The sequence below is a fragment of the Agromyces luteolus genome, assembly GCF_009729855.1.
Classification (GTDB): Bacteria; Actinomycetota; Actinomycetes; order Actinomycetales; family Microbacteriaceae; genus Agromyces; species Agromyces luteolus.
The window spans coordinates 1-114336 of the sequence record NZ_WODA01000017.1; the positions used below are offsets into that span (position 1 = coordinate 1).

Sequence of the window (114336 nt, forward strand, 5' to 3'; positions counted from 1 at the left end):
CAACTCCCCGAAATCCGAGGTGTTGCAGCGATCGTTAGAAGGGGCACCACGTGGCATCCGCCCCTCGCCGTCTCAGGAGGTGCTGCTGCGGGTCAGTGCCCGCCCGACCGACGCTTGTTGTACACGTCGAACGCCACCGCGAGGAGCAGCACGAGGCCCTTCACGGCCTGCTGCCACTCGATGCCGATGCCCATGATCGACATGCCGTTGTTCAGGACACCGATGATCAGGCCGCCGATGATCGCGCCGCCGATCGTGCCGACGCCGCCCTGCACCGCCGCGCCGCCGATGAACGCCGCCGAGATCGCCTCGAGCTCGAAGCCGTCGCCGGCCTTCGGACCCGCGAGGTTCAGGCGGGCCGTGAAGATGAGGCCCGCGAGCGCCGCGAGGAAGCCCATGTTCACGAACAGCCAGAAGTCGACCCGGCGGGTCTTGATGCCCGACAGCTCGGCCGCGTGGCGGTTGCCGCCGATCGCGTAGATGTGGCGGCCGAACACCGTGCGGTTCATCACGATGCTGTACACGAGCACCAGCACGCCGAGGATGATGAGCGTGACCGGGATGCCCTTGTACGACGCGAGCGCGTAGGCGAAGAACCCGATCGCCGCCGAGATGAGCACGAGCTTGGTGATGAACCAGGCGAGCGGCTCGACGTCCTGCGAGTACTTCACGCGGCCGCGGCGGGTGCGGACCTGCTGGACCACGAGGATCACGATCGCGAGCGCGCCGACGCCGAGCGTCAGCGGGTCGAGTTCGAACTCGCCGAACACGTTCGAGAGGAATCCGTTTCCGAGGGCGCGGTACTCGGTCGGGAACGAGCCGATGTTCGCGTTGCCCAGCACCACGAGTGCGAGCCCGCGGAAGATGAGCATGCCCGCCAAGGTCACGATGAACGCCGGAATGCCGACGTAGGCGATCCAGAAGCCCTGCCAGACGCCGACGAGGGCGCCGATGACGAGCGAGAGCAGCACCGCGAGCCACCACGGCAGGCCCCATTGGACGGCGAACACGCCCGAGCACGCGCCGACGAACGCGGCGACCGATCCGACCGACAGGTCGATGTGGCCGGCGATGATGACCATCACCATGCCGATCGCGAGGACGAGGATGTACCCGTTCTGGACGACCAGGTTCGAGATGTTCTGCGGACGCAGCAGGATGCCGTCGGTCAGGAACGAGAACAGCACGACCACGGCGACGAGGGCGATGAAGATGCCGTTGCGGCCGAGGTCGCTGAGGACGTGGGTCAGCCGGTCCGTGAACTTGTTCTGGACGGGGTTGATGTTGCTGCCCGCCGCGTGGGTTTCCTCGATGGTGGGGGGATTCGGATTCGACATGATGTCTCCTGAGGTGATCCGTCAGCCGCGGGCTAGCGGGGCTTTTCCATGGTCATGAGCTTGAGCATCGACTCGGGGGTCGCCTCCGCGACCGGGAGCTCCCCGGTGATGCGACCCTCCGAGAGGGCGTAGACGCGATCGCAGATGCCGAGCAGTTCGGGCAGCTCGGACGAGATCACGATGATGCCCTTCCCGGCGGCGGCGAGGCGGTTGATGATCGTGTAGATCTCGTACTTCGCGCCCACGTCGATGCCCCGCGTCGGCTCGTCGAGGATCAGCACGTCGGGGTCGGCGTAGATCCACTTCGACAGCACGACCTTCTGCTGGTTGCCGCCCGAGAGCTTGCCGGTCTTCACCAGGACGTTCGGCGCCTTGATGTTCATCGACTTGCGGTACTCGTTGGCGACCGCGTACTCCTCGTTGTCGTGCACGAGGCCGTACTTCTCGAGCTTCTTCAGCGACGCCATCGAGATGTTGCGCTTGATGTCCTCGATGAGGTTCAGGCCGTACGTCTTGCGGTCCTCGGTCGCGTACGCGATGCCGTTCTGGATCGCCTCCGCGACCGTGCGGGTCTTGATCTCCTTGCCGCGCAGGAACACCTTGCCCGAGATGCGCGACCCGTAGGAGTGGCCGAAGAGGCTCATCGCGAACTCGGTGCGCCCGGCGCCCATGAGCCCGGCGATGCCGACTATCTCGCCGGCCCGCACGTGGAGGTTGACGTTGTCGACCACGACGCGGCTCGTGTCCTGCGGGTGGTGCGCGGTCCAGTCCTCGACCCGGAGCAGCTCCTCGCCGAGGTGCGGGGTGTGGTCGGGGTACCGGTGCTCGAGGTCGCGACCCACCATGTCCTTGATGATGCGGTCCTCGGTGACATCCTGCTTCGCGATCGTCTCGATCGTCTTGCCGTCGCGGATGACGGTGACGGTGTCGGCGACCTTCTTGATCTCGTTCAGCTTGTGGCTGATGATGATCGACGTGATGCCCTGCCCCTTCAGGTGCAGGATGAGGTCGAGCAGGTGGTCGGAGTCCTCGTCGTTGAGGGCGGCCGTCGGCTCGTCAAGGATCAGGAGCTTCACGCGCTTGGAGAGCGCCTTCGCGATCTCGACGAGCTGCTGCTTGCCGACGCCGATCTCGCGGATCTTCGTCGTCGGGTTCTCCTTCAGGCCCACCCGGGCGAGGAGCTTCGACGCCTCGAAGTTCGTCTTGTTCCAGTCGATCAGACCGCCGGAGGTCTGCTCGTTGTTGAGGAAGATGTTCTCGGCGATCGACAGGTACGGGCTGAGCGCGAGCTCCTGGTGGATGATCACGATGCCCTTGGCCTCGGAGTCGGTGAGGTCCTTGAACGCGACCTCCTCGCCCTCGAAGACGATGGCGCCGTCGTAGGTGCCGTGCGGGTAGACGCCCGACAGCACCTTCATCAGCGTGGACTTGCCCGCGCCGTTCTCGCCGCAGATGGCGTGGACCTCGCCGCGCTCCACGCCCAGGTTGACGTTCGCGAGCGCCTTCACGCCGGGGAACGTCTTCGTGATGCCGCGCATCTCGAGAATGTGGTTGGTCATCCCTTGCTCCTGCTCCATCGCCGGTGTGGGGCCGGCCGGGTGGCGGATGCCGCGGCCGGGACCTGAGGCGAGAGTACTCCCGCCGCAGGCCCCGACACGCGGTGGATCATCCGTTGGGGATCAGCGGCCGTTTCAGCCGTTGATCTCCTCTTCGGTCCAGTAGCCGGAGTCGACCAGGACCTCGGTGATGTTGTCGGCCACGACGATCTCGGACTCGAGGAGGTACGAGGGCACGACCTTCACGCCGTTGTCGTAGTCGGAGGTGTTGTTGACCTCGGGCTCCTCGCCGTTCAGCAGGGCGGTCGCCATGTCCACGGCCACGGCCGCGAGGTTGCGGGTGTCCTTGAAGATGGTCGAGTACTGCTCACCGGCGTTGATGGCCTTGACCGAGTCGAGCTCGGCGTCCTGGCCGGAGATGATCGGCCACTCGTCGCCGACGGAGTAGCCGGCGTCGGTGAGGGCCGAGATGATGCCGCGCGAGAGGCCGTCGTACGGCGAGAGCACCGCGTCGACCTGCGAGCCGTCGGAGTACGTCGAGACGAGGATGTCCTCCATGCGGCTCTGCGCGACCTCGCCGTCCCAGCGGAGGATGGCGGCCTGCTCGAACTCGGTCTGGCCCGACTTCACGACGAGGGTGCCCTCGTCGATGTAGGGCTGGAGCGTGTCGATCGCGCCGTTCCAGAAGAACGTGGCGTTGTTGTCGTCGGGCGAACCGGCGAACAGCTCGATGTTGAACGGACCCTCGGGCGCGTCGGCGGCCTCGGCACCTTCGAGGTCGGTGAGGCCCAGGCCCGCGAGGAGCGAGGTGGCCTGCTGGACGCCGACGATGTAGTTGTCGAACGACGCGTAGTAGTCGACGTTCTCCGAGTCGCGGATGAGGCGGTCGTAGGCGATGACGGGGATGTCGGCGTCGGCCGCGTTCTGGAGGACCTCCGACAGCGTCGTGCCGTCGATCGAGGCGACGATCAGGGCCTCGGCGCCCTTGGTGATCATGTTCTCGATCTGGGAGACCTGCGTGGGGATGTCGTCCTCGGCGTACTGCAGGTCGACCTGGAAGCCCTGCTCCTCGAGCTGCTCCTTGACGGCGTCGCCGTCCTGGATCCAGCGCTCCGAGCTCTTGGTGGGCATCGCGACGCCGATGAGGCCGCCGTCGCCCTCTCCACCGCCGCCGCTGCCGCCCGAGCACGCGGCGAGCGCGAGCATCGAACCGGCCGCCAGCGTGGCGAGGAGCACCTTCTTCGTGGTGTTCACGGTGTGTCCTTTCACTGTGTGGTCATGGACGTCGTCGTCTTGGTGACGTTTCGGACCCGGCCTCGTCCATGACGACCGGCTCCCAGCGGCATCCGTCGTGACCTCGGATGCCGCAAGCTCTTCAGTTGCGTTTCGCCTTCGCCTTCGGGGCTCCGGCCGGGGCGTCCCGACGGGCATCCCCGGTCTGCCCGGCTGCACCTTCTCGACGGGCATCCCCGGTCTGCCCGTACACGTTCTGGTACCGGTCGTACAGCCGGTCGATCGACTCCTGCGGGATCGGGATCAGCGGGCCCGCCTCGCGTGCGAGGTGCACGGTCCGGGCGACGTCCTCGACCATGACCGCGGCCTTGACGGCGTCCTTCGCGTTCGCGCCGATCGTGAACGGGCCGTGGTTCTGCATCAGCACCGCACGCGAGCGGTGGCCGCGGAGGGTCTCGACGATGCCGCGGCCGATCGAGTCGTCGCCGATGATCGCGAACGGGCCGATCGGGATCGGCCCGCCGAACTCGTCGGCCATCGCGGTGATCACGCACGGGATCTCCTCGCCGCGCGCCGCCCAGGCGACCGCGTACGTCGAGTGCGTGTGCACGACGCCGCCGACCTCGGGCATGTTGCGGTACACGTAGGCGTGCGCCGCGGTGTCGCTCGACGGCGACCGGTCGGCGCCCGGCGTGCCGGGGATGACGTTGCCGTCCAGGTCGCAGACGATCATGTTCTCGGGCGCCAGGTCGTCGTAGCTCACGCCCGACGGCTTGATCACGAACAGGTCCGCGCCGGGCACCCGGCCCGAGACGTTGCCGCCGGTCCAGACGACGAGGCCGTACCGGGTCAGTTCGCCGTGCAGGCGGGCGACGTCCGCACGCGTGCGGGCGATGGCGACCTCGATCTGCGGTCCGAACGTCGTCATGCGGCGACCGCCGATGCGGTCGGGGCGACGGATGCCGCGGCGCGGGCGGCGGACGTTCCGAGGGCGGGGCCCGGGGTCCCCGTGGAGACGGCACCGCGCCGGGGGGCGGCCGGGCTGGTGGGCCGGCCGGGGGCGGTCGTGTCGATCACGCGGGACTCCTTCGTCGTGTGCTGCGCACGCCCTCGAGGGGGCGATGGTGGAACGTCCGGCGATGTGACGCTCCATGTGACCGTTCACATCGCGAGACTCATGTTAGCCACACGATTCGCGATCCTGTCAACCGAGTAAGGTCACGGAACGGTAACGGCGGGGACGCACCGCTCCGCGCGGTGCCGCGACCTCAGAACGACGGCGCACCGACCGAATCGCGCACGATGAGCTCGGGCACGATCGTGCCGCGGTACTCGGGCGCGGCATCGTCGAGGTCGCCGAGCAGCAGGGCCACGCAGCGCCGGCCGAGCTCGGCGAAGTCCTGCCGCACCGTGGTGAGCGGCGGCCAGAAGTGCGCCGCCTCGGGGATGTCGTCGAACCCGATGATCGACACGTCGCGCGGGATCTCGAGGCCCGCGTCGCGCACCGCGTGCATGACCCCGAGCGCCATCTGGTCGTTCGACGCGAAGATCGCCGTGAAGTCGCGCACCGTGAGCAGCTCGCGCCCGGCGTAGAAGCCGAAGTCGGCCGTCCAGTCGCCGAGGATCGGCGCCGTCGTCGGTACGTCCTGCGCGCCCATCTCGTCGAGGAAGCCGCGCATGCGCGCCTCGGCCTCGATCCAGTCCTGGGGGCCGGCGAGGTGGTAGATCGACCGGTGCCCGCGCTCGATCAGGTGCCGCGTCGCCATCCGCGCGCCCGCGATCTGGTCGACCGAGAGCGTGTGCTCCGGGTCGCGGCCGGTCGACTGCAGCGTCACGTAGGGCACGTCGATCGACAACTGCGCGAGCGTGTCGAACACGCGCACCTGCGGGGCGATCACCACGAGGCCCTCGATGCCCTGGGCCCGCAGGTACGCCAGACCGTCGGCGATCGACACCGCGTCGGACGACTCGATGTTCGCGGTGCTCACCCAGTACCCCGAGGCGCGCGCTGCCGCCTCGATCGCGGCGATGCTCGATGCCGGCCCGTAGTGCGTGCTCGACGCCGACAGGATGCCGATCGTGCGCGATCGGCTCGTGACGAGGGCGCGTGCGGCGCGGTTCGGCGTGTACTGGAGCTCGGCCATGACGTCGAGCACCCGCTGCTTGGTCTCGGGCCTGATGCTCGGGTGGTGGTTCAGCACGCGCGACACGGTCTGGTGCGACACCCCCGCGACCCGCGCGACGTCGCGGATGCTCGGGGCGCGCCCCTTCGGCGGCTCCTGCGACGGCTCTGGCACGGCGACCTCGATCGATCTCGGCATGTTCACGGTCACACATGCCGGCGACACCATTATGCACATCCCCGCGCGGAATGTGACCGTCACAATGTGACCGTCACATGAACTCGGCTTCCGCGCGGGCGCTGGCGAGCAGCCGTATGCCGGTGACGGCGCCTAGTCTCCCGGCGTCGGCGCGGCCGCCGACTCGCCCGCCGGCGTCGAGGCGCCCTGCGCGCTCCGCCGCCACCCGTCGGGCGGGCGCACGCGCGAGGCGAGCAGCACGCCGACGACGGCGATCGCGGCCGTCACGGCGAACTCGGGGGCGAACGCCCCGGCGGATGCCACGCTCGCCACGAGCGCGGTGACCGCGAGCGCCACGGCTCCGCCGAGCGACTCCCCGATCGTCAGCGCCGCACTGTTGAAGCCCTGCACCGACTGCGGCGACTGCTCGAGCACGGCCACCGAGAACCGTGGGTACATGAAGCCCATCGCGGCGCCGGCGAGCGTCCACACGACGAACACCGCCGCAGGCGGCCACCCGAAGAGCGCGATCGCGAGCACGCCGACGAGCGCGATCGCCAGCGTGAGCGCCCCGATGCGAACGACCTCGGTGTGCGACAACCGCGGATCGAGCCGCCCCTGCAGCCAGGACGCCGCCGCCCACGAGAGACCCGCGCCGGTCAGCACGGCGCCGGCGAGGCCGGCGGGGAGGTCGTAGCGCTCGATGAGCATCTTCGGCAGGTAGATCTCGGCGCCGAAGAAGGCACCCGCGACGACGGCCCGCATGAGCACGGTCGCGGGGATGCCGCGCACCGCGCGGAGCGCGCCCGGCGGCAGGAGCGGTCGCACGGCGACGACGGCGACCGCGATCGACAGCACCGCGATGATCCAGCGCCAGGGCTCGTCGAACTCCGCCGCGAGGCTGATGCCGAGGGCCGCGCCGGCCGCGAGCACCGACCAGGCGACCCGGCCGGCGCTCCACGGCACGCTCGGGTCGCCCTGCACGCGGTCGAGCACGCGCAGCAGGGGCGCGAGCATCATCAGGGCGGCGGGCAGCACGAGCGCGATCACGCCGAGGAACACCCAGCGCCAGTCGAGGTGCTCGGCGACGTACCCCGCGACGGTCGGCCCGACGATGGAGGGGATGACCCAGGCCGCGGCGAAGCCCGCGAACACGCGTGCCCGCACGGACTCGGGGTAGACGCGCGCCACGATCACGTAGAGCGGCACGATGACGGCCGCGCCGCCGATGCCGTGGACCAGCCGCCCGAGCACGAGCACCGGCATGCTCGGCGCCAGCCCGGCGATGACCAGGCCGACCACGAACAGCCCGCCGGCCGCGAGGAGCGGCGGCAGCGGGCCGGAGCGGTCGCTCCAGTTGCCCGCCACGACCATGCCGACGACGCCGGCCGCGAGGGGCACCGAGAACGCGAGGGCGTAGAGGCCCTCGCCGTCGAGGTCGGCGGCGATGATCGGCATAGCGGTGGTCACGGCGAGCACCTCGAACGCGGCGAGGAAGATGAGGGCGAACATGCCGAGCGAGAGCCACCGCCACGACTTCGCGAACACGCCCCCGGCGGGGACGGCGTCGTCGGATGGCACGGGGGTGGAGCGGTCGGTCACCTGATCGAGCCTACGTCCGCCCACCGGCATCCGCTCGCTTCGAACCGGTCGTCGTTCGGCACGACCCCGCCATCGTCAGCGGAGTGCGACGCGGACGCGCTACATCTCCTCGTGCATGTCGGGGTCGGCGCCCCACAGGCGCCCGCGCTCCAGGCCGGAGATCGCCTCGACCTCGCCGGCCTCGAGCTCGAGGTCGAACACGTCGAGGTTCTCGCGGCGGCGCGCGGCATCGGCCGACTTCGGGATCGGCACGGCACCGAGCGCGAGGTGCCAGGCGAGCACGACCTGCGCCGGCGTCGCCCCGCGACGCTCGGCGATCTCGACGATGGCGGGCTCCGCGAGCAGCTCGGTGCGCTTGGCGAGCGGGCTCCAGCTCTCGGTGCGGATCGCGTGCTCGGCGTGGTACGCGCGCAGCTCGGCCTGCGGGAAGTACGGGTGCAGTTCGACCTGGTTGACCACGGGCATCAGCCCGGTCTCGGCGAACAGGCGGTCGAGCATCGGCGGCGTGAAGTTCGAGACGCCGATCGAGCGCACCACGCCGCGCTCCTTGAGCTTGATCATCGAGCGCCAGCTGTCGACGTAGCGGTCGCGCTTCGGGTTCGGCCAGTGGATCAGGTAGAGGTCGACCCAGTCGAGGTCGAGGCGCTTGCGCGACTGCTCGAAGCTCGCGAGGGTCTCGTCGACGCCGTGGTGGCGGCCGGGCAGCTTCGTGGTCACGAACAGGTCGCTGCGGTCGACGTCGGCGCGGCGGATCGCCTCGGCCACCACCTCTTCGTTGCCGTAGTTGTACGCCGTGTCGATGAGCCGGTAGCCGTCGTGGATCGCCGAGACGATCGCGTCGACCCCCGACTGGTCGTTCAACCCGTACGTGCCGAGCCCGATCGCGGGGATCGTGTTGCCGTCTGCGAGCGCGTACGCGTGGGCAGTCATGCGGACCATCCTCTCCCGGGACCGGCCGCACATGCCAGCCGACCTGCGGCATCCGCGCCGATTCCCAGCGGAACGGATGCCTGGGGCCGCAGCCGCACCCGTCGGCGGGGCCGACGGCGGCCAGCCGGCGTGCGGCCAGGCCCGGCCGGCCGGGCCCGAGGACGGTCGAACGCCTACGGCACGGGCTCGGCGTCGGCCGCGACCACGGATGCCGCGGCATCCGCTTCGAGCGACGGCAGGCGGCTCGCCCGCACCCGGCGCACGATCGTGACGACGACGGATGCCGCGGCCAGCACGAGCGGCATGACGAGGTTCTGCCACGCCAGCACCAGCAGCCCGGCGGTGAGCACCGTCGCGACGATCGCGAGCCACCAGCCGAGCGAGAACCGGCGGAGGATGAGCGTCGCGGCGAGCATGCCGGCGGCGTAGATCGCGACCATGTTGCTCGTGTGGATGAGGATGAAGCCCGTCAGGTCGAGTTCGTTCCAGAGCATCAGGACGAAGTAGACGACGATGAGCGCCGCGGTCAGGGCGAGCGCCCGGCGGGGCACCGCGCCGTCCTCCGCACCCTTCGCGAAGAACCGGGGCAGGTCGCCGTCGCGCCCGAGCGCGGCGCCGAGCTTGCCGAACGCGGGCAGGTAGGCGTTGAGCACGCCGACCGTGACGATCGCGGCGACGATCGCCACGAGGACCGACCCGATGCCCGGGGCCGTGGTCTCGACGAGGTCGAGCAGCGGCACCTGGCTCGCGCCCGCGCGGTCGCCGAGCACGCCGACGGTCGCGAACTGCAGCGCGAGGTAGCCGACGCCGACCAGTGCGATCGCGATGCCCGTGGCGATCGGGATGATGCGGCGCGGGTCGCGGAACTCGCCGGCGATGTGCGTGCCGACCTCCCAGCCGGCGAAGGCCCAGACGAAGAGGCTGATGGCGACGCCGACGCCGCCCCAGCCGTTCGGGAGGAACGGGGTGAAGTTCGCCGCGTCGGCCGCCGGGAAGGTGACCGCGACGACGCCCACGACGACCGCGAGGAGCAGGCCCGTGAGCACGAACTGCACCCAGCCGGCGACGCGCACCCCGAACCAGTTGGCGACGAGCGGCGGGAGGAAGACCGCGAAGCCGATGACCGGCACGGCGGCGCGATCGACGCCGAGGACCGCGACGACGTACTCGCCGCCGAGGATCGCGACGACGGGCGCGCCGACGCAGACGCCGAAGAAGAACCAGTACCCCGTCATGCGGGCCGCGGTCGGGCCGAGCGCCCGGCGGACGTAGCTGGCGACGCCGCCCGGGTCGGGGAAGCGGGAGGCCAGCGCGGCGAACGTGCCGGCGAGCGGGATCGACAGCACGAGCACCGCCGCGACGGCGAGGACCGACGCGGGACCGGCGGCCTGCGCGGCGAGCCCCGGCAGGACCAGGATGCCGGTGCCGAGCACGCTCGCGACGTAGAGGGCCGTGCCCTGGACGAGGCCCAGCCGGCCGTGATGCGCTGCTGCGGCGCCGACCGGGGGCGCGACATCCAGGGTTCTCGTACTCACCAGATCATCGTGGCGGATGCCACCGACACGCGCGCTGGCAGGAACGACAGTGTTCGTCGAATTCCTGCCACCCTGCCCGGGCGGTCCCTAGACGCGCCCGAGCGCCCCGTCGATGTCGGCGAGCAGGTCGTCGACGTCCTCGATGCCGACCGACAGGCGCACGATCGACTCGGGCACCTCGGCCTCGGTGCCCTTGACCGACGCGTGCGTCATCTCCGACGGGTAGTTCACGAGCGACTCCACGCCGCCGAGCGACTCCGCGAGCGTGAACAGCTCGGTCGACTCCGCGAACCGGCGCGCGGCATCGCCGCCGCCCGCGAGGTCGATCGACACCATGCCGCCGAAGCCCGACATCTGGCGCGCGGCCAGCGAGTGCCCGGGGTGCGATTCGAGGCCGGGGTAGAGCACCCGGCCGACCGCAGGATGCTCGTCGAGCCGCCGGGCGATCGCGAGCGCGTTCTGGCTGTGCCGCTGCATTCGGATGCCCAGGGTCTTGATGCCGCGCGTCGTGAGGAACGCGTCGAACGGCGCCGACACCGCGCCGGCCGCGAACTGCGTGAAGCCGACGCGCTCGGCGAGCTCCTCCTGCCCGGGCGCGAACACGAGCGCGCCGCCGACGACGTCGGAGTGGCCGCCGAGGTACTTCGTGGTCGAGTGCACGATGACGTGCGCGCCGAGCCCGATCGGCTGCTGCAGCGCCGGGCTCGCGAACGTGTTGTCGACGACGACCGTGAGCCCCGCCTCGTCACCGAGCTCGGCGAGCGCTGCGATGTCGGAGATCTTCATGAGCGGGTTCGACGGCGTCTCGACCCAGAGCACCTTCGTCGTGCCGAGCTCGATCGCCCCGCGCACCGCGTCGAGGTCGCTCGTGTCGACCGTCGAGTGCCGGACGCCCCAGTCGCCGAAGATCCGGCGGATGAGGCGGTGCGTGCCGCCGTACACGTCGTTGCCGATGACGACGTGGTCGCCCGGCGTCAGGATCGTGCGGAGCAGCGCGTCCTCCGCAGCGAGACCCGACGCGAACGACAGGCCGCGGATGCCGCCCTCGAGCGCCGCGAGCTGGGTCTCGAGTGCGGTGCGCGTCGGGTTGCCGCCGCGCGAGTACTCGTAGCCGCCGCGGAGGCCCCCGATGCCGTCCTGTGCGTACGTCGAGGTCACGTGGATGGGCGGGATGACCGCGCCCGTCGTGGGGTCGAACTCCTGGCCCGCGTGGATCGCGCGAGTGTCGAAGCCTGCGTCGTGGTGCATGGTTCCCGGCCCTTCAGGAGGAGAGGTACGAAAGGAGGTCGGTGCGCGTGATCACGCCGAGCGCCTTGCCGCCGTCGGTCACGAGCATCGCAGGCGCCTCGCCGAACGCCTGGCGCGCGGTCGCCACGGGCTCGTTCACGCCGATGAGCGGCAGCGCGTCGCCGACGACCGCCGACACCTCGTCGGTGAGCTTCGCGCGGCCGGAGAAGACCTGCTCGAGCAGCTCGTCCTCATGCAGCGCGCCGACGACCTCGCCGAGCACGACGGGCGGCTCGGCCGACAGCACGACGAGCTGCGAGACGCCGGACTCGGTCATCCGGTCGATCGCCTCGCGCACCGTGTCGTTCGGGTGCACGTAGACGAGCGGCGCCGTGCGGTCGGCCTTCGCCGCAAGGATGTCGCGGATCGTGTGCCCTGCGGGCGCGTTGCCGAAGCCGTAGGCGCGCAGCCACTTGTCGTTGAAGATCTTGCCGAGGTACCCGCGCCCCGAGTCGGGCAGGAGCACCACGAAGACGTCGTCCTCCGTCACCTCGGGCCGCGACGCGGCCTTCAGCGCCGCGACGACGGCCATGCCGCTCGACCCGCCGACGAGGATCCCCTCCTCGCGCGCGAGCCGACGCGTCATGTCGATCGACTCGGCGTCGGTGACGGCGATGATCTCGTGCGGCACGCTCGGGTCGTACGCCGTCGGCCAGAAGTCCTCGCCGACGCCCTCGACGAAGTACGGCCGCCCGGTGCCGCCCGAGTAGACCGAGCCCTCCGGGTCGGCGCCGATGATGCGCACCGAGTCGCCCGAGACCTCGCGGAGGTACCGGCCGGTGCCCGTGATCGTGCCGCCCGTGCCGACGCCGGCCACGAAGTGCGTGACCGTCCCGTCGGTGTCGCGCCAGATCTCGGGGCCCGTCGTCTCGTAGTGCGAGAGCGGGCCGTTGGGGTTCGAGTACTGGTCGGGCTTGAACGCGCCGGGGATCTCGCGGGCGAGCCGGTCGGAGACGCCGTAGTACGACTCGGGGCTGTCGGGGGCGACCGCCGTGGGCGTCACGACGACCTCGGCACCGTACGCCTGCAGCACGTTCCGCTTGTCCTCCGAGACCTTGTCGGGGCAGACGAACACGCAGCGGTAGCCGCGCTCCTGCGCGACGAGCGCGAGCCCGACGCCCGTGTTGCCCGAGGTCGGCTCGACGATCGTGCCGCCCGGCTTCAGCTTGCCCTCGCGCTCGGCCGCATCGATGATGTTGCGCGCGATGCGGTCCTTCGAGGAGCCGCCCGGGTTCAGGTACTCGAGCTTGACGAGCACCGTGGCATCCGTCACGCCCTCGGTCACCCGGTTCAACTTGACCAGGGGCGTGTTGCCGACGAGTTCGGTGATGTGGGCTGCGTACTTCATTCCGCTGGTTCGTTCCTTGGTGTCGTGTGCGTCGAGGGGCGCCCGTTCGGCGCCCGACGCGAGGGAAGGGGTCGCGCGTTCAGCGACGACAACACCGGCACGAGAGGCTCACCCGGCCAGCCTAGCGAATGACGGATGCCTCGTGGCAGGCCTCACCCGTCGGTCGCGCCGGCACCGGCGCGACGACGCGCGGAGCCCTTGGGCGGCAGCAGCGTCTCCGACTCCTCCAGCGACATCCCGTTCGTCTCCGGGATCTTCGCGAGCACGAAGAAGAAGGAGAGCGCGGCGAAGGTCGCGTACATGCCGTACGTCAGGAGGAGCGAGGTGTTCGCCAGCAGCGGGAACGTCACGGTCACGACGAAGTTCGCGATCCACTGCGCGGCGGCGGCGAGGCCGAGCGCGCGGGCGCGGATGCGGTTCGGGAAGATCTCGCCGAGCAGCACCCACACCAGCGGACCCCACGAGAAGCCGAAGAACACGACGAAGAGGTTCGCCGCGACGAGCGCGATCGGTCCCCAGGCGCCGGGGAGCGAGATGTCCTCACCGGAGCCGCTCGCGTTGCCGAACGCGAGCGCCATCGTCGCGAGCGAGATCGTCATGCCCGCCGACCCGACGAGGAGCAGCGGCCGCCGCCCGACCCGGTCGACGAGCGCGATCGCGATGAAGGTCACGAGGATGTTCGTGATCGACGTGAACACGCTGATCGCGAAGGCGTTCGACTCGTCGAAGCCGACCGCGCTCCACAGCGTCGTGGAGTAGTAGAAGATCACGTTGATGCCGACGAACTGCTGGAACACCGACAGCAGGATGCCGATCCAGACGATGCCGCGGAGGCCGAACACGGGCCCGCGCAGCGCGCCCTTCGCCTGCTTGGCCTCGGCGTCGGCCTTCATGGTGTTCCGGATGTCGCGGACGGCGCGCTCCACCTCGCCGGGCTGGATGCGCTCGAGGACGACGCGTGCCTCGTCCTCCTTCTCCACGCGTATGAGGTAGCGGGGCGACTCCGGCAGCGAGAACGCGATGAGGCCGTACGCGACGCTCGGCACGATGCCCGCGAGGAACATCCAGCGCCAGGCGTCGAGGCCGAACCAGAACGGCTCCGCGGCACCGCCCGCCGCCCACGCGAACACCGCGTCCGAGAGCAGGGCGGTGAAGATGCCGAACACGATCGCGAGCTGCTGCAGCGACGCGAGCCGTCCGCGCGCCCGCCGCGGCGAGATCTCGGCGATGTAGGCCGGCGAGACGACCGACGCGATGCCGATGCCGAGGCCGCCGATGACGCGCCACACGATGAGGTCCCACACGCCGAGCGCGAGGCCCGACCCGATCGCGGAGATGAGGAACAGGCTCGCCCCGAGGATCATGACGGGGATGCGGCCGAACCGGTCGGCGAGGCGGCCCGCGAGCTCGGCCCCGAGCGCGCACCCGAGCAGGGCGCTCGCGATCGCGAGCCCCGTGAGCCCCGCCGACAGGCTGAACTCCTGCTCGATCGCGTCGACCGCGCCGTTCACCACCGACGAGTCGAAGCCGAACAGGAAGCCGCCGACCGCGCCCGCGACGGCGAGCGCGATGACGCGCCGGTTGAGGCCGCTCCCCCGGCCGGCGCCGCTCTCGTCGGGCCCGTCCGCATCGGCGACCGCGACGTCCGGATGATCGATGTCCCCGCTCACGCGCCGACCTCCCCCGCCGGCATCCGACCCGGACCGCTCGAGCGGTCCGCACGCGGTCGCCCCGCGCCGGCATCTCGGATGCTAGACCCGGGCTCGACGGGATCCGCGGCGGCGCACGGGTGACGGCGTTCTCCCAGCCCGATACGTTCGTATTGAGTACCCCGTCCCGTATCTCCACCCCGCTCGAGGAAGGCCCCGCGTGAGCGCGACCCAGCCCGGAAAGAAGCCCACCGTCAAGCAGCAGCGCGCCGCGGAGCGCGAGCGCAAGCTCGAGGCGTACCGCAAGCGCGAGGCGCAGATGAAGCGGAACCGCCTCATCGCGATCTGGAGCTCGGTCGGCGTCGGCGTCGCGATCATCGCGCTCATCGTCACCTCGATCGCGCTCACGCCGCGGGCCGCGAACTACACCGCCGGCGGCGAGGGCGCCGAGATCGAGGGGGTCGAGACCTTCGAGAACGCGTCGGAGCACGTCGAGGGCGTCGTCGACTACGAGCAGACGCCGCCCGCGGGCGGCCAGCACAACCCCGCGTGGCTGAACTGCGGCGTCTACGAGGAGCCCGTGCCGAACGAGAACGCGGTGCACTCGCTCGAGCACGGCGCGATCTGGGTCACCTACGACGCCGACGCCCTCTCCGACGACGACATCTCGACGCTCCGCTCGAAGCTCCCGAGCACGTACGTGATCCTCTCGCCCTTCGAGGGCCTGCCCTCCCCGGTCGTGCTGAGCGGCTGGAACTCCCAGCTCCAGGTCGACGGCGTCGACGACCCGCGCATCGAGGACTTCCTCGAGGAGTACTGGCAGAGCCAGAACGTCCCCGAGCCCGGCGCGCCCTGCACCGGCGCCATCGACGGCCCCGGCAAGGTCGCGTGAGCGTCGGGCACGAGGACCACGACGAGCGGCCCCGCCGCTCGGGCATCGGCCGCTGGGCCGTGGTGCTCGCGGCATCCGTCGCCGTCATCGCCGTGGCCGGCGCGGCCTTCGCGATCGGCCGGCTCTCGACGCTCGGCGAGGAGACGCCGTCGAACGCGAGCGCCGAAGCCGGCTTCGCGCGGGACATGCAGGTGCACCACCAGCAGGGCGTCGAGCTCGCGATGATCGTGCGCGACGCCACCGACGACCCCGACGTGCGGCTGCTCGGCTACGACATCGCGATCGCGCAGGCCCAGCAGGCCGGGCAGATGTACGGCTGGCTCGCCGAGTGGGGCCTGCCGCAGGCCGGTTCGGAGCCGTCGATGACGTGGATGACGCAGCCCTCCGCCGACGGAAGCACGCACGACGGGCACGACGGCGACGGATCGGGCGGCGCCGCGCACGTCCCCGGCGAGCCGATGCCCGGGCTCGCCACCCCCGAGCAGGTCGCCGAGCTCCGCGAGCTGGAGGGCGTCGAGGCCGAGCGCAGGTTCCTCGAGCTCATGATCGCCCACCACGAGGGTGCGGTCGTCATGGCCGAGGCGGTCCTCGACCGGTCGACCTACCCGGTCGTGGTCTCGCTCGCCGAGTCGATCATCCTGAGCCAGGAGGCCGAGATCGCCCTCATGGAGGACATGCTCGCCGAGCGCTCCTAGCGCGCCGCGGGCGGGGCGCGGCGCGGGCGGGGCGCCCGCCTCCTCCGCCGTCTCGCCGAGCGCGTGCAGATCCGACGAGCGCGTTTGCGTACGCAGACACGCTCGTCGGATCCACACGCGTTCGCGGAGGGATGATGCACGGGGCTGGCGCGGCACCAGTCACCTGGGCGAGTGCGCGTTTTCGCGACACGTGCGCGGGGTGTGCGCTGCGCACTCGTCGCGATGCCGCGCAACGCGCGAACGGCGAGGGCGCCGGCGCACGGCGCGCGCGGCGCGTGCGGCGGGGCCGCGGGGGCCGCGCAGCTCAGACGGTCGGCACCTCGGGCTGCTCGGCCTGCTGCCGGTAGAGCGAGGCGTAGACGCCGCCCTGGGCGAGCAGCTCGGCGTGCGTGCCGCGCTCGGCGATGCGGCCGGCGACGACGACGAAGATCACGTCGGCCGACACGACCGTCGAGAGACGGTGCGCGATGGCGATCGTCGTGCGGCCGCGCGAGGCGTCGTCGAGCGCGGCCTGGACGACGCGCTCGCTGATGGTGTCGAGCGCGCTCGTCGCCTCGTCGAGCACGAGCACCGCCGGATCCTTCAGCAGCACGCGCGCGATCGCGATGCGCTGCTTCTCGCCGCCCGAGAGGCGATAGCCGCGCTCGCCCACGACCGTGTCGTAGGCCTCGGGGAACGACGCGATCGTCTCGTGGATGTTCGCCGCCCGCGCCGCCGCCTCGAGCTCGGCGTCGGTCGCATCGGGCTTCGCGTAGCGCAGGTTCTCGGCGATCGACGCGTGGAAGAGGTAGGTCTCCTGGCTCACGACGCCGATGTTCGACACGAGCGACTCGTGCTCGAGGTCGCGCACGTCGACGCCCGCGAAGCGCACCGCCCCACCCGTCGCCTCGTAGAGCCGCGGGACCAGGTAGGACACCGTCGTCTTGCCCGCGCCGCTCGGCCCGACGAAGGCGGCGTACTGCCCCGGCTCGATCGTGAACGACACGTCGTCGAGGGTGGGCCGACCGTCGTCGTCGGCGTCGGGGTACCGGAACGAGACGTGGTCGAACTCGACGCGGCCGAGGAGCGGCCGGCCCGAGGCATCCGTCGTCACCGCCGGAGGCACCGGGCGCGCGTCGGGCGCATCGGTGATCGCCGGCCGCAGGTCGAGGTACTCGAAGATGCGCGCGAAGAGCGCGCCCGAGGTCTGCAGGTCGAGCGCCACGCGCATGAGCGCCATGAGCGGGAACAGGAGGCGCGCCTGCACCGTGGTGAAGGCCACGATCGTGCCGGCCGAGATGTCGGTCGTGCCGCCCGTGATGAGCCAGCCCGACGCGAGGTACACGATCGCCGGGATCGCCGACATGAAGATGCCGACCATCGCGAAGAACCACTGGCCCGTCATCTGCTGGCGCACCTGGAGGGCGATCTGGTTGTCGTTCTCGTCGCTGTAGCGCGCGATCTCGCTGCGCTGCCGCGTGAAGCTCTTGGAGAGCAGGATGCCCGACACCGACAGGGTCTCCTGCGTGATCGCCGTCATCTCGGAGAGGGACTCCTGCGTCTTCGCCGCGATGCGCGCGCGCACCTGGCCGACCCGGCGCTGCGCGATGACCATGACCGGCAGCAGCACGAGCGCGATGAGCGTGAGCTGCCAGTTGAGCAGGAGCATCGCCACGAACGCGGCGAGCACGGTGACCGTGTTGCCGAGCACGCTCGAGACCGTGTTGGTGAGCACGGATGCCACGCCGCCGACGTCGTTCTGCAGGCGCGACTGGATGACGCCCGTCTTCGTGCGCGTGAAGAAGCTGAGCTCCATGCGCTGGAGGTGCGTGAACATCCGCACTCGGAGCGCACCCATCACCCGGTTGCCGACGGTGGCCGTGAGCCAGGTCTGCCAGACGCCGAGGAGCGAGGAGACGACGAACACCGCGAGCATCGCGACGACGATCGCCGTGAGGACGGGCAGGTTCGGGCTCATCACCTGCCCGTCGGCTCCGACCGGGAAGAGCCCCTCGTCGAAGGCCCGCTCCGTGAGCAGCGGCGGGATGACGCTGAACGCGGCGCTCACGAGCACCAGGACGATCGTGGTCGTCAGCGCGACCTTGTGCGGGGCGAACAGCTCGGCGATGCGGCGCATGAGGTGCGGGATCTTCGGCGCCTCCGCGTTCTCGGCGCGCTGCGCCGACTCGTCGACCCCGCTGATACGGGTGCGGGGCTTGCCCATCCGCCCCGACTGCCCGCCCGGGGCGCTCGCGTGCATGCTCATGCATCGAGCCTAGGCGGGCCCGCCGACGGGTCGGCCGCCCGGTCCCCGCCCGACTGCGGCCGTTCGCGGACGGCGTGACGGCGGGGCGGATGCCTCGGCATCCGCCCCGCCGACGTGCGACGGATGCCGCGGCATCCGCCCCGTTCGCTCAGCCCTTCGTCGCGCCCGCCAGGAGGCCTCGCACGAAGTACCTCTGGAGGCTGAAGAACACGATGAGCGGGATGACGATCGAGATGAACGCGCCCGCCGTGAGGAGCTCCCACGCCTGGCCTCTCGTACCGGTCAACTCCGCCAATCGCTGGGTGAGTGGCGCGACGTCCTGTGTGCCGCCGGAGAAGATCAGCGCCACGAGCAGGTCGTTCCACACCCAGATGAACTGGAAGATCGCGAACGACGCGATGGCCGGGGTGGCCAGCGGCAGCACGATGCGGAAGAAGATCTGCCCGTGCGTGGCGCCGTCCACTCGCGCCGCCTCGATGACGTCGCCGGGGATCTCGGAGATGAAGTTGTGCAGCAGGAAGATGGCCAGCGGCATCGCGAACATCGCGTGCGCGAGCCACACCGGTGCGTAGTTCTGCTCCGGGATGATCGGGACCACGTCGTGCAGCCACGCCTGCATCGGCCGCAGCCAGATCGAGAAGGTCTGCAGGAGCGGCACGAGGGCCATCTGCAGCGGCACGATCTGGAGGGCGAACACGAAGATGAACAGCGCGTTCGCGCCCCGGAACTTGATCCACGCGAACGCGTACGCGGCCATCGTCGCGAGCACGAGCGGGATCAGGGTGCCGAGCAGGGTGATCGCGATCGAGTTCACGATGTACGCGCCGAGCTGCGGCGACGACGCCGACGGCGAGAGCAGGACCTCGGCGTAGTTGTCGAACGTGAAGCCCGGGTTCTGGAAGATCGTCCACCACCCGGTCGTGCGGATCAGCTCCGCGGGCCGGAACGAGGAGATGAAGAGGCCGAACGTCGGGATCGTCCACAGGACGGCGATGATGAGGGAGACGATCGTGGCGGTGCGCGAGGTCAGGCGCTTCTTGACCCGCGCCGTCTTCGGCCGGCCGTATTCCGCTTCCTCGGCGGCCTCGAGCGATCCCTTGTCCTTGCTGACCGGGAGGTCGGCGGGTGCGACGCTGCTCATCGGATCTCCCTCTGCTTCCGGAGGACGTTGACGTTGTAGATGACGATCGGCATCACGAGCAGGAAGAGGATCAGCGCCAGTGCGGAGCCTCGTCCGATCTCGCTCGCGCGGAACGCCTGGGTGTACATCTCGTTCGCGATGACGCTCGTGTTGAAGTTTCCGGCGGTCATCGTACGGACGATGTCGAAGACCTTCAGCGTCGCGATGGAGATCGTGGTGACGACCACGACCAGGGCCCCTCGGATGCCCGGGATCGTGACGTTCAGGAAGCGCTGCCACGCGTTCGTGCCGTCGAGCTGCGCCGCCTCGATCTGCTCGGTCGGCACGCCCTTGATGGCGGCGCTCAGGAGCACCATCGCGAAGCCCGTCTGGATCCAGATCATGACGACGATCAACAGGAACGTGTTGATCGGGTCGGTCTGGAGCCATTGGACGGGTTCGCCGCCGAACGTCACGACGAGCGCGTTCAGGAGGCCGATCTGGTCGCGCTCGCCCGAGCGGTACTCGTAGACGAAGCGCCAGATGATGCCGGCGCCCACGAACGAGATCGCGATCGGCATGAACAGGATCACCTTGTAGTACTTCTCGCCGCGCGACTTGTCGATGAAGACCGCGTAGGCGAGGCCGATCGCCGTGGAGATCGTCGGCACGAGCAGCACCCAGATGATCGTGTTGATCAGGGTCCGGATCGCCGTGGGTTGCGTGAACGTCCAGATGAAGTTGTCCATCGTGAACGCGCCGCCGGAGTCCTGGAAGGCCAGGATGCTCGTGCGGATCGCCGGGTACACGAGGCCGACGGCGAGGAAGAGCAGCGCCGGGGTGAGGAATCCCGCGAGCTGCCAGTAGTCACGGCCCCGTTTCGGGGCCTTGTCGATGAAGAAGATCAGGAGGCCGATGATCGCCGCGAAGATCGCGAGCCCCATCACCACCTGGAGGATCTTGCCGAGCAGGTCGCCCGTGGTCATCATGCCTCCCGGTTCGTCGTTGAATCTGGGGGTCCCGAGGGGCGGGGTGCCTCACCCCGCCCCTCGGTCATACCGCGTGCGACCCGTGGGGCGCGCGCGGCGCGCGGACGATCAGCTGCTGGGCCAGCTGGCCTCGATCGTGTCGAGCACCGACTCGGTGCTGTCACCGCTCACCCAGGCCACGATGCCCTTCCAGAAGGAATCGGCGCCGACGGCACCGGGCATCAGGTCGGAGCCGTCGAACCGGAACGTGGTCTCGGGGTCCTGGAGGATCTCGATGGACTGCACGAGCAGCTCGCTCGACGCGTTCTCGGGGTCGACGCCCTGGTTGGCGCTGATGACGCCGCCCAGGCTGACGCGGTTGTTCGCCCACGTGTCGCTCGAGAGGAACGTGCGCACCGCCTCGACCTCCTCGGCCTCGGTGAAGGCCACGACGATCTCGCCGCCACCGGTCACCGACAGCGGGTCGTCGGCGTCGGCCGGCGGGAGCAGGAAGCCGAACACGGTCCCGTCGGAGGCCACGGTGTTCTCGTCGCCGCCCTCGGGGTTCCAGAAGGTCTCGTAGAACGACGCCTGGTGGTGCAGCGAGCACTCGCCGTCGAGGATCGGCAGGCCGGCCGTCTGGAACGCCTCGGTGATCTGCGTCGACACGTCTCCGATGCCGCCGTTGACCATGTCGTCGTTCTTCAGGTACTCGCCCACCGCGTCGAAGGCCTCGGCCACCTGCGGGTCGTTGAACGGGATCTCGTGGGTCACCCACTGGTCGTACACGTCGGCGCCGTGCAGGCGCAGCATGTAGTCCTCGACCCAGTCGGTGCCGGGCCAGCCGGTCGCCTCACCGGACTCCAGGCCGACGCACCACGGCTTGTGGTCGCCCTCGTCGGCGATCGTCTGCGCCAGGTCGGAGAGTTCGTCGAGGGTCTGCGGGATCTCGTAGCCCTTCTCCTCGAACTCCGCCGGCGAGTACCAGACGTAGCCCTTGATGCTCGCCATGAGCGGGGCGCCGTAGAAGGTGTCGTTGTAGGTGCCGTAGCCCTTCCAGTCCTCCGACCACCATTCGTCGACGTTGGCCTCGACCGACTCGGAGCCGGGGATCAGCCAACCGCCGTCCGCGAGCCGCTGGACGAGTCCGGGCTGGGGCACGAAGCCGATGTCGGGTGCGTTGCCGCCCTCGGCCAGGACCGCGATCTGCGCCTCGAACTCGCTCGAGCCCTGGTAGTCGATCGAAATGCCGGTGCAGGTCGCGAAGTCGGACCAGGATTCGACGAGCCGATCGGCCTCGAGGTCGAGGATCGTTCCACCGATCGTGACCTCGGCGCCGTCGAAGGTGCCGTACTCCTCGTAGTCCGCGCAGTCGACGTCGCCCGCGTCCTCGCTCGCGATGTCGCCGGTACACGCCGTGAGCGCCAGGCCGGCCGCCGCGGCCACCGCGACGGGGGCCGCCCAACGGCGATGCCGTGTGAGTCTCATGTCATCTCCTCGTTGAGTGTGGTGCAGGGCGGAACCGGGAACCGGTTCCAGACCCCACGCTAGGCGACCGCGGCGGCGGCGGGCAAGGGTTGGCCGGGTCACGATCGCGTGACGGATGGCTCGGGTGTGGCACCGGTTCCACACCTCCGGCGATTCGCGTACACTCCGTTCGCAAGCCCGATGGAGGGAGCGTGATGACCGCGATCTCGGATGTCGCGCGCCTGGCCGGCGTCTCGAAGTCGACGGCCTCACGGGCACTGTCGGGTCGCGGGTACGTCTCCGAGGCCACTCGCCTCCGGGTCGTCGAGGCCGCTGCCGAGATCGGCTACATCGCCTCGCCGAACGCCGCGAGCCTCGTCACGGGCCGGACGAAGAACGTCGGCGTCGTCATCCCGTTCGTCAACCGCTGGTTCTTCGGCGAGGTGCTCGAGGGCATGGAGCGGACGCTGCTCGCCGCGGGGTACGACCTCACGCTCTACAACCTCGCCCTCTCGGGTCCCGACCGCGACCGCGTCTTCGACTTCTTCCTCGCCCGCAAGCGGGTCGACGCGGTCATCGCGGTGGGCGTCGACCTCACCGAGCGCGAGGTCGAGGTCATCGAGGGCCGCGGCAAGCCCATCATCGCGCTCGGCGGCACCGGGCCCGGCGCGCCCCGGCTCGCCATCGACGACCGCGGCGCCGCGCGGCTCGCCACCGAGCACCTCATCGACCTCGGCCACGAGCGCATCGCCCACCTCGCCGGGGCCGGCGCCGGATCCGCGGCGCGCAGCGTGCAGGCGCTCCGCAGGGCGGGGTTCGCCGATGCGATGCGCGAGGCGGACCTCCACCCGGTCGGCGAGTCGGACGGCATGGTCGAGGCCGAGATGACGCTGCCCGGCGGATACGCGGCGGCGCTGCAACTGCTCGGGCATCCGGCGACCAGACCGACCGCCATCTTCGCCGCGTCCGACGAGGTCGCGTTCGGCGCGATGCGAGCCGCCGAACGACTGGGGATCTCCCTGCCGGGGTCCCTCTCGATCGTGGGCTTCGACGGTCACGAGCACGCCGAGTTGTATGGCCTCACGACGATCGAGCAGTTCCCGCGCGTGCAGGGCCGCTTCGCGGTCGACGCCGTGATGCGGCTCCTCGGCGAGCCGACCGGCGACGCCGATCCGGTGACGCCCGACGGGCTCCCCGACTTCGACCGGCCGCTCGAGACGAGGCTCGTGGTGCGGAGCAGCACGACGGCGCCGTCGGCGAGGTCGCTCGTCGCGCGCTGACGCGGGCCGCGCGAGCCGTCTCAGGGTCAGCCCGGTGGCATCCCCGTCGTGCCGTCCGTAACGTCCGCCGTGGGCCGTCATCCGGCACCGAGCGGATGGCGTGAGGCCCGACTCGGACGAAGGAGGGCATCATGAGCGCCGAGGGAATCACACTGCAGCGACTGGCCCGCGGAGGCGGGTACGACGGGCCCAACGACGGAAGTCCCGGCCCGAACACCTGGCGGGCGCTGCAACGGCTCGTCACGGGCTACGGGTACACCGGCCCGATCGACGGCGCACCCGGAAGCAACACCTGGCGGGCGCTCCAGCGCTTCGCGGCGCTCGGCGGCTACGCCGGACCGGTCGACGGGGTCATGGGAGTCCAGTCGTGGATGGGCGTCCAGCGCCTGCTCGCGCCGTTCAGCTACGTGACACCCGTCGACGGGATCCCGGACGCGGACACCTATCGCGCCCTCCAGACCATGGGCCGGATCGGCGGGTACTTCGGGCCCTACGACGGCGTCATGGGGCCGAACTCGTGGCGCGGAGTCCAGACGATCCTCGCCGGCGCCGGCTACACGGGGCCGATCGACGGCGTCGCCGGACCGAACACATGGCGCGGCATCCAGCGGATCGCCCAGCGCGGGGGCTATTCGGGCCCGATCGACGGCGTGCCGGGGCCGAACACGTACGCCGGGATCGAGGCGCTCCTCGTCCGCAGCGAACACGACTGAGTCGAGCGAGACGACGGATGCCCCGTGCCGAGCGAATCGGCACGGGGCATCCGTGTGTTCAGGTGACGCGGGTCACCTCAAGCTGCGACCCTCTCGCGAGGGCGGCGATCACTTGAGGGTGACGGTCGCGCCGGCCTCCTCGAGCGAGGCCTTCGCCTTGTCGGCGGTCTCCTTGTTCGCGCCCTCGAGCACGGCCTTCGGAGCACCGTCGACGACGGCCTTCGCCTCGCCGAGGCCGAGCGAGGTGAGCTCGCGGACGACCTTGATGACCTGGATCTTCTTGTCGCCGGCAGCCTCGAGGATGACGTCGAACGAGTCCTTCTCCTCGACCTCCTCGGCAGCGGCGCCACCGCCGGCGGCGGCCGGGCCGGCAACGGCGACGGGGGCGGCCGCGGTGACCTCGAAGGTCTCCTCGAACGCCTTGACGAACTCCGAGAGCTCGATGAGGGTCAGGCCCTTGAACTGCTCGAGCAGCTCCTCAGTGGACAGCTTCGCCATGATTCTTCTCCTTAGATTTCCTGGTAACTCACCGCTTGAGAGGCTCGCGCCTACGCAGCGGACTCCTGCTTCTCACGCAGCGCGTCGACCGTGCGGACGGCCTTCGAGAGCGGTGCGTTGAACAGATATGCGGCTCCGAACAGCGAGGCCTTGAAGGCGCCGGCGAGCTTCGCCAGGAGCACTTCGCGGGACTCGAGGTCGGCGAGCTTGCCTACCTCTTCGGCGGTCAGGGGCTTGCCATCGAAGTAGCCGCCCTTGACCACGAGGAGGGGGTTCGCCTTGGCGAAGTCACGCAGCGACTTCGCGACGGCGACCGGGTCGCCGTGCACGAACGCGATCGCCGACGGGCCCTTGAGGTCGTCGTCGAACGCGGAGATCCCGGCCTTGTTGGCCGCGATCTTGGTCAGCGTGTTCTTCACCACGGCGTAGCTCGCGTCCCCACTGATGGACTTGCGCAGCGTCTTGAGCTGGGCAACAGTGAGGCCGCGGTATTCGGTCAGCAGAACGGCGGTCGAGCTCTCGAACAGGTTCGTGAGTTCGGCAACCGAGGCTTCCTTGTTCGCCATGGCCACTCCTTGTGTCTTCAACGCGCATCGCGGTGGCGATGCACGGCCTTGGAGCGCTGGTGCAGATCTTGGGAAAGAAAAAGAGCTCCGGCGCAGTTGCGCGGAGCTCGGCTCGGGAAACCCGGGAAGTCTTCGTCACACCTGCGCGGGCACCTGTTCTCACAGGACTTCGGTCGGATTCGCACGCGAACACGACAACCAGCGGTCTTCGGCTCAGAACACGATAACGGATGCCGCGGCCGCGGCCAAATCGATGGCGAACCTGCCCGATCGGGCAGCGTGCGCGGTCGGCGCTCGACGCGGCCGCCCGAGCGGACGATCCTGAGATGCGGGGTGAGGCCATGCGCTCGAGGGCGGGCGACCGCGAGCCCGTCAGCGGCGATGCCGCGACGGGTCGGCGCTCCTCGGCGCGCGGATCGGAGCCCTTCGCCCCCGCGGACCGCCTGGCGTCGCACTCCCGCGACCTGCCGGCACGGATGGCGGGCGCGGGCGCGGCCGCACTGGAGGCGGTCGCCGGGAACCGGGCCGTCTCGTCGTTGCTCGGCGGCCTGCGACTCCAACGTGACGAGGGCGGTGCCGCGCCGCCGGCCGCTCCGCCGAAGCCGCGGCACACGTGGGTGTTCATCATGGGCGCGGACCCGCCCGGCACGAAGAACCGGTTCTTCACGGAGGCGGAGGCGTTCTACCGCGCCAAGCACGGCAGCGTCGCGAACTCGCACCTGGAGCAGGCGAGGACCCTCGAGGCGGTCCTGAGCACCGTCAACGCGTCCGGGGATCCGGTCGGACTGCTCATCATCGTGTCCCACGGACACCCCGACGGCCGCCTCATGTTCGACCTGGGCGTGACGCCCGACACGCCGCCCAACGTCGCACTCCCCGTGACGAGGTCCGGCGGGACCCCGACCCAGTTCGACACGGCGCAGGCCGCCGTGAAGCAGGGCAAGCTCACCACGGTCAGCGCCGACGTCATCGACGACGCCACGAAGATCGTGATCAAGGGGTGCAACATCGGCCGCAGCCAGCGGATGGTCGCGACCCTGCACTCGGCGTTCGGCGGCCGCGCCGCGCTGACCACCACGACCCACGCCCAGTTCTTCGGCGGCGGTGCGGAGCGGCTCGCCGAGTACTTCGTCGAACGTCCGGGGAAGAGCACGCTCTCGCGCAAGGCGCTCGCCACGGAGTTCTCGACGAAGTACGGCACGCACGTCGCGAACTCCGACGCGAAGTTCTGGTCGGGGGTCGCGGCGCAGGCGAAGCGGACCGTGGACGCGGTCACGTTCGAGGCGTTCCGCGGACCGGTCCCCGCGCCGAACGACAAGGCGTTCAAGGCGGGCTTCGCCGAGCAGCTGAAGCAGATCGCGGAGCAGGGCGGGACCTCGATCGCCTTCGTCAAGCGCGAGCGCACCGGCGCGGACTTCGTGTACCACTTCGCCTTCAAGAAGCTTCAGGACGACGGCTCGGCCGCGGTGATCCCCGCGACGATCTCGACGGCCGCGCCGCCCGACGACGCCGCCGCGATCGCGGAGGCCAAGGCGGCCTCGGGCCGCCCCGATGCCGCCGAGTTCACGGTGCGGCGCAGCGTCGACGGCGGCGACACGGTCGTGACGGTCGACGCCGTCCGCACCGAGTGGAAGGTGGTCCACACGGTGATCCGGGACAAGAGCGGGGCGCCGATCCCCCCGCCGGCCGACACCGACGTCTTCTGGTTCACGACCCAGCCCGCCGTGCCCCCGACGCCCTGACGGCCTCCCGGCTGCGTCCGGGGAATAGTTGACCGACATCCAAAGTTGACAGAGTTCAACTACAGTCATATGGTTGACGACGATCAACTTTCTCGGAGGACCTCACTCTCGTGTCAGCAGCAGCAGCTTCCGTCGCCTCGACCGAGGCGCCCTCGCGCACGCCGCGCGAGGTCTTCATCGCCCTGTCGGGCCTCATCGTGACGATGTTCGTCGCGGTGCTCTCGGGCACGGTCGTCTCGACCTCGATGCCCCGCATCATCGCCGACCTCGGCGGCGACCAGGCCGCCTACACCTGGGTCATCACCGCGAGCCTGCTCGCGACGGCCGTCTCCACGCCCATCTGGGGCAAGCTCGCCGACCTCGTGAACCGGAAGGTGCTGCTGCAGCTCGCGATCGGGCTGTTCGTCGTCGGCACCGCGATCGCCGGCTTCGCGCAGGACACGACGACCCTGATCGCCGTCCGCGTCATCCAGGGCCTCGGCGCCGGCGGCCTCATGTCGCTCGTCATGATCATCGTCGCGCTCATCATCTCGCCGCGCGAGCGCGGCAAGTACATGGGCGTCGTCGGCGGCATCATGGCCGTCGCGACCATCGGCGGTCCGCTCCTCGGCGGCGTCGTCACCGATGCCTGGGGCTGGCGCGCGAACTTCTTCCTGCCGCTCCCCCTCGCGATCATCGCCCTGGTGCTCATCCAGGTCACGCTCCACCTCCCCCAGCTGCCCAGGCGCGCGGTGAAGATCGACTACGCCGGGGCGATCCTCATGGCCGTCGGCGTCTCCCTCCTCCTCGTCTGGGTCACGCTCGGCGGCAGCCAGTTCGAGTGGAGCTCGGTGACGAGCCTCGTCATGGTCGGCGTCGCCGCGACATGCATCGTCGCCTTCGTCGTCGTCGAGTTCTTCGTGGCCGAGCCGATCGTGCCCATGGCCCTCTTCAAGAACCGCACCTTCGCACTCGCGGTGATCGCCTCGATCGCGATCGGCGTCTCGATGTTCGCCACGAGCGTCTTCCTCGCGCAGTACTTCCAGCTCGCGCGCGGCGCCACGCCGACCGAGTCGGGTCTCATGACCATCCCGCTGATCGTCGGCCAGATGGGCGCCTCCATCCTGATCGGCGCGCTGATCAGCCGGTTCGGCAAGTGGAAGGGCTTCATGGTCCTCGGTGCCGCGCTCACGGTCGCGGGCACCTTCCTCATGACCACGCTCCGCTACGACACTGACTACCTCTGGGTGAGCGTCGCGATGGTCGTGCTCGGCGCGGGACTCGGCATGGTGATGCAGAACCTCACGCTCGTCGTGCAGAACGACACCCCGGTGTCGCAGCTCGGCGCGGCCTCGTCGAACGTGAACTTCTTCCGGTCGATCGCCGGCACCATCGGCGTCACGGTGATGGGCTCGCTGCTGGCGACCCAGGTGCAGGACCACATCGCCACCGGCTTCGCGGGCTTCGTGCCGTCGACGCCCGGCGAGGTCGAGGCGCTGCAGGGCCTCTCCGGCGGCGCGGTGCCGAACGTGCACGAGCTGCCCGACACGATCCGCGTGATCATCGAGTCGGCCTACGGCCACGGCATCGCCGACGCCTTCTGGATCGCGGTGCCGCTCGCGGTGCTCTCGCTCATCGCGATCGCGTTCCTCCCGAACAAGCCCCTCTCGACGAAGACCGCGGCCGAGTCGCTCGCGGAGGAGGCCGAGGACGCGGTGATCGACCTCGCGGAGGCGGAGATCGGCGCGCCGGTCCCCTCGGCCGAGTCGTGCGACGCCGAGGTCCGGCGCGAGCCCGTCTCGGCCGCGACCGGGTCGGTCGCGTCGGTCGACAGCGCGGATGCCGCGGGGGCGCGTCGCTAGCATGGCCGTCATGACCGCGGACCCCGAGCTCGACGCCGCCATCGCGGCCGTCGAGGACCAGTTCAGCGTGCTCTTCAACCGGGCGCGCACGGTGTGGTCGGAATCGGCGAAGCGGGTCCATCCCGACCTGCAGCCGGCCGGGTACAAGCTGCTCAGCATGATCGCCCGCGCGGGCGAGACGAACGCGCACGTCGTCGCCGAGCAGCTCGACATGGACAAGAGCGCGGTGAGCCGGCAGGTCCGGCAGCTCGAGGAGGCCGGGCTCGTGGAGAGCCGCGTCGACGAGCGCGACGCGCGCGCCCGCGTCCTCGTCGCGACTCCTGCCGCCGTCGAGCGACTCCACGCGGTCCGCTCCCGCAACCAGGAGCGTCTCCGCTCGGCGCTCGAGGATCGCTCGGTCGACGACCTGCGGGTCGTCGCCGACGTGCTCCGCCGCATCACCGAGGGCTGAGCCGCACCGGGCCGTCCGTTCGGGCCTCGGGGCCGTCGTCAGGCGGGCAGCTCGACCGCGAACTCCGTTCGGCCGGGCTCGCTCGCGACCTCGACGGTGCCGCGGTGGGCCTCGACGACGGCCCGCACGATCGCGAGCCCGAGGCCGGTGCTGCCGGCCCGGCGCGAGCGCGACGCGTCGCCGCGCGCGAACCGCTCGAACAGGCTCGCCCGCACGGCGGGATCGATGCCGGGCCCGTCGTCGGTCACCGTCACCCGCACGCGGGCCGGAGCCGAGGCCGCGGATGCCGCGCGCACGCGCGCCACGCGGACGACGACCTCCGTGCCCTCCGGCGTGTGCACCCGGGCGTTCGCGAGCAGGTTCGCGACGACCTGGTGCAGCCGGCTCGCGTCGCCGGTCACGGTCACCTCGTCGTCGGGCACCTCGACGCGCCACTCGTGGCCCGGTGCGGCCACCTGCGCGTCGCCGACCGCGTCGATCACGAGCCGCGTCAGGTCGACCGGCTCGCGCCGCAGCTCGCGTCCCTCGTCGAGCCGGGCGAGGAGGAGCAGGTCCTCGACGAGCTCGGTCATCCGCAGCGACTCGGACTCGATGCGGCCGAGCGCGTGCACGACGTCCGGCGGCAGCTCGCCGCCGTGCAGCCGAGTGAGCTCCGAGTACCCGCGGATCGAGGCGAGCGGCGTGCGGAGCTCGTGGCTGGCGTCCGCCACGAAGCGGCGAACCTTGCGCTCGGACTGCTCGCGGGCCGACAGCGACGCGGCGACGTGGCCGAGCATGCGGTTGAAGGAGGTGGCGAGCCGGCCGACCTCGGTCCGCTCGTCGTCGACGGGCACGTCGTCGGGGAGCGCCACGTCGCCGCGCGCGAGCGGCAGCTCGGAAACGAGCGTCGCGGTCTCGGTGACGCGATCGAGCGGGCGCAGCGCCCGGCCGACGATGAGCGCGCCGAGCGCGAGGGCCGCGATCGTCGCGGCGAGCGCGACGATGGCGATCGTGACGGCGAGCTGCGTGGTCGTGGCGTTCACGTCGGCGAGCGGGAAGGCGACCACGTAGGCGTAGTCCTGCACGAGCGGCACGCCGATGGCGCGGTAGTCGCCGAGTCCGTCGAGGTCGATCGTGACGGGCTCGCGGTCGGTGGGGATCGACGCGAGCGAGACCTGGGCGCTCGGCGAGAGCTGCACGATGTCGCCGTCCTCGTCGATCGTCGCGGTCGCGGCGACGACGCGCTCCTGCTCGCTCGTCACCAGCGCGACGATGGTGCCGACGGGCTGGCCGGGGATGCGCAGCAGCTCCTCGGCGCCGATGTCCGGACGGGGGAACTGCTCGTTCGGCTCGTCGTCGTCGACCGCGCGCGCGGCGCGCTCGGTGGCCTGGTGCAGCTGCCCGTCGACCCGGGCGACGAGCTGGCCGTGCAGCACGGCCGTGCTCACGACGCCGACGATGACGCTCGCGAGCACCACGAGCGCGGCCATGACGATGACGAGGGTGCGCCGCAGCGTCCGGGGCGCGCGCCGCTGGGGCGCGTCGGGCGAGTGCGAGACGGATGGCTCGGCGCCGCCGGTCGCGGACGCGCTGCCGCCGCCCGCGGCATCCGTCGCCTGCGCACGCTCGGACGCGGCGCGCCGGGCGGCGGCCGCGTACCCCGGAGCGCCCGGATGCGTCATCCGGCCGCCTTCAGCATGTAGCCCGCACCGCGCACCGTGTGGATCATCGGGTCGCGGCCCGCGTCGATCTTCTTGCGGAGGTAGGAGATGTAGAGCTCGACGACGGACTCCTTGCCGCCGAAGTCGTAGTTCCAGACGCGGTCGAGGATCTGCGCCTTCGAGAGCACGCGGCGCGGGTTCCGCATGAGGAAGCGGAGCAGTTCGAACTCGGTCGCGGTCAGCTCGATCGGGGTGCCGTCGCGCTCGACCTCGTACGAGTCCTCGTCGAGCGAGAGGTCGCCGACGCGGAGCACCGGGTCCTTGGCCTGCGCGAGCGTGAGCGTCGAGCGGCGGATGAGCCCGCGGAGGCGCGCGACGACCTCCTCGAGGCTGAAGGGCTTCGTGACGTAGTCGTCGCCGCCCGCGGTGAGGCCCGCGATGCGGTCGTCGAGCGAGTCCTTCGCGGTGAGGAAGAGCACGGGCGTCTCGGTGCCGTCGGCCCGCACGCGCTGCAGCACCTCGAGCCCGTCGATGTCGGGGAGCATGATGTCGAGCACGATCGCGTCGGGCCGGAACTCGCGGGCGACGCGCACGGCGCCGAGGCCGTCGGAGGCCGTCCGGACCTCCCAGCCCTCGTAGCGGAGCGCCATCTTCAGGAGGTCGGTGAGCGAGTTCTCGTCGTCGACGACGAGGACGCGCACGGCGCTGCCGTCCGCCTTCGCGATCTGCGGTCGGTGCGCGGTTCCGGTGCCGGTCTCCATGCTCATGCCTTCCGAGTATGCGGGAATTCCTGTGCGCTTCCTATGACGGCGACGGATGCCGCCTGTGATCCCGCAATGAACCGTGCCATCCGATCTCATACGCGATCCATAGGGTCGCCATCGGTGCGGCACAGTCCACGTTCGTAGCGTCCGAGCCGGGCCCGCGATCGCCGTGGGCCGAACGACCCGATGAGGACCCCGCATGTTCTTCACCTACCTCCGGCGCGAACTCGCCGGGCGCCGCCGGCAGACCGCGATCGTCGCGGTCGGGATGGCGCTCGCGATCGCACTCGTCATGATCGTCAACGCCGTCTCGGGGGGCGTGCGCGATGCGCAGGCCGCCGTGCTCGAATCCGTCTACGGCGTCGGCACCGACCTCACCGTCTCGCAGGCGCCCACGGCGCCCGGCGAGGGCGAAGGCCCGAGCGGCGGCGTCCGGTTCGAGTTCGGACAGGACGACGGCGCGACCGACGACGACGGCACCACCGCGCTGAGCAACTCGCGGCTGACCGCCGGGCCGGGATCGTCGACCTTCGACGCGTCGACGCTCGACGCCGTGCTCGAGGTCGACGGCGTGGCCGCGGCATCCGCGACCCTGAGCCTCACCAACGTCACCTTCGACGGCGAGCTGCCGCAGCGCCCGACCGACCAGGCGGCCGGCGACCAGGCGGCCTCGGGCGACGCCGGCGCGCCCGCACCGGGCGAGGGCGGCGCCGGCGGCGGGTTCGGCGGCGGCAACTTCGACGTGACGAGCGTGACCGTGACCGGCGTCGACCCGGCCGCCGAGGCCATCGGGCCGCTCAGCGCGGTCGAGCTCGCCGACGGGCGCGGCCTCGACTCGGGCGATGCCGGCGAGTACGTCGTCGTCCTCGACGCCGAGTACGCCACGACCGAGGGCGTCGCCGTGGGCGACGCGATCGAGCTCGGCGGCACCGAGTTCGAGGTCGTCGGCACCGTGACCTCGACGTCGGCGGATGCCGCGACCGCGTCGAACGCGTACATCCCGCTCGACGTGGCCCAGGCCCTGTCCGGCATGGACGGCCAGGTCTCCGACATCTCGGTCCAGGCGGCGTCGGCCTCCGACATCCCGGCCGTGAAGGCCGACCTCGAGGAGGCCCTCCCCGACCAGACCGTGAGCACGCAGGAGGACCTCGCCGCGAGCGTCTCCGGCTCCCTCGGCAGCGCGTCGTCGCTCATCTCGAGCCTCGGCCTCTGGCTCTCGATCGCCGTGCTCGCCGCCGCGTTCCTCATCGCGATCCTCTTCACCATCCAGGGCGTCACGCGCCGCACGCGCGAGTTCGGCACGCTCAAGGCGATCGGCTGGTCGGACCGCCGCATCGTCGGGCAGGTCGCGGGCGAGTCGCTCGTGCAGGGCCTGATCGGCGGCGCCGCGGGCCTCGCGCTCGGCTTCATCGGCATCGCGATCATCAACGCGATCTCGCCGAGCCTCGCGACCACCTCCTCGCCGCTGGCGGCCGGCGCCGAGGGCGCGGGCGGCCCGGGCGGCTTCGGCGGCGGCGGACCATTCGCCGCGGCGCAGGAGACCACGGAGGTCGTGCTGAACGCGCCCGTCACGCTCGGCGTGGTCGCCCTCGCGGTCGGCCTCGCGGTCGTCGGCGGCCTGCTCGCCGGTGCGATCGGCGGATGGCGCGCCAGCAGGCTGCGCCCCGCGGAGGCGCTCCGCAGCGTCGCCTGAGCCTCCCGACGGCACCGACGCACCCCCGCGGCATCCGTCACCGCACCCACCGGACACCGGAAGAAGGACCAGCACATGTACACCCTCGAGAACGTCACGAAGACCTATCGGCAGAAGGAACGCACGATCCACGCCCTGAAGGACGTGAGCCTGTCGATCCCGACGGGCCAGCTCGTCGCGATCCAGGGGCCGACGGGCGGCGGCAAGTCCACGCTGCTGCAGATGCTCGGTGCCCTCGACCGCCCGACCTCCGGCCGCATCGCGCTCGGCGAGGCCGACCTGTCGGGCATGCCCGACACGAAGCTCGGCCGGATCCGCGCGACCGAGATCGGCTTCGTCTTCCAGGGCTTCAACCTCATCCCGACGCTCACCGCGCAGGAGAACGTGGAGACCGCGATCGAACCGCTCGGCGTTGCCGCCGACGAACGCCGCCGACGCGCGACCGAGGCCCTCGCCTCGGTCGGCCTCGGCGATCGCGCGCACCACGTCCCGAGCGAGCTCTCGGGCGGTCAGCAGCAGCGGGTCGCGATCGCGCGCGCGCTCGTGAAGGAACCCGACGTGCTCCTCGCCGACGAACCCACCGGCAACCTCGACGAGCAGACCCGCGACGAGATCATGGACCTCCTCGAGGGCCTCCACCGCGACCGCGGGCTCACGCTCGTGATCGTGACCCACGACTCGGCCGTCGCCAGGCGCGCCGAACGTCGGCTGCACCTCACGCACGGCACGGTGACCGAGCGGGCCTAGCCGACCGGGCGGATGCCGCGGCCCTGCCCTCCGGCCGCGACATCCGCCCACCTCCGCGGGGCGCGCGACGGGCGCCGCTCAGATGAGGTCGTTGCGCAGCGCCCAGGCCGCCGCTGCGGCGCGCGACGGCACCCCGAGCCTCGAGCGGATGTTCGCGACGTGCCGGTGCACCGTGTGCACCGAGAGCACGAGGTGCGCGGCGATCTCGGCGTCGGTCTCGCCGCGCGCCACGAGCCGCAGCACCTCGCGCTCGCGGTCGGTCAGGTGCGGCGCGCCCGTCGGTGACCCGCCCGATGCGCCGGGGGTCGAGGCATCCGTCTCGCCGGCCGGCTCGACGCGGTCGCCGAGGAATCGACGGGTCTCGCGCACGATCGCGTCGGCGTCGCCCCGCCAGGGGAAGTGGTCCTCGCCCAGGAGCGGGACGAATCGGGCGTGCGGGATCCGCTCGGCGACGTCCCGCCCGAGCGCGAACGCGATCGCGCGATCGTCGCGGCGATGCAGCACGAGGGTCGGCGCCCTGACGTCGCCGAGGTGGGGCGTCGAATCCATGGCGTAGACCTCCGCGAGCGACGCGAGCGCGACCTCCGGGGTCGCGGCGCGGCGCTGGAACTCGACGAACTCGTCGCGTTCCGCGGCGGTCGCATCGGGTTCGAACAGGTCCGAGAGCACCCGAGATCCGATCCCCCAGTGCTGCCGGACGACGGCGAGCAGTGCCTCGCGCGCGGCCGGCGGCGCCAGGTCGGCGCCTCGGGCGTAGGTGCCGTAGAGCACGAGCCGGTCCACGGCGTCGGGATGCCGCGCCGCGAAGAGGGAGGCGACGCCGCCGCCCGACGACGCGCCGAAGAGCGACACCCGTTCGACGCCGACGGCGTCGAGCACCGCTTCGAGGACCGCGAGCTCCTCGTCGAGGGTGCGCGGCGGCATCCGCCCCCGATCGGATGCGCCCGTCCCGGGCCGGTCGTACCGGATGACGGTGCGGCCCTCCGCGAGGCCGGACGCGAAGCGCCGGAAGCGGGGCTGCCGCCAGTCGAGGTCGAGGTGGCTGCACCACCATCCGCCGAGGACCAGCGGCGGGCCGCGGCCGACCGCGGACCACGCGATCGACGCGCCGTCGTGATCGGCGTATCGGACGACCTGGTCTGCGGCCTCCACGGCCCCAGTCTAGGAACGCGAGCGATGCTCGGGCCAGCGGCGCGGCGCCTGCCGGCCGTCACCGCGCTGCCGCGAACATCCGCGCCCAGAGCCGGCCGATGCCGCGGGACAGGTGCTCGGCGGGATGCTCCGACCCGGTCCACAGCGTCCGCAGCACCTGCGGCAGGTCGTCGGCGCGCGCTGCGAGCATGCGGCGCGCCGAGTCGAGCTCGGCCGGGTCGCGGGCGTCGAGGAGGATGGGAACGAACTCGCCGGGCAGGTAGGCCTCGGCGGTTGGGCCGGAGGTCGGATTGACCGGTCGCAGCAGCCCGAATCGGAGCTGCTCGGCCAGCCAGCGCTCCGACTCGCGCCGGGAGACGCCGACGAGCGTCGCGAACGCGGTGGCGTCGACGGGTCCGGACTCGAACAGCACGCGGTAGTACCCGCGCGACGCGCCGTGCGCGATCGACGCGTAGGCGAGCGAGCCCGCGTCCTCGGCGGAGGGCGAGGGCGAGGCGACTGGGGCGGACGCGACGGGGACGGGTGCGTGCGGCGTCCGCACTGACGGTGCAGGTGCGAGCGGTGCACGTGCGACGCGCGTGGGTGCGACCGGTGCGGGTGCGATGGCGGTGGACATGATGACTCCCGGTGTTCTGGCCCCGAGGGGCGGATCGACCCTTCGAGTCCACTCCGCACCGGCTCATGGCACATCGCGAGTCCGGGCCATCCGCGCATGGCCGATCCGGGCCATCCGTCGGCACGACCCCGCCACGCGGCGGCGCCCGCCCACCGGCGTGGTGGGCGGGCGCCGTCGGCCGGAGCCTCAGCGTTGCTGGATGGCCGGCGGGAGGTACTTGTCCTTCGCGATGTCGCTCTTCGGCACGACGCCGTAGATGCGCAGCATCACGTTGAACGCCCCGTCGCGAACCGGGAGCCAGTTCGCCTCCGGCACGCCGTCGGGCTGCGTCACCGACATGTAGATCGAGATCGAGCCGTCGGGGTTCTTCTGGAGACCCTCGGTGTAGCTCGCGACCACGTACTTGTCGATCGCGTTCGGGATCGGCTGGATCGCCTGCGGCGTGTAGGCCGTCAGCGACCAGAAGCGCTCGGCCTCCGGGATCGCGTCGGCCGGGAACGTCAGGACGTAGCCGTTCGCGTTCGACCCGTCGAGCGGAGCGCCGTTGCCGTCGAAGAACGCGTGGTAGTACGCGGCCGTCTCGATCGTGTTGCAGTACTGGCAGAACTCCGTGATCGACGCCCGATCGAGCACGTTCTTCTTCCACTCGCCGATGTTGGTGAAGTGGGTCCAGTTGGTCGCGCCCCGGTGGTCGAGGTAGTTGGCGATGAGGGCGTCGTGCGCCGACCGCGCCCCCTGCGCGAACTGCGCGCGTTCTCCGGGCGTGAGGCCGGAGCCGTCCCCGAAGAGCCGGTCGAAGTCGTCCGACAGCTTCTGCTCCTGGCGGGTGAGCGGCGGGGTCCAGCCGTCGTCGGCCACCGCGACCTGCATCTGGCGCAGGAACTCGATCGGCGCGAGGCGGACGAGTTCGTCGGCGATCGTCTTCACCGGAACCCCGAACTCCTCGACCGGCTTGACGGCCGTCGGGACGCCGTTCACGAGGATGCCCGTGCGGAACGTCTCGGCCTCGGCCGTCACGTCCTCGGTGCCGATGTGCTTGTCGACCCGGAAGATCATGATCATGTGCTCGAGCGGCAGCCGGACGACCTCCGCGCCCAGCAGGTCGTCCGAGGCGTCCGGACCGATCAGCGCGTACTCGAGGGTCTCCGTGCCCTCGCCCGCCTTCCGGGACGGGATGCCCGACGGATAGACGTTGCCGTACGGGTCGACGAGGAGCACCGAGTAGGCGACCGGCGTCGCCGGCACGACGACGCCGACCGGGTCGTCGCCGACGTCGAGCGGCGAGCTCGCGTACAGGGTGTCGTCGTTGATCGCGACGACCGCCTGGTAGACCGGCGAGATCTCGTTGGGCCCGATGAAGTGGTTGACCGGCACCGGCAGCTCGGTGGTCTGGAAGTGCGTGAACCAGATCGGATAGAAGGTGGTGAGGTAGTTCTCCGTCGTCGAGGCGATGTCCTTGCCGCCGTTGTTGCCCCCTGGCGGCGCGGCGGACGCCGGAGCGACGGAGGTCAGTGCCACGGCGACGACGGCGGCAGCGGCGAGTGCGGCGAGTCGGGTCAGCCTGCTGCGGACCCCGTTGCGACGTTGCATTGGTCTTCCCCCGTTTCGGGCGAGCCGTACCGCCCGACCGCGTGCCGGGCGGGGTCCGACTGCCGTTTTCGCGCGCACGGTACCACAGGACGGACGGGCGCCGTCGGGCCACCGGTCCCGCTCAGCGACCGACCAGATCGAGGATGCCGCCGGGGACGACCCCGGGCGAGCCCAGCAGCGCGACGAGCCCCGCGGCGAGCAGCGCGTTGACCACGACCGTGCCCCAGAAGCTCCGACGGAAGCTGCGCTTGCGCGTCTTGTGCCGGAACAGCTGCTGGGCGACGATCGCCCCCGGCCAGCCGCCGGCGAGGTCGACGAGGTGCAGGGTCTGCTCGGCGACGCGTGGCGCAGAACGCTGCGCGGCCGCCTTGTCGGCGCCGTACGCCGTGAACGCGACGAGGCTCGCCGCTCCGTACCACGCGGCGAGCCACCATGGCACCGCGCCGACCAGCACGCCGACCGCGACCGCGCCGGCGAACGCCGCGAGCACGCCCCAGCTCAATCCCGCGGGCAGCGGCCGCGAGAGGTCGCGACCGGGTCGCATCGGGGTGCGCGGGGTTCGGGCCGCCGCGCGCGGGGCGCGCCGCGCGGCCGTCGGTTCGGGTCGCATGACCTCGATCGTAGGGGCGGCGGCGGCGTTCGGCGCACGCACCCGATGCCCCGTGTGGCCCGTCTTGGGGGCTTCACGCCGACCCGGGTCGGCGTAGGTTCGAGACGAGGACCGAAACCGTTCCGGCGACCCCAGCCCGCCGTTCGGCGGTGACCCCGACGGCCCCTGCACCCGGATGCGGCGACGCCGTGGCACCGCCCGCAGACGATCGGAGGCGGGGCATGCGGGGGTCGAGCGCAGCCGGCGCGGCGCTCGTGCTCGCGCTGACCTTCGGCGCCGTCGCGGCGATGCCCGTCACGCCGCTGACGGCCGGCGAGGTGGCGAACGCGGCGAACGCCGGCCCGCCGGACCAGCCGATCCCATCGGTCGTGCCGAACGCACCCGTCCCGCCGGAGGTCGCCGCCCGGGAGCCGCCCGCGCGCCCCGACGATCCGCCGGCGCGTGTCGGCCCGCCCGACCGTCCCAGCACGGTCCTCGAGCACGCGCTCGCGCCCGCCTCGCCCGACCGATCCCTGGAGGCCGGTATCCAGCAGGCCCCGGCAGGCGACCGGATCGTCGGCTCCGTCATGGCCGCGGGCGGTCCCGACGTCGTCCCCGAGGTCGCGCTCTCGACGGTCGCGTCCGTGGCCGATCGGGCGCCCGAGCGCGCCGGCGGCGCTGATCGATACCTCACGTCCGTGGAGCTCGCAGCGCGCTTCGATCGCGGAGTGGGCGACGTCTGGCTCGCGACCGGCGAGGACTTCCCCGACGGCCTCGCGGCCTCCGCAGTGGCCGGGGCGCGCGGCGGTCCGGTCCTGTTGACGCGGTCCACGCGGCTGCCCGGGCCGGTGGGGGCCGAGCTGTCCCGTCTGGCCCCCCGCCGGGTCTGGGTCATGGGCGGCGAGGCGGCCGTCTCGAACGGGGTCGTCGACGCGGTTCGAGCGATCCTGCCCGACGCGGACGTCGAGCGCGTCGCCGGGGTCGACCGGTTCGCGACGGCCGCGGAGCTCGCCCGCCGATTCTTCGACGATGCCCCGGCCGTGTTCGCGGCCACGGGCACGAACTTCCCCGACGCCCTCGCCGCGGGTCCTGCCGCCGCAGGGGAAGGTGCGCCGACCCTGCTCGTGACGAGGACCGCGGTGCCGACGGCGACCGAGGTGCAGCTGCGCCGGCTGCATCCACCGGTCGTCCACGTCGTCGGCGGCCCGGATGTCGTGAGCGACACGGTGGCGACTCGCATCGCCGAGATCACCGGCGGGAGCGTCGAGCGGATCGCGGGCGTCGACCGGTACGCGACGGCCGCTGCCGTCGCCGACCGGTTCTTCGCGGCCACGACGCCCAGCCTGGTGCTGGCGACCGGGTCGAAGTTCCCCGACAGCATCGCGGCCGGCGCGGTGGCGGGCGACCGGCAGAGCCCGCTGCTGCTCGTCACGCCGGGCGCGGCGCCGCGAACGACGGTCGACGCCGCGCGGCGCGTGTCGTGGTGGCTGCCCGACTCGGGGCGGGTCCTCCGGTACACGCTGATCGCCCACCCCGACGACGAGTTCGCGTCGTGGTCGATCTCCGGCGTCCGCGACCCCCGCCGGTACGACGTGCTGGTCGTGCTCACCACGGGCGAATCCACGCGCTTCTGCGATGGGGAACCGGTCGACAACCCGTGGGTCTCGCTCCAGTACCTTCCGCAGCCGCAGCCGACGGGCGTGCAGTACTCGGACCGCTGCAAGCAGCACCGCATGGACAGCTGGCGCGAGTTCGTGCACTCCGCGGGGGTCGGCCCGGTCGGCGACGCGGAACGCCTCACCGGCGGACCGATCGAGTTCGACGGCCGCGAGGTGCCCGTCCCGCTCAGCCGGGACGAGGCCGGCACGGTGGTCGTGGCCGACGGGTTCGAGGTCGCCGTCGGATCGGACGCGGCCGTCGTGACCTTCGACCTGGGCGCCCTCACCGTCGACGAGGTCCTGTGGGCCGTGCAGACCACCAGGACGCTCGTCGACCGGTTCCCGACGCAGCTGGAAGGCGATGTCATCGGCGCGGGGTTCTTCAACGACGGGGCGACCGGCTACGAGAACCTGCACGCCGACCATCGCGCCGTGCACGACCTGCTCGGTGGCACCGACCTGGGCCTGCCCGGCAGCCAGTACGCCACGGTCGGGCACGCCCAGTCGGCGCGTGCATTCGGTTCCTTCGTCGACGACTACTGCGGGCACATGTGCCATCCGGCCGCCGGGTCGCCGTTCTCGGGCGGCATGGGCCGCTTCCAGTACGCCTACGGATGGCTCTCCGACGGGTACTGGCCGCCCGGCGAGGTCGACTCCCCGTCCGGGTTCTCGCGCTACCAGTCCTTCGCGAAGTGGTACTGACCTCCGGCGCCCCGTCGCCGCCCGTTACTGGTTCGAGAACGCGGCGTCGAACGACGCGGTCGGCCGCGGCCAGATGAGCGAGCGCACGTACTCCAGGGCCTGCGGGCCGCCGTGCAGGCGGTCCATGCCGGCGTCCTCCCACTCGACCGAGATCGGGCCCGTGTAGCCGATCGCGTCGAGCGCGCGGAACGCGTCCTCCCACGGCACGTCGCCGTGCCCGGTCGAGACGAAGTCCCAGCCGCGGCGCGGGTCGCCCCACGGCAGGTGCGAGCCGAGGATGCCGGAGCGGCTGTTCGCCGTCCGGATGCGCGTGTCCTTGCAGTCGACGTGGTAGATCCGGTCCTGGAAGTCCCAGATGAAGCCGACCGGGTCGACGCCCTGCCACATCATGTGGCTCGGGTCCCAGTTGAAGCCGAACGCCGGCCGCCGGTCGATGGCCTCGAGCGTGCGCACGCTCGTCCAGTGGTCGTACGCGATCTCGGAGGGGTGCACCTCGTGCGCGAAGCGCACGCCCTCGTCGTCGAACACGTCGAGGATCGGGTTCCAGCGGTTCGCGAAGTCCTCGTAGCCGGCGTCGATCACGTCGGCGGGGACCGGCGGGAACATCGCCACGTACTGCCAGATCTTCGAGCCCGTGAAGCCGACGACCGTGTCGACGCCGAGCTTCCGGGCAACCCGGGCAGTGCGCTTGAGGTCTTCGGCCGCGCGCTGGCGCACGCCCTCGGGGTCGCCGTCGCCCCAGGTGTACGGGCGCACGATCGCCTGGTGGCGGAAGTCGATCGGGTCGTCGCACACCGCCTGGCCGGTGAGGTGGTTCGAGATCGCGTAGACCTCCAGGCCGTAGCGCTTCAGGAGCTCCTGCTTCTCCTTCAGGTAGCCGGGCTCCTCGTCGGCGAGCTTCGTGTCGAGGTGGTCGCCGCCGATGCCGATCTCGAGGCCGTCGTAGCCCCACTCCGAGGCCAGGCGCGCGACCTCCTCGAACGGCAGGTCAGCCCACTGCCCGGTGAACAGGGTGACGGGGTGGGTGGCTGGGGTGTCGGTCATGCTCGGATCCTCTCTCGGGGTTCGGTGGTCATCGGGGCGCGACACGGTCGCGCACGGGTGGCTGCGGCATCCGCTCGCCGAGGCCCTGGTGCCGGAGCACGAGGTCGCGCACGGCGGTCGCCGGCACGCGGTCCCCCGCGCCGTCCAGGAACGCCGGGTCGGAACTCAGCAGCAGCGGGGTGTCGGCCGACGAGTCGGGCAGGCGGCCGTGGGTGCCGCGCACGCACGACGGGTCGAGCGGCACGGTGCTCATCGCGTAGCGGAGCCCGAGCGCCTTGCGGGCGAGGTTGCCCGCGGCCTTGGCCTTCGCGAGCCGGTCGGCCGGGTCGAAGAACAACTCGGCGGGGTCGTAGCCGGGCTTGCGGTGGATGTCCACGCCCCGCGCGTACTCGGGTGCGCGATCGTCGTCGAGCCAGAAGTAGTAGGTGAACCACGCGCCCGGCGCGGCGACGGCGACGAGTTCGCCCGACCGGGCATGGTCGAGACCGTACCGGGCCTGCGCCTCGCGATCCAGGACCTCGTCGACGCCGTCGAGCCCGCGGAGGATCGCCGCGACGCGCGGCTCGTCGGCGGGGTCGGCGACGTAGACGTGCGCGACCTGGTGGTCGGCGACGGCGAACGCCCGAGAGGTCCACGGGTCCAGTTGCTCGCGGCCGTCCTGCACGTACACCTCGAGGAGGCCCTCGCGGCGGAGGGCCCGGTTGACGTCCACGGGCCGGTCGGCGCCTGCGATGCCGTACTCGGCGAGCGCGACGACGGTGACGCCCTGCGCGTCGGCCTGGTCGAGCAGCGGCGTCATGGCCCGGTCGAGGTCGGCGGCGGCGCGCGCCGCCTCGGGCGCGTCGGGGCCGAAGCGCTGGAGGTCGTAGTCCAGATGCGGAAGGTACGCCATGGTGAGGTCGGGCGCGTCGGGCCGGTCGAGCACCTGGCGGGTGGCGTCGACGATCCACTGCGTCGACCGGATCGACGCGGTCGGCCCCCAGTACTGGAACAGCGGGAACTCGCCGAGCGCGTCGCGGAGCTCGTCGTGGAGCACCGGCGGGCGGGCGTAGAAGTCGGGCGACTTGCGGCCGTCGGCGTGGTAGATCGGGCGGGGCGTCACCGTGAGGTCGGTGCTCGCGCCCATCGCGTACCACCAACCCAGGTTCGCACTCCGGTAGTCGCCGCCGGCGCGCGTCCGGGCGGTCTCCCAGAGCTTCTCGCCCTCGACGAGCCGGTTGTGCTGCCGCCAGAGGAGCACGTCGCCGAGCTCGCGGAAGTACCATCCGTTGCCCACGACCCCGTGCTCGCGCGGCATCCGCCCGGTCAGCACCGAGGACTGCACCGAGCACGTGACCGCGGGCAGCACGGTGCCGAGCTCGGCGCGCGAACCCTGCGCGGCGAGCCGCGACATCCGCGGCATGGAGCGGAGCGCGTCGGCCGTCAGGCCGACCACGTCGAGGAGGAGCACCTTCGCGGTCACGCCGGCTGCTCCGCCCGCTCGGCGAGGCGGCCGGCCGCCCAGCGCAACTCGCCCGCGACGCCCTCGACGAGGTCGGGCGGCGACCCCGGCAGCACGGACCACGTGTACGTCTCGACGTCCACGTGCAACTCGTCCACCGTCTGCGTCGCGGCCACCGCGTCGAGCGCGGTCTCGAGCACGTCGGTGGTCGACGTCAGCGGCGGCTCGGGTGCGAGGTGCAGCGGCACGTGGAAGTGCACGCGCCACGGCGCCGCCGCGGGCAGCGCGTCGAGCGCCTCGGGCAGGTCGTCGACGCGCATGACGCCGCCCGCGGCATCCTCGCGCACCTGGTGCAGGTAGCGGTCCTCGGCGTACCCGGCGACCGCGTCGCGTGCCGCCGGGTCGCCCGGTCGCTCGACGTGCAGCGCCGCCGACGCCTGCACCTTCACGACCCGGATGCCCGCCGCGGCGATGCGTTCCACCTCGGCCCGCGGATCGGCGAACGACACCGCGAGGTGGCAGGTGTCGAGGCAGATGCCGACGTGCTCGAGGTCGACCCGGTCGCGGTGCGCGCCGAGCCACGCGACCGTGTCGGCGACGTCGTCCAGCACGCAGCCCGGCTCCGGTTCGATGGCCAGGCGGATGACGCGTCCCGTCTCGGCACGGATGGCGCGGAGTTCGGCGGTCAGCGCCCCCAACGCGACGAGGGCGGCGGCGTCGGCCGCGGCATCCCACCCCTCGCGCCACCCGAGCGGCAGCGTCGAGATGCTGCCCTCGGCACCCGCCGGCAGCAGCGCGGCGAGCACTCGCGCGGCGTCGATCGTGTACTCCAGCCGCGCGGGATCGGTCCAGTCGGGCCGGTACACGTCGAGCTTCACGACCTCGGCGTGGAAGGCCGCGTACGGGAACGCGTTCAACGTGCGCACCTCCAGGCCCTCCTCGTCGAGGGCCGCGCGCAGCGCCTCGAGCGCGGCGGGCTCGGTCGCGAGCCGCGCCGCGAGCGGCGCCGGGAGCCAGAGGCCCACGCCCAGCACGCCGAGCCCGGCCGCCCGCCGGATCGGACCCGCCGCCGCGTGCAGCTGCGCGATCACCCCGGCGAGGTCCTCGGCCGGGTGGACGTTGGTGCAGTAGGAGAGGTGCACGCTCAGCTCGCCCCCGCCGTCGCTTCCGCTTCCGCCGGCATCGCGGCCGCACCGCGGAGGATCGAGTTGCCCTCGAACAGCTCCGCGTCGCCGCCGAGCTCGAACCCGGGCAGCGGGGTCACGTCGAGCCGGCCGCTCTGCCCGTAGAACGCGACCGGGTTCTCCCACAGCACCCCGTCGACCTGGGCGGCGCCGAAGCCGGCGTCGAGCATGGCCCGGCCGGTCTCCGCCGTGAGCAGCGGGTCGGAGCGGCCCCAGTCGGCGGCCGAGTTCACGAGCATCCGCTCGGTGCCGAGCCGCTGGAGGATCGCGACCATGCGCTGCGGGTCCATCTTCGTGTCGGGGTAGATCGAGAAGCCCATCCAGCAGCCGCGCTCGGCGACCAGGTCGACCGTGACCTCGTTGAGGTGATCGAGCACCACCAACTCGGGCGCGATGCCCGAGTTCGCGACGACGTCGAGCGTGCGCTGCGTGCCGTGCTTCTTGTCGCGGTGCGGCGTGTGCACGACGACCGGCAGGCCGTGCCGCTTCGCGAGGTCGAGGTGCGTCTCGAGCACCTCGTCCTCCTCGGGCGTCATCGAGTCGTACCCGGTCTCGCCGACCGCGACGACCGACTCGCGGCGCAGGTACCGGCCGAGCTCGGGCAGCACCTCCCGGCAGCGCGGGTCGTTCGCCTCCTTCGGGTTCAACGCGATCGCCGCGTGATGGCGGATGCCGAACTGCGACGCGCGGAACCGCTCCCACCCCGTGATCGCATCGAAGTAGTCGAGGTAGCTCGACACGCCCGTCCGCGGCTGCCCGAGCCAGAACGCCGGCTCCACCACGGCGCGCACCCCCGCGGCGTACATCGCCTCGTAGTCGTCGGTCGTGCGCGAGGTCATGTGGATGTGCGGGTCGAAGATGCGCACGGTCAGCGTCCTTTCTCGAGGGATGCGTCGGAGCCGGCCGCCGCCGGCGCGGGCAGCAGCGCCCGGAGGTCGTCGGGGATCGGGCGACCGGCTGCCTCGCGCTCCTCGGCGAGGTCCTCGGCCATGCGGGCGAGCTCGTCGTCGGCGCGCTCGTGGAGCCGCGCGACGCCCGCGAGCGGCACCCCCATGAAGACGAGCTTGACGACGCCGTGCCGCCAGTCGTGGTCGCCGAGATGGCGGCCGGCGAACGGGCCCATCGCCGCCGCGACGAGTCGCGGGTCGTTCGTCCGGAGCGCGTCGCGGACGAGGTCGATGCCGACGGCGCGAACGAGGTCGGGCGCGGCCTGCTCCTCCACGATGCGGTCGAGCACGCCGAGCACCTGGATGCGCTCCTCGGTGTCGCCGCTCCGGTAGCGCGTCTCGAGCTCGTCGGCGACGACGATCGCCGGAGCGCCGGCACGCGCGAGCGACGCGGCGACTCCCCCGCGCCCGCCCGGCCCGCCGGCTCGGGCCGTGGTCGACTCGTGCATGCTGATCACCCGATCCTCTCCATGACCTCGGTCAGTCGTGCGATGCTCTCCCGCACGAGGCGCGGCGCCGCGTGGGAATGCCGCGGCAGCTCCACCGCCGCGACGCCGTCGTAGCCGAGCTCGGCGAGCGTGCGGAACGCGAGCCCGAGGTCGAGCGCGCCCGTTCCCAGCTCGAGGTGCTCGTGCGCGTCCGGCAGCATGTCGTCGACCTGCACGTTCACGAGCAGGTCGCCCGCGGCGCGCAGGGCGGCCTCGACCCCGCCGGGCTCGACCACGACGCAGTGCCCGAGGTCGACCGTGAGCCCGAACTCCGGCGGGTCGCCGAGGTCGGCGCGCAGTCGCAGCGCGTCGGCGACGGTCTCGACGAGCATGCCGGGCTCGGGCTCGAACCCGAGGCGCACCCCGTGCGTCCGAGCGGCGACCACGACCCGGGACATCCGTTCGACGAGGCGCGCCCACGCCGTCGACGCGTCGACTCCCTCGGGCCGCACGCCCGACCAGAGCGAGACGCAGTCGGCGCCGAGCACCTCGGCCACGTCGATCGCGCGCACGAGGAAGGCCACGCGCCGCTCGGCCCCGGCGGCGTCGTCGAGCAGGTTCGGTCGGTGCTTGCGGAAGGGGTCGAGCACGTACCGACCCCCGGTCTCCACGACGACCCTGAGGCCGCGGGCGCGGAGCTCGTCGCCCAGGCGTCGCGCGCGGTCGCGCCATCCGTCGGTGAACGCATCGAAGTGCGGATGGCCCAGGGTCAGCGCGATCGCGCCGTAGCCATTCGCCTGCACGACGTCGAGCGCGTCGCCGAGCGGATGGTCGGCGAGGCCGTTCGTGCCGTAGCCCAGCACCGGCCGGGCGAGCGTGGTCGGAGCCGTCACGTGATCTCACGCCCCCTCGTTCCGCGACGCGTGAGCAGCAGGCCGAGCGCGTCGATCGCCAGGAGCACGACGGCGTCGACCGGGCGACCGGCGCGGGCCGTGAGCGCCGCCTGCAGCGGCACCATCGCGAAGATGCCGCGTCGCGTCGCGTCGCGGACGACCGGGCCGCTCGGCGTGCCGATCGCGCCGGCCTGCGCCCGGAGGGTCGGGACGGCGAACCGGGCGGCGGCGACCCACGACACGACGCCCGCGGCATCCGCCCTCGGCCGCACCGCGGCCAGCGCCGAACCCGCCGTGGATGCCGCGGCGACCGAGGCCACCGCCGGGTGCGTGCCGTGCACCTCGCCGCGCGCGAGCGCCGTCACGCTCGCGGTGTGCGCCGCCATGACCAGCGCGGGGCGGGTCGCGGCCGCCGCGCCGTCCGCTCCCGCGCCGAGGAGCACGTCGAGCCCGCGGCAGGCGGCCATGACGAGCGGGCCGAGCGCGCCCCGCTTGGCCGCGAGGTCGTACGCCCAGATGGAACCGGCGAGCGGGAGGGCCACGGCGAGCGAGGTGCGGCCGCCCGTGAGCCCGGCCACCGCGATGCCCGCGATCGTGAGCCCGCCGGCCGTCGCGATGGCGGCCCGTCGCGACACCCGGCCGGACGGGATCGGCCGCTCCGGGCGCTCGACGCGGTCGAGCTCGGCGTCGGCGGCGTCGTTCAGCGCCATCCCGCCCCAGTAGAGGAGCACCGAGGCGACTGGCAGGCCGAGCCGAGCACGGATGCCGCGACGCCCGGTCGCGGCCATGCCCGCGGTCGCGTCGCCGAGCACCGTGAACCCCGCCGGCGCGCGGACCAGCTGGAGGAAGGTGCGGGCGTCCACGTCACGCCACCTGCGCCGCGGACCTCCGGACCGCCGTCCGGAGCGCCCAGGACACGAGGTCGTCGGCCTGGCGGGCGAAGGCGTGCACGTCGCTGCCCCACGGGTCCTTGAAGAAGTACCCGAGCTCGGCGACGGGGCCGGTGACGCCCGCACCGTCGGCGAGGGAGAGCAGCCGCGCGAGGTCGATGACGAGCGGCGCGGCGAGCGTCGAGTCGTAGGCGCTCCACGTCGTCTGGAGCGTGATGCGCGTGTCGAGGAAGCCCTCAGCGTGCACGTGGTCCCACGCGGTCTTGAGGTCGCCGAGGTCGGGCACGTTGTCGATGTGGAGCGGGGTCACGACGTCGTCGCCCAGCAGGTCGTGCAGGCCGCGGTTCTTCGAGACGAGCTTCGACTGCACCGCGCCGGGGTCGGCGAGGGTCGCACCGTCGCCGCCGCCGAGGAGGTTGGCGCCGGCCCACGAGAGCACCCGCATGCCGCGGGACGCGAACATGGGCGCCAGCACCGTTCGGAGCAGCGTCTCGCCGGTCTTGCCGTCCTGGCCCGCGACGGGGACGCCCGACTCGGCGGCCAGGTCCTGCAGCGCCGGGATGCCGAGCGAGAGCGACGGGGTGAAGCACGCGTAGGGCGCACCGGCCGCGGCGACGGCCGCGATCGCCGAGAGCGTGCTCGACGGCAGCCGCTCGGAGGCCGGGTCGTCGAGCACCGCCTCGAGTGCGGCTCGGTCGTGGAACTCGGGTCGGTCGGCGGGGAGCGGTTCGGTCGAGGCGACGTCGATCACGACGACCCGGGCGAGGCCGTGCCGTTCGCGGAAGTCGCGGATGTCGGCGGCGCGACGCTCGATCTCGTCGCGCTGGGTGCCGCGCGGCGTGCGCGGGAGGAGGCGGAGGTCGGCGTCGACCGCGTCGAGCCGCGGGGCCACGGCCTCGACGAGCCGGGCGGGCAGCATGCCGCCCGAAGCGAGGCGCCGGGCGCGCTCGACGAGCGGGGTGTCGTCGACGTCGTGGCCGCCGACCACCAGGTCGCCGAACGCGGGGAGGGCCACGCCGTCGAACTCCGGGCCGGCGGTGGTGAGGCCGACCGGCGCCGCGAGCCCCTCGGCGAGGGCGGCGAGGCCGACGGTCGCGGTCGTCGCGACGCTCCCCCGAGCGCCCACGAACCAGATCCCGGTCCGTCCTTGGTTCATCGTCGAACTCCATTCCGTGTGCACCGTTGCGCGTGGGCGCCGTGGCCCGATCTCGAAGCTAGCCGAGCTTGAATCCTCGGTCAATCAGAAGTTGCAGTACTGGAGCGATAACCCGCTCATTCTCGGTTGAAAGTCAGGCGGCGCGGCCCGGAACGCTCCGCGCGAGCACGCGGAGGTACGCGTCCAGCTCCGCCGGGAGGCCGGCGCCGTCGAGGGCGGACACCGCGTCGGCCGCGCGCCGGACGATGCAGGCGCGGTGCCGTTCGAGCGCGCCGCTGTCGCGCATGATCGCGCGGACCCGCTCGACGCCCGCCTCGGAGAGGTCGGCCCGGCCCACGTCGCGGTCCAGGCTCGCGCGCTGCGCCTCCGACGAACCCGCGTAGGCGAGCTGGAGCAGGAAGGTGCGCTTCCCCGAACGGATGTCGGAGCTCGTCGACTTGCCCGTCCGCTCCGGGTCCCCGAAGACCGCGAGCTCGTCGTCCATGAACTGGTAGGCGACCCCGAGGTGCCGGCCGAACTCGCCGAGCGCGTCGAGCGCCGCGGCATCTGCCCGACCCGTCGCGATGGCACCGAGCCGGAGCGGCAGGACGACGCTGTAGCCCGAGGTCTTCAGTTCGGCCGTGCGGGCGGGCCGAGCCGCCTCGGGTGAGAGCTGCTCCCCGCGCACGTCCATCAGCTCGCCCGAGATCGCCCGTTCGAGGGCGGCGACGACCTCGAGCACGAGCTCGACCCGGATCCCGTCCGGGACGGGAGCGCGGGCGAGGGCCCCGACGCACGCCCCGATCGCCAGGTCGCCGGCGAGGAGGGCGCCCGAGGCCGCCCGATGCTCGGCGGTCGCGACCGTGCCGATCGATCGCAGCGCGTCGCGCGTGACGCCGAAGAGGTTCCGGCGACCGTGCCGGCGGTCGTCGCCGTCGATGAGGTCGTCGTGGACGCAGAGCCCGAGGTGGAGCAGCTGCACCGCCGCAGCGAGCGCGTCGCAGGCGCGCGCGTCGGCGCCGCCCATGCCGAGGTACGCGGCCGCGGCGAGGCGCGACCGGAGGTACTTGCCCCCGCGCTGCGCGGCGAGCCGCTCGACGACCTCCCGGAGCTCGGGCTCGTCGTCGGAGGCGGCGGCGATGACGGCCCATTCCGCGGCGACCGCGCCCGGCGTGCGGGCGACCGCGGCCTCGACGCGCGCCGCGAGCCCGGCCACCGCCGCATGCCCGTCGTCGGCGGCCCCGGCCGATCCCCCGGCCCGCTCGGCCGATCCCCCGGCCGGCCCGGCCGATCCCCCCGCCCGCTCGTCGAGCCGCACGGATCCGATCGACGTCATCCCGCTCCTCCCCTTCGTTCGCGGAACCCGGCCGACCGGACCGTCCGTGCCCGGTCAGTCCACGGCACCGCCGGCGACGCCCACCGACGCGCGGGTCGCACCCGCCCCTTGCTCGACGCCCACCCACGCGCCCGCCGAGTCCGAGCTCTGCTCGACCGCGTCGAGCACGCGCTGCACGTGGAGGCCGTCGGCGAAGGACGGGCTGGGGTCGGACCCCGAGGCGATCGCCTCGACGAAGTCCCTCGCCTGGTTCGCGAAGCCGTGCTCGTACCCGAGCAGGTGACCAGCCGGCCACCACGCCGAGACCCACGGGTGCTCCGGCTCGGTGACGATGATCGACGTGAAGCCCTGCTCGGCCGCGGGCGCCGTCGCGTCGTAGTACTCGATGCGGTTGAGGTGCTCGAGGTCGAACGCGATCGCGCCGCGCGAGCCCGACACCTCGACCCGCAGCGCGTTCTTGCGGCCGGTGGCCATGCGCGACGCCTCGAACGAACCCAGCGCACCCGAGGCGAAGCGCCCGTGGAAGAACGCGACGTCGTCGACGGTCACCTCGCCGACGCCGGTCGCCGGCGCGGACGACCCGCCCGAGATCGCCCCCGACGAGGAGCCCGCGATCGGCCGCTGCCGCACGAACGTCTCGAGCAGGCCCGACACCTCGGCGACCTGCAGCCCGGTGAGGTACTCGGCCATGTCGACCGCGTGCGCGCCGATGTCGCCGAGCGCGCCCGATCCGGCACGGTCCTTCTGCAGCCGCCAGGTCATGGGCGATGCGGGGTCGACGAGCCAGTCCTGCAGGTACGAGGCGCGCACGTGACGCACGTCGCCGATGCGCCCCTCGGCGATGAGGTGCCGCGCGAAGGCGGTCGCCGGAAGGCGCCGGTACGTGAACCCGACCATCGAGCGGATGCCGCGCGCCGCCGCGGCCTCGGCCGCCCGGGTCATCGCTTCGGCCTCGTGCGACGAGTTGGCGAGCGGCTTCTCGCACAGCACGTGCTTGCCCGCCTCCAGCGCGGCGATGGCGATCTCCGCGTGGCTGTCGCCCGGGGTCACGATGTCGACGATGTCGACGTCGTCGCGCGTGACGACCTCGCGCCAGTCCGACGCGGACTCGCGCCAGCCCCACTTCTCGGCGGATGCGGCGGCGCGACCCGGATCTCGACCGACGAGGACGTCCATCGTCGGCTCGGCCGTGAGGTCGAAGAACCTCGGGGCGACGCGCCATCCCTGCGAGTGGGCGGCCCCCATGAATCCGTTGCCCACCATCGCGACGCGGAGTCGTTCACGCATGCAGATCGAGTGCCTTTCTGGGTAGGGGAGGCTGGGCGCCCGTCGGGCGCCCAGCCTCGTGGTGTTCGTGTCAGGACTCGAAGGCGAACTGGATGTACTCGTCCACGTTGTCCGCGGTCACGACCGGCGCGTCGAGGACGATCCGGTTGGCGACGCTCGGCGTGTAGAGGTCGCTCATCGTCTTGCCCTGCGCGATCAGGCGGGCCAGCGCGATGCCGTCGGCCGCCTGCGTCGACGGGTAGATGACCGTCGCCTCGAGCACCGAGTCGCCCGACTGGATGGCGCGCATCGCGTTCGCGCTGCCCGCTCCGCCGACCATGAAGAACTCGTCGCGGCCGGCGGCGTCGATCGCCGCGAGGACGCCGACTCCCTGGTCGTCGTCGTGGTTCCAGATCGCGTCGATCTCCGGCGCGGCCGACAGCAGCTGCGAGGTCACGGCCTCGCCGCCCTGGATGGTGAAGTCCGCGGCGACGCGGTTGGTCACCTCGAGGCCGCAGTCGGAGAGCGCGTCGGCGAAGCCGGCCGAGCGGTCCTGGGTCAGCGGCAGCGAGTCGATGCCCGCGATCTCGGCGATCACCGCGTCGTCCTGGCCCTCGAGGCGCTCGCAGATGTACGTTCCGGCGGAGACGCCCATGCCGTAGTTGTCGCCCAGGATCGTGGCGCGCGCGGCGAACGGGCTCGAGAACTCGCGGTCGACGTTGATGACCGGGATGCCGGCCTCCATCGCCGCGGTCGCGGCCTCGGTCAGCGCCGCACCGTCGGTGGGCAGCAGCACGATGGCGTCGACGCCGTCGTTGACGAAGGTCTCGACCTGGCTGATCTGGAGGTTGGCGTCGTTCGTCCCCTCCGCCACGCGGAGCTCGACGTCGGGGTAGCTCTCGGCCGCCGCGATGGCCGCCGAGTTGATGGCGCCGAGCCAGCCGTGGTCGGCCGCGGGACCCGAGAAGCCGATGACGACCGTGTCGCCGGCCTCGGCGTTCTCCTCGGCGGAGTTCTGGTTCTCGGTGATGTTCGACTCGGAACCGCCCGCGGTGCAGCCGGCCAGCAGGCCGGCGACTGCGAGGGATGCGCCCGCCATGACCAGCATGCGGGCTCGTGAAGTGCGGGTGACACTCATTCGTGTAGTCCTCTCATTGGATGTGACGCAGCACCGCCAGATGGACCTCGTAAACCATCCGGATGCCACCACACCCAACGGAGTCCACGCTGACGTTTCGTGAGCGTAGCAGAAGATAGCCGGATCTGCGCAACTTATGTTTGTGACGCGTTATAAGTATCGAGGGTCGCCCCAGGCCCGGAACCGCTCATCGCAGGGGCGGCGCGAATGAGAATCGGGAAAACCACTTGCGACATCGCGGGAACCGGTTATGATTTTCGAGTGATCAAAGACGACCATCTTCCGGCATTACTCCGCATGACCGGGATCTCGAAGAGCTTCTCAGGCGTCCAGGCGCTGAAGAACGTCGACCTCGAGATCGCCGCCGGCGAAGTGCACTGCATCCTCGGCCAGAACGGCGCGGGCAAGTCGACGCTGATCAAGACCCTCGCCGGGGCGCACCTCCCCGACGCGGGCACGATCGAGTGGAACGGCGAGCACGTGAGCCTCCACTCACCGCAGGACGCGATCGAGCTCGGCATCGCCACGATGTACCAGGAGCTCGACGTCGTCGACGGCCTCACCATCGCCGAGAACATCTTCCTCGGTCATGAGCTGGCGGTCGGCGGCTTCCTGCGCACCGGCGAGGCGAACACCCGCACCCGTCGGCTCCTCGAGCGGCTCGGCCACGGCGACCTCTCCCCCTCCCGCGAGGTCGGCTCGCTGAGCGCCGCCAACAAGCAGATCGTGAGCATGGCGCGCGCGCTGTCGCACGACACCCGGCTGATCATCATGGACGAGCCCTCCGCGGTGCTCGACGGCGAGGAGGTGAAGAACCTCTTCCGGGTCGTGCGCGAACTCACGTCGGCGGGCATCGCGGTCGTGTACATCACGCACCGCCTCGAGGAGATCCGCGAGATCGGCGACCGCATCACCGTCCTGAAGGACGGCCGGAGCACCGCGAACGGCCTCGATGTCTCCGAGACGCCGACGTCCGAGCTCATCCGGCGCATGACGGGCCGCGAGGTCGAGAACGTCTTCCCGCCGGCCACGCCCGTCCCCGACGACGCTCCGCTCGCGCTCGAGGTGGAGGGCCTGTCGCTCGACGGCGTCTTCCACGACGTCGGCTTCACGGTCCGGGCGGGCGAGGTCGTCGGTCTCGCCGGCCTCGTCGGCTCGGGCCGATCGGAGATCCTCGAGACCATCTACGGGGCGCGACGCGCAACCTCCGGCACGGTCCGGGCGAACGGCCGATCGCTCCGGCGCGGTTCGGTCCGCGACGCGGTCCGCGCGGGCGTCGGGCTCTCCCCGGAGGAGCGCAAGAGCCAGGGCCTGCTGCTCGACGAGCCGATCTTCAGGAACGTCACGCTCTCCTCGTTCGCGAAGTTCGCCCGGGGCGGGTTCGTCGACGAGCGGCGCGAGCGCCGCATCGCCACCGAGCAGATCGACGCCCTGGAGCTCCGCCCGGCGGACCCCGACCGGCCGGCCCGCACGCTCTCGGGCGGCAACCAGCAGAAGATCCTGCTGGCGCGCTGGCTCGTGAACCGCACGTCGGTGCTCCTCCTCGACGAGCCGACCCGCGGCGTGGACGTCGGCGCCCGCGCCGAGATCTACGCCCTCATCCGCGAGCTCGCGGCGAACGGCGACGCCGTCGTCGTCGTGTCCAGCGAGATCGAGGAGGTGCTGGGCCTCGCCGACACCGTCCTCGTCGTCGGGGACGGCCGCATCCTCACCACCGTCAAGTCAGACCAGATCGACGAGCACCAGGTGCTCGACCTCGTCATGAAAGGAACCGCCGCGTGAGCGAGTCCCAGTCCCAGACCATCGCCCCGGCCGAGGCCGGCTCCGAGGCACCGCAGCCCCAGCCGCGTCGCCGGTTCACCGCGAAGGGCCTCCTCAGCGGGTCCGTCGGCCGCAACCTCGGCCTGATCCTCGCCCTCGCCGCGCTCTTCGTCGTCGGCGCGATCACCGCGGGCGACCGATTCACGAACATCGACAACATCCTCGTGATCATCCGGCTCGCCTCGATCATCGGCGTGATCTCGGTCGGCATGACGTTCGTCATCATCGGCGGCGGCATCGACCTGTCCGTCGGCTCGGTGATGGGCCTCGCATCGGTGGTCGCGACGCTGTCCGCCATCCAGGCGGCCGCCGACAACTCGACCTGGCTCGTGATGGTCTTCACGGCCCTCGCGGTCGGCCTCGCCGCGGGCTTCCTCAACGGCTTCGTCATCGCCTACGGCAAGGTGGTCGCATTCATGGCCACGCTCGCGATGCTCGTCGCCGCCCGAGGGCTCGCCGAGATCCTCGCGAACCGCACGACCCAGGTGGTGCGGATCCCCGAGTTCATCGAGTTCATGAACATGGACCTGCTCGGCATCGACATGCTGATCTGGATCTTCGTGATCGTCGCGGTGGCGGGGTGGATCCTGCTCAACCGCACGACGTTCGGCCGCCGCACGGTCGCCATCGGCGGCAACCGCGAGGCGGCGCGTCTCGCGGGCCTCGCGGTGCGCCGGCACACCATGTACCTCTACGCGCTCGCCGGTCTCACCGCGGGCATCGCGGCGGTCATGATCCTCGGCCGCACCACGGCGGGCACGTCGACGCACGGCACGCTGTACGAGCTCGACGCGATCGCCGCGGTCGTGGTCGGCGGCACGCTCCTCGTCGGCGGCCGCGGCACGATCACGGGCACCGTGTTCGGCGTCCTGATCTTCGCGACGCTCACCAACGTGTTCACGCAGAACAACCTCTCGACCTCCGTGCAGGCGGTCGCGAAGGGCGTGATCATCGTGATCGCGGTGCTCCTGCAGCAGCGGTTCGCCGGGCAGGGTTCGAAGTCGCATTAGCTCGTGCGCGGCGGCGCCGACGGGGTGTATTCCGGAGGATGCATGCGCATGCGAGTTATGTCGGAAGGTATGGGAGAATCGACGGATGGTTGACGTAAGTGCGAACGCCGACGCGCGGCCCCACGTGAACGCGCTGGGGTCGACCGCGATGAGCGATCTCTTCCAGATCCTCCGCGACGGTCAACCGCGGACCCGGAGCGAGCTCGCCTCGATCACCGGGCTCGCGCGCACCACGGTCGCGATGCGCATCGACGCCCTCACCGACCTGGGGCTCGTGGGCCCGGTCGGCGAGGCCGCCTCGACCGGGGGGCGGCCCTCGTCGCTCTTCGCGATCACGGCGAGCGAGCGGTTCGTCGTGGGCGTCGACATCGGCGCCTCGCACATCCGCGTCGCGCTCGCCGACATCACCGGCCGCATCATCGAGGAGACGAACACCGTCATCGCGGTCGCCGAGGGGCCGCGGGTCGTCCTCGACGCGGTGATCGCGACGACCCGCGAGCTCATCGAGCACACGGGACGCCGCACCGGGGACCTGCTCGCGATCGGCGTCGGCGTCCCGGGCCCGGTGGAGTTCAGCACCGGGCGACCGATCAACCCGCCGATCATGCCCGGGTGGGACCGCTTCGACATCGCCGGGTGGATCCGCCAGGAGATCGACGTGCCCGTGCTCGTCGACAACGACGTCAACATCATGGCCCTCGGCGAGCGCGAGCGGGCCTGGCCCGACACCGATCACCTGCTCTTCGTGAAGATCGCGACCGGCATCGGCGCGGGCGTCATCTCCGGCGGGTTCCTCCAGCGCGGCGCGCAGGGCACGGCGGGCGACATCGGGCACGTCTACGTCTCGCGCGGCGCCGAGATCGCCTGCAACTGCGGCAACTTCGGATGCCTCGAGGCCCTCGCCTCGGGCAGCGCGATCGCCCGCGCCCTCACCGCGGCCGGCATCCCCGCGACGAACTCGCGCGACGTCGTCGATCTCGTCAAGAACGGCAACGTCAACGCGATCCAGGCGGTCCGGCAGGCCGGGCGCGACATCGGCGAGGTGCTCACGACCTGCCTCAGCCTGATGAACCCGTCGGTCATCGTGCTCGGCGGGTCGATGGCCGAGGCGGGCGAGCACCTGATCGCCGGCGTGCGCGAGGTCGTGTACCGCCGCTCCATGCCGCTCGCGACCGAGTCACTGCACATCACGCTGTCCCAGACGGGCGCGGATGCAGCGGTGCTCGGGGCGAGCATGCTCGCCATCCACCACTCGCTCTCCCCCGCGAACATCGAGGCGATGATCGCGCAGTCGGCGGGCGGCGCGCTCCGCGCGGTGAAGTAGCGCCGCGCGTCCGCCGCGGACGTCGCCGAGGGGTGGCCGGGGGTACCGTGGTCGGGTGACCGACACCCCCTTCGCGCTGTTCGACCTCGAGTCGGTCGCACCCCGCGTGGCGTCGGCGCTCCGCCAGTCGCCGTTGCCGCACGAGACCCGCATCGTCGCCGACTCGGGCGACCGGGTGGCGTGGCTGCGGGCTCGCGCGCAGGGCGTGACGGCGACGGATGCCGCGAAGCTCGCGTCGGAGGCATCCGTCCGGGCCGCCGCGAGCGAGAAGGTCTACGGCGGCGACCGTCGCGGGTTCGGCGGCAGCCGGTACACCGACCACGGTCGCGAGCGCGAACCGGTGATCGCCCGGTGGGTCCGCTCGGAGCACGGCATCGCGCCCTCGAGCCTGCTCTTCCACGCCGAGTCCGACCGCCGCCACCTCGCGACGCCCGACGGGCTCACGGTGCGGGGCGACGGCACGCTCGAGCTGTGCGAGATCAAGACGACGTCGAAGCCGTGGCGCGGCATCCCCCGCGGCTACCTCCGCCAGGTGTGGTGGCAGCAGTACGTGCTCGGCGCCGAGCGCACGCTCGTGGTGTGGGAGCAGCACGACGGCTTCGTGCCGGTCGGCGACCCTGAGTGCCGGTGGGTCGACCGAGACGAGGACCAGATCGCGCAGCTCGTGCGCCTCGCCGGCATGCTGCTCGAGGCGATCCGGCCGCAGCCCGGCTCCGCCGAGCCCGCTCGCGTCGGCGGCGCCCCGGACCGCTCCTTCTACCGCCCGGGGCCGCTCGCCTGAGCTTCGTGCTCCCGCACGGACTCGGCGCCGGCCGGCATCGGGGCCGCGTGCGGCCACGGCGTGCGGCTCAGGGCGAGCACGCCCGCGCCGACCAGCAGGATGAAGGCCGCGATCGCGATGACGTAGACCGCGACGCCGCCGTAGCCCGCCGGCTGCGCCGGGTTCAGGAACGGGTAGGGATACCAGCCGATGAGCCCGCCGCGCACGAGCGAGTAGACCGCCCAGGCGAGCGGGAAGAGCGCGATCGTCCAGAGCCGCTGCCAGGGGATCCGGTGGCGGCCGGGCGCGAGCACCCAGTCGGCCACGACGTAGAGCGGCGCCCACACGTGCAGGATCTCGTTCGACCACGGCACGGTCGTCGCCTGGTCGAGCGAGATCTCGCGGAGCAGCAGGTTGTAGACCACGAAGGTCGTCGCCATGTAGGTCGTCGCGCACGCGCGGACGAGGTCGAACCACGGCGGGTCGGCCGGCCTGGCGATGGCGAGCCACGCGCCGACGAGCATCACGAGCGCCGTGAGCGCGTTGGAGAGGATCGTGAAGAAGCTGAAGAAGTTGACGACGAACGCCGCGCGGTCCTCGACCATCGACCAGCTGACGACGAACTGGCCGACGATCGCGACGATCACCGCCGCGGCCGCGACGACCCGGAGCACTCCGAACAGCGCGCGCATCCATCCCCCTCGAATCAGCCGGTCTTCCGCAGCCTAATGTGCCGCAGAATGGTCGGACGGGCGGCGAGCGGACGGGGGAACGATGCGGGCACTGGTGGTCGACGAGACGGGTGAGGGTGCGACGTTCCGGATGGCGGACGTGCCCGCCCCGATCCGGGTGCAGGACGAGGTGCTCGTCCGGGTGATCGCCGCGGGCGTGAACCCGATCGACCGGAAGACCAAGCTCGGTCGCGGCGTCTCGGCCGCGATCTCGTCGTACCCCGCGATCCTGGGGCTCGACTTCGCGGGCGTCGTCGAGGAGGTCCCCTACGCGGCGCACCCGCTCAAGGTCGGCGATCGCGTCTACGGCATGGGCCGCGTGCCGCGCATGACGGGCACGTACGCCGAGGTGGTCGCCATCCCGTCGATGTCGGTCGCGCCCATGCCGATCGGCACGGGCTTCGTCGAGGCGGCCGGGATCCCGTGCGCGGCGCTCACCGCGTGGGGCGCGGTCGTCGACGTCGCCCGCGCGCACGACGGCCAGCGCATGCTGATCCACGCCGGCGCGGGCGGCGTCGGGCACTTCGCGGTGCAGCTCGCCGCGTACTTCGGCGCGCAGGTCACCGCGACGGGGTCGCCGCGGAATGCCGACTTCCTGCGGTCGCTCGGCGCGCAGCACGTCATCGACCACACCTCGGAGCGATTCGAGGAGGTCGCCGGCGAACAGGACGTCGTCATCGACCTCATCGGCAACGTGATCGACGACACCGGCACGCGCTCGCTCGACGTGATCCGCCGAGGCGGGCTCGTCGTGAACGTGCCCACGAAGTCGTGGCCGACCATGGCCGAGGAGGCGGCGGCACGCGGCATCCGCTCGACCGGCTTCGTCGTCTCGCCCGACGCGCGCACGCTGTCGGTCATCTCGCGCCTCGTCGACGACGGCGCGATCCGGGTGCACGTCGACGAGGTGTTCCCGCTCGAGCAGGGCGAGACCGCGCACACGCGCCTCGGCGGCGGTCACGTGCGCGGCAAGCTCGTGCTGCGCGTCGCCGACGACCCGGCGTAGCACCGGTCGGCCGCGGGTCGGGCCGGCGCGCATCGAGGCTGCACCCGGAGCCGCCGGCAGGGGTCGGCGAACGGTTCGTCTCACTTCTCGCCTTCACTGCGCGACTTGTGTTGCGCCGCACTGCGTCTTTCGTTGACTTAAGGACACTCGTCGACGAAAGTTGACGGGACAGGCTCGAAGGCGAGCGAGGGCGAGGGAGCCCTCACGAAAGGAACCCCCTATGTGCTACGGATTCGACGGCGACCAGGCGATGCAGGCCTCGCTCGCCCAGCGAGGCATCAGCAGGCGCGGCGTGCTGATGGGGCTGCTCGGCGCCTCCGCCGCCGCACTCACGCTCGGCGGCGGGGCGGCACCGGCGCTCGCCGACGTCTCGACCAAGCCGTGGAAGCGCGTCCCGCCCGGCAAGATCAGCCTCCAGCTCTGGACGGTGCGCGCGGGCCTGGGTGCGCCCTGGGGCCCCGGGGACTACGACACGACGCTGCGCGCGATCGCCGACCTCGGCTACCCGAAGGTCGAGCAGGCGCTGGGCTACTTCGGCCGCTCGGCGGCCGAGCTGCGAGCGTTCTACGACTCGATCGGCATCCGCGCCACCTCCTCGCACGACGGGGTGTCGGCCGACGACGCGGCGCTCGCGATCAAGCTCGAGAACGCGGCGACGCTGGGCCAGAAGTACCTGAACGTTCCGTACTTCGCCTCGAACTCGCTCTCCGACTGGCAGGCGCTCGCCGATCGCATGAACGTCGAGGCCCAGGCCGCGAGCTCGTACGGCATCGCGTACGGCTACCACAACCACGCCCACGAGTTCACGACCGACCTCGGCGGCGGACGGACGCCGTGGCAGGTGCTCACCGAGCGCCTCGACCCCGCGCTCGTGCACCTCGAGATCGACCTGTACTGGGCGGTCACGGGCGGCGTGAACACCGGTGCGGCCGACCCGGTGCAGTTCGCGATCGACACCATCCACGAGGCACCCCAGCGAGTGCGCCAGTTCCACGTCAAGGACCGCCACCTCGACGGCGACATGGCCGATCTGGGCACCGGCACGATCGCGTTCGACCGGATCTTCCGAGCGCACGCGGTCGAGGAGTACATCGTCGAGAACGACACCCCGGACGTCACGCCGCTGCAGACGGCCGAGGTCGGGTACGACTACCTCCGTTCGCTCCGGTTCTGACCCCCCGCCCCGCCGATCCACAGGAGACCCCGCGATCCGCAGGACGGAATCCGTCCGGACGTCCTGTGGATCGGCGGATCTCCTGTGAACGGCGGCGACCCCGCGGTCAACCCCGCGTCGGGTGACGGATGCCTCGGCTAGCGTCGTGTCATGGGTGCCACCCCGTCCATCGTCTGGTTCCGCGACGACCTCCGGGTCGGCGACCACCCCGCGCTGCACGCGGCGGTCGAGCGCGGCGAGCCGATCGTCGCCGTGCACGTGCTCGACGAGGAGTCGGCCGGCGTGCGACCGCTCGGCGGGGCGGCGAAGTGGTGGCTGCACCACTCGCTCGCCTCGCTGGCCGACGACCTGAGCGACCGGGGCGTGCGGCTCGTGCTTCGGCGCGGGCCCGCGGGCCGGGTCATCCGCTCGCTCGTCGACGAGACCGGCGCCGGCGCCGTCTTCTGGAACCGCCGCTACGGCGGCGCCGAGCGCGAGGTCGACGCCGACCTGAAGTCCGGGCTCGCCGACGCCGGGCTCGAGGTGCGGAGCTTCGGCGCGTCGCTGCTCTTCGAGCCGTGGACGATCCGGACCGGATCGGGCACCCCGTTCTCGGTGTTCACCCCGTTCTGGAAGGCGTGCCTCGCGGCCGACGAGCCGCGGCATCCGCTGCCCGCCCCGCGCGAGCTCGACGGCTTCGGCGGGCCCTACGGGCGCGGCGGCCCGGCCGGCGACCACCTCGACGACTGGGGGCTGCTGCCGACGCACCCCGACTGGGCCGGCGGGCTCCGCGAGACGTGGGAGCCCGGCGAGCGGGCGGCGCACCGGCGGCTGCACGCGTTCCTCGAGGAGGATCTCGCCGAGTACGCCGCCGGGCGCGACCGGCTCGACCGGCAGTCCACGAGCCGGCTCTCGCCGCACCTGCGCTGGGGCGAGATCAGCCCGCACGCGATCTGGCACGCGACGCGAGAGCGCGCCGCCGGCACCGAGGGCGCGCGCAAGTTCCTCGCGGAGGTCGGCTGGCGCGAGTTCGCCTGGCACGTGCTCTTCCACTTCCCCGACCTCGCGACGAGGAACTGGCGCAGCGAGTTCGACGCGTTCCCGTGGCCGCGGCTGCACCCGTCGGCGCTCACCGCGTGGGAGCGGGGCCGGACCGGCGTGCCGGTGGTGGATGCCGCGATGCGCGAGCTCTGGCACACCGGGAGCATGCACAACCGCGCGCGCATGGTCACCGCGTCGTTCCTCACGAAGAACCTGCTCATCGACTGGCGCCGGGGCGAGCAGTGGTTCTGGGACACGCTCGTCGACGCCGACCACGCCTCGAACCCGTTCGGCTGGCAGTGGGTCGCCGGGTCCGGGGCGGATGCCGCGCCCTACTTCCGCGTGTTCAACCCCGAGCTGCAGCGCGAGAAGTTCGATCCCGACGGTCGGTACGTCGGCCGCTGGGTGCCCGAGCTCGACGACGACGGGTATCCCGAGCCGATCGTCGACCTGCGGGAGACGCGCGCCGCGGCGCTCGCGGCGTACGAGCGCGTGAAGGCGTCGAAGTAGGAACACGTGCGGACGGGGTGTCCATCTGGTCGACTGGTGTTCGTCGCTTCAGTAGGTGCCGCCTCCAGCGGCTCCCGACACGAAAGGACACTCCCATGCAGTATATGCTCCTGCTCACCAGCGCCCCAGGAGAGGGGCCGCAGCCGGGCAGCCCCGAGGAAGCCGCGGAGATGGGCGAGTGGTTCGCCTACGACGACATGCTCAAGCAGGCCGGCGTCTACGTCTCGGGCGAGGCGCTGCATCCGTACGAGACGGCGACGACCGTGCGCGTGCGCGACGGCGCCACGGTCGTGACCGACGGGCCGTACGCGGAGACGAAGGAGTACCTCGGCGGGTACTACATCATCGACGTCGACGACCTGGACGCGGCGATCTCGTACGCCGAGAAGGTGCCGAACATCGGCTACGGCTCGGTCGAGCTCCGCGCGGTCCTCGACCTCTCCGAACTCACCGGGTAGATGCCGCGCTCCGAGGTCGCCGAGGTGTTCGGCGCGGAGTGGCCGCGGCTCGTCGCGACCCTGCGCTCCGACCTCGGCGACCTCGACCTCGCGGAGGACGCCGCCCAGCACGCCTTCGCGACGGCGTCGGAGCGGTGGCCCGTCGACGGCGCGCCGGACGCTCCCGGTGCGTGGCTGCTCACCGTGGCACGACGCTGGGCCATCGACCGGGCGCGTCGCGACGTGCGGTGGGCGCGCCGCGTCGCCGACGTGCGGGCCGCGCTCGAACTGCCCCAGCGCGCTCGCGGTGCGGTCGCGGACGACCTCCTCGCGATGATCTTCGGATGCTGCCACCGCGCGCTCGACGAATCGGCGCAGGTGGCCCTCACCCTGCGGTACGTGGTCGGCCTGCCGACGGCGTCGATCGCCCGGTCGTTCCTCGTCCCCGAGGCCACGATGGCCAAGCGGCTCGTCCGGGCGAAGAAGAAGATCGCGGCGACGAACATCCCGTTCCAGGTGCCGGATCGCGAGCACCTCGGCGACTCGCTCCACGGCGTGCTGCGGACCGTCTACGTCATCTTCACCCAGGGCCACGCCGCACCGAGCGGAGACCTGATCCGCGGAGACCTGTGCGACGAGGCGCGATGGCTCGCCGGATGCCTCTGCGAGCTCCTGCCCGACGAGCCCGAGACGTGGGGCCTCGCCGCCCTGCTCGCCTTCACCGATGCACGCCGTCCCGCGCGCCTCGACGCCGACGGCGAGATCGTCCTGCTCAGCGACCAGGATCGCTCGCTGTGGGATGCCGGGGCGATCGCCGAGGGGCGGACGCTGCTGGCGCGAGCACTGCGGCTGCGTCGGGTCGGCACGTACCAGCTCCAGGCCGCGATCGCCGCCGCGCACGCCGGGGCGCCGACGTTCGACGACACCGACTGGGCGACCATCCGCCGGTTGTACGCGGTGCTCGGCAAGCTCGAGCCGTCGCCGATCGTGCGCCTCAACGAGGCCGTCGCCGCATCGCTGTCGGAGGGGAGCGACGCGGGCCTGGCGCTCCTCGCACCGCTCGGCTCGGAACTGGCGGACTACCACTACTTCCACCTCGCGCACGGGGACATGCTCGTGCGGGCCGGCGACCCGGCCGGAGCCCGCGCGGCGTTCGACCGGGCGCTCGACTCCTGCGACAGCGAGACCGAGCGACGGGCGATCGGCCGGCTCGTGTCCAGCCGCCTCGGCGACGCGCCTCAGAGCGAGCGCTCGAGCACGTGATCGTGCTCGACGCGATCGCCGAGCCGGAAGCCCTTGGTGCCGACCACCTCGAACCCCTGCTTCTCGTAGAAGCGGATGGCGCGGCCGTTCTCCAGGTTCACGCCGAGCCACACGACCGCGGCGCCCGTCGCCGCGGCCGCTGCGAGGGTCGCGGCCATGAGGGACCCGGCGATCCCGGCGCCGTGCGCGACCGGGTGCACGTACATCTTGCTGAGCTCGATCGCGGGACGCGTCGTGACGCTGGACGCGGCATCCTCGTCGGCCGGCACGCCGTCCTCGGTCGACACGAGCATCGACCAGCCGACCAGGCCGCCCGTCGCGGCGACCGCCTCGGACTCGGCGAGCGCGATGCCCGCGCCGCTCGCGCGGTCGGGCTCCGCGACGAGGATGGTCCGGTCGGGATCGACGAGGTACTCGGCGAACCGCACCTCGCTGAGCTGCTCGGCGATGAACCATGCGATGGCGTCGGCGGTCGTCGACGGCGGGCACGCGAGGGGGAACGTGACGGCGGCCAGGCGCGCGAGTGCCTCGGCATCGCCCGACGTCGCGGGCCGGATCGTGACGGTCACACGCCTGACGCTACCCGTGCGCCGTGATCCGGTCCATCGATCGCCCGAGCGTCGCGCCTTGATCGCCCGAGCGTCGTCCGTCGATCGCCGGAGCGTCGCGCCTCGATCCCGTGCCGGACTCGGCCGGCGGGTGGCAGGATCGGCGCATGGATGTTCCCTTCGATCGCGTGACGGCCCGCTCCGACGACGGGCGCTCGTTCCAGATCCCCGGCCCGGTCGACGGCTTCGTCGTCGGCGCGCTCGTGGTGATCGACGACGGCGAGCGCCGCCAGCTCGGGCTCGTCGAGCAGCTCGACGAGGAGCGCGGGCACCTCCGCGGGCGGCTGCTGGGCCTCATCGCCGACGGCCTCCTCGAGACCCGTGCGACCTCGCCGTTCGCTGCGGCCAGCGTGGCGGCGGTCGATCCGGCGTCGGTCGACCTGCTGCACTCGGCGACCGGCGCGGCGCTCGAGATCGGCACCGACCTCACCCCGCCGGGCGGGCCGGCGAAGCTGCTGCCGCACCGGTTCAACCGGCACACGTTCTGGTGCGGGCAGAGCGGGTCGGGGAAGACCTACGCGCTCGGGGTCGTGCTCGAGCAGGTCATCGCGCACACCGCGCTGCCGGTCGTCGTGTTCGACCCGAACTCCGACTTCGTGCGCCTCGGCGAGCTGGTCCCGGGCGCGACCGGGCCGACGGCCGACGCCCTGCGCGAGCGCGACATCCGCGTGCTGCGGCCGAACGTGCCGGGCGCCGATCCGCTGCGCGCCCGTTTCGTCGGGATGCCGATGGCCTCGAAGGCCGCCGTGCTGCAGCTGGACCCGGTCGTGGACCGGCGGGAGTACAACGCGCTCGTGCACCTGCGCGACACGCTCGACGCGACCGACCTCGGAGCCGTCCTGCCGACGCTCCGCTCGTCGGACGATCCGGTGCACCGCGACCTCGCCCTGCGGATCGAGAACCTGGGCCTCATGGAGTGGGAGGTGTGGGCGGGGGCCGCCGGCGCGGCGACCGACGTGATCGACGAGCGACCGGATGCCACGGTGCTCGACCTGGGCGGCTTCTCGACGCCCGAGCAGCAGCTCGTCGTCGCGCTCGCGGTGCTCGACGAGCTGTGGGCCCGGCGCGAGGAGCGCCGGCCGGTGCTGCTCGTCATCGACGAGGCGCACAACCTCTGCTCGCCGCAGCTGGACTCGCCCGTCGCGATCGCCGTGCGGGAGCGACTGGTGCAGATCGCGGCCGAGGGACGGAAGTTCGGCCTGTGGCTGCTGCTGTCGACGCAGCGGCCATCGAAGGTGCATCCGGGGATCATCTCGCAGTGCGACAACCTCGCGCTCATGAAGATGAGTTCGCCGATCGACCTCGAGGGGCTCGCGACGTACTTCGGCTACGCGCCGACCGGCCTCATCGCCCGCTCGCCGTGGTTCCGCCAGGGCGAGGCCCTCTTCGCCGGCGGGTTCGTGCCGGCGCCCACCCTGCTGAAGATGAACCCGCGCGTGACGCCCGAGGGCGGCGTCGACGTCCCCGTCCCTCTCCGCTGACACGGCGAAGCGGATGCCGCGGGCTTCCCGTCCCGCGGCATCCGCTCCCTCGGTCTCGATACGGTCGCTTCGCGTCCTACTCGACCATCGACCGGCTACAGGAACCGGGCGTACGCCCCGACGGTGAGGAACGTCGGGAACTCGGGCTCGAGCGCGACCGACCGGAACACCGAGATGGCGTCGTCGAACCGGTCGCCCTCGAAGCGGGGCAGGTCGGCCACGGCGGCCGCCATGATCCGCACGATCGACGTCTGGTCGATGCGCGTGCCCTCGGCGGTGACCGTGTTGTCGTGCAGCCACTGCCACACCTGCGAGCGCGAGATCTCCGCGGTCGCGGCGTCCTCCATCAGGTTCTCGATCGCCGCGGCGCCGGTCCCTCGGAGCCACGACTCGATGTACCGGATGCAGATCGAGATGTTGTCGTAGACGCCGGCCTCGGTGACCTCGCCGCCGACCGACGGGATGTCGAGCAGCTGCGCGGCCGTGACCTGCACGTCCTCGCGGAGGCGATCGACCTGGTTGGGCCGGTCGCCGAGCACCGCGTCGAACTCGGCGCGCGCCGTGGGGATGAGGTCGGGGTGCGCGACCCACGTGCCGTCGAACCCGTCGCCCGCCTCGCGGCGCTTGTCGGCCGAGACCGCGGCGAGCGCGCGCTCGGTGACCTCCGGGTCGCGGCGGTTCGGGATGAACGCGCTCATGCCGCCGATGGCGTGCGCACCGCGCTGGTGGCACGTCGAGACGAGCAGTTCGGTGTACGCCCGCATGAACGGCACGGTCATGGTGATCGACTTGCGGTCGGGCATCACCCAGCGGCGGCCGCGCGAGCGGAACGTCTTCACGATCGAGAAGATGTAGTCCCAGCGACCGGCGTTGAGGCCGGCGCAGTGGTCGCGCAGCTCGTAGAGGATCTCCTCCATCTGGAACGCGGCCTGGATCGTCTCGATCAGCACGGTCGCGCGGATCGTGCCGTGCGGGATGCCGACCTCCTGCTCGGCGAACGTGAAGATGTCGTTCCAGAGCTTGGCCTCGCGGTGCGACTCGAGCTTCGGCAGGTAGAAGTACGGGCCGCGGCCGCCCTCGATCAGGGCCTTCGCGTTGTGGAAGAAGTAGAGCCCGAAGTCGACGAGCGAGCCCGAGGCGTGCATCGCCCGCCCGGCCCGGTCGTGGAACTTGAGGTGCTTCTCCACCAGGTGCCAGCCGCGCGGCCGGAACACGATGGTCGGCGTCTCGGTCGCGGTGACGCGGTACTCCTTGCCCTCGGGGCTCGTGTACTCGAGCTCGCCGCGCAGGAAGTCGAAGAGCGACAGCTGGCCCTCGACGACGTTCGCCCAGGTGGGGCTCGTGGCGTCCTCGTGGTCGGCGAGCCACACCTTCGCGCCGGAGTTCAGCGCGTTGATCGCCATCTTCCGGTCGGTCGGACCGGTGATCTCGACGCGGCGGTCCTCGAGTCCGGGGCCGGCGCCCGCGACGCGCCAGGTGCGGTCGTTGCGGATCCACTCGGTCTCGGGCAGGAACTTCGGGTCGCGGCCGTTCGCCGCGTCGACCCGGGTCTGCAGTCGGACGGCGAGCAGCTCGTGCCGCGTATGCGCGAAGCGCTCGTGCAGCTTCGCGAGGAACGCGAGCGCCTCGGGCGTGAGGATCTCGTCGTACCGCTCGCCGAGCGGCGCGGTGACCTCGAGGTGCGGCTGCACGGTCTGGAAGCTGCCGGTCGCCGGCTTCGGCTCGGGCGTGGTGGGCTCGGTGCGAGCGGATGCCGCGGCATCCGTTCGCTCGATCGTGATGGTCATGATCTCGTCTCCTTCGGTGCGACCCCGGTGGTCGAGTAGGCCCGTCAGGGCCGTATCGAGACCGGTGGAGGGTCTCGGTACGCGCTTCGCGCTACTCGACCAGCGGGATCGGAATCAGTGCTGGAACTGCTCTTCCTCGGTCGATCCGACGAGGGCGAGGGTCGCGCTGTTCGGGTTCAGCGCCGTGGCGATCTGGTCGAAGTAGCCGGTGCCGACCTCGCGCTGGTGGCGCGTGGCCGTGTAGCCGTCGGCCTCGGAGGCGAACTCGGCCTCCTGCAGCTCGACGTAGGCGGACATGTGGCGCTCGTTGTAGTCCTTGGCGAGCGTGAACATGCCGTGGTTCAGGGAGTGGAAGCCCGCCAGGGTGATGAACTGGAAGGCGTAGCCCATGGCCGCGAGCTCGCGCTGGAACTTCGCGATCTGGTCGTCGTCGAGATGGCGCTTCCAGTTGAACGACGGCGAGCAGTTGTACGACAGGCGCTTGCCGGGGAACTTCGCGTGCACGGCCTCGGCGAACCGGCGGGCGAGCTCCAGGTCGGGCTCGGCCGACTCGACCCAGAGCAGGTCGGCGTACTCGGCGTAGGCGAGGCCGCGGGCGATGACCGGCTCGATGCCGTTCTGCACGTTGTAGAAGCCCTCGGCGGTGCGCTCGCCCGTGACGAACGGCTGGTCGCGCTCGTCGTGGTCGCTCGTGAGGAGCGTCGCGGCGAGCGCGTCGGTGCGGGCGATGATGATCGACGGGACGCCGGCGACATCGGCCGCCATGCGGGCCGCGTTGATGGTGCGGATGTGCTGGCCGGTCGGGATCAGCACCTTGCCGCCCATGTGGCCGCACTTCTTCTCGCTGGCGAGCTGGTCCTCCCAGTGCACGCCGGCCGCGCCGGCCTCGATCATCTGGTGCATGAGCTCGTACGCGTTGAGCGGTCCGCCGAAGCCGGCCTCGGCGTCGGCGACGATCGGCGCCATCCAGTCGCGGTCGTCGGTGCCCTGCTCGACCTGGCCGGCGCGGAGCAACGCGTTGTTGATGCGGCGCACGACGGCCGGAACCGAGTTCGCCGGGTAGAGCGACTGGTCGGGGTAGGTCTGGCCCGACAGGTTGGCGTCGGCGGCGACCTGCCAGCCCGAGAGGTAGATGGCCTTGAGCCCGGCGCGCACCTGCTGCACGGCCTGGTTGCCGGTCAGGGCGCCGAGCGCGGCCGACCACTCCGGGTCCTCCATGCGCTCGAAGGCGGTGCCGGTGTTCTTCCGGATGTTCTCCCACAGCTTCTCGGCGCCGCGCTTGGCGAGCGTGCGCTCCTCGCGCACCGGGCCGCGGAGGGCGATGACGTCCTCCGCGGTGTAGTCGCGCTTGACGCCCTCCCACCGGGGGTCGGCGTCCCACTCGAGCTGGAGCTCGGCGGCGGTCTGCGTCTGGTCGCCGGGGCGGTTCGTGGTGCTCATCGTGGTGCTCCTTCGGTGCAGCGTGCGGATGTCTCGTGGTGTCCGTCGGGCGCCTCCTGCGGTGCCGTCCGGGGGTCTGTGGAACCATGCTGCGCGCCCTCCGAGGGGGTCGGGCGACGAATCGGGGGGTGAACTTCCGCGGTTCTTCTGCGTTCCGGAACAACCGCGGGGCGGCCGGATGCCTCGTGGCCGCCGGGGGCAGAATGAGCACGTGACGCACGACGACGGGCTCACCGACGACGAGCGTCGCCTCGGGCGGCGACGGTCGCGGCTGGGCGTGCTCGGCGTCGCGCTGTTCGTCGGCGGGCCGGTGGTCGGTGCCGCGCTCGCGGTCGTGGGCGTGCTCGTCGCGCTGCGCGAGGATCCGCGGTGGGCGCTGCTCGTGGTCGCCGGGCTCGGCGTCGGCCTCGGGGCCACGGTCATCGGCCTGCGAGTGCTGACCCGGCTCGAACGTGCGCGATCGGCCGACGCCGCCGGGGCAGCCGACGCAGCCGACGCCGCCGACGCAGCCGACGCAGCCGACGATTCCACGGAGACCGACTCCCCTCACGTGCCCGACGAGTGATACCTTGTGCTGCAAGGTACCTTGCAGTACGAGGTATGGGCGCGGGGCGCAGCCCCGGCACGCGGAGGGAAGGGCACGCATGCGAATCGGGAAGGACCTCGTGGCCGCCTCGGCCACACCGGTCGTGCTCGGCATCCTCGCCGAGGGCGAGTCGTACGGGTACGCGATCCTGCAGCGGATCTCGGAGCTCTCGGGCGGCGAGCTCGAGTGGAGCGACGGCATGCTCTACCCGCTGCTGCACCGCCTCGAGCGGCTCGGCCACGTCGAGTCGCACTGGGGCGCCTCGCCGACCGGGCGCCCGCGCAAGCACTACCGGCTGAGCTCGCAGGGTGCGGCGACGCTCGCCGAGCAGCGACGCCAGTGGGACGTCGTCGGCGACGTGCTCGCGAAGGTCTGGCCCGACGGGCCGGGCGGCGGCGGTTCCGCGCGGCTCGCGCTCGGAGGTGCCTGAGATGACGCTCGAAGAACGACGCGAGCTCGACGAGCTCGTCGCCACGTGGCGCGAGTGGCTGGAGCGGCGCGACGCGCTCAGTGCGCACGACATCGACGAGCTCGAGGGGCACCTCCTCGACCGCGTGGACTCGCTCCGATCGGCGGGCCTCCACGACGACGAGGCCTTCCTCGTCGCCGTGAAGCGCCTCGGCGCGGTCGACGAGCTCTCGCGGGAGTACGCGCGGGTGCACTCCGAACGGCTCTGGAAGCAGCTCGTGCTCGACGACGACCCGAACGGCGGCGGGCGCACCGCGGCATCCGGCGACCTCGGCGCACCGGGCGCACCGACCTCCGTCCTCCGCCGCGCGAACGGCCTCGCCGTCGCGCTCGGACTCGGCGTCGGCGCGGGCCTCGCGGTCAAGGTCGCCGACCTGATCGGCGTCGATCCGACGTTCTTCCTCCGCAACGCCGCGATCCTCGTGCTGCCGTTCCTCGCGGCCTGGTTCGCGTGGCGGCACCGGCCGCCGGTCGGCGCGCTCGCCGGCATCGCCGGCGCCTTCGCGCTCGCGGCCGTCGTGCTGAACGCCTATCCGTTCGGTCCCGGCGCCGGTACCGCCGCCTTCGCGACCGAACCGTCGATGACGGAGTTGCTGGCGGCCGTCCATGCCGCGGTCGCGCTCTGGCTCGTCACCGGCATCGCCTATGCGGCCGGCGACTGGCGGAGCGGCGACGCGCGCATGGACTTCGTCCGGTTCAGCGGCGAGTGGGCGGTCTACTACCTGCTCATCGCGCTCGTCGGCGGCGGTCTCTCGATGCTGGCCGTCGCGGTGTTCGGCTCGATCGGCGTCGACGTCCTGCCGTTCGTCGGCGAGTGGGTGCTCCCCTGCGGCGCAGCCGGCGCGGTGCTCGTGGCGGCTTGGCTCGTCGAGGCCAAGCAGCGCGTCATCGAGAACATCGCTCCCGTGCTCACCAAGGTCTTCACGCCCCTGTTCGCGCTCATGCTGCTCGCCCTCGTCGTCGCCGCCGCGCTGCAGTGGAACCTCGTGGATGCGAACCGGGACCTCCTCATCGCGTTCGACCTCGTCCTCGTCGTCGCGCTCGCGCTGCTCGTCTACTCGTACTCGGCGCGCGACCCGCTCGTCCGGGCCGGCTGGTTCGAGTGGATCCAGTTCGTGATGCTGGCCGGCGCGCTGGTCGTCGACCTCGTCGTGCTCGTCGCGATGGTCGGGCGCATCGGCGAGTTCGGCTTCAGCGCGAACAAGACGGCGTCGCTCGGGCTGAACCTCATCCTGCTGGCGAACCTCGCCAGGGCGGCCTGGCTGCACCTCGGATTCCTGCGCGGACGGATCCCGTTCCTCCGACTCGAGCGGTGGCAGACGGCGTACCTACCCGTCTACGTCGCGTGGGCCGCGGTGGTCGTGGTGGCGTTCCCGCCGCTGTTCGCGTTCGCGTGACGACGGGCCGGGCCGGGCCGCGCCCGTCCCGGCTTCGGCGAGCGGATGTCGCGGGGCCGCGTTTCGCCCGTATGACGAACCGGGCCGGTCCGTTTCACCCGCGTGACGATCCGTCGGACGATCTGTCGCGGGAACCGCCGTCCGGCGATGGATCGTCCGGTTATCCACCCGGCCATTGCACAGGCGTGCAACAGGGGTTTGAATGGCCGGACGCGACGCGGCGTCAGTGAACCGGAGGTGCCCACAGGTGACGACAGCGACCGAGGCGAGGACCGTCTCCCCCACCGACGAGCGGGATGCCGCATCCGGATCCGTGGAACTCCAGCAGGTCACGAAGCGCTACGGCGACGCGGTCGCGGTCGACGGCCTCTCGCTCACCATCCAGCCCGGCGAGTTCATCTCGCTGCTCGGCCCGTCGGGCTGCGGCAAGACGACGACGCTGCGCATGATCGCCGGCTTCGAGCAGCCCGACGAGGGCGACATCCGCATCTCCGGACGATCCGTCCTGGGCGCCCCGCCATACCGCCGCGACGTGAACACGGTCTTCCAGGCGTACGCGCTCTTCCCGCACATGACCGTCGCCGAGAACGTCGCGTACGGCCTCCAGCAGCGCCGCACGCCCAAGGCCGAGGTCCGGCAGCGCGTCTCCGAGGCGCTCGACCTCGTGCAGATGCGCCGCTTCGCCGACCGCAAGCCCACGCAGCTCTCCGGCGGACAGCAGCAGCGCGTCGCGCTCGCCCGCGCGCTCGTCAACCGCCCGTCGGTGCTGCTCCTCGACGAGCCGCTCGGGGCGCTCGACCGGCAGCTGCGCGAGGAGATGCAGCTCGAGTTGAAGCTCCTCCAGTCGCGGCTCGGCATCACGTTCGTGTTCGTGACCCACGACCAGGGCGAGGCGCTCTCGATGAGCGACCGCATCGCGATCATGCGCGACGGCCGCATCGAGCAGCTCGCCGACGCCGACACGATCTACGCCCGGCCCACTTCGGCGTACGTCGCGGCGTTCGTCGGCCAGCAGAACTTCTTCCGCGGGACCGCGGCCGAGGGCGGCTCGACGGTGGAGTCCGTGCACGGCCTCGTGCGCGGCATCCGCTCGGATCGTCTCGCGCCGATCGCCGACGGCACGTCGGTGCAGGCCGCGGTGCGCCCCGAGTTCGTGCGCATCGAGGCGGATGCCGCGGCCGGCGCCCCGGCGACCGGCGCGAACCGCGTGCAGGGCACCCTGCTCGGCGTCTCGCACCTCGGCGAGACCATGCAGTACCTCGTGCGCCTCGGCGACGACCAGAGCCTGATCGCCCGTCGCCCCACCCCCGAGGCGCCCGACCTCGCGGTCGGCTCGGCCGTCTCGTGCTCGTGGAGCGACGCGAGCGTGCAGGTTTTCCCGTCCGACGACGCGGCCGCCGCGGGCGGCTACGTGGCGCCGCCGACGCACTGACGCCGGCCGGCCGCAGCCGGAACGTCGCACGCCCAACCGCCCGCCCGCCCACCCGCACCACCGAACCCAGCAATCCGCCCGAACCCCCAAGGAGCGACATGGCCGAGAAGTCCACCCCCGTCCGGATCCTCGCGAGCACCGAGCAGGTGCCGATCCTCCAGCGCGCGATCGACCGCCGCCGGTTCCTGAGCTTCGCCGCCGCCATGGGCGGCACCGCGTTCCTCGCCGCGTGCTCGTCGCCCGGCGGCGGCACCTCGTCGGCGCCCGTCGCGACCGGCGGCGAGCTCGAGGGTTCGCTCAGCATCTACACGTGGGGCGACTACGACTCGCCCGACGTCGTGGCGTCGTTCACGTCGGACTTCGGCCCGAAGGTCACGTTCGACTCGTACGGCTCGAACGAGGAGCTTATCTCCAAGCTGGTCGCCGCGAAGGGCACGTCGGGGTACGACATCATCGTGCCGACCGGCGCGTTCATCCCGCAGATGATCGAGAACGGCATCATCCAGCCGCTCAACAAGGACCTGCTGCCGAACATCGAGCACATGGACCCCGCCTTCCTCGGCCGCAGCTGGGACCCCGAGAACGAGTACTCGATCTGCAAGGCGTGGGGCACGACGGGCTTCGTCTACGACAAGACGGTCATCACGCGCGAGCTGAAGGACTGGAACGACTTCCTCGACGCCGCGCAGAACGAGGCGAGCGGCAAGACGAGCGTGCTCGACGACCCGGCCGAGGTCACGGGCCTCTACTACTGGGCGAACGGCATCGACTGGAACACCACCGACGAGGCCGAGATCGCCGCGTGCGAGGACTTCATCGTGAACACCCTGGCGCCGCACATCTCGGCGTTCGACTCCTACCCGGGCGGCCAGGCGATCCCGCAGGCCACGCAGGTGCTCATGCAGGCGTGGAACGGCGACGCCCGCATCGGCATCCTCGAGTCGCCCGACCCCGACCGCTGGCAGTGGGTGCTCGGCTCCCCCGCGACCGAGCTCTGGATGGACAACTGGGCGATCCCGGTCGGCGCTCCGCACCCCGAGGCCGCGCACGCGTTCATCGACTGGACGATGGTCCCCGAGAACCAGCTCCTCCAAGTCGACTACATCGGCTACCACACGGGCGCCGCGGGCATCGAGGATGCGGCGAACGAGGCCGGCCTCGAGATGCTCGACCTGGTCTTCTTCACCGAGGAGCAGATCGCGACCATGAACGACGGCGAGGTCAACGAGGCCCAGCAGGCCAACGTCGACATCTGGAACAAGGCGAAGGCCGCCGCCGGTGCGTAGTCTCCGCCTGCCGAGCTTCGCCCTCGCGATCCCCGCGTGGGCGTGGCTCGTCACCTTCTTCGTCGTACCGGTCGGCGCGGTGCTCTACTTCAGCTTCGGCTACAAGCCGGGCATCTTCGGCACCCACGCGACCGACGTGCTGTCGTTCGACCGGTACGCCGAGGCCCTCTCGCCGACCTTCTTCGAGGTGTTCATGAACACCCTGTGGGTCGGCATCGCCGGAACACTCCTGTGCCTGGCCATCGGCCTGCCGGTCGCGTACTGGATGGCCGTGAAGGCGCCCGCGAACCGCCGCGGGCTCCTCATCGCCCTCGTGATGGTGCCGTACTGGACGAACTTCCTCGTGCGCACGATCGGGTGGCAGATCATCCTCGCCCCCGAGGGGTGGATGTCGCAGCTGCTCCAGACGGTCGGCATCACCGACGGCCCGCTCGAGATCCTGTACACCCGCACCGCGGTGCTGATCGGCGTCGTCTACAACTACCTGCCGCTCATGATCCTGCCGCTCTTCGTCGCGTTCGACCGCGTCGGGCCGGCGCTGCGGGAGGCGTCGAAGGACCTCGGTGCGAACCGCGTCGGCACCTTCCTCCGCGTGACGTTCCCGCTCGCCCGCCCCGGCATCATCGTCGGCCTGCTGCTCGTGTACATCCCGCTCATGGGCGACTACATCACGGCGACCGTGCTCGGCGGCGCGCAGGGCAACATGGTCGGCCAACTCGTGGCGAGCCAGTTCCAGGCCGCGCAGAACTGGGCGCTCGGCTCGGCCATGGCCGTGCTGCTCATCCTCGTGATCATGGTCTCGGCGGCCGCGATCGGGCTGCTGCTGTGGCTCGTCTCGCTGCCGTTCCGCGCCCGCACCCGCGTCGCCCTGGAGGCCTCGGCATGACCACCACCGCACCCGAGACGACGATGACGGATGCCGCGCCCGGCGCCGCCGAGGCATCCGCCCCCCGCACGCCCGACGCACCCGTCGCGCGACGCGCGCGACGCTCCCCGGTCGACGTCGGCCTGACGGTGTGGAGCGTGCTCGTCTTCCTGTTCCTGTTCGCGCCGATCATCGTGATCCTCGTGTACTCGTTCAACAACGGGCGCCTGCTCATCGCGTGGAACGAGTTCGGGTTCGAGCCGTACCGCGCGCTCTGGGAGAAGCCCGCGGTGCGGGACGCCGTCGCGGTGTCGCTGCGGACCGGCGCGATCGCGGCGGTCCTCGCGACCCTCCTCGGCACGCTCGCCGGCATCGCGCTCGCGAGGAAGCCCGGCAAGTGGGCGCTGTGGTTCATCGGGCTGCTGCTGCTCGTGTCGGTCACGCCCGAGATCGTCGACGCCGTGGCGCTGCTGCCGTGGCTCGTGTTCCTCGGCCAGGACGCCGGGCTGTCGATCTTCAACGACGGCACCGTGCGCCTCGTCGTCGGCCACTCGCTGTTCTCGACCGCCGTCGTGACGTACATCGTGCGTGCTCGACTCGTCGGGCTCGACGCGCAGCTCGAGGAGGCCTCGGCCGACCTCTACGCGCGGCCGTTCACGACCTTCCGCCGCGTGACGCTGCCGCTCGCGATGCCCGCCGTGCTGGCCGGCCTGCTGCTGTCGTTCACGCTGAGCCTCGACAACACCGTCGTCGCGGCGTTCGTGCAGGTCTCGGGCTCGACGCCGTGGCCCGTCTACGTGCTGAGCGCGCTGCGCGGCGGCCTCCGCCCCGAGATCGCCGCGGTGTCGACCGTGATGCTGCTGCTCACGCTGGCGGCACTCGCCCTCGTCGCGGTCGTGCTGAAGCGCGCCGGCGACTCGGCGACGCAGATCGCCCGCACCATGTCGGGCGGCTGATCCCCGCACCGGCATCCGCCTCCCGGTGGTCGAGTAGGCCGCAGGCCGTATCGAGACCCGCACCCGGTGGTCGAGTAGGCCGCAGGCCGTATCGAGACCCCCGCTTCCGGTGGTCGAGTAGGCCGCAGGCCGTATCGAGACCCGCACCCAGGTGGTCGAGTAGGCCGCAGGCCGTATCGAGACCCCGCACACACGAAAGGACCCCCTCCCATGACCCACGCCGACCTCGTCTTCACCGGCGGCCCCGTCTTCACGGCCGACACGGTCCGCTCGCGCGCGAGCGCGGTCGCCGTGCGCGGCGGCCGCATCGTCGCGGTCGGATCGGACGACGACGTCCGCGACCTGGTCGGCGCGTCGACCGAGGTCGTCGACCTCCGCGGGCGGCTGCTGGTCCCCGGCTTCCAGGACGCGCACGTCCATCCCGTCTGGGGCGGCCTCGACCTCATGCGGTGCGACCTCGCCGAGCTCTCGACGCAGGAGGAGTACCTGTCGCGCATCGCCGAGTACTCGGCCGCGCACCCCGACGACGAGTGGGTGCTGGGCGGCGGATGGTCCATGTCGGCGTTCCCCGGCGGAACGCCGACCGCTGCGGCCCTCGACCGGGTCTTGCCCGACCGCCCGGCGTTCCTGCCCAACCGCGACGGCCACGGCGCGTGGGTGAACTCCGCCGCACTGCGTCTCGCCGGGATCGACCGGGACACCCCCGACCCCGCGGACGGCCGGATCGAGCGCGACGCCGACGGCAACCCCAGTGGCACGCTGCACGAGGGCGCGATGTCGCTCGTGAACCGCCTGCTCCCCGAGACGAGCCTCGAGACGCTCACCGAGGCCGTGCTGCTCGGCCAGCGGTACCTGCACTCGTACGGCGTGACTGCGTGGCAGGACGCGATCGTCGGCACCTACGGCGACGCCGGCGACCCCGGCCCCGCGTACGTCGCCGCCGCGAACGCCGGGAAGCTCACCGGCCGCGTGGTCGGTGCGATCTGGTGGGACCGCACGCGCGGCATCGAGCAGATCCCCGACCTCGTCGCCAAGCGCGACGCCTACCGCGCCGGCCGCTTCGCCGCCACGAGCATCAAGATCATGCAGGACGGGGTCGCCGAGAACTTCACGGCCTCGATGCTCGAGCCGTACTGCGACGGCCACGGGCACTTCACCGACAACTCGGGCATCTCGTTCGTCGACCCCTCCGTGCTGAACCCGGCGGCCGCCGAACTCGACCGCCTCGGCTTCCAGCTGCACTTCCACGCGATCGGCGACCGCGCCGTGCGCGAGTGCCTCGACGCGGTCGAGCACACCGTCGCCGCGAACGGGCGCAGCGACCACCGCCACCACATCGCGCACATCCAGGTCGTGCACCCCGAGGACATCCCGCGGTTCCGCGAGCTCGGCGTCGCCGCGAACATGCAGTCGCTGTGGGCGGCGCTCGAACCGCAGATGGTCGAGCTCACCCTGCCGTTCCTCGGCGACCCGCGGAGTGCCTGGCAGTACCCGTTCGGCGACCTGCTCCGCTCGGGCGCGGTGCTCGCGGCGGGGAGCGACTGGTCGGTCTCGACGCCCGACCCGCTCGCCGCCATCCACACCGCGGTGAACCGGAAGTCGGCGCCCGCCTACGCCGAGGGCGACTACGAGGCGTTCCTGCCGGAGCAGGCGATCGACCTCGCGACCTCGCTCACCGCGTACACCGCGGGCTCGGCGTGGGTGAACCACCTCGACGACGTCACCGGCACCATCCAGGTCGGCAAGTACGCCGACCTGGTGGTGCTCGACCGCGACCCGTTCGCGGGGCCGGCATCCGAGATCGGTGCGACGCGCGTCGAGCAGACGTTCGTCGAGGGCGAGCGCGTGTACGCGGCGGATGACGCGGGGGCGGTGCGCGCGGCCTGAGCGCCGGTCCCGCTTCGTCAGGCGCCGAGCTGCGCCCGGACCGCATCGTCGAACCCGTCGACCTCGAGGGTCCACTCGGGCCTGATGAAGGCGTTGCGCTCCAGCCGCAGCAGCACCTCGCGCTCGACGTGCTCCGCCCGGGAGACGACGCGCTTCTCGCCGTTCTCGACGTAGCCGAGGCGGCGCGAGACGCCGAGTGAGGCCGCGTTCCAGTCGATCGCTCCCGACTCGGCGACCTCGGCGCCGAGGTGGTCGAAGCAGAACGCGAGGACGGCCGCGCGCATCTCGAGGCCCAGGCCGACGCCTTGGCGCGACGCGGTGAGCCACGACCCCGTCGAGACCGTGCGGAGCGTGGCGAGCCGCGTCGCGCGCACGTCTTGGACGCCGATCGGCACGCCGTCCTCGATCACCGCGAACAGCAGCGTCCAACCGTCGGGGGTCGTGCCGACGCGCTCGCGCCAGACGTGTCGTGCGAGCTCGCGACCGATCACGTCCGGTGCCTGGTCCGTCCACGGGAACGCGAACGGCATGACCGCGGGGTCGTGGATGCCGCTGAGCGCTGCGTCGGCGAGCCCGGCGAGGTCGTCGTCGCGCACGAGGCGGAGTTCGAGCCGCGGCGTGCGCAGGGTGAGGCCGAAGAGCGGCCAGACGTCGACCAGGTCCATCGCACGACCCTATCGACGCACTGGAGGGCAGGGTCGACGGCGAGCCGGATAAGCACGACTAATGACAGCAGAACCATGGAAGTTCGACAGGATGCGCACCTGAATCCCCTTGATTCCCGAGGAAATCGCACTCCATCACGGAAATTTCGTGATCCTTCCGTTTGCGTGCTGTGCGTGCTCATGTGAGCATGAGGCATGGTCACCGTCGATCCCGCTCGCATCTCGGCCCCGCACGCCGCGTACGCCGCCGCGCCCTCCCGAGGCGTCGGCGTGGTCGGTGCTCCGCCCGAGCCCGGGCCCGACGAGGTCGACGCGCTGACGCTCGGCCGCCGCATCCGCGAGCGCCGCCTCGCTGCCGGCATGACCCTCGGCCAGCTCGCCGCGGCGATCGACCGCGCCCCGTCGCAGGTCAGTGCGATCGAGAACGGCAAGCGCGAGCCGCGGCTCTCGATGCTCCGCACCATCGCCCTGGCCCTCGGCACGACGGCCGACGAACTGCTGCGCCCGGATGCCCCGTCCGAGCGGGCCGCACTCGAGATCGCCGTGGAGCGCGCACAGCGCGGCCCGGTGTTCTCCGCGCTCGGTCTCGAGCCCTTCCGCGTCGCGAAGACCATGAGCGACCAGACGCTCGGTACGATCCTCGCGCTGCACAACGAGATCGACCGCCTGCACCGCGAACGTGCAGCGACCCCGGAGGAGGCGCGCCGGGCCAACGCCCAGCTGCGCGCCGAGATGCGTGCGCGTGACAACTTCTACCCCGAGCTCGAGGCGAAGGCGGCCGAGCTCCTCGAGGCCGTCGGCCACGCGGGCGGCCCGGTCTCCCACCAGCTGGTCGCCGACATGGCGAGCCACCTCGGCTACTCGCTGCACTACGTCGGCGACCTGCCGCACTCGACGCGCTCGGTGACCGACAAGCGCAACGGACGCATCTACCTGCCGACCCAGCAGTCGCCCTCGCGCGACTCGCGCTCGCCGATCCTGCAGGCGCTCGCGAGCCACCTGCTCGGCCACGAGGAGCCCGGCAACTACGGCGACTTCCTCCGCCAGCGCATCGAGACGAACTACCTCACGGCCGCGATCCTGCTTCCAGAGCAGGCCGCCGTCCGCTACCTGACGGAGGCGAAGAACCTGCGCCGCATCTCGATGGAGGAGCTCCGCGACCACTTCGCGGTCTCGTACGAGACGGCCGCGCACCGGTTCACGAACCTCGCAACGGCGCGCCTCGACATCCCCGTGCACTTCATGAAGGTGCACGAGTCGGGCACCATCATCAAGGCCTACGAGAACGACTCGGTGCGCTTCCCCTCCGACGCGCTCGGCGCGGTCGAGGGCACGACGGTCTGCCGCAACTGGACGGCCCGAACGGTGTTCGACGTCGAGGACCGCTTCAGCCCCTGGTACCAGTACACCGACACGACGTCGGGCACCTTCTGGTGCACGTCGCGCATCGAGAAGGCAAAGGAGGGCGAGTACTCGGTGTCGGTCGGCGTGCCGTTCGAGCACGTGAAGTGGTTCCGCGGCCGGGAGACACCGCATCGTGCGGTGTCGCGCTGCCCCGACGAGTCGTGCTGCCGCCGGGCGCCCGACGAGCTGGCGGGCAAGTGGGCGGATGCCTCGTGGCCGGCCGCCCGCACCCCGACCTCGCTCCTCGCCGCCCTGCCCACGGGCACCTTCCCGGGTGTCGACCAGACCGAGGTGTACCAGTTCCTCGAGGCGCACGCGCCGCGCGCCTGACCGGTTCCCCGTCATTGCGCATGAGAATCCGGGGTTCGGAGCCCTGTCGGCCGGATCTTCATGCACAGGGGTATGAGCGGTTGCCGGCGCCGTTCAGCGCCCGTCGGCGGCGAGCTCGCGGAACCAGGCGAGGCCGGCGCGATGCGCCATGAGCCCGTAGTCGAGCGTCGCGCGCTGGTAGCGGAACACGTCGCGGTACTCCTCGGGCACTGCGTCGGCTTGCTCGTCGAGCGCGACAGCGAACTCCTCGAGGCGCGCGAGCTCGCGCGCGACCTCCGCGACGATGTGGTCGAGGATGTCGCGGCGCTCGTCGGCGTCATCGACGAGGCCGAGCAGGAAGAGCCGGCTGAGCGCCGCCACCTCGAGGTCGCCCCCCGCGAGCGGCGAGCGGATCCAGTCGTGGAAGGCCGCGACGCCGTCGTCGGTGATGGTGTGGATCTTCTTGTTGCGACCCGACTCCGTGGCCTCGCGCACGGTCACGTACCCCGACGCGACGAGTCCGCGCAGCGCGCTCTGCAGGCTGCCGAAGCTCGCCCGGTAGAACAGCGACGGCCCCCGCTGGAACTGCGTGTTCAGCGAGTACAGCGTCTGCGGGCCGAGCAGCATGAGCAGCCCGAGGATCACGTTCCCCACCCGGTGCTCCCTCCGCGACATCCGTCGTTCGCACGACGACCTTGTCGGCGACGCGCGATCGAAGTATATTCCTACTCGTGATATCACTAATCGTGATATCACGAATCGAGACGGGAGGATTCTCGCAGATGAGCCCGACGGAGTCGTTCGCCACACGCCTGGACCGGCACCTCGAACGCGTGACGCGACGCAGGGGCGAACTCGGGGCGCCCCAGGTCGCCGTGCGGGCGCCTGCTCTCGGCGTCGACTTCCGCTCCGGCGATGCCGCGCGGTTCCACGTCGCGAGCGTCGGCAAGCTCGCGACGACGACACTCGTCGCGCAGCTGGTCGAAGAGGGGGCGTTCGCCTTCGACACCCCCGTTGCCGACCTGCTCTCCAGCGAGGTGGTGGCCGGCCTCTTCGAGGCGACCGAGACGACGGATGCCGCGGGCGGCGCGACCGTCGACGACCTGCTGTCGCACACCGCCGGCGTGGCCGACTACTTCGACGGGCCGGTCGCGAGCGGGTCGCGGATGCGCGACCTGGTGATCGCCGAGCCGGACCGACCCTGGACGCCTGCGGACCTGCTGGCGTTCAGCCGTGAGCGCCAGCACCCGGTCGGCCGGCCGGGCGAGCGCTTCCGCTACTCGGACACCGGCTTCGTGCTGCTCGGCCGCATCGTCGAGGAGACGACCGGTCAGGCCTTCCACGACGTGCTGCACGAGCGCGTCTTCCGTCCGCTGGGCATGCTCGACAGCGCGCTGCTCTTCCACTCGGCGCCAGAGCGCGACCGTGCGACGGCGACGGCGGTCGGCGGCCGCAGTGCGGCTCCGACCCGTCCGGTCATCGCGCCGCTCCGGCTCGGTCGCGTCGAGGCGAGCCGCTTCACGAGCCTCAGCTGCGACTGGGCCGGAGGCGGCATCGTGAGCACGCCCGACGACCTGCTCTCATTCAGCCGCGCGCTGCACGACGGAACCCTGGTCGCGCCGGACACGCTCGCGCACCTCGCCGAGCCGCGGAACCGCTTCCGACCCGGCATCCACTACGGCGCGGGCATGATGCAGCTCCGCTACGGCGGGTTCTCGCCGTTCCTCGCCGGCCTCCCGCGCCCGACCGGCCACATCGGCGTGCTCGCGACGCACGTGTTCCACGACCCGGTGCACGACGCCGACATCGTGCTGAACTTCGCGTCGACCCGCGAGATGCGCCGCAGCTTCATGACCCTCATCGAGATCGAGCGAGCCCTGCGACACGTCAGTCCGTGACGGATGCCGCGTACGCGCCGAGCACGGTCGCCACGACCTCCCGCGCGCGTACCGCCGGCGTGACCGTGTCGTGCCCTGGATCCAGGAGTGCTCGGTCGAGCTCCTCGCCGATCAGCATCCACAGGAATTGGGACGCGACGGCTCGCGGCTCGACTCGCCGGACGAGGAACCCCTGCCGCCGCGCCGACGCGAAGAACTGTTCGAGCTCGGCGGTGGTCGCGACGACCGTCGCCTTCCGCCATGCGGCGGCGAGGCCCGGATGCCGCGACTGTTCCTGCACGAGCACACGGCGGAACCCGACGACCTCGGGGTCCCGCACGGTCTCGACCAGCTCGGTGGCGATCGCCGTGAGTGTCGCCCCGAAGTCCGCGGGAGAGGATCCGACCTCGAGCCGATGCCCGTCCGCCGACCGCACGTCGATCACATCGTTCATGATCGCGACGAACAGGTTCTGCTTGGAGGAGAAGTGACTGTAGACGGTCATCTTCGACACCCCGGCCGTCGCCGCGACGTCGTCGAGGTTGGTGTCGGTGAACCCGACGGCCAGGAAGCTCTGCTTGGCCGCATCCATGATCGCGAGTCGCTTGCGCATCGATGAGGTTGTGACCGCCATGTACTCCAGAGTACAGTTCTCACAGATTGTACTCATCAGTACAGATTGGGATCGCCTCATGGATGCCACGCTCGACCGCGCCGGCCAACGAATCCACTACCGTGTCGACGGGACCGGGCCTCGGGTGGTGTGGGTCGATCCGGCCCTCGGGTCGGCCGCCATGCGTCCGCTGCAACCCGCCATCGACCGCCTGGCCGATCGCTTCGAGGTGGTGACCTACGACCGCCGCGGTCGCGGGCGCAGCCGGCCCGGGATCGACATGTCACCGGCAGCCGAGATCGAGGACCTGGTGGCGCTCGTGACGCACCTCGGCGGCGCCGATGTCGTGATCGGGTTCTCGTCCGGAGGCGCACTCGTCCTTCACGCCGCGACTCGACTCCGTACGCGCATCATCACCCTCCTGGAGCCCGCGGTCGACCTCGAACCCGACGACTCAGGTCTCCGCGAACGGATCGAGGCCGCGATCGGCTCGGGCGAACCGGCCGCCGCGGTGCTCACGTTCTACGATGCGACGGGGGTTCCCCCGGAGATCGTGGACGATCTCGTCGCATCGCCGGCCTGGGATGACCTGGTGCGGATCGCGCCCACGCTTCTCGTGGACCTCGACCTCGCCCTCGTCGACGCCGACGCACTCGCTCCGGACCGAGCGCCGATCCATCTCATCGTCAGCGACGGCTCGCCTGAGGAGATCACCAGCATGAGCGACGAACTCGCCCAGCGGGTCGGCGCTGCCCTCTGGCGCGAGCCCGGCGGCTGGCACGGCGTCGATGCCGACGCACTCGCCGCACGACTCGACGCGTTGCTCGCCGAGTGAAAGCGCGGCGCCGTCGCCTCGAGCGAGGGAAGGCCGATCGGCCTCACTCGGCCCGGTACCCGCGCACCGCGTGCACCGCGAACGACTCCGGGTAGGCGGGGACCGCGGGCGGCTCGGGCGGGAACGCGTAGACGTTCAGCATGAGCTGCATCGGGTACTGCGGCGACTGTGCGACGCGCTTGCGGACGAGACCGTCGATCGAGAACACCACCTCGTCGGGCCGCCAGTCGACCGCGTAGCGGTGCGGCTCGCGCACGTCGTCGTGCACGCGCACCTGCTCGAAGTCGTCGGTGATGGCGGGGTCGTTGAACGGGTGCACGCCCATGCCGACGAGCGCACTGCCGTCGTCGGCGATGTCGCGTCCGAAGATCTCGAAGACGCAGATCTCAGCGGACTGCGACGGCTCCTCCTCCACCCCGATCATCCAGAGGGCGGCCATGGCGTGCTCGTCGATGCCGTCGATCGCGGCGACGATCTCGACGCGGCCGAAGCACGGGGTGAACAGCCGCCGGTCGCCCTGCGCCTCTCGCACCACGAGGTCGTCGCGGAAGGGATGCTGACCCGCCACCGAGCCGACAGGCCCCGACCGCACCGCGGTCTGCAGGTTCGACACCTGCGTCGACCCGTCGTACTCGACCGACCACGACGGCTGGTCGGCGTCGACCCGAAGCCGCAGCACGCCGTCGGCCACGTCGTATCGGGCCCGCGTGCGTTCGCGGCTCGACCACTGGGGCAGGTAGTGCGGGATCCACTGCTCGAGGTCGAGCTCGGGACCGGAGAGGTCGGCGTCGAACTCGAGCAGGTCGGGGGCGGGCGGCGGCACGGGAGGAGCGGGCGGCACTGCGGGCATGCGGTCGATCCTGTCCCACGCCACCGACACGAGGGTCCTTCATCCACAGGCATGCGTGAGGGCCAGGCGGGCTGTCCGGTCGAACTGGAGCATCCTGACGATCTGCCTATTGTCCACTTGTGCAATATGCGGCAGGATGGAGGCACCAGACCGACTTGGAGTGATCCCACCCATGGGAACGACCGTCTTCGAACGCCGCCGCCCCGCGGCATCAGTCATCGACCGCAGCCTGGCCGACACCGCGCATCGCGTGTTCTGGCTGGACGACCTCGCCGACGAGGCCAAGCGCACCCGCGCCCGCCTGAACGGCACGATCGTCGCCGACCTCGCCGTCGTCGGCGGCGGCTACACCGGCCTCTGGACGGCGGTGCTCGCCAAGCGCGCGAACCCCGACCTGCACGTCGTCCTGCTCGAGGCCAAGCGGATCGGCTGGGCGGCATCCGGCCGCAACGGCGGCTTCTGCGAGGCGAGCCTCACGCACGGCCGCGAGAACGGCCTCTCGCGCTGGCCCGCCGAGATGGACGAGCTCGACCGCCTGGGCCTGGCGAACCTCGACGCGATCGAGGCCGCCGAGGCCGAGTTCGGCATGGACTTCGAGTTCGAGCGCAACGGCGCCCTCGACGTCGCGATCGAGCCGCACCAGGTCGAGTGGCTGCACGAGATGGCGGCGGATGCCGCGTCCCGCGGCGACGACAGCGTGAAGCTGCTCGACGAGCACCAGGTGCGCGACGAGGTCGATTCCCCCACCTACCTCGGCGCCATCTGGAACACGCGCACCAGCGCCATCCTGCACCCGGCGAAGCTCTCGGCCGAGCTCGCGCGCGTCGCAGAGGAGGCGGGCGTCGAGATCTTCGAGGACTCCCCCGTGACCCGCCTCGACACCCCCGGCTCGACCGGCGCGGTCCAGCTCGTCACCGAGCACGGCCGCGTCGACGCGACCCGCGCGGTGCTCGCGACGAACGTCTTCCCGTCGCTGCTGAAGCGCAACCGCCTCATGACCGTGCCCGTGTACGACTACGTGCTCATGACCGAGCCGCTCTCCGACGAGCAGCGCGCCTCGATCGGCTGGGCGAACCGCCAGGGCGTCGGCGACATGGCCAACCAGTTCCACTACTCGCGGATGACCCGTGACGGGCGGATCCTCTACGGCGGCTACGACGCGATCTACCACTTCGGCGGCCGTATCCGCGACGCCTACGAGAACCGCCCCGAGAGCTTCGAGAAGCTCGCGAGCCACTTCTTCACGACCTACCCGCAGCTCGAGGGGCTCCGCTTCACGCACCGGTGGGCGGGCGCGATCGACACGTCGACGCAGTTCACGGCGTTCACCGGCCTCGCGCGCGACGGCCGCGTCGCCTACGCGTCCGGCTTCACCGGGCTGGGCGTCGCGTCGACGCGCTTCATGGCCGAGACCATGCTCGACCTGCTCGCGGGCCGCGACACCGAGCGCACACGCCTGAAGATGGTGAAGACGCGGCCCCTGCCGTTCCCGCCGGAGCCCGCGGCATCCCTCGGCATCAACGCCACGCGCTGGTCGCTGGACCGCGCCGACCACGACGGAGGACGACGCAACATGCTGCTGAAGACCCTCGACGCCCTCGGCCTCGGGTTCGACTCGTGAGCGCGCCCGAGCCGGCGCTCGCGCGCCTCGCCGCAGGGGCGATGACGGATGCCGCGAGCCTCGCGCTCGCGCACGAACCTGTTCCCGCCGAGCAGGTCGTGTCCGGGTCGCCCTCGACCGGGTACGCCCCGCTCGACGAGCCCGCCGACGGCGGGCGCGCGGGCGAGCTCGGCGTCTGGGAGATGACGCCCGGCGCGATGCGCGACATCGAGGTCGACGAGGTCTTCCTCGTGATCGCGGGACACGCGACGGTCGAGTTCGTCGAGCCGGCGCTGCCGTCGATCGAGCTCCGGCCCGGCTCGATCGTGCGCCTCGAGGCGGGCATGTCGACCGTGTGGACCGTCACCGAGTCGCTCCGCAAGCTCTTCATCGCCCGGTGAGCGAGACCGGCAGCACCGCCCGTTCGGGTCCGGGTCAGAGCTCGCAGTCGAGCGCGAGCGCCGCGTAGTCGAGCACGGCCCGCCGGCACTCGGCCCGGTCGAGCCCGAGCCCGAGCAGCGGGTAGAGGTCGTACGAGTCCTCGAGCGCGACGAGGTTCCGCGCGATGGCCGCGACGGGCATGCGCGGGCGGAACGCGCCGACCCCCGCCCCGATCTCGAGGGTCGTGCGGTACAGCATCACCTGGCGCTCGACGATCGACCGGTGCAGCGGACGCAGCTGCGGGCGCTCGGGCAGCAGCGCGACGCTCTCGTAGACGATCCGCAGGTCGTCGCTGATGTCGTCGGGGATGCCCGCCTCGATCATCGCCCGGAGCCGCTCGCGGGGGTCGGCGACCTCCTCGGCGATCCGACGGCGGCGCTCGTAGAACTCCTCGAGCACCCCCTCGACCGCGGCGGCGACGAGGTCGTCGAACGTCGGGAAGTAGTAGAGCACGCTGCCGGCACTGACCTCGGCCTCCGCGGCCACGGTGCGCACGTTGGCCTGCAGGATGCCGCGCTCCCCGGCGACGCGGCGCAGCGCCGCGACGAGTGCGTCGCGACGCTGCGCCTGCTTGGTGGACTGCTTCACGTCACCGTTCCGGGGTCATTCGGCGGTCGTCTCCGCCAGTGCGGCGTACTGCGCCGGGTTGCGGCGGCGGATGACCAGTCCCCACACGATACCGGCCAGGAACAGCACCGGGGTGGGCAGGATGAGCAGTGCGTTGGCCACCGGGTCCAGACCCGTGACGTACTCGAAGTTGAGCACGATCAGCAGGAATCCGCCGATCAGGCCGGCCGCACCGATGACGGGCGCAACGACCATGCGGAACCGGCCGTAGCCGCGCCGATCGCGGGCGAAGAACCCGATGACCGAGACGGCCGCGACGGATTGCGCGAACACGAGGCCCGCGACGCCGGCGCCGTACGACCAGATGCCGAGTTGCAGGATCGGGTCGGCGCCAGTGCCCCAGCCGATGAGGATGGCGACCACCGCGATCACGGCGATCGTCGTGCTCGCGACGTGGGGTGCCTTGCTGGTCGGGTGCGTGCGGGCGAGCCGCTTCGGGAGGAGGCCCTCGCGGGCGAGCGAGTAGGCGTACCGGCTCGACGCGTTGTGGAAGGCCAGGAGGCAGGCGAAGAAGCTCGTGACGATGAGCACCTGCAGGACGGTGCCGGCCCAGGCGCCGAGGTACTGGTCGCCCGCGATGAACACCGTCGACTCGAAGTCGTCGCTCGAGACCAGCCCGATGACGCCCTCGACCCCGAAGGCCACGGTGATCATCCAGAACGTGAAGGCGTAGAAGACGGCGAGGAAGCCGATGGCGATGTACGTGGCGAGCGGCACCGTGCGCGACGGGTTCTTCGCCTCCTCGGCGTAGATCGCCGTGCCCTCGAAGCCCATGTAGGCGCCGAAGCCCATGACGAACAGTGCGGCGACACCGGGGGCGAGGAAGACGGCCTCCGGCGAGAACGGCGCCGCGCTCCAGGGCTCGGGGCCGCCGTTCGCGAGCACCGCGATCGAGAGCACGAGCAGGATTCCGACCTCGGCCGTGAGCAGGACGGCGAGCACCTTGGCGCCGACGTCCACCTTCCGGTAGCCGAGGAACGCGACGCATGCGGCCGCGATGAGCGACCAGATCGGCCACGGCAGGTCGAGCCCGAACAGGCCGGCAACGGTGAGCTGGGCGAAGAATCCGAGGAAGCCGTAGAAGCTCACCGACAGCACGATGTACGCGAACAGGGCGGCGAGCGCGGTGCCGATGCCGGCCGGCTTGCCGAGGCCCCGCGCGGCGTAGGCGTAGAAGGCCCCGGTGTTGCGGACGTGGCGCGACATGGCGGTGAAGCCGATCGCGAAGAAGATCAGGATCACGCCGCAGACCAGCAGCGCGCCGGCCGCACCGACGCCGCCGAGTCGCATGGCGGTGGGTGCGGCGCTCGCGACGACGGTCAGCGGGGCGGCCGCGGACACCACGAAGAACACGATGTCCCACACGCGCAGGCGGCCGCCGGCGAGCCGGCCGGGGGCGTCCCGATCGGGCGCCGGCGGCGAACCGGCGTCGATCGTCTCGGGGATCTGTTGCGTCATTGCAAGTCTCCTCACGCGCCGCGGCGCTCGTCGGGGTCAGAACCTGAACATGCATTCAACTTCTGCTCGACGCATTCTGTCAAGCCTGTTATCGTTTGAAGTCGTTGAAACTGAACGATTGTTCGAGTTCTGGAGTCGATGATGACCACCACGCCGCAGCATCCCACCCGCGCCCGAGACCTCGGCGTGCCGTTCGACGGCGCGCCCGGCCGGTGGAACGCGATCACCGACGTCCCCGGCGTCGAGGTCGGCTACGCGACGATCGTCGAGGGCGCCCCCGGCGACGAGGTCGTCGCGCGCACCGGGGTGACGGCCATCCTCCCCCGCGGGCGCGACGGCGCCGGCGTCCCGTGCGCCGCCGGCGTCCACTCGCTGAACGGCAACGGCGAGCTCACCGGCCGCAGCTGGATCGAGGAGTCGGGCTCGCTCACGCTGCCCATCGGCATCACGAACAGCCACGCGGTCGGCGCGGTGCACACCGGCATCGACCGCTGGGCGCAGCGGGCGCATCCGGAGCTGGCCGCCGAATGGATGCTGCCGGTCGTCGGCGAGACCTGGGACGGCTACCTCAACCAGATCAACGCCGGCCACGTGCGCCCAGAGCACGCGATCCTCGCCATCGAGTCGGCCGCGAGCGGCCCGATCGCCGAGGGCAACGTCGGCGGCGGAACGGGCATGAACTGCTACGGGTTCAAAGGCGGCTCGGGCACGGCCTCGCGCGTGGTCCGGCTCGGCGCGGAGACGCACACGGTCGGCGTGTTCCTCCAGGCGAACTTCGGCAGCCGCGATGAGCTCCGCCTGGCGGGCGCGCCGCTCGGCCGTTCGAGCGCGGCGCCGAACCCGTACGAGGACCTCGAGTGGTTCATCCGCGACGGCCACCGGGCGCGGGCTCGCGCCGGCGCGGGCAGCGTGATCGGGATCGTCGTCACCGACGCCCCGCTCCTGCCGGGCCAGTGCGAGGCGCTCGCACGCCGCGTGCCGCTCGGCCTCGCGCGCACCGGCACCGCCGGCAGCCACTTCTCGGGCGACATCTTCCTCGCCTGCTCGACCGGGAACCCCGGCGCGTTCACCTCGAGCATGCCCACGAGCGAGCCCGGCGACGACCCCTACGAGACCGCTCGGTTCGTGCCGTGGGGCCGCATCGACCCGTACTTCGAGGCGGTCGTCCAGGCGACCGAGGAGGCCGTGGCCAACGCGCTCGTCGCGGCGCGCGACATGGTCGGCCGCGACGGGCACGCGAACGTCGCGCTGCCGCACGACGAGGTCCGGGCCGCGTTCGCCGGCCGCGCCCGCGAGTCCGCGGCCTGAGCCGGCCGCACCGCGTCGTCAGCCCGACGTCACCCGGGCGCGAGGGTCCGCGGGCACTCGCACGTCGGCGACCTGCTCGAGGTGCGGATGGTCCTGGTCGCCGTCCTCGACCACGCCCGTGTGCCACGTCAGCCGGAGCTCGTCGGGCGCGTCCAGGAGCATCGCGAGGTTGTTCGCGAACCACGGCCCCTTGACGGTGCGCCAGCGGAACGGCGCGTCGGGCACCTTGGCCGACCGCGCGGCGAGCCGGCCGATCGGCGTCGCCGCGCCGTACGACATCACGACCGAGAACCAGCGCATGACGCGCGGCAGCGGGTTGCGGATGGGCGAGCAGACCGCCTGCAGGATCCGCGCCCCCGGAACGTCGTCGCGGTCGACCTGGGCGAGGTAGGAGTAGTGCACGTCGCCCGCGAGGAACAGCACGTTCTGCGGGGCCGGCCCGCGCTCGCCTGCGGCGAGCTCCCGGACCATCCGCGCGACCTTCTGGAACGTGTCCTGCCATGCCCCCCAGTGCTCGAGGTCGACGGCCTGCCGGAGCACCTCGCCGACGCGCGCGGGCCGCCGGCCCCAGGCGCCCTGCGAGATCGCCTCGTCCCACGCCTCCACGTTGTGCAGTCCCATCGGCAGCAGGTACGGGAGCGAGGTCGCGATGAGCACGTGCCGGAATCCGCCGCGCAGCTGCGCGTCGAACCACTCGAGCTCCTCCGCGTCGAGCAGACCACGGGCGTCCGGGTCCAGCTCGCGCGCGGCGCGCGAGTCGACGACGACGAGGCGGATGTCGTCGAAGTCGCGCGTGTAGCTCCACCTGACGCTCGTCGGCTCACGGTCGCTGCGGTCGGCGAATGCGTCGACCTCGTCGGTCAGGTCGAGCTCGTCATCTCCGTCGTGCCCGGCGATCCGCTGCCACAGCTCGTCGTCGGCACGCTCCTCGGGCGTGAGGTTGCCGAGGTGCTGGTACACCCAGTACGAGCCGAGCCCCGCGACGATGCGGCCGTGCCACCACGACGTCGCCTCCATCTTCTGCTTCCAGTCGTGCGACGCGTTCCAGTCGTCGCGGACGTCGTGGTCGTCGAAGATCATCGCGGTCGGCACCGTCGAGAGCAGCCAGCGGTTGGCCGGGTCGGACCACGCGAGCCGGTACAGGTGGGCGTACTCCTCGTAGTCCTTCAGCTCCTCACCCGGCTCCTCGTCGATGTCGCGCTTGTTCCGGATGAACTCCTGCATCTCGTCCGAGGTGATGTCCGCGTAGACCTGGTCGCCGAGGAACATCATCAGGTCCGGCCGCCCGGCGTACCCCTCGGCGAGCGCGAGCGCGAAGGCGCGCATGGCGTCGACGCCGTGCGTGAGATTGCCCTCGAGGTCGTGCGGCACGCTCGTCCGGCACGATCCGTAGGCGAGACGCAGCCGCCGGCCGGGCTCCCACGTCGCGACGACGGATGCCGGGTACTCGGAATCGCCTTCCGGCCAGGCGCGCCCGCCGTCGACGTCGACCTCGTAGGGCAGCACGGCGCCGGGTTCGAGCCCGTCGAGTTCGACGAGCGCGTAGTGGTGGTCGTGCACCGCGAAGGTGCGCGCCTGCCAGCTCCGGCCGCCGGCGCGCACGCGCACGGTCGCGGCGCCCTCCGTCTCGACCCAGATCGTGGCGGTGGTCTCGCCGACATGGCGGAGCATCGGACCGAGGATGAGCGGGGAGGTCATCACCTCGTTCTACTCGGTCGAGCCCAGCCACGTCACGGGGTTGCGTTCGCATCGCGTCCCGACGTCGGTCGAGTCCGGCGCGCTCAGGCGACGGATGCCGCGGCCGCGCCGAACGCGTCCTCCGGCGGCTCGACGGGGTCGATGCGGAAGGTGCGCGCGAAGCGCGCCACCCCGTCGCGGTCGCCCGCGAGCACCGGCACGCCCGCGGCATCCGTCCGCCCCGCGATCAGGTCGCGGAGCTCGGCGAGCTCGAGCGCGAACTCGACGCTCGCGAGCGGGACCTCTGCAGCACTCGGCCCAACGGTGGTGGCCGGGGGGCGGGGCGTCGGCACGGCGTCGGGTCCGATGGGCACGACCTCGAGCGTGCGTCCGTCGACGCCCGCGGCGACCGAGGCCCGCCCGACGTGCAGCACGTACTCGGTCGCGGGTTCGTCGGCCGCGGCATCCGGCCGGAACGCCGAGCGCAACGCGATCGCGAGCGCTTCATGGCCGAGGCGCTCCTCGTCGCCGGGATCGCCGAGGACCGACCACCCCCACCGCTCGAGCGCCACGACCACGGGTTCGAGCTCGCGCCCGAGCGGCGTGAGCTCGTAGCCGCCGCGCACGGTCGGCACCCGCCGGACGACGCCGGACTCCTGCAGCTCGCGCAGCCGGTCGGCGAGGATGTTCGTCGGAATGCGCGGCAGGCTCGCCTTGAGGTCGCCGTACCGGCGCGCGCCGACGAGCAGGTCGCGGACGATGAGCAGGGCCCACCGTTCCCCGACCCGCTCGACGGCGCGGGCCACCCCGCCGTACTGGCCGAAGCCGCGCGGGGATCGTGCCGCCACGACGCGAGTCAGGCTCCGGCGCCGGTCGCCGGCGCGCCCTGCTCGGCGAGGAACGCGTCGGGCCCCTGCTCGACGGCCGCGGGCTCCATGAAGAAGAACTCGAGGATGTTGCCGTCCGGGTCCTCGAGGTCGCGCGAGTACATGAATCCGAGGTCGCTCGTCGGGCGCGGCTCGGTGCCGCCCGCGTCGAGCCCCTTCGCCATGGTCGCGTCGACGACCTCGCGCGAGTCGCAGGTGAGCGCGATGAGCGCCTGCGCGTGCGTCTTGGGCTCGGTGACCTGCTTGTCGGTGAAGGTCTGGAAGAACTCCCTGGTCAGCACCATGAAGTAGACGTTCTCGTCGACGACGACGCATGCCGCGTTGTCGTCGCTGAACATCGGGTTGATGGTGTAGCCGAGGCCCTCGTAGAACGTCTTCGACCGGTCGAGGTCGGCGGTCGGGATGTTCACGAAGATGCTGGTGGTCATGGTCTCCCCCTGTGAGATCGGGTCGTGCCGGGCGGCCGACACGGCAAGCTTGCTCTTTGCAAGTGAACTTGTCAAGAGCAAGTAACGGATGCCTCGTCCCGGGGCGCTCAGCGCACCCCGCTCCGCCGCACGAGCAGCGCGAGGTGCAGCGCGGTGAGCGTCTCGCCGTCGTCGAGGTCGACGCCGAGCAGGTCGCCGATGAGCGCCAGCCGCTGGTAGAACACCGACCGCGAGAGGTGGCTCGCCTGCGCCGCCGCCGTGCGATTCCCGGGATGCGCGAGCATGGCCGCGAGCACGTCGAGCAGGTCGCCGCCGCGCGCGAGGTCGTGCTCGATGAGCGGCGCCAGCATGCGCTCCCCCAGCTCCTGCAGGCGGTGGTCGTCGCGCAGGGCCGTCACGAGGCGGACGAGCGGGCGATCCTGCGACCGCCGGACGATCGGGCCGCGCGCACCGCGCGGGACCGGCGTGCGCGAGAGGTCCAGCGCCTCCTGCACCGACACGAGGAGGCCGTCGAGATCGCCGGAGCGCGCCCCGATCGAGAGTGCGACGCCCGAGGCATCCGTCGTCCCGTCGGCCTTCGTGGCGAGCTGCGCGGCGAAGCGGCTCGCCGCGTCGTCGTCGAAGCGGGTGCCGGTGGGCAGCGACACGAGCAGCACCCGAGCGGATGCCGCCGCGCCCGTGCCGACCGGCCGACCGTCGAGTGCACGCCCGCCGAGCCCGCGAGCCGCGGCATCCGCATCGCCCTCTGCACCTCGCCCGGTGACGACCATGCCGTACAGGTCGGCGCCGTGCACCGGCAGGCCCGCCGCCTCGAGGCGTGCGACCGCGCCGCCCTGCCCCGCGAACCGCCCGCCCAGCAGGTGCTCGACGAGTCGCTGCCGCCCGATGCGACCCCACGTGTCGTCGTCGCCGTCGGCGAGGCGGCCGAGCGCGAGCGCGATCGCGCCCTGCTCGAGCACGCTCGTCCGACCTGCCGCGTGCGCCGGCCCGGGCAACGCGATGAGGTGCCCCCAGCGGATGCCGCGGGCCTCGACGGGCACGATCAGCCAGTCGTCCGAACCCGCGGCGATCGTGCCGGCCACGGCGCGCCGATGCGCGTCGCGCGAGCGCAGCTGCCAGCCGGCGAGCACCTCCTCCTCCGACTCCGGTGGGAGGTCGGCCGCGACGACCTCGTGCGCGAGGTTCTCGAGGAGCACGGGCGCATCGAGGGTCTGCGCGAGCTGCTGCACGATGTAGTCGGCCGGGGCCCCGCGCAGCGCGAGCGCGGTGAAGCGCTCCCGCACCTCGTCGCGCGCGTGCAGCGCCGCCGTCTGCTCGGAGATGATCCGGCGGTGCACCGCCTGGGTCAGCCCGACGAACTTCACCTCGCGGTGCAGGGCCGCGAGGGCCAACTCGTGCTCGGCGGCGGCCCGGTGCACGACGGCCGGCACGTAGCGGTAGTGCGCGCCGAGTTCGAGCACGAGGCCCGAGATCCCGACCTCGACGAGCCCGGCGATGAACGCGCGCAGCTCGTCGGGCTCGGTCGGCCAGCCCGAGCCGGTCGAGAGCAGCAGTTCGCCGCCGTCGAGCAGCCGGGCGACGCCGGCGCTGTCGGAGACGTGCACCCAGCGCACGCGCGCGTCGAGCGCGGCGTCGCCCACGAGCACTTCGGGCACGCCCGCCGCGACCGCGTCGAGCGCGAGGATCTCGCGGACGGTGGGCAGGGCGTCGTCCGTGCCGTGGCCGTTGCCGCCGGCCGTCGGGCCGCCGACCGGGACACCCGGACGATCCGTACGATCTGTTTCGTCTTCGCGACGCTCTGGCATCGTTTCGGCCTCTCTGCCTCTGCAAGACTTGGGAAACGCCAGCTTAGACGACGTCGGTCGATCTGTCCGATCCCGAGGTTCGAGCAGGAATGCCACCCAGCGACGCGATGCCGAGGCATCCGTCGCCACGACCCACCGAAGGAGCGCCATGAGCCTCACCGAGACCGCTTCGTCGCCCGCCGCGACCACCGACGTGCCGCAGATCGGGCACTGGATCGACGGCGCCCTGCGCGCATCCGCTTCGGGGCGCACCGCGCCCGTCTACAACCCCGCCACCGGTGCCGTGCAGGCCGAGGTCGCGCTCGCGGACCAGGCCGAGATCGACGAGGCGATCGCCTCCGCCGAGCGCGGCTACCGAGTCTGGAAGGACTACTCGATCGCGAAGCGCCAGGGCGTGCTGTTCGCGTTCCGTGAGCTGCTGAACGCGCGCAAGGGCGAGCTGGCGGAGATCATCACGCGCGAGCACGGCAAGGTGCTCTCGGACGCGATGGGCGAGATCCTCCGCGGCCAGGAGGTCGTGGAGCTCGCGACCGGGTTCCCGCACCTGATCAAGGGCGCGTTCTCCGAGAACGCCTCGACCGGGATCGACGTGTACTCGCTGAAGCAGCCGCTGGGCGTGGTCGGCGTGATCAGCCCGTTCAACTTCCCGGCGATGGTGCCGATGTGGTTCTTCCCGATCGCGATCGCCGCGGGCAACGCGGTCGTCCTGAAGCCGTCCGAGAAGGACCCGTCGGCCGCGCTGTGGCTGGCCGAGCTGTGGAAGGAGGCCGGCCTGCCCGACGGCGTGTTCACGGTGCTGCAGGGCGACAAGCTCGCCGTCGACGGCCTCCTCACCTCGCCGGTCGTGCAGTCGATCTCGTTCGTCGGGTCCACGCCGATCGCGCAGTACATCTACGAGACCGCGTCCAGGCATGGCAAGCGGGTCCAGGCCCTCGGCGGCGCGAAGAACCACATGCTGGTCCTGCCCGACGCCGACCTCGACCTCGTCGCCGACCAGGCCGTGAACGCCGGCTACGGCGCCGCCGGGGAACGCTGCATGGCCATCAGTGTGGTCCTCGCCGTGGAGCCGGTCGCGGACGAGCTGATCGAGAAGATCAGCGAGCGCATCGGCCGGCTCCGGATCGGCAACGGCGCCGGCGTCGATGCCGGTGACGGCTCGCTCCGTGAGCCGGACATGGGGCCGTTGATCACCGACGTGCACCGCGACAAGGTGTCCTCCTACGTCGACATCGCCGAGGCCGACGGTGCGACCGTCGTCGTCGACGGCCGCGGGTTCACCGTCGACGGGCACGAGGACGGCTTCTTCTTCGGCCCGACCCTGCTCGACCAGGTGCCCACCACGAGCCGCGCGTACACCGAGGAGATCTTCGGCCCGGTGCTCTCCGTCGTCCGCGTCGAGAGCTACGACGAGGGCCTCGACCTGATCAACTCCGGCCAGTTCGGCAACGGCACCGCGATCTTCACCAACGACGGCGGCGCCGCCCGACGCTTCCAGAACGAGGTCCAGGTCGGCATGATCGGCATCAACGTGCCCATCCCCGTCCCCGTCGCGTACCACTCCTTCGGCGGCTGGAAGCAGTCCCTCTTCGGCGACGCCAAGGCCTACGGCGTCCACGGCTTCGACTTCTTCACCCGCGAGAAGGCCATCACCAGCCGCTGGCTCGATCCCGCCACCCACGGCGGCATCAACCTCGGCTTCCCCCAGAACCACTGACCTCCTCGCCGGTCGAGTAGCGCGAAGCGCGTATCGAGACCCCTCACCAGGTCTCGATACGGCGCTGGCGCGCCTACTCGACCACCGGAACCGAAAGGACCTCGCATGACCGACACGCTGATCCCGACCGGGGCCGACGAGGCGACGACGGATGCCGCGACAGCGGCGTCGTACGTCGACCGCACCGGCACGCGGCATCCGCTGCCCGACGCCGCCGCCGAGGCGCAGGTGCGCGCCGACGACCGAGCGCACGTGTTCCACTCGTGGAGCGCGCAGGCGCTCATCGACCCGCTGCCCGTGGCCGCGGGCGAGGGCGCGACCTTCTGGGACTACCAGGGCAACGCCTACCTCGACTTCTCGTCGCAGCTGGTGAACCTGAACCTCGGACACCAGCACCCCGACCTCGTCGCGGCGATCCAGCAGCAGGCCGGCCGCCTCGCGACGATCCAGCCGTCGATGGCGTCCGACGTGCGCGGCGACCTCGCGCGCCGCATCGCCGAGGTCGCGCCCGGCGACCTCGACAAGGTGTTCTTCACCAACGGCGGCGCCGACGCGAACGAGTACGCCGTGCGCATGGCGCGCGCCGTGACCGGCCGCCGCAAGGTCCTGTCGATGTACCGCAGCTACCACGGCGGCACGGCGACGGCGATCTCGCTCACGGGCGACCCGCGGCGCTGGGCCAACGAGCCCTCCGACGGCTCGGTCGCGCACTTCCTCGGACCGTACCCGTACCGCTCGTCGTTCCACGCCTCGAACGAGGCCGAGGAGACCGAGCGCGCGCTCGCCCACCTCGAGCAGGTCATCACGCTCGAGGGCGCGAACACGATCGCGGCGATCATCATCGAGACCGTCGTCGGCACCAACGGCGTGCTCGTGCCGCCGGCCGGCTACCTGCAGGGCGTGCGCGCGCTCGCCGACAAGTACGGCATCGTCTACATCGCCGACGAGGTCATGGTCGGCTTCGGCCGCATCGGCGAGTGGTTCGCCGTGAACCACTTCGGCGTGACGCCCGACCTCATCACCTTCGCCAAGGGCGTGAACTCGGGCTACGCGCCGCTCGGCGGCGTGGTGATCTCCGATCGGATCGCCTCGCACTTCGACACCGTCGCCTTCATGGGCGGGCTCACCTACTCGGGCCACCCGCTCGCATGCGCCCCGGGCGTCGCCACGTTCGAGGTGTTCGAGCGCGACGGCATCCTCGAGCGCGTCCGCGACCTCGGCGAGCGCGTCGTCGGTCCGCGCCTGCGCGCGATGGCCGAGCGGCATCCGTCGGTCGGCGACGTGCGCGGTCTCGGCCTCTTCTGGGCGATCGAGCTCGTGCGCGACCGCGAGACCCGCGAGCCGCTCGTGCCGTTCAACGCATCGGGGGCGGATGCCGCGCCGATGGCCAAGGTCGCCGCGGCGTGCAAGCAGGCGGGCCTCTGGCCGTTCATCCACTTCAACCGGATGCACGTGGCACCGCCGCTCGTGATCAGCGAGGACGACCTCGTCCGCGGGCTCGACATCATCGACGCGGCCCTCGACGTCGCCGACGCCGAGATCGCGGGGTAGCACGCACGCCCCGGCCGGCCGGGAACGCATGAGGATCCGCGGTTCGCGCCCCTCCGGGGCCGCGAACCGCGGATTCTCATGTGCTGGCCCCTCCGGGAGGGTGGCGCGGCCGGGCATGCCGGGTCGCCCGAGGCTGCCGGGCCGCCGCGACCCGAGCGGCTAGCCTGAGGCACATGGACGCACGCGGGCCCGCCGGGGGGATGCCACGGCGCGCGTTCCTCGCGGCGACGCTCGGCGGCCTCGCCGTCACGCTCGCCGCGTGCACCGACGGCGGCCCGACGCCGACGCCCACCCCCACCCGCACGCCCGCTCCGTCGCCGAGCCCGAGCGCGGGCGGCGTCCCCGCCCCCGAGGCGTTCCTCCGCTCGCGCTGGAGCCGCGACCCGTTCACGCGCGGAGCGTTCAGCTTCGACGCGGTCGGCTCCACGCCCGAGCTGCGCACGTCACTCGCCGACCCCATCGCCGACCGCCTCGTCATCGCCGGCGAGGGCACGTCCGCCGACGCACCGGGCACCGTCCACGGCGCCTACGCGGAGGGCGTCCGCGCGGCACGCACGATCGCCGACCTCGCCGACGAGGGCGACCGCATCGCCGTCATCGGGGCGGGCATCGCCGGGCTCGCCGCCGCGCGCACGCTCGCCGACGCCGGCTACGACGTCGTCGTGGTCGAGGCGGGCACGACGCTCGGCGGCCGGCTGCGCACGGTCGAGGACGACGCGTTCGGCGGCCCGGTGGTCCTGGGCAGCGTGTTCGCGTCCGACGGCGCCGAACTCCGACCCATCCTCGCCCAGGCCGGCGTGGCCACGCGCCCCTTCGCGCCCGTGATCGAGGTCCGCACGCCCGACGGCACCGTGGTCGAGTCATCCGCTGCGGGCTGGGACGCCATCGCGACCGCCCAGGAGTGGGCGGCCGGCAACTCGGCCGACGTGTCGCTCACGAACGCGTTGATCCGATCGGGCGCGGTCCCGATCTCGGGCGAGCCGGGCGCAGACGGGCTGAGCCCGAGGGACTGGCTGAGGAACGCGATCTCGACCGGGGTCGAACCGACGACCGGCGCCGCGCCCACCCGCGTCTCCGCGCAGCGCTTCGACCCCGACCTGGTGTGGCGACCGACCTCCCGGGTGGTGAGCGGGTGGACCGCCCTCATCGACCGCCTCGCGGACGGCCTCGCGATCGCGGGGTCGAGCGTGGTCACGAACATCACCGTCGGCGACGAGGGCGTCGGCCTCCGCCTGGACACGGGCGAGTCGCTGCGCATGCAGCGGGTGATCGTGACCGCGTCGGTCGGCGTGCTGAAGACCGACACCATCACGTTCGACCCCCCGCTTCCGCTCCTGCACCAGCGCGCGATCAGCGTGCTCGGCATGGGCGCCTCCGATGTCGTGTGGCTCGCCTTCGACGAGCCGTTCTGGCGAGCGGATGCCGCGGGCTCACCCGACGATGCGGCGGAGGACGCGAACGGCTCGACCGATGAGCCCGCCGCTGCCGCCGACGGGGAGGTCGCCGCCACGACGGACACCGACGCGAACGTCTTCACCCTCGTCGGAGCGACCCCCACGGTGGCCGCCTGGCTCGACGTCGGAGTGGATCCGCGCCGCCCGATCCTCCTCGGCATCCTCGCGGCCGAGCACGCGCGCCGCATCGCGGAACTCGACGATGCCGACGCGCTCGCCGCGATACTGGCCGCCCTCGAGCCCTTCGCCGCGCCGTAGCGATCCCGATGATCGACGCTCAGGCCTCGACCTCGGCCGCGGCGCCGGAGTCCTCGGTCGCGCGGTTCTGCGCGGCGACCCGTCGGCGCACCCCGCGCAGGGCGAGCCGCCGGTGCACGCCGACGAGCACCGAGGTGATGCCGACGAAGATGAGCAGCACGAGCACGCAGTACACCGCCACGCCGAGGTAGCCGCCGACCTGGCCGGCGTCGAGGAAGAAGTACGGGTACCACCCGATGTCGGCGCCGCGGATGAGTGTGTACACGAGCCATCCGGCCGGGAAGACCAGCACGAGCCCGATCGTCGCCCACGGCACGGGCGGGTTCACGGCGATGACGGCGTCGACGGTCCAGGCGACGAGGGCGAGCACGGGCACCACGAAGTGCAGGAGCGTGTCGGACCACGGCACCTCGAGCCGGTAGTCGCGCGTCGAGGCCTGCACCGCGATGAGTCCGAACACGATGCCGGACACCAGCAGGTAGACCGTGACGATCGTCCGGAACGCCGCGAGCACGGGCGGGTCGCGATGCTGCGTCAGCGCGAAGACGGCGGCGACCAGCAGCACGACGACGGCGAGCATCGCCGACTGGATCGTGAAGTAGCTGAAGAAGTTCACCGACGCGAACAGCGGGAACTCGAGCACGTACTGGTAGTTGGCGATCAGCGCGACGATCTCGACCACGGCGATCGCGAGGCGGAACGCCCCGAGCGCGCGCCGCGATCTCGTCGTCCGCGCGAGCGCCGCCGGATCGACGGCGAGCACCGCGGCCTCGGCCGGCGAGCTCGCCCGGTCGGCGTCGACGTCGACCGACGACGCGGTCCGCGCGGCGGCGCTCGCCGTCCCGGCACCGGAGCCGAGGACGCGCGCGGACATGCCATCACGGTAGTCGCCCCGCCTCCGCGCGCGTCGGGGATACGCCGCGCGCGCCCGCCCTCAGTCGAGCGGTCGCAGGATCCGGTCGAGGAACCGGCGCGTGCGCTCCTCGCGCGGCTTCGTGAAGATGTCCTCCGGCGCGCCGCGCTCGACGATCACGCCGCCGTCCATGAAGAGCACCTCGTCGGCGGCCTGCTTCGCGAACTGCAGCTCGTGGGTCACGACGACCATGGTCCAGCCCTCGTCGGCGAGCTCGGTGATGACCTTCAGCACCTCGCCGACGAGTTCGGGGTCGAGCGCGCTCGTGGGCTCGTCGAAGAGCAGCAGGTCGGGCTTCAGCGCGAGGGCGCGCACGATCCCGACCCGCTGCTGCTGCCCGCCCGAGAGCTGGTGCGGGTACTGGTCGTGCTTCTCGGCGAGGCCGACGCGTTCGAGCAGGGCGGATGCCTCGGCGAGCGCCTGCGCCCTCGGCACGCGCTGCACCCGGATCGGTCCCTCCACGACGTTCTCGAGCACGGTCATGTGCGGGAACAGGTTGTGGTGCTGGAACACCATCGCCGACCGGTCGCGCATCGCGAGCCGGTCGCCCTTGGACGCCGGGCGGGCGAAGTCGATCGCGGGTCCGCCGTCGAACTCGAGCGTGCCGGCATCCGGCGTCTCGAGCCCGTTGAGCGAGCGCAGCACGGTCGTCTTGCCCGACCCGCTCGGACCGATGAGCGTCACGACCTCGCCGCGGCGCACCGAGAAGTCGATGCCGCGGAGCACCTCGTTCGCTCCGAACGACTTGCGGAGGCCGCGTGCCGACAGCAGCACCGCGGCATCCGACGCCCCCGCCTCGCGGGGTGCCAGCGGGTCGCCGCCCGTCGGCGGCACGGGTGCGTCAGTGGGCGACATAGCGGTCCAGCCTCCTCTCCAGTCGCATCTGCCCGCCCGAGAGCGCGAGGCAGAAGAGCCAGTAGATCAGGGCTGCCTCGAGGTAGAGCAGCATGAACTCCTGGCTGAACGCCGCGATCTGCTGGGCGACGCGGAACAGCTCGGTCACGAGGATCAGCGACGCGAGCGACGTGTCCTTGACGAGCGAGATGAACGTGTTCGACAGCGGCGGCACCGAGACCCGTGCGGCCTGCGGCAGGATGACGCGGCGGAGCGTCGTCGAGGGCGACATCCCGATCGTGTACGCCGCCTCCCACTGCCCCTTCGGGACCGACAGGATGGCGGCGCGGATCACCTCGGCGGCGTAGCCGCCGACGTTCAGCGAGAACGCGATGATCGCGCTCGGCCACGGGTCGATCACGAGCCCGACGGCGGGCAGTCCGTAGAAGATCACGAACAGCTGCACGAGCAGCGGCGTGCCGCGGATCACCGAGATGTAGAACCGGGCGATGCCCGACACCACCCGGTTCCTCGACAGCCGCATGAGCGCCACGGCGAGCGCGAGCACGAGTCCGATGGCGAACGATGCGAGCGCGAGCGGGATGGTGCCCGTGATCCCGCCCCACACGATCGGCCAGAACGACTCGAGGAACAGTTGCAGGCCCTCGTTCACGGGTCACCGCCTTCCTGGGACGGCGACAGGCTACTCGGTGACGTCGGCGCCGAAGTACTTCTCGCCGATCTCGGCGAGCGTGCCGTCGGCGGCGAGCTCGGCGAGCGCCTCGTCGATGGCGGCGACGAGCGCCTCCTTGTCCTGCGTGAGGGCGAAGGCGCTCTCGGAGGTCTCGTCGGTCTCGGCGGCGACCTCGATCGCGGCGTCCGGCGTGGTGTTCACGTAGTCGAGGAAGGTCAGCCGGTCGTTGATCGTCGCGTCGACCCGGCCCTGTTCGAGGAGCGCCACGGCCTGCGCCCAGCCCTCGACGGCCTCGACCTGCGCGCCCGACTCGGTCGCGAGCTCGTACCAGTTGCTCGTGAGCGACTGCGCCGTCGTCGTGCCCGCGAGGTCGTCGAACGACGAGATCGAGGAGTCGCCCTCGTTGACGACGATGACGCCGCGCGAGACGGTGTAGGGCGTGCTGAAGAGGTACTGCTCCTCGCGCTCGGGCGTGATCGAGACCTGGTTCGCGATCGCGTCGAATCGGCCCGCGTCGAGGCCCGCGAAGATCGCGTCCCACTGCGTCTCCTGGAAGGCGATCTCGAGGCCGAGCTTCTCGGCGACGGCCTCGGCCACCTCGACGTCGTAGCCGACGAGGTCGCCCGAGCCGTCCTCGTGGTAGCTGAACGGACGGTAGGTGCCCTCCGTCGCGACCGTGAGCGTGCCGGCCTGCACGAGGCCGTACTCGTCGCCCGCGGCGTCCGCCCCGCCCGAGGCCCCGTCGCTCGTCGAGCACGCGGCGAGCGCGAGGACGGCGGCGGATGCGGCGGCGAGGCCGAGCAGGGTGCGGGTGCGAGTCATACGTGGTGCTCCGTTCGTGACGTGGAAGGGCCCGGCGGGATGGTGCCGGCTGCCGGAGGCGGCAGTGAGCCCCGGCGGGTGAGGACGAGTCCAGCACGACCGGGGCCACGTGGTGAAACCGGATGACCCTCGATTTCATTTCCGATCCGGCGCGATCCGCGGCCGATCCACGTCGGAGGTGCCGACTCCCGGCGTCGGGATCGCCCGCATGCGCGCGCGGGCATACACGCTCCGACGGCTCGTGCGCAATGGGCGGCAGCGGCGATTTCCGCGTGGCTAGGCTGGCGCGGTCGAGGGGCGGATCCCCTCGTCGCACTGCCCCCGCAGAACGAAGGAACCCGAAATGATCACGCTCTCCTGGCTCCTCCTCATCGCCCTCGCCGGCGGCGTCCTCGCGATCGTCGACGGCATCTGGCGCCTGCGCGCCCGCGGCGGATCGACGGTGATCGGCATCATCGAGATCATCGTCGCCGGCCTCTTCGTGCTGTCGCTGTTCCTGCCCGGCATCCCGTTCGGATCGCTGGTGCTCGGCATCGCGACCCTCGTCGTGCTCGTCGTCGCGCTCATCATGCGCGGACGCCTCGGCATGACCCTCACGATCATCGCGCTGGTGCTCGTCGCGATCTGGCTCGTGCTCGAGAACCGCTGGCTGGTCATCCCCGGCATCAACAGCTGACCGTGACCGGCGCCATGCGCCGGACGCGACCGAGGCCGGCACCCGCGAGGGTGCCGGCCTCGACGTCTCCGCCGGGGCGGGCCTCAGGCGGCGCGAGCCTCGGTGACGCGACGCTTCTCGCGCACGTACACCTCGCGGCGCACGCGCGCGACGACATCGCCGTCGGCGTCGACGATGTCGGTCTCGAACCACTCGAGCACCTTCGCTCCCCCGTGCGCCCGACGCCGCAGTTCATCCGCCCGTTCGCGCGGCACCTCGAACCGGGCGGTGAGCACGCCCTGGCCGGGCTTCACGAACTCGATCTCGCCGCGGGTGTCCCACACCACGAAGTCGCCGCCCAGCTGGTGCCGCACGAGCATGAAGAAGTACGGGTCGGTCATGGCCGACATCGATCCGCCGAACGCGGTCTTCACGTAGTTGCGGGTGAACGCGTTGACGTGCAGCGCGACCTCGGCGCTCGTCCAGTCGGGCGCGAAGCGCCGCACCCGGATGCCGCTGAACAGGTTCGGAGCCCAGAGGCTCATGCCGATGGCCAGTCGTCGTGGGGTCATGCGCATCGGTCCAGTGTGGCCCGCGCCCGCGGCATCCGTCGGTTCGTCGTCGGTTTCCGACAACGGATGCCGCGCGGCGCGCGCCCGGACGCTAGAAGGCGCTGAGGCCGGTGAGCGCGCGGCCGATGACGAGCTGGTGCACCTCGTCGGTGCCCTCGTAGGTGCGGACGGACTCGAGGTTCGCCGCGTGCCGCATGACCGGGAACTCGTTCGTGATGCCGTCGCCCGCGAGGATCGCGCGCGCCTCGTGCGCGATGCGCAGCGCCTCGCGGACCGAGTTGAGCTTGCCGACCGAGATCTGCGCGGGGGTCAGCGCGCCGCGCTCCTTGAGGCGGCCGAGGTGCAGTGCGAGCAGCACGCCCTTCTCGACCTCGACGAGCATGTCGGCGAGCTTGGCCTGGATCAGCTGGTTCGCGCCGATCGGCCTGCCGAAGACCTCGCGCGTGATCGAGCGGCCGAGGGCGGACTCGAGGCACGAGCGGGCCGCGCCCATGGCGCCCCAGACGATGCCGTAGCGCGCCTCGTTGAGGCATCCGAACGGGCCCGACAGGCCGCGCGCGCCGGGCAGCATCGCGTCGGCGGCCAGTCGCACGCCCTCGAAGGTCACGTCGCACTGCACCGAGGCGCGCATCGAGAGCTTGCCGTCGATGGGGGTCGCCGTGAACCCGGCCGTCGAGGTCGGCACGAGGAACCCGCGCACGACGCCGTGGTCGTCGCTCCCCGCGTCGTCGACCTTCGCCCACACGACGGCGACGTCGGCGAGCGACGCGAGCCCGATCCAGCGCTTCGCACCGTCGATGACCCACTCGTCGCCGTCGCGACGCGCGGTCGTCGTCATCGCGGCCGGGTCGCTGCCGCCCTGCGGCTCGGTGAGCGCGAAGCATCCGATGAGCTCGCCCGCCGCCATGCCCGGCAGCCACCGCTGCTTCTGCTCCTCCGAGCCGTACTTGTGGATGGCGCTCATGGCGAGCGAGCCCTGCACCGACACGAACGTGCGCCAGCCCGAGTCGGCCGCCTCGAGCTCGAGGCACACGAGGCCGTACGCGACGGCGCCGGCCCCGGCGCATCCGTACCCGGTCAGGTGCATGCCGAGGAAGCCGAGCTCGCCGGCCTCCCGCACGAGCTCGCGGCGGAAGACCTTGTCCTCGAAGTCCTGCTCGATGATGGGCGCGATGCGCTCCTGCGCGAACCGGCGCGCGCGGTCGCGCCAGGCCAGCTCGTCTGCGGTGAGCAGCGCGTCGAGGTCGAAGACCGCGTCGATGCGGGGTGCGGTGACGGTCGCGTCGGGTTCGGTGGCGGTCATGTCGATCCTTCCGTGTGATCGTGGGCCCTGCAGGGGCGGATGTCTCGGTCAGCCGCGCGGACGCCAGTCGGCGCCCCGGTCGGCGTCGAGTGCCGGCGGCGCGGTGCGGTAGCTCGCGCCGTCCCCGCCGACGCGGATGGGGTTCGCGATCGACCGGTGCGGCGCCGACGCGTCGTCGGCCTCGCGGGTCACGGCGACGGGCTCGAGCCCGAGCGCGTCGGCGAACGCGATCGCCTCGGCGACGTCGTTCACGAGCCCCGCGGGCACGCCGGCCGCCGTGAGCGCGTCGACCCAGTGCCGGGCGGATGCCGCGGCCAGCGCCCGCTCGAGGGCCTCGCCCAGCTCGTCGCGGTGGGCCACGCGGTCGGCGTTCGTCCGGAACCGCGCGTCGTCGGCGAGGCCGGGCGAGCCGAGGACGCCCGCGAGCGCCCCGAACTGGCGGTCGTTGCCCACCGCGATGACGAGCTCGCGGTCGGCGGCGCGGAACACCGCGTAGGGCGCGATGCTCGGGTGCTGGTTGCCGAGCCGGCGGGGCGGAGTGCCCGTCGCGAGCGTCGACGACGCCTGGTTGGTGAGCGCGGAGAGCAGGCTCTGCAGCAGGGTGACCTCGACGAGGCATCCGACCCCGGTGCGATCGCGCTCGCGGAGCGCGAGCAGGATCCCGGCGACGGCGTTCTGCCCGGTCAGCACGTCGACGAGTGCGACGCCGACCTTCGAGGGCTCGCCGTCGGGGTCGCCCGTGATGCTCATGAGGCCGCCGACGGCCTGCACGAGCAGGTCGTAGCCGGCGAGCGCCGCACCCTCGCCCGTGCCGAAGCCGGTGATCGAGCAGTAGACGACGCCGGGGTTCGCGGCCCGCACGTCCTCGTATGCGAGGCCGAACCGGGCCATGACGCCGGGCCGGAAGTTCTCGACGACCACGTCGGCGGATGCGGCGAGCCGGCGCGCCTCGGCGAGCCCCGCGGCATCCGTCAGGTCGAGCGCGACCGAGCGCTTGTTGCGGTTCACCCCGCCGAAGTACGTGGCGCGGCCGGTCGCGTCGACGGGCGGGATCCAGTGCCGCGTGTCGTCGCCGCCGGGCGGCTCGACCTTGATCACGTCGGCGCCGAAGTCGGCGAGCGTCATGGTCGCGTACGGCCCGGCGAGCACGCGCGAGAAGTCGGCGACGCGGATGCCGCGCAGCGCGCCCGCCGCGACCCGGTCCGCCTCAGCCATCCGCCCTCCTCGGCGATCGGACCCGGCCCGCGCGGGTCCCTCCGTCACCATACCCACGGGCGTCGAGGCTCCTGTTGTACAGCACGTCCATCCGCTCCCGCCGATGCGCCATCGCGTCGATCGCCTTCCCCGTCGATCCGCTTAGGCTTGGAGACGGCGTGCACCGTCGTCGCCGTCCGGGCTGACGAGTGCACCAATCACCCAGAGGAGTCCCATGACGAACTACGCCGTCGTCAACCCGGCCACCGGAGAGACGGTCAAGACGTTCCCGACCATCACCGACGCCGAGCTCGAGGCCGCGATCGCGAGCGCCGACGAGGCGCACCGCACGTGGGCCAAGTCGACCACCGTCGAGGAGCGCGCCGCCCTGATCCGCCGCGTCGGCGAACTGCACGTCGAGCGCCGGCAGGAACTCGCCGAGATCATCGTGCGCGAGATGGGCAAGCCCATCGAGCAGGCCCTCGGCGAGGCCGACTTCGCCGGTGCGATCTACGAGTACTACGCCGACAACGCGTCCGAGTTCCTGAAGGACGAGCCCGTCGCGCTGCTCGACGGCGAGGGCTCGGCGATCATCCGCCGCAGCTCGCTCGGGCCGCTCCTCGGCGTCATGCCGTGGAACTTCCCGTACTACCAGGTCGCGCGCTTCGCGGGCCCGAACGTGATCATCGGCAACACGATCATCCTCAAGCACGCCGAGCAGTGCCCCGAGTCGGCCGCTGCGATCGAGCAGATCTTCCGCGACGCGGGCGCCCCCGAGGGCGTCTACGTGAACGTCTACGCGTCGCACGACCAGATCGCGACCGTCATCGCCGACCCGCGCGTGCAGGGCGTCTCGCTCACCGGCTCCGAGCGCGCCGGCGCGGCCGTCGCGGAGCTCGCGGGCAAGCACCTGAAGAAGGTCGTGCTCGAGCTCGGCGGGTCCGACCCGTTCATCCTGCTCTCGACCGACGACCTCGACGCGACCGTGCAGAACGCGGTCGACGCGCGCCTCGACAACAACGGCCAGTCCTGCAACGCGGCCAAGCGCTTCATCGTGATCGACGAGCTGTACGAGCCGTTCCTCGAGAAGTTCACGGCGAAGATCGCCGAGGTCGAGGCGACCGACCCGACCTCGTCGGACTCGGCGCTCGGCCCGCTGTCGTCGCTGAAGGCCGCCGAGGGCCTCGACGACCAGGTCAAGCGTGCGATCGAGCACGGCGCCACGCTCGTGCACGGCGGTTCGCGCGAGGGCGCGTTCTTCCAGACCACGGTGCTGACGGATGTCACGCCCGAGAACCCCGCCTCGAAGGAGGAGTTCTTCGGCCCGGTCGCGCAGGTGTACCGCGCCGCCGACGAGGCCGCGGCCGTGCGCCTCGCGAACGACATCCCGTTCGGCCTGGGTTCGTACGTCTACACGACCGACCAGGAGCAGGCGATGCGAGTCGCCGACGGGATCGAGGCCGGCATGGTCTTCGTGAACCTCGTGCTCGCCGACGGCGCGGAGCTGCCCTTCGGCGGCGTGAAGCGCTCCGGTTCGGGCCGTGAGCTCGGCCGCTTCGGCGCCGACGAGTTCGTCAACAAGAAGATGATCCGCATCGGCTGATCGGCCGTCGCGCCATCGAAGCGTCCCGGGGCATCCGCTCCGGGGCGCTTCGCCGTCTGGGGTGCCGCGATCAGCGCCGGTCGGCGAGCCCGAACTGCTCGAGCACGCGGTCGGGCGCTCCGACGGCGTGAACCTCGATGCCGGCCGCCTCGGCCGCGGCGGCGGTCTCGCCGAGCAACTGCTCCGCGATGCCGGCGACGACCGTGACGTCGCCGAAGTCGAGCCGCACGACGCGGGCATCGGTGTGCTCCAGCACGCGCCCGACGTCGTGCACGATCTGCTCCGCCGCGATGAAGTCGAGCTCTCCGCGGAGGTCGAACGTGACCGTTCCGGCCGCCGCGTCGACGTCGACCTCCGCGACCGGCGAGACGGGTTCGACGATGTGGTCGAACATGTGCAGCCCGAACCGGTCGGAGAGCGCTTCGAGCATGGCGACGCCGCGGGCGCTGTTGCCGGCCTCGTCGAGCGGCGGCGAGTAGACGCCCACCCCGAACTCGCCCGGCCGCACGGCGACGATGCCGCCGCCGACGCCCGACTTCGCGGGCATCCCGACGCGGAAGGCCCACGCGCCCGACCGGTCGTACATGCCGCACGTCGCCATCACCGAGAGCGTGTCCCTGGCCGCACGCTCGCCGATCACACGATCGCGCGTGATCGGGTGCACTCCGCCGTTCGCGAGGGTGGCGCCCATGAGTGCGAGGTCCGCGGTGGTGACCCGCAGCGCGCACTGCCGGAAGTACGGGTCGGTGGCCGCGTCGACGTCGTCGGTCGCGAGCGATCCCGCCGCGAGCGCGAGTCCCGCCAGCGCACGGTTCCGGTGCCCGGTCTCCGCCTCGGACCGGTGCACGTCGTCGTCGAGGTCGAGCTCGCGGCCCGCGAAGCGGGAGAGCGCGTCGCGGATGCGGCGGAACCGTTCGTCGGCGTCGGCGGCGGGCACGAGCGACGTGGTCACGATCGCGCCGGCGTTGATGAACGGGTTCTCGGGCCGTCCGCGCTCGTCGAGGCTGATCGCGTTGAACGGTTCGCCGCTCGGCTCGACGCCGACGCGCTCGTGCACCGCGTCCGCGCCGAGCTCCTCGCACGCGAACGCGTACACGAACGGCTTCGACGCCGACTGGATGGTGAACGGGGCGTCGGCGTCGCCTGCGCCGTAGCTCCGGCCGAGCACGCTCGCGATCGTGACGCCGAAGGCCTCGCGGTCGGCGTCGGCGAGCTCGGGGATGTAGTCGGCGACCGTCCCCTCCGTGACGTCGGCGGCGACCTCGCGGAGGGTCTCCGCGAGGACGCGGTCGACCGCGGCGCCGAGCAGGCGCGGCCGGTCGTCGGCGCTCACGCGCGGCGGCGGCCGGATGCCGCGTCGATCTCGTCGCGGCGCAGGCTCACGAGGCGGCGCACGGCCTCCTCGGGCAGCGGATGCTCCGGGGTGAACCGGATGGTGCCCTTCGTGCGGTCGAAGCCCTCGAGCAGGTCGGCGGCCCCGTCGATCACGGCGGGGCTGAACGGGTAGAGCCCGATGTGCGCCGTCGCCTCCATGACTGCGAGGAGCGGCTTGCCGGCGTACCGCAGCGCGGGCATGCCGTAGCTGCGTCCCTCCTCGGCGTCGGGCACGACCTCGCGTGCGATGAAGTACACGCCCTCGATGCTCGATCGCGCCGGCTCGTGGAGCCCGGCGACGTACTCGGTGACCTCCCCCATGCCGGTCATCGTACGCGTGCGGCTCGGGCGCGGCATCCGTGCGGTCGCGCGGCACGCGGTCTACCCTCGTCGCAGAGGGGGTCGCATGATCCGGCAGCGCGTCATCGTCCACGGCCGCGTCCAGGCGGTCGGCTTCCGGTTCAGTGCGCGCGTCGAGGCGCAGCGCCTCGGCGTCTCGGGCTGGATCAGGAACCGCAACGACGGCGCGGTCGAGGCCGAGATCGAGGGCGAGGAGGCATCCGTCGCCTCGATGCTCGCGTGGCTCGACGAGGGCCCGCCCGGCGCCGACGTCACCTCGCTGAGCACCGCCGACCGCGAGCCGATCGGCGAGCGCGGCTTCCGCGTCCTGAGCTGACGGCGAGCGGATGCCGCGGCCGCGGGCACCGCGAGGGTCATGGCGTGCTCGGCGAAGGTTCCTGGCCGCCCGTGACGTACCCGGTGAGGGTCGCGACGCCGAACGCGACGGCGACGCCGCCGACGCCGAGCACCAGCACCGTCACGATCGCGGCGACGGACACCGGAAGCCCGCGTCGCCGCTTCGGGACCTCGAATCCCATCGGCGCGGTCGTACGGGCACCGGTGGGCGGCGGGCGCGGGTCGGCGTCCGGGGTGCGGGACGCGTCCGGGGCGCTGGGCGCCACGACCGCACCCGGCACGCCGCCCACGGCCGGCAGCGGCGGCGGTTCGGGCACGCGCGTCACGGCGTCCTTCGTGAGCTGGACGAGCGCGGCCGCCATGCCCGTGAGCGGTGCCGCGATCCACGGCGCGACCCCGGTCAGGCCGGTCGTGAGCTGGACGAGCACGACGACCCCGAGGAGCATGAGGTTCACCAGCGCGCCCACGACCACGGCGCGCCAGATCCGCACACGGCCGCGTCGGGGCACGACGTGCGGCACGGGCCGCTCGCGCGGCCCCAGGTACGACAGCTCGATCGAGCCGAGCGTGACGAGGTCCCCGTGGTGGAGCTCGTGCGGGCCCGCGGCGGCCCCGCCGTTCACGGCGGTGCCGTTCGTCGAGCCCGCGTCCTCGATCGTCACGGTGTCACCCGTGCGCACGAGCCGGGCGTGCCGACGGCTCACCCCGTCGACATCGAGGACGATCCCGCACGACGGGTCGCGGCCGATGACGGTCGGACCGGGCGGGACCGCGAGGCGTCGCCCTCCCCACCGGCCCCCGACCACGAGGAGGGTCGGTTCCGGTGCTGCGTGCTGTGGTGACATCCGATCGCCTGCCGGCGGCCGCCGGCGGGACGCCGCGGCCACCCGTCGAGCGTACGCCGTGGGGTCGCCCCGGGCCACCTGCGCGACGCCGGCGGCGGTGCGCGACTTCCGTCCATTGACCGGACGGTCGGTCGGGAATACCGTTGAGGTGACACCCAGATATGGGAGCCGCCACCTGGAGGAGGTTGGTTTCTATGAAGAAGTGGACGCGATGGGAAGACTGGGTGGCGATCGCCGCCGGTCTGGCAGTCGCACTGTCGACGATGTTCCTCACTCCGATGGGAGCATCCGTCTCGATCATGGTCGTGCTGGGCGCGCTGCTCGTCGTCTCGGGCATCGTGAACCTCGCCTGGCCCGGCATGGTGGCCATGGAGTACGTGCAGGGCGGACTCGGCATCCTCCTGATCATCTCGCCATGGGTCGGCCGCTACGTCGAGACGGGCGCCTTCGGCCCCGCGTGGATGTCGTGGATCTGCGGCGCGATCGTCGTGATCGTCGCCGCCCTCGCCATCCGCCCCGCGATGCGCGCGCACCACGACGCGATCACCCACTGATCGTCGCGGTCGCCCGCTGAGCGGGCCGAGCCGGGTGCGGCACCGGCGTGCCGCGCCCGCGCGGGGGCCGATCGGATGCCGCTGCCGGACGCGCCGGCACGCGGCGCCGCGGCATGCCCGGGGCCGGGGCCGGGGCCGGGGCCGCGGACGAGGCTGGCGAGGCGGGGATCCGGACGCCGCCGCGCCCGCGGTACTCGCGCACGCACAGCACGAGCATGATCGCCGAGGCGACCAGGTAGAACGAGTGCAGCAGCCAGATCGGACCGAACGGCAGGCTGAACACGTACACCGAGTACACGGCGTTCGCGCCGTTGATCATGACGATGCTCCCGAGGCTGTACGACCCCACGTCGTGCGTGCGGAGGGCCTTCCACACCATCGGCAGGTTGGCGGTCGCGAACACGACGGCCGCGACCGTTCCTGCGAGCACCGGGACATCCATGTTCGCGACGCTACGGGGGCCGGCGTCGCGCCGCGTCGGGAGAAGCACGCAACTTCACGGCGGACGCCGATGGGTCGTTCTACCCATGCCCGGCGCCATCCGGCCGCCGCCGCCGCCGTCAGACCAGGCGGTGCTCGAACGCGTACGCCGTCGCCGCCGCCCGGCTCGGGACGTCGAGCTTGGCGAAGATGTTGCTGAGGTGCCGGGCCACGGTCTTCTCGCTGAGGTGCAGTTCCGACGCGATCTCGCGGTTGGTGATCCCGCGCGTCACCAGCCGCAGCACCTCGACCTCCCGGCCGGTGAGGGGCCGGTCCCCGTACCGGCCCGCGCCGCGCTCCCGGAGGAGGGCCGCGAGCGCCGGCTCCGCGCCGAGCTCCGCGAACGCCGCCTCCGCGAGGTCCTCCTCGAGCTCGGCGGCCTCGTCCTCGTCGAGGTCGCGGCGCGCCCGCGCCATGAGCACGCGGCACCGCGCGACCTCGTAGGGCGCCCCGACCTCGACCCACGCCTCGCGGGCCGCGCGCAGGCGCGCGAACGCCCCCGACGCGTCGCCGGCGGCGAGCCGGACCTCGCCGTCGGCGTAGGCGGTGATCGCCCGAAGCATGACCGACGCGTTCACGACGTGCATCGCGGCCAGCTCGTCCGCGCCGGCCCGCGCGGCATCGAGGTCGCCCGCCGCCACCTCGATGCTGACGATCGCGGGCAGCAGGTGGCAGCGGGTGGCGGCGTCGGCGCTCTCGGCGCTCCGCCGGATCAGGCTCTGCGCGAGTTCCACTCGCCCCTCGTCCAGGCGCAGCAGCGCCAGCCCGGGCTGGGGATCCCACCCGGATTCGGCGGCCTTCGCGTACCTCGCCTCCGCCTCGTCGACCTCGCCCCGCAGGCGCAGCACCTCGGCCTGCTGGTAGTGCGCGCCGAACGCGGCACCGAAGTCGCCGGCGAGCAGTCGATCCTCGGCGAGCCTCGCCGCCGCCATCGCGTCGGTCCAGGCGCCGTGCAGGCGGAACAGCTCGGCCCGGTGCGCATGGCACTGCCCGCTGAACGCGACGAGCGACGGCTGGTCGCGGCACCACCGGTCGAGCGCCCGCGTCCACTCGACCGCTCGGGCGAGCTCGAAGGTCAGGTGGCAGTAGCCGATCACCGCGCAGTACACGATCCCGGATGGCACGGGGCCGACCTCGCCCGCGGTGACCGAGACCATGACCTCGTCGAGCATCCGGATTCCGCGGGCCGGATCGCCGGCCATGATCACGGCCTGGCCGCTGCCGAGCAGCGCGAGGGCCGCGACATCCGGATCGCCCGTTCGCTCGGCGATCTCGCCCGCGCGGCCGAAGAGCTCGAGCGCCCGGCCCGCATCCCCCGCGTAGAGCGCGCCCAGGGCCTCGGGGATGAGCACGAACCCGGCGACCGCCCCCGGCTCGTCGAGTCGTTCGACGAGCCGCGTCGCGCGAGCGAGCCATCCCATGCCCTGCGACGGGTTGCCGGAGTCCATCGACTCGAGGCTGATCCAGGTCGCGATGTACGCGGCGCGGTCCGGGCGTCCGGCGGCGAGGTGGGCCTCGTGTGCGAGCGTCCCGATCTCGATGGCGCGCTCGCCGTGCCCGACGAGGTTGCAGGCCATGGCGTATCGGTCGAGGTCGTCGCCCGACATGGCGTCGGCGCCGTCCTCCGCCCGCCCGAACCACTCGACGGCATCGCTCCACCGGCGCTCCGCGTACGCGGTGCGCGCCTGCTCGAGACTCGTCGAAGCGACCATCGCCGTGGGGCCCGCCCGATCGACCGGTCGGCCGCCGGCTCCCGCCCCTCCGCGAACGGTACCGCGCACCCCGGGAGGCGGCAAGGCCGCCATGGCGGCCGCGCGCGGCCCCGACCGCGCGGCGGCAGCGGCGGTCCCGGCGGTCCCGGCGCCGCCGGGCCCGGCCCGATCAGGCCGCCGCGTGCGACGGCGCCGGTGGGGCATCCGCGCCGACTACGACCTCCGGCGTCGCGGCGATTCGCTTCGCGATCCACCGTGCGTCCCGACCGACGCCGACGAGCGTCCCCGAGCCCTCCGATCGCAGGAGGTGCTGCCCGAGCAGGTAGATGCCGGGGGCACCCTCGACGGCCCCGTGGTCGTGCCGCGGCCGTCGCCCGCCCTCGAACGCCGGGAGATGCACCCAGCCGAAGTCCTCCTCGAAGCCCGTGCACCAGATGACGCTCGCGACGTCGAGCGCGGTCCCGTCGACGACCGGCCGGCCGGCCTCGACGCCGGTCGTCCTCGGCACCATGCGCACACCCGCGGCGGCGAGCTCCCGGCGCCGCACGCGGATCAGCGGTTCCGCGCGGCCGTGCCGGCGCGCGAGCATCCTCCGCCCCAGGGGGCTGCCCGCGGTCGCGACGTACAGGCCGAAGAACCGGACGATGGGGAAGCCGAAGCGCGCTGCGGCACGGCCGTGCCGGAACGGCAACTCTCCGCTCGGGCGACCCGAGATCCAGGTCTCATGCGATCGCGACACGTCGAGGGCGATCTCCGACGCCGAGTTCCCGAAGCCGACGACGAGGACGCGCCCGTGCGCGAGCCGACCGGGATTGCGGTACTCGTCGGAGTGCAGTGCGACGATGTGCGGAGCGAGACGGTCCGCGAACTCCGGGACGCGCGGCACCTGATGTGGCCCCGTCGCGATCACGACGTTCGCCGCTCCGAATCGCCGTCCGTCGTCCGTCGTCAGCACGTAGCGGGTGCC

103 protein-coding genes (1 of these 103 only partly in view) are annotated in these 114336 nt (G+C 71.9%); 41 read left to right on the forward strand and 62 right to left on the reverse strand.

Annotated elements, in window-relative coordinates; translation table 11 throughout:
• Positions 1-92 precede the first annotated feature (92 nt).
• The 12 genes from mmsB to GLX25_RS08800 all read right to left on the reverse strand — a co-directional run bounded on the left by mmsB (position 93) and on the right by GLX25_RS08800 (position 14699).
• Positions 93-1337 (reverse strand): multiple monosaccharide ABC transporter permease, encoded by a 1245-nt coding sequence (mmsB, locus tag GLX25_RS08745; protein ID WP_155842139.1) that lies wholly within the window; start codon positions 1335-1337, stop codon positions 93-95.
• Between the two features lie 32 nt (positions 1338-1369).
• Entirely contained in the window at positions 1370-2896 is a 1527-nt protein-coding gene (gene mmsA / locus GLX25_RS08750) for a multiple monosaccharide ABC transporter ATP-binding protein (RefSeq protein WP_155842140.1), read from the reverse strand.
• A 132-nt stretch (positions 2897-3028) separates the two neighbouring features.
• The gene (gene chvE / locus GLX25_RS08755) at positions 3029-4099 is read right to left on the reverse strand and encodes a multiple monosaccharide ABC transporter substrate-binding protein (RefSeq protein ID WP_155842290.1); all 1071 of its coding nucleotides are present in this window, start codon (positions 4097-4099) and stop codon (positions 3029-3031) included.
• A 169-nt stretch (positions 4100-4268) separates the two neighbouring features.
• Positions 4269-5054 (reverse strand): L-ribulose-5-phosphate 4-epimerase, encoded by a 786-nt coding sequence (locus GLX25_RS08760; RefSeq protein WP_240898259.1) that lies wholly within the window; start codon positions 5052-5054, stop codon positions 4269-4271.
• Complete coding sequence (locus GLX25_RS08765) at positions 5051-5203, reverse strand: hypothetical protein (protein WP_155842141.1); 153 nt, start codon at positions 5201-5203, stop codon at positions 5051-5053. Before GLX25_RS08765 ends, GLX25_RS08760 begins: the two co-directional genes overlap by 4 nt.
• 191 nt (positions 5204-5394) lie before the next feature.
• Positions 5395-6447 (reverse strand): LacI family DNA-binding transcriptional regulator, encoded by a 1053-nt coding sequence (locus GLX25_RS08770; protein WP_155842142.1) that lies wholly within the window; start codon positions 6445-6447, stop codon positions 5395-5397.
• A gap of 132 nt (positions 6448-6579) precedes the next feature.
• Positions 6580-8028 carry an MFS transporter gene (locus GLX25_RS08775; RefSeq protein WP_271192513.1) on the reverse strand — a complete coding sequence of 483 codons (1449 nt, stop codon included), beginning with the start codon at positions 8026-8028 and terminating at the stop codon, positions 6580-6582.
• Between the two features lie 99 nt (positions 8029-8127).
• Positions 8128-8958: an aldo/keto reductase gene (locus tag GLX25_RS08780; protein ID WP_155842144.1), complete on the reverse strand. Its 831-nt coding sequence runs from the start codon at positions 8956-8958 to the stop codon at positions 8128-8130.
• 173 nt (positions 8959-9131) lie between these two features.
• Complete coding sequence (locus tag GLX25_RS08785) at positions 9132-10493, reverse strand: APC family permease (RefSeq protein ID WP_271192515.1); 1362 nt, start codon at positions 10491-10493, stop codon at positions 9132-9134.
• 87 nt (positions 10494-10580) lie between these two features.
• Entirely contained in the window at positions 10581-11741 is a 1161-nt protein-coding gene (locus GLX25_RS08790; protein ID WP_155842145.1) for a cystathionine gamma-synthase, read from the reverse strand.
• A 13-nt stretch (positions 11742-11754) separates the two neighbouring features.
• A complete protein-coding gene (locus GLX25_RS08795; protein WP_155842146.1) occupies positions 11755-13128 on the reverse strand; it encodes a cystathionine beta-synthase in 1374 nt (457 codons plus the stop codon).
• Positions 13129-13280: 152 nt separating this feature from the next.
• Positions 13281-14699, reverse strand: coding sequence for a sugar porter family MFS transporter (locus tag GLX25_RS08800; RefSeq protein WP_271192530.1), 1419 nt, complete (start codon positions 14697-14699; stop codon positions 13281-13283).
• A 298-nt stretch (positions 14700-14997) separates the two neighbouring features.
• On the opposite strand from GLX25_RS08800, the gene GLX25_RS08805 reads away from it, so the two are divergent.
• On the forward strand, positions 14998-15669 hold the full coding sequence (locus GLX25_RS08805; protein WP_166548632.1) for a DUF3105 domain-containing protein: 672 nt from the start codon (positions 14998-15000) through the stop codon (positions 15667-15669).
• Positions 15666-16364, forward strand: a complete 699-nt coding sequence (locus tag GLX25_RS19145) for a DUF305 domain-containing protein (protein WP_271192516.1) — start codon at positions 15666-15668, stop codon at positions 16362-16364. Before GLX25_RS08805 ends, GLX25_RS19145 begins: the two co-directional genes overlap by 4 nt.
• 304 nt (positions 16365-16668) lie before the next feature.
• Here the strand turns inward: GLX25_RS19145 and GLX25_RS08815 are convergent, their stop codons facing one another.
• From GLX25_RS08815 to GLX25_RS08830, 4 genes are all read right to left on the reverse strand, one after another.
• On the reverse strand, positions 16669-18609 hold the full coding sequence (locus tag GLX25_RS08815; RefSeq protein ID WP_420837650.1) for an ABC transporter ATP-binding protein: 1941 nt from the start codon (positions 18607-18609) through the stop codon (positions 16669-16671).
• A gap of 148 nt (positions 18610-18757) precedes the next feature.
• Entirely contained in the window at positions 18758-19750 is a 993-nt protein-coding gene (locus GLX25_RS08820; protein ID WP_155842147.1) for a carbohydrate ABC transporter permease, read from the reverse strand.
• Positions 19747-20715 (reverse strand): carbohydrate ABC transporter permease, encoded by a 969-nt coding sequence (locus tag GLX25_RS08825; RefSeq protein ID WP_155842296.1) that lies wholly within the window; start codon positions 20713-20715, stop codon positions 19747-19749. The genes GLX25_RS08820 and GLX25_RS08825 overlap by 4 nt, the downstream gene beginning before the upstream one ends.
• A gap of 111 nt (positions 20716-20826) precedes the next feature.
• Positions 20827-22185 carry an ABC transporter substrate-binding protein gene (locus GLX25_RS08830; protein WP_155842148.1) on the reverse strand — a complete coding sequence of 453 codons (1359 nt, stop codon included), beginning with the start codon at positions 22183-22185 and terminating at the stop codon, positions 20827-20829.
• 194 nt (positions 22186-22379) lie between these two features.
• Here GLX25_RS08830 and GLX25_RS08835 point away from each other — a divergent pair, with 194 nt between their 5' ends.
• Positions 22380-23444 (forward strand): LacI family DNA-binding transcriptional regulator, encoded by a 1065-nt coding sequence (locus GLX25_RS08835; protein WP_155842149.1) that lies wholly within the window; start codon positions 22380-22382, stop codon positions 23442-23444.
• 131 nt (positions 23445-23575) lie between these two features.
• A complete protein-coding gene (locus GLX25_RS08840; protein WP_155842150.1) occupies positions 23576-24157 on the forward strand; it encodes a peptidoglycan-binding domain-containing protein in 582 nt (193 codons plus the stop codon).
• A gap of 108 nt (positions 24158-24265) precedes the next feature.
• On the opposite strand, the gene rplL is transcribed toward GLX25_RS08840, so the two are convergent.
• On the reverse strand, positions 24266-24655 hold the full coding sequence (gene rplL, locus GLX25_RS08845; RefSeq protein ID WP_067947898.1) for a 50S ribosomal protein L7/L12: 390 nt from the start codon (positions 24653-24655) through the stop codon (positions 24266-24268).
• 50 nt (positions 24656-24705) lie between these two features.
• Complete coding sequence (gene rplJ, locus GLX25_RS08850) at positions 24706-25221, reverse strand: 50S ribosomal protein L10 (RefSeq protein ID WP_155842151.1); 516 nt, start codon at positions 25219-25221, stop codon at positions 24706-24708.
• Between the two features lie 326 nt (positions 25222-25547).
• On the opposite strand from rplJ, the gene GLX25_RS08855 reads away from it, so the two are divergent.
• The 3 genes from GLX25_RS08855 to GLX25_RS08865 all read left to right on the forward strand — a co-directional run bounded on the left by GLX25_RS08855 (position 25548) and on the right by GLX25_RS08865 (position 29255).
• Entirely contained in the window at positions 25548-26963 is a 1416-nt protein-coding gene (locus GLX25_RS08855; protein WP_155842152.1) for a hypothetical protein, read from the forward strand.
• 110 nt (positions 26964-27073) lie between these two features.
• A complete protein-coding gene (locus GLX25_RS08860; protein ID WP_271192517.1) occupies positions 27074-28804 on the forward strand; it encodes an MDR family MFS transporter in 1731 nt (576 codons plus the stop codon).
• A 10-nt stretch (positions 28805-28814) separates the two neighbouring features.
• Entirely contained in the window at positions 28815-29255 is a 441-nt protein-coding gene (locus GLX25_RS08865; RefSeq protein ID WP_166548633.1) for a MarR family winged helix-turn-helix transcriptional regulator, read from the forward strand.
• Between the two features lie 38 nt (positions 29256-29293).
• On the opposite strand, the gene GLX25_RS08870 is transcribed toward GLX25_RS08865, so the two are convergent.
• Together GLX25_RS08870 and GLX25_RS08875 are read right to left on the reverse strand one after the other, a co-directional pair.
• A complete protein-coding gene (locus tag GLX25_RS08870; protein WP_166548634.1) occupies positions 29294-30916 on the reverse strand; it encodes a sensor histidine kinase in 1623 nt (540 codons plus the stop codon).
• Positions 30913-31662, reverse strand: coding sequence for a response regulator transcription factor (locus GLX25_RS08875; protein ID WP_155842154.1), 750 nt, complete (start codon positions 31660-31662; stop codon positions 30913-30915). Before GLX25_RS08875 ends, GLX25_RS08870 begins: the two co-directional genes overlap by 4 nt.
• 196 nt (positions 31663-31858) lie before the next feature.
• Between GLX25_RS08875 and GLX25_RS08880 the strand changes: the two genes are divergently transcribed.
• Positions 31859-33352 carry an ABC transporter permease gene (locus GLX25_RS08880; protein ID WP_155842155.1) on the forward strand — a complete coding sequence of 498 codons (1494 nt, stop codon included), beginning with the start codon at positions 31859-31861 and terminating at the stop codon, positions 33350-33352.
• A gap of 75 nt (positions 33353-33427) precedes the next feature.
• On the forward strand, positions 33428-34099 hold the full coding sequence (locus tag GLX25_RS08885) for an ABC transporter ATP-binding protein (RefSeq protein ID WP_155842156.1): 672 nt from the start codon (positions 33428-33430) through the stop codon (positions 34097-34099).
• A gap of 78 nt (positions 34100-34177) precedes the next feature.
• Here GLX25_RS08885 and GLX25_RS18830 read toward each other — a convergent pair whose 3' ends face one another.
• The 4 genes from GLX25_RS18830 to GLX25_RS08905 all read right to left on the reverse strand — a co-directional run bounded on the left by GLX25_RS18830 (position 34178) and on the right by GLX25_RS08905 (position 38067).
• Positions 34178-35251 (reverse strand): alpha/beta fold hydrolase, encoded by a 1074-nt coding sequence (locus GLX25_RS18830; protein WP_166548635.1) that lies wholly within the window; start codon positions 35249-35251, stop codon positions 34178-34180.
• Between the two features lie 58 nt (positions 35252-35309).
• Positions 35310-35867: a hypothetical protein gene (locus tag GLX25_RS08895; RefSeq protein ID WP_155842157.1), complete on the reverse strand. Its 558-nt coding sequence runs from the start codon at positions 35865-35867 to the stop codon at positions 35310-35312.
• Between the two features lie 186 nt (positions 35868-36053).
• Complete coding sequence (locus tag GLX25_RS08900) at positions 36054-37457, reverse strand: DUF1214 domain-containing protein (protein ID WP_155842158.1); 1404 nt, start codon at positions 37455-37457, stop codon at positions 36054-36056.
• Positions 37458-37578: 121 nt separating this feature from the next.
• On the reverse strand, positions 37579-38067 hold the full coding sequence (locus tag GLX25_RS08905) for a DUF1294 domain-containing protein (protein WP_155842159.1): 489 nt from the start codon (positions 38065-38067) through the stop codon (positions 37579-37581).
• 221 nt (positions 38068-38288) lie between these two features.
• Between GLX25_RS08905 and GLX25_RS08910 the strand changes: the two genes are divergently transcribed.
• Positions 38289-40406, forward strand: coding sequence for a cell wall-binding repeat-containing protein (locus GLX25_RS08910; RefSeq protein ID WP_155842160.1), 2118 nt, complete (start codon positions 38289-38291; stop codon positions 40404-40406).
• 24 nt (positions 40407-40430) lie between these two features.
• Here the strand turns inward: GLX25_RS08910 and GLX25_RS08915 are convergent, their stop codons facing one another.
• The 11 genes from GLX25_RS08915 to GLX25_RS08960 form a co-directional block, all read right to left on the reverse strand.
• Positions 40431-41450 carry a sugar phosphate isomerase/epimerase family protein gene (locus GLX25_RS08915; RefSeq protein WP_154345704.1) on the reverse strand — a complete coding sequence of 340 codons (1020 nt, stop codon included), beginning with the start codon at positions 41448-41450 and terminating at the stop codon, positions 40431-40433.
• Between the two features lie 28 nt (positions 41451-41478).
• Positions 41479-42912, reverse strand: coding sequence for an alkaline phosphatase family protein (locus tag GLX25_RS08920; RefSeq protein ID WP_271192518.1), 1434 nt, complete (start codon positions 42910-42912; stop codon positions 41479-41481).
• Positions 42909-44033, reverse strand: a complete 1125-nt coding sequence (gene eboE, locus GLX25_RS08925) for a metabolite traffic protein EboE (protein ID WP_166548636.1) — start codon at positions 44031-44033, stop codon at positions 42909-42911. The genes GLX25_RS08920 and eboE overlap by 4 nt, the downstream gene beginning before the upstream one ends.
• A 2-nt stretch (positions 44034-44035) precedes the next feature.
• A complete protein-coding gene (locus tag GLX25_RS08930) occupies positions 44036-44941 on the reverse strand; it encodes a TatD family hydrolase (RefSeq protein WP_166548637.1) in 906 nt (301 codons plus the stop codon).
• A 2-nt stretch (positions 44942-44943) separates the two neighbouring features.
• Positions 44944-45471: an EboA domain-containing protein gene (locus GLX25_RS18510; RefSeq protein WP_205719852.1), complete on the reverse strand. Its 528-nt coding sequence runs from the start codon at positions 45469-45471 to the stop codon at positions 44944-44946.
• 5 nt (positions 45472-45476) lie between these two features.
• The gene (locus GLX25_RS18515; RefSeq protein ID WP_205719853.1) at positions 45477-46343 is read right to left on the reverse strand and encodes a sugar phosphate isomerase/epimerase family protein; all 867 of its coding nucleotides are present in this window, start codon (positions 46341-46343) and stop codon (positions 45477-45479) included.
• Positions 46340-47206: an SCO3242 family prenyltransferase gene (locus GLX25_RS08940; RefSeq protein ID WP_271192519.1), complete on the reverse strand. Its 867-nt coding sequence runs from the start codon at positions 47204-47206 to the stop codon at positions 46340-46342. Before GLX25_RS08940 ends, GLX25_RS18515 begins: the two co-directional genes overlap by 4 nt.
• A gap of 1 nt (position 47207) precedes the next feature.
• Positions 47208-48389, reverse strand: a complete 1182-nt coding sequence (locus GLX25_RS08945; protein WP_155842161.1) for an inositol-3-phosphate synthase — start codon at positions 48387-48389, stop codon at positions 47208-47210.
• Positions 48390-48522: 133 nt separating this feature from the next.
• The gene (locus GLX25_RS08950) at positions 48523-49704 is read right to left on the reverse strand and encodes a polyprenyl synthetase family protein (protein WP_155842162.1); all 1182 of its coding nucleotides are present in this window, start codon (positions 49702-49704) and stop codon (positions 48523-48525) included.
• Between the two features lie 54 nt (positions 49705-49758).
• Positions 49759-50991 carry a Gfo/Idh/MocA family protein gene (locus GLX25_RS08955; protein WP_240898260.1) on the reverse strand — a complete coding sequence of 411 codons (1233 nt, stop codon included), beginning with the start codon at positions 50989-50991 and terminating at the stop codon, positions 49759-49761.
• A 70-nt stretch (positions 50992-51061) separates the two neighbouring features.
• Entirely contained in the window at positions 51062-52069 is a 1008-nt protein-coding gene (locus GLX25_RS08960) for a substrate-binding domain-containing protein (protein ID WP_240898261.1), read from the reverse strand.
• 336 nt (positions 52070-52405) lie between these two features.
• Between GLX25_RS08960 and GLX25_RS08965 the strand changes: the two genes are divergently transcribed.
• From GLX25_RS08965 to GLX25_RS08980, 4 genes are all read left to right on the forward strand, one after another.
• Positions 52406-53890 carry a sugar ABC transporter ATP-binding protein gene (locus GLX25_RS08965; protein WP_155842164.1) on the forward strand — a complete coding sequence of 495 codons (1485 nt, stop codon included), beginning with the start codon at positions 52406-52408 and terminating at the stop codon, positions 53888-53890.
• Entirely contained in the window at positions 53887-54939 is a 1053-nt protein-coding gene (locus GLX25_RS08970; RefSeq protein WP_166548638.1) for an ABC transporter permease, read from the forward strand. The genes GLX25_RS08965 and GLX25_RS08970 overlap by 4 nt, the downstream gene beginning before the upstream one ends.
• A gap of 85 nt (positions 54940-55024) precedes the next feature.
• Complete coding sequence (locus GLX25_RS08975; protein WP_155842165.1) at positions 55025-56263, forward strand: ROK family transcriptional regulator; 1239 nt, start codon at positions 55025-55027, stop codon at positions 56261-56263.
• A gap of 106 nt (positions 56264-56369) precedes the next feature.
• On the forward strand, positions 56370-57044 hold the full coding sequence (locus GLX25_RS08980; RefSeq protein WP_271192531.1) for a YqaJ viral recombinase family protein: 675 nt from the start codon (positions 56370-56372) through the stop codon (positions 57042-57044).
• Here the strand turns inward: GLX25_RS08980 and GLX25_RS08985 are convergent.
• Positions 57020-57715, reverse strand: a complete 696-nt coding sequence (locus tag GLX25_RS08985; protein WP_166548640.1) for a Pr6Pr family membrane protein — start codon at positions 57713-57715, stop codon at positions 57020-57022. The two genes, GLX25_RS08980 and GLX25_RS08985, sit on opposite strands and share 25 nt — an antisense overlap.
• An 82-nt stretch (positions 57716-57797) precedes the next feature.
• Between GLX25_RS08985 and GLX25_RS08990 the strand changes: the two genes are divergently transcribed.
• The 5 genes from GLX25_RS08990 (at position 57798) to GLX25_RS09010 (ending at position 63164) form a co-directional block, all read left to right on the forward strand.
• Complete coding sequence (locus tag GLX25_RS08990; RefSeq protein ID WP_155842166.1) at positions 57798-58760, forward strand: NADP-dependent oxidoreductase; 963 nt, start codon at positions 57798-57800, stop codon at positions 58758-58760.
• Positions 58761-58980: 220 nt separating this feature from the next.
• Entirely contained in the window at positions 58981-59934 is a 954-nt protein-coding gene (locus tag GLX25_RS08995) for a sugar phosphate isomerase/epimerase family protein (protein WP_155842167.1), read from the forward strand.
• Positions 59935-60084: 150 nt separating this feature from the next.
• Complete coding sequence (locus GLX25_RS09000; RefSeq protein ID WP_155842168.1) at positions 60085-61464, forward strand: cryptochrome/photolyase family protein; 1380 nt, start codon at positions 60085-60087, stop codon at positions 61462-61464.
• Positions 61465-61559: 95 nt separating this feature from the next.
• On the forward strand, positions 61560-61922 hold the full coding sequence (locus GLX25_RS09005) for a YciI family protein (RefSeq protein WP_155842169.1): 363 nt from the start codon (positions 61560-61562) through the stop codon (positions 61920-61922).
• Positions 61923-63164 carry an RNA polymerase sigma factor gene (locus GLX25_RS09010; RefSeq protein WP_155842170.1) on the forward strand — a complete coding sequence of 414 codons (1242 nt, stop codon included), beginning with the start codon at positions 61923-61925 and terminating at the stop codon, positions 63162-63164. It abuts the gene before it with no gap.
• Here GLX25_RS09010 and GLX25_RS09015 read toward each other — a convergent pair.
• A complete protein-coding gene (locus GLX25_RS09015) occupies positions 63140-63733 on the reverse strand; it encodes a GNAT family N-acetyltransferase (protein ID WP_166548641.1) in 594 nt (197 codons plus the stop codon). The two genes, GLX25_RS09010 and GLX25_RS09015, sit on opposite strands and share 25 nt — an antisense overlap.
• 146 nt (positions 63734-63879) lie before the next feature.
• Between GLX25_RS09015 and GLX25_RS09020 the strand changes: the two genes are divergently transcribed.
• Positions 63880-65253 carry an ATP-binding protein gene (locus GLX25_RS09020; RefSeq protein WP_155842171.1) on the forward strand — a complete coding sequence of 458 codons (1374 nt, stop codon included), beginning with the start codon at positions 63880-63882 and terminating at the stop codon, positions 65251-65253.
• A gap of 95 nt (positions 65254-65348) precedes the next feature.
• Here the strand turns inward: GLX25_RS09020 and aceB are convergent, their stop codons facing one another.
• Entirely contained in the window at positions 65349-67040 is a 1692-nt protein-coding gene (aceB, locus tag GLX25_RS09025; protein ID WP_155842172.1) for a malate synthase A, read from the reverse strand.
• Between the two features lie 114 nt (positions 67041-67154).
• Positions 67155-68480, reverse strand: coding sequence for an isocitrate lyase (gene aceA / locus GLX25_RS09030; RefSeq protein ID WP_155842173.1), 1326 nt, complete (start codon positions 68478-68480; stop codon positions 67155-67157).
• 211 nt (positions 68481-68691) lie between these two features.
• Between aceA and GLX25_RS09035 the strand changes: the two genes are divergently transcribed.
• The 8 genes from GLX25_RS09035 (at position 68692) to GLX25_RS09070 (ending at position 77357) form a co-directional block, all read left to right on the forward strand.
• Positions 68692-69045, forward strand: a complete 354-nt coding sequence (locus tag GLX25_RS09035) for a hypothetical protein (RefSeq protein ID WP_155842174.1) — start codon at positions 68692-68694, stop codon at positions 69043-69045.
• 79 nt (positions 69046-69124) lie between these two features.
• The gene (locus GLX25_RS09040) at positions 69125-69496 is read left to right on the forward strand and encodes a PadR family transcriptional regulator (protein ID WP_155842175.1); all 372 of its coding nucleotides are present in this window, start codon (positions 69125-69127) and stop codon (positions 69494-69496) included.
• A gap of 1 nt (position 69497) precedes the next feature.
• Positions 69498-70931 (forward strand): permease prefix domain 1-containing protein, encoded by a 1434-nt coding sequence (locus GLX25_RS09045; protein ID WP_155842176.1) that lies wholly within the window; start codon positions 69498-69500, stop codon positions 70929-70931.
• 247 nt (positions 70932-71178) lie between these two features.
• Complete coding sequence (locus GLX25_RS09050) at positions 71179-72363, forward strand: ABC transporter ATP-binding protein (protein WP_271192520.1); 1185 nt, start codon at positions 71179-71181, stop codon at positions 72361-72363.
• A 98-nt stretch (positions 72364-72461) separates the two neighbouring features.
• Positions 72462-73649, forward strand: a complete 1188-nt coding sequence (locus GLX25_RS09055; RefSeq protein WP_155842178.1) for a polyamine ABC transporter substrate-binding protein — start codon at positions 72462-72464, stop codon at positions 73647-73649.
• Positions 73642-74535, forward strand: a complete 894-nt coding sequence (locus tag GLX25_RS09060) for an ABC transporter permease (protein ID WP_166548642.1) — start codon at positions 73642-73644, stop codon at positions 74533-74535. The genes GLX25_RS09055 and GLX25_RS09060 overlap by 8 nt, the downstream gene beginning before the upstream one ends.
• Positions 74532-75470 carry an ABC transporter permease gene (locus tag GLX25_RS09065; RefSeq protein WP_240898262.1) on the forward strand — a complete coding sequence of 313 codons (939 nt, stop codon included), beginning with the start codon at positions 74532-74534 and terminating at the stop codon, positions 75468-75470. The genes GLX25_RS09060 and GLX25_RS09065 overlap by 4 nt, the downstream gene beginning before the upstream one ends.
• 210 nt (positions 75471-75680) lie before the next feature.
• A complete protein-coding gene (locus GLX25_RS09070; RefSeq protein WP_155842179.1) occupies positions 75681-77357 on the forward strand; it encodes an amidohydrolase in 1677 nt (558 codons plus the stop codon).
• Positions 77358-77374: 17 nt separating this feature from the next.
• Here GLX25_RS09070 and GLX25_RS09075 read toward each other — a convergent pair whose 3' ends face one another.
• Positions 77375-78022: a GNAT family N-acetyltransferase gene (locus tag GLX25_RS09075; protein ID WP_155842180.1), complete on the reverse strand. Its 648-nt coding sequence runs from the start codon at positions 78020-78022 to the stop codon at positions 77375-77377.
• Positions 78023-78217: 195 nt separating this feature from the next.
• Here GLX25_RS09075 and GLX25_RS09080 point away from each other — a divergent pair, with 195 nt between their 5' ends.
• Positions 78218-79756: a helix-turn-helix transcriptional regulator gene (locus GLX25_RS09080; protein WP_155842181.1), complete on the forward strand. Its 1539-nt coding sequence runs from the start codon at positions 78218-78220 to the stop codon at positions 79754-79756.
• A 93-nt stretch (positions 79757-79849) separates the two neighbouring features.
• Here GLX25_RS09080 and GLX25_RS09085 read toward each other — a convergent pair whose 3' ends face one another.
• Positions 79850-80389, reverse strand: a complete 540-nt coding sequence (locus tag GLX25_RS09085) for a PadR family transcriptional regulator (RefSeq protein ID WP_166548643.1) — start codon at positions 80387-80389, stop codon at positions 79850-79852.
• 128 nt (positions 80390-80517) lie between these two features.
• On the opposite strand from GLX25_RS09085, the gene GLX25_RS09090 reads away from it, so the two are divergent.
• Complete coding sequence (locus GLX25_RS09090; protein ID WP_155842183.1) at positions 80518-81633, forward strand: serine hydrolase domain-containing protein; 1116 nt, start codon at positions 80518-80520, stop codon at positions 81631-81633.
• Here the strand turns inward: GLX25_RS09090 and GLX25_RS09095 are convergent.
• Positions 81623-82204 (reverse strand): TetR/AcrR family transcriptional regulator, encoded by a 582-nt coding sequence (locus GLX25_RS09095; RefSeq protein ID WP_166548644.1) that lies wholly within the window; start codon positions 82202-82204, stop codon positions 81623-81625. The two genes, GLX25_RS09090 and GLX25_RS09095, sit on opposite strands and share 11 nt — an antisense overlap.
• On the opposite strand from GLX25_RS09095, the gene GLX25_RS09100 reads away from it, so the two are divergent.
• Positions 82164-83060 (forward strand): alpha/beta fold hydrolase, encoded by an 897-nt coding sequence (locus GLX25_RS09100; protein WP_155842185.1) that lies wholly within the window; start codon positions 82164-82166, stop codon positions 83058-83060. The two genes, GLX25_RS09095 and GLX25_RS09100, sit on opposite strands and share 41 nt — an antisense overlap.
• 43 nt (positions 83061-83103) lie before the next feature.
• Here the strand turns inward: GLX25_RS09100 and GLX25_RS09105 are convergent, their stop codons facing one another.
• Entirely contained in the window at positions 83104-83910 is an 807-nt protein-coding gene (locus tag GLX25_RS09105; protein WP_155842186.1) for a glycoside hydrolase family 16 protein, read from the reverse strand.
• Between the two features lie 172 nt (positions 83911-84082).
• Here GLX25_RS09105 and GLX25_RS09110 point away from each other — a divergent pair, with 172 nt between their 5' ends.
• Positions 84083-85531 (forward strand): NAD(P)/FAD-dependent oxidoreductase, encoded by a 1449-nt coding sequence (locus GLX25_RS09110; protein ID WP_155842187.1) that lies wholly within the window; start codon positions 84083-84085, stop codon positions 85529-85531.
• The gene (locus GLX25_RS09115; protein ID WP_271192521.1) at positions 85528-85911 is read left to right on the forward strand and encodes a cupin domain-containing protein; all 384 of its coding nucleotides are present in this window, start codon (positions 85528-85530) and stop codon (positions 85909-85911) included. The genes GLX25_RS09110 and GLX25_RS09115 overlap by 4 nt, the downstream gene beginning before the upstream one ends.
• Positions 85912-85945: 34 nt before the next feature.
• Here the strand turns inward: GLX25_RS09115 and GLX25_RS09120 are convergent, their stop codons facing one another.
• Together GLX25_RS09120 and GLX25_RS09125 are read right to left on the reverse strand one after the other, a co-directional pair.
• Positions 85946-86539, reverse strand: coding sequence for a TetR/AcrR family transcriptional regulator (locus GLX25_RS09120; RefSeq protein WP_166548645.1), 594 nt, complete (start codon positions 86537-86539; stop codon positions 85946-85948).
• A 15-nt stretch (positions 86540-86554) separates the two neighbouring features.
• A complete protein-coding gene (locus tag GLX25_RS09125) occupies positions 86555-88036 on the reverse strand; it encodes an APC family permease (RefSeq protein WP_155842188.1) in 1482 nt (493 codons plus the stop codon).
• A gap of 141 nt (positions 88037-88177) precedes the next feature.
• Here GLX25_RS09125 and GLX25_RS09130 point away from each other — a divergent pair, with 141 nt between their 5' ends.
• Positions 88178-89344 carry a DmpA family aminopeptidase gene (locus tag GLX25_RS09130; RefSeq protein WP_240898263.1) on the forward strand — a complete coding sequence of 389 codons (1167 nt, stop codon included), beginning with the start codon at positions 88178-88180 and terminating at the stop codon, positions 89342-89344.
• An 18-nt stretch (positions 89345-89362) separates the two neighbouring features.
• On the opposite strand, the gene GLX25_RS09135 is transcribed toward GLX25_RS09130, so the two are convergent.
• From GLX25_RS09135 to GLX25_RS09150, 4 genes are all read right to left on the reverse strand, one after another.
• On the reverse strand, positions 89363-91042 hold the full coding sequence (locus GLX25_RS09135) for an alkaline phosphatase D family protein (protein WP_155842190.1): 1680 nt from the start codon (positions 91040-91042) through the stop codon (positions 89363-89365).
• 83 nt (positions 91043-91125) lie between these two features.
• The gene (locus GLX25_RS09140) at positions 91126-91869 is read right to left on the reverse strand and encodes a winged helix-turn-helix transcriptional regulator (protein ID WP_166548646.1); all 744 of its coding nucleotides are present in this window, start codon (positions 91867-91869) and stop codon (positions 91126-91128) included.
• 8 nt (positions 91870-91877) lie between these two features.
• A complete protein-coding gene (locus GLX25_RS09145; protein ID WP_155842191.1) occupies positions 91878-92336 on the reverse strand; it encodes a VOC family protein in 459 nt (152 codons plus the stop codon).
• A 107-nt stretch (positions 92337-92443) separates the two neighbouring features.
• A complete protein-coding gene (locus GLX25_RS09150; RefSeq protein WP_155842192.1) occupies positions 92444-94141 on the reverse strand; it encodes a PucR family transcriptional regulator in 1698 nt (565 codons plus the stop codon).
• A gap of 148 nt (positions 94142-94289) precedes the next feature.
• On the opposite strand from GLX25_RS09150, the gene GLX25_RS09155 reads away from it, so the two are divergent.
• The 3 genes from GLX25_RS09155 to GLX25_RS09165 all read left to right on the forward strand — a co-directional run bounded on the left by GLX25_RS09155 (position 94290) and on the right by GLX25_RS09165 (position 99118).
• Positions 94290-95855, forward strand: a complete 1566-nt coding sequence (locus GLX25_RS09155) for a CoA-acylating methylmalonate-semialdehyde dehydrogenase (protein WP_155842193.1) — start codon at positions 94290-94292, stop codon at positions 95853-95855.
• 105 nt (positions 95856-95960) lie between these two features.
• Complete coding sequence (locus GLX25_RS09160; RefSeq protein WP_155842194.1) at positions 95961-97406, forward strand: aspartate aminotransferase family protein; 1446 nt, start codon at positions 95961-95963, stop codon at positions 97404-97406.
• 173 nt (positions 97407-97579) lie between these two features.
• The gene (locus GLX25_RS09165) at positions 97580-99118 is read left to right on the forward strand and encodes a flavin monoamine oxidase family protein (protein ID WP_155842195.1); all 1539 of its coding nucleotides are present in this window, start codon (positions 97580-97582) and stop codon (positions 99116-99118) included.
• A gap of 19 nt (positions 99119-99137) precedes the next feature.
• On the opposite strand, the gene GLX25_RS09170 is transcribed toward GLX25_RS09165, so the two are convergent.
• Genes GLX25_RS09170 through GLX25_RS09185 form a run of 4 tightly spaced genes read right to left on the reverse strand, consistent with a single transcriptional unit; the run spans position 99138 to position 102381 of the window.
• On the reverse strand, positions 99138-99992 hold the full coding sequence (locus GLX25_RS09170; protein ID WP_155842196.1) for a Pr6Pr family membrane protein: 855 nt from the start codon (positions 99990-99992) through the stop codon (positions 99138-99140).
• A 60-nt stretch (positions 99993-100052) separates the two neighbouring features.
• Positions 100053-100886 carry an amino acid ABC transporter ATP-binding protein gene (locus GLX25_RS09175; RefSeq protein WP_155842197.1) on the reverse strand — a complete coding sequence of 278 codons (834 nt, stop codon included), beginning with the start codon at positions 100884-100886 and terminating at the stop codon, positions 100053-100055.
• Positions 100873-101538, reverse strand: coding sequence for an amino acid ABC transporter permease (locus GLX25_RS09180; RefSeq protein ID WP_271192523.1), 666 nt, complete (start codon positions 101536-101538; stop codon positions 100873-100875). Before GLX25_RS09180 ends, GLX25_RS09175 begins: the two co-directional genes overlap by 14 nt.
• A gap of 30 nt (positions 101539-101568) precedes the next feature.
• The gene (locus tag GLX25_RS09185) at positions 101569-102381 is read right to left on the reverse strand and encodes an amino acid ABC transporter substrate-binding protein (RefSeq protein WP_155842198.1); all 813 of its coding nucleotides are present in this window, start codon (positions 102379-102381) and stop codon (positions 101569-101571) included.
• Positions 102382-102724: 343 nt separating this feature from the next.
• On the opposite strand from GLX25_RS09185, the gene GLX25_RS09190 reads away from it, so the two are divergent.
• Entirely contained in the window at positions 102725-103057 is a 333-nt protein-coding gene (locus GLX25_RS09190; protein ID WP_155842199.1) for a hypothetical protein, read from the forward strand.
• Between the two features lie 83 nt (positions 103058-103140).
• Here the strand turns inward: GLX25_RS09190 and GLX25_RS09195 are convergent, their stop codons facing one another.
• The 3 genes from GLX25_RS09195 to GLX25_RS09205 all read right to left on the reverse strand — a co-directional run bounded on the left by GLX25_RS09195 (position 103141) and on the right by GLX25_RS09205 (position 106126).
• On the reverse strand, positions 103141-103608 hold the full coding sequence (locus GLX25_RS09195; RefSeq protein ID WP_240898264.1) for a PaaI family thioesterase: 468 nt from the start codon (positions 103606-103608) through the stop codon (positions 103141-103143).
• A gap of 91 nt (positions 103609-103699) precedes the next feature.
• The gene (locus GLX25_RS09200; RefSeq protein WP_155842201.1) at positions 103700-104911 is read right to left on the reverse strand and encodes an acyl-CoA dehydrogenase family protein; all 1212 of its coding nucleotides are present in this window, start codon (positions 104909-104911) and stop codon (positions 103700-103702) included.
• Between the two features lie 48 nt (positions 104912-104959).
• Positions 104960-106126: a CaiB/BaiF CoA transferase family protein gene (locus GLX25_RS09205; protein ID WP_240898265.1), complete on the reverse strand. Its 1167-nt coding sequence runs from the start codon at positions 106124-106126 to the stop codon at positions 104960-104962.
• A gap of 214 nt (positions 106127-106340) precedes the next feature.
• Here GLX25_RS09205 and GLX25_RS09210 point away from each other — a divergent pair, with 214 nt between their 5' ends.
• The gene (locus GLX25_RS09210; RefSeq protein ID WP_155842202.1) at positions 106341-107708 is read left to right on the forward strand and encodes an NAD-dependent succinate-semialdehyde dehydrogenase; all 1368 of its coding nucleotides are present in this window, start codon (positions 106341-106343) and stop codon (positions 107706-107708) included.
• Between the two features lie 70 nt (positions 107709-107778).
• Here the strand turns inward: GLX25_RS09210 and glsA are convergent, their stop codons facing one another.
• Together glsA and GLX25_RS09220 are read right to left on the reverse strand one after the other, a co-directional pair.
• The gene (glsA, locus tag GLX25_RS09215; RefSeq protein ID WP_166548647.1) at positions 107779-109041 is read right to left on the reverse strand and encodes a glutaminase A; all 1263 of its coding nucleotides are present in this window, start codon (positions 109039-109041) and stop codon (positions 107779-107781) included.
• On the reverse strand, positions 109038-109403 hold the full coding sequence (locus GLX25_RS09220; protein WP_155842203.1) for an iron chaperone: 366 nt from the start codon (positions 109401-109403) through the stop codon (positions 109038-109040). The genes glsA and GLX25_RS09220 overlap by 4 nt, the downstream gene beginning before the upstream one ends.
• Before the next feature lie 85 nt (positions 109404-109488).
• Between GLX25_RS09220 and GLX25_RS09225 the strand changes: the two genes are divergently transcribed.
• On the forward strand, positions 109489-109758 hold the full coding sequence (locus GLX25_RS09225; protein ID WP_155842204.1) for an acylphosphatase: 270 nt from the start codon (positions 109489-109491) through the stop codon (positions 109756-109758).
• A 37-nt stretch (positions 109759-109795) separates the two neighbouring features.
• On the opposite strand, the gene GLX25_RS09230 is transcribed toward GLX25_RS09225, so the two are convergent.
• The gene (locus GLX25_RS09230; RefSeq protein WP_155842205.1) at positions 109796-110623 is read right to left on the reverse strand and encodes an FHA domain-containing protein; all 828 of its coding nucleotides are present in this window, start codon (positions 110621-110623) and stop codon (positions 109796-109798) included.
• A 194-nt stretch (positions 110624-110817) separates the two neighbouring features.
• On the opposite strand from GLX25_RS09230, the gene GLX25_RS09235 reads away from it, so the two are divergent.
• Positions 110818-111177, forward strand: coding sequence for an SPW repeat domain-containing protein (locus tag GLX25_RS09235; RefSeq protein WP_155842206.1), 360 nt, complete (start codon positions 110818-110820; stop codon positions 111175-111177).
• On the opposite strand, the gene GLX25_RS19360 is transcribed toward GLX25_RS09235, so the two are convergent.
• From GLX25_RS19360 to GLX25_RS09250, 3 genes are all read right to left on the reverse strand, one after another.
• Positions 111167-111619, reverse strand: a complete 453-nt coding sequence (locus tag GLX25_RS19360) for a hypothetical protein (RefSeq protein ID WP_205719854.1) — start codon at positions 111617-111619, stop codon at positions 111167-111169. The two genes, GLX25_RS09235 and GLX25_RS19360, sit on opposite strands and share 11 nt — an antisense overlap.
• 118 nt (positions 111620-111737) lie before the next feature.
• Positions 111738-113369: a helix-turn-helix transcriptional regulator gene (locus tag GLX25_RS09245; RefSeq protein ID WP_155842207.1), complete on the reverse strand. Its 1632-nt coding sequence runs from the start codon at positions 113367-113369 to the stop codon at positions 111738-111740.
• Positions 113370-113538: 169 nt separating this feature from the next.
• Positions 113539-114336, reverse strand: partial view of a flavin-containing monooxygenase gene (locus tag GLX25_RS09250; RefSeq protein ID WP_271192524.1) — the 3' portion only. 393 nt of this gene lie beyond the right edge of the window; 798 of the gene's 1191 nt are visible here — the last part of the coding sequence; its start codon lies beyond the right edge, outside the window; its stop codon occupies positions 113539-113541.

Coding starts and splice junctions, on each gene's coding strand:
- GLX25_RS09205 (WP_240898265.1), bottom strand. CDS start 106,126: ATGGCTGAGGCGGACCGGGTCGCGGCGGGCGCGCTGCGCGGCATCCGC.
- GLX25_RS08910 (WP_155842160.1), top strand. CDS start 38,289: ATGCGGGGGTCGAGCGCAGCCGGCGCGGCGCTCGTGCTCGCGCTGACC.
- GLX25_RS09170 (WP_155842196.1), bottom strand. CDS start 99,992: ATGTCCGCGCGCGTCCTCGGCTCCGGTGCCGGGACGGCGAGCGCCGCC.
- GLX25_RS09235 (WP_155842206.1), top strand. CDS start 110,818: ATGAAGAAGTGGACGCGATGGGAAGACTGGGTGGCGATCGCCGCCGGT.
- GLX25_RS09165 (WP_155842195.1), top strand. CDS start 97,580: ATGGACGCACGCGGGCCCGCCGGGGGGATGCCACGGCGCGCGTTCCTC.
- GLX25_RS09160 (WP_155842194.1), top strand. CDS start 95,961: ATGACCGACACGCTGATCCCGACCGGGGCCGACGAGGCGACGACGGAT.
- GLX25_RS08885 (WP_155842156.1), top strand. CDS start 33,428: ATGTACACCCTCGAGAACGTCACGAAGACCTATCGGCAGAAGGAACGC.
- GLX25_RS09185 (WP_155842198.1), bottom strand. CDS start 102,381: ATGACTCGCACCCGCACCCTGCTCGGCCTCGCCGCCGCATCCGCCGCC.
- GLX25_RS08945 (WP_155842161.1), bottom strand. CDS start 48,389: ATGAACCAAGGACGGACCGGGATCTGGTTCGTGGGCGCTCGGGGGAGC.
- GLX25_RS09175 (WP_155842197.1), bottom strand. CDS start 100,886: ATGTCGCCCACTGACGCACCCGTGCCGCCGACGGGCGGCGACCCGCTG.
- GLX25_RS09220 (WP_155842203.1), bottom strand. CDS start 109,403: ATGGGGGAGGTCACCGAGTACGTCGCCGGGCTCCACGAGCCGGCGCGA.
- GLX25_RS09190 (WP_155842199.1), top strand. CDS start 102,725: ATGATCACGCTCTCCTGGCTCCTCCTCATCGCCCTCGCCGGCGGCGTC.
- GLX25_RS09105 (WP_155842186.1), bottom strand. CDS start 83,910: ATGCCCGCAGTGCCGCCCGCTCCTCCCGTGCCGCCGCCCGCCCCCGAC.
- aceB (WP_155842172.1), bottom strand. CDS start 67,040: ATGACCATCACGATCGAGCGAACGGATGCCGCGGCATCCGCTCGCACC.
- GLX25_RS18510 (WP_205719852.1), bottom strand. CDS start 45,471: ATGCACGAGTCGACCACGGCCCGAGCCGGCGGGCCGGGCGGGCGCGGG.
- GLX25_RS09090 (WP_155842183.1), top strand. CDS start 80,518: ATGAGCCCGACGGAGTCGTTCGCCACACGCCTGGACCGGCACCTCGAA.
- GLX25_RS09155 (WP_155842193.1), top strand. CDS start 94,290: ATGAGCCTCACCGAGACCGCTTCGTCGCCCGCCGCGACCACCGACGTG.
- GLX25_RS08830 (WP_155842148.1), bottom strand. CDS start 22,185: ATGAGACTCACACGGCATCGCCGTTGGGCGGCCCCCGTCGCGGTGGCC.
- GLX25_RS09080 (WP_155842181.1), top strand. CDS start 78,218: ATGGTCACCGTCGATCCCGCTCGCATCTCGGCCCCGCACGCCGCGTAC.
- GLX25_RS08870 (WP_166548634.1), bottom strand. CDS start 30,916: ATGACGCATCCGGGCGCTCCGGGGTACGCGGCCGCCGCCCGGCGCGCC.
- GLX25_RS08760 (WP_240898259.1), bottom strand. CDS start 5,054: ATGACGACGTTCGGACCGCAGATCGAGGTCGCCATCGCCCGCACGCGT.
- GLX25_RS08820 (WP_155842147.1), bottom strand. CDS start 19,750: ATGAGCAGCGTCGCACCCGCCGACCTCCCGGTCAGCAAGGACAAGGGA.
- GLX25_RS08880 (WP_155842155.1), top strand. CDS start 31,859: ATGTTCTTCACCTACCTCCGGCGCGAACTCGCCGGGCGCCGCCGGCAG.
- rplL (WP_067947898.1), bottom strand. CDS start 24,655: ATGGCGAAGCTGTCCACTGAGGAGCTGCTCGAGCAGTTCAAGGGCCTG.
- GLX25_RS09005 (WP_155842169.1), top strand. CDS start 61,560: ATGCAGTATATGCTCCTGCTCACCAGCGCCCCAGGAGAGGGGCCGCAG.
- rplJ (WP_155842151.1), bottom strand. CDS start 25,221: ATGGCGAACAAGGAAGCCTCGGTTGCCGAACTCACGAACCTGTTCGAG.
- GLX25_RS08770 (WP_155842142.1), bottom strand. CDS start 6,447: ATGCCGAGATCGATCGAGGTCGCCGTGCCAGAGCCGTCGCAGGAGCCG.
- aceA (WP_155842173.1), bottom strand. CDS start 68,480: ATGAGCACCACGAACCGCCCCGGCGACCAGACGCAGACCGCCGCCGAG.
- GLX25_RS09065 (WP_240898262.1), top strand. CDS start 74,532: ATGACCACCACCGCACCCGAGACGACGATGACGGATGCCGCGCCCGGC.
- GLX25_RS08965 (WP_155842164.1), top strand. CDS start 52,406: ATGACCGGGATCTCGAAGAGCTTCTCAGGCGTCCAGGCGCTGAAGAAC.
- GLX25_RS08985 (WP_166548640.1), bottom strand. CDS start 57,715: ATGCGCGCGCTGTTCGGAGTGCTCCGGGTCGTCGCGGCCGCGGCGGTG.
- GLX25_RS08790 (WP_155842145.1), bottom strand. CDS start 11,741: ATGCACCACGACGCAGGCTTCGACACTCGCGCGATCCACGCGGGCCAG.
- GLX25_RS09095 (WP_166548644.1), bottom strand. CDS start 82,204: ATGGATGCGGCCAAGCAGAGCTTCCTGGCCGTCGGGTTCACCGACACC.
- GLX25_RS08990 (WP_155842166.1), top strand. CDS start 57,798: ATGCGGGCACTGGTGGTCGACGAGACGGGTGAGGGTGCGACGTTCCGG.
- GLX25_RS09200 (WP_155842201.1), bottom strand. CDS start 104,911: ATGACCGCCACCGAACCCGACGCGACCGTCACCGCACCCCGCATCGAC.
- GLX25_RS08825 (WP_155842296.1), bottom strand. CDS start 20,715: ATGACCACGGGCGACCTGCTCGGCAAGATCCTCCAGGTGGTGATGGGG.
- mmsA (WP_155842140.1), bottom strand. CDS start 2,896: ATGACCAACCACATTCTCGAGATGCGCGGCATCACGAAGACGTTCCCC.
- GLX25_RS09000 (WP_155842168.1), top strand. CDS start 60,085: ATGGGTGCCACCCCGTCCATCGTCTGGTTCCGCGACGACCTCCGGGTC.
- GLX25_RS08855 (WP_155842152.1), top strand. CDS start 25,548: ATGCGGGGTGAGGCCATGCGCTCGAGGGCGGGCGACCGCGAGCCCGTC.
- GLX25_RS09245 (WP_155842207.1), bottom strand. CDS start 113,369: ATGGTCGCTTCGACGAGTCTCGAGCAGGCGCGCACCGCGTACGCGGAG.
- GLX25_RS08995 (WP_155842167.1), top strand. CDS start 58,981: ATGTGCTACGGATTCGACGGCGACCAGGCGATGCAGGCCTCGCTCGCC.
- GLX25_RS08900 (WP_155842158.1), bottom strand. CDS start 37,457: ATGCAACGTCGCAACGGGGTCCGCAGCAGGCTGACCCGACTCGCCGCA.
- GLX25_RS09135 (WP_155842190.1), bottom strand. CDS start 91,042: ATGACCTCCCCGCTCATCCTCGGTCCGATGCTCCGCCATGTCGGCGAG.
- GLX25_RS09010 (WP_155842170.1), top strand. CDS start 61,923: ATGCCGCGCTCCGAGGTCGCCGAGGTGTTCGGCGCGGAGTGGCCGCGG.
- GLX25_RS08975 (WP_155842165.1), top strand. CDS start 55,025: ATGGTTGACGTAAGTGCGAACGCCGACGCGCGGCCCCACGTGAACGCG.
- GLX25_RS09195 (WP_240898264.1), bottom strand. CDS start 103,608: ATGACCCCACGACGACTGGCCATCGGCATGAGCCTCTGGGCTCCGAAC.
- GLX25_RS09070 (WP_155842179.1), top strand. CDS start 75,681: ATGACCCACGCCGACCTCGTCTTCACCGGCGGCCCCGTCTTCACGGCC.
- GLX25_RS09225 (WP_155842204.1), top strand. CDS start 109,489: ATGATCCGGCAGCGCGTCATCGTCCACGGCCGCGTCCAGGCGGTCGGC.
- GLX25_RS09230 (WP_155842205.1), bottom strand. CDS start 110,623: ATGTCACCACAGCACGCAGCACCGGAACCGACCCTCCTCGTGGTCGGG.
- GLX25_RS08815 (WP_420837650.1), bottom strand. CDS start 18,609: ATGAGCATGCACGCGAGCGCCCCGGGCGGGCAGTCGGGGCGGATGGGC.
- GLX25_RS08875 (WP_155842154.1), bottom strand. CDS start 31,662: ATGAGCATGGAGACCGGCACCGGAACCGCGCACCGACCGCAGATCGCG.
- GLX25_RS09145 (WP_155842191.1), bottom strand. CDS start 92,336: ATGACCACCAGCATCTTCGTGAACATCCCGACCGCCGACCTCGACCGG.
- mmsB (WP_155842139.1), bottom strand. CDS start 1,337: ATGTCGAATCCGAATCCCCCCACCATCGAGGAAACCCACGCGGCGGGC.
- GLX25_RS09150 (WP_155842192.1), bottom strand. CDS start 94,141: ATGCCAGAGCGTCGCGAAGACGAAACAGATCGTACGGATCGTCCGGGT.
- GLX25_RS09125 (WP_155842188.1), bottom strand. CDS start 88,036: ATGACGCAACAGATCCCCGAGACGATCGACGCCGGTTCGCCGCCGGCG.
- GLX25_RS09040 (WP_155842175.1), top strand. CDS start 69,125: ATGCGAATCGGGAAGGACCTCGTGGCCGCCTCGGCCACACCGGTCGTG.
- GLX25_RS09020 (WP_155842171.1), top strand. CDS start 63,880: ATGGATGTTCCCTTCGATCGCGTGACGGCCCGCTCCGACGACGGGCGC.
- GLX25_RS09110 (WP_155842187.1), top strand. CDS start 84,083: ATGGGAACGACCGTCTTCGAACGCCGCCGCCCCGCGGCATCAGTCATC.
- chvE (WP_155842290.1), bottom strand. CDS start 4,099: ATGCTCGCGCTCGCCGCGTGCTCGGGCGGCAGCGGCGGCGGTGGAGAG.
- GLX25_RS08915 (WP_154345704.1), bottom strand. CDS start 41,450: ATGACCGACACCCCAGCCACCCACCCCGTCACCCTGTTCACCGGGCAG.
- GLX25_RS09130 (WP_240898263.1), top strand. CDS start 88,178: ATGACCACCACGCCGCAGCATCCCACCCGCGCCCGAGACCTCGGCGTG.
- GLX25_RS08905 (WP_155842159.1), bottom strand. CDS start 38,067: ATGCGACCCGAACCGACGGCCGCGCGGCGCGCCCCGCGCGCGGCGGCC.
- GLX25_RS08795 (WP_155842146.1), bottom strand. CDS start 13,128: ATGAAGTACGCAGCCCACATCACCGAACTCGTCGGCAACACGCCCCTG.
- GLX25_RS08840 (WP_155842150.1), top strand. CDS start 23,576: ATGAGCGCCGAGGGAATCACACTGCAGCGACTGGCCCGCGGAGGCGGG.
- GLX25_RS08950 (WP_155842162.1), bottom strand. CDS start 49,704: ATGACGTCGATCGGATCCGTGCGGCTCGACGAGCGGGCGGGGGGATCG.
- GLX25_RS09055 (WP_155842178.1), top strand. CDS start 72,462: ATGGCCGAGAAGTCCACCCCCGTCCGGATCCTCGCGAGCACCGAGCAG.
- GLX25_RS08780 (WP_155842144.1), bottom strand. CDS start 8,958: ATGACTGCCCACGCGTACGCGCTCGCAGACGGCAACACGATCCCCGCG.
- GLX25_RS08955 (WP_240898260.1), bottom strand. CDS start 50,991: ATGCGTGAACGACTCCGCGTCGCGATGGTGGGCAACGGATTCATGGGG.
- GLX25_RS09045 (WP_155842176.1), top strand. CDS start 69,498: ATGACGCTCGAAGAACGACGCGAGCTCGACGAGCTCGTCGCCACGTGG.
- GLX25_RS08960 (WP_240898261.1), bottom strand. CDS start 52,069: ATGGCGGGCGCATCCCTCGCAGTCGCCGGCCTGCTGGCCGGCTGCACC.
- GLX25_RS08895 (WP_155842157.1), bottom strand. CDS start 35,867: ATGTCCACCGCCATCGCACCCGCACCGGTCGCACCCACGCGCGTCGCA.
- GLX25_RS09210 (WP_155842202.1), top strand. CDS start 106,341: ATGACGAACTACGCCGTCGTCAACCCGGCCACCGGAGAGACGGTCAAG.
- GLX25_RS09075 (WP_155842180.1), bottom strand. CDS start 78,022: ATGGACCTGGTCGACGTCTGGCCGCTCTTCGGCCTCACCCTGCGCACG.
- GLX25_RS08865 (WP_166548633.1), top strand. CDS start 28,815: ATGACCGCGGACCCCGAGCTCGACGCCGCCATCGCGGCCGTCGAGGAC.
- GLX25_RS08835 (WP_155842149.1), top strand. CDS start 22,380: ATGACCGCGATCTCGGATGTCGCGCGCCTGGCCGGCGTCTCGAAGTCG.
- GLX25_RS19360 (WP_205719854.1), bottom strand. CDS start 111,619: ATGGATGTCCCGGTGCTCGCAGGAACGGTCGCGGCCGTCGTGTTCGCG.